The organism is Ciceribacter azotifigens (assembly GCF_048159625.1).
GTDB lineage: Bacteria > Pseudomonadota > Alphaproteobacteria > Rhizobiales > Rhizobiaceae > Allorhizobium > Allorhizobium azotifigens.
In genome coordinates, this window is sequence record NZ_JBLQTA010000019.1 from 1 (window position 1) to 85,940 (window position 85,940).

At 62.7% G+C, this 85,940-nt stretch carries 74 protein-coding genes, 4 tRNA genes and 1 pseudogene; 47 read left to right on the forward strand and 32 right to left on the reverse strand.

Annotation, left to right across the window (positions count from 1 at the left end; genetic code table 11):
* The 4 genes from ACM6UT_RS20250 to ACM6UT_RS20265 all read right to left on the reverse strand — a co-directional run.
* On the reverse strand, nt 1-1,427 hold a 1,427-nt coding region (locus ACM6UT_RS20250), incomplete at its 3' end, for a glycosyltransferase (RefSeq protein ID WP_416799152.1).
* Nucleotides 1,428-1,456: 29 nt separating this feature from the next.
* A complete protein-coding gene (locus ACM6UT_RS20255) occupies nt 1,457-2,419 on the reverse strand; it encodes a UDP-glucuronic acid decarboxylase family protein (RefSeq protein ID WP_416799153.1) in 963 nt (320 codons plus the stop codon).
* A 643-nt stretch (nt 2,420-3,062) separates the two neighbouring features.
* Nucleotides 3,063-3,554, reverse strand: a complete 492-nt coding sequence (locus ACM6UT_RS20260) for a hypothetical protein (protein WP_416799154.1) — start codon at nt 3,552-3,554, stop codon at nt 3,063-3,065.
* A gap of 397 nt (nt 3,555-3,951) precedes the next feature.
* Nucleotides 3,952-7,767: a vitamin B12-dependent ribonucleotide reductase gene (locus ACM6UT_RS20265; protein ID WP_416799155.1), complete on the reverse strand. Its 3,816-nt coding sequence runs from the start codon at nt 7,765-7,767 to the stop codon at nt 3,952-3,954.
* A 729-nt stretch (nt 7,768-8,496) separates the two neighbouring features.
* Here ACM6UT_RS20265 and ACM6UT_RS20270 point away from each other — a divergent pair.
* From ACM6UT_RS20270 to ACM6UT_RS20280, 3 genes are all read left to right on the forward strand, one after another.
* A complete protein-coding gene (locus tag ACM6UT_RS20270) occupies nt 8,497-8,841 on the forward strand; it encodes a hypothetical protein (RefSeq protein WP_416799156.1) in 345 nt (114 codons plus the stop codon).
* Nucleotides 8,842-8,859: 18 nt separating this feature from the next.
* Complete coding sequence (locus ACM6UT_RS20275; RefSeq protein ID WP_416799157.1) at nt 8,860-9,015, forward strand: hypothetical protein; 156 nt, start codon at nt 8,860-8,862, stop codon at nt 9,013-9,015.
* A gap of 159 nt (nt 9,016-9,174) precedes the next feature.
* Entirely contained in the window at nt 9,175-10,596 is a 1,422-nt protein-coding gene (locus ACM6UT_RS20280) for a M10 family metallopeptidase (protein ID WP_416799158.1), read from the forward strand.
* 83 nt (nt 10,597-10,679) lie between these two features.
* Here the strand turns inward: ACM6UT_RS20280 and gpt are convergent, their stop codons facing one another.
* From gpt to ACM6UT_RS20295, 3 genes are all read right to left on the reverse strand, one after another.
* Nucleotides 10,680-11,177, reverse strand: coding sequence for a xanthine phosphoribosyltransferase (gpt, locus tag ACM6UT_RS20285; protein ID WP_416799159.1), 498 nt, complete (start codon nt 11,175-11,177; stop codon nt 10,680-10,682).
* A gap of 215 nt (nt 11,178-11,392) precedes the next feature.
* Nucleotides 11,393-12,235 (reverse strand): universal stress protein, encoded by an 843-nt coding sequence (locus ACM6UT_RS20290; protein WP_416799160.1) that lies wholly within the window; start codon nt 12,233-12,235, stop codon nt 11,393-11,395.
* 111 nt (nt 12,236-12,346) lie between these two features.
* Nucleotides 12,347-13,132 (reverse strand): competence/damage-inducible protein A, encoded by a 786-nt coding sequence (locus tag ACM6UT_RS20295; RefSeq protein ID WP_416799161.1) that lies wholly within the window; start codon nt 13,130-13,132, stop codon nt 12,347-12,349.
* A gap of 226 nt (nt 13,133-13,358) precedes the next feature.
* Between ACM6UT_RS20295 and wrbA the strand changes: the two genes are divergently transcribed.
* The 3 genes from wrbA to ACM6UT_RS20310 all read left to right on the forward strand — a co-directional run bounded on the left by wrbA (nt 13,359) and on the right by ACM6UT_RS20310 (nt 14,532).
* Nucleotides 13,359-13,955 (forward strand): NAD(P)H:quinone oxidoreductase, encoded by a 597-nt coding sequence (gene wrbA / locus ACM6UT_RS20300; protein ID WP_416799162.1) that lies wholly within the window; start codon nt 13,359-13,361, stop codon nt 13,953-13,955.
* A gap of 147 nt (nt 13,956-14,102) precedes the next feature.
* Nucleotides 14,103-14,348 carry a PilZ domain-containing protein gene (locus tag ACM6UT_RS20305; RefSeq protein WP_416799163.1) on the forward strand — a complete coding sequence of 82 codons (246 nt, stop codon included), beginning with the start codon at nt 14,103-14,105 and terminating at the stop codon, nt 14,346-14,348.
* 99 nt (nt 14,349-14,447) lie between these two features.
* Nucleotides 14,448-14,532 (forward strand) — tRNA-Leu (locus ACM6UT_RS20310).
* Between the two features lie 21 nt (nt 14,533-14,553).
* Here the strand turns inward: ACM6UT_RS20310 and ACM6UT_RS20315 are convergent.
* Both ACM6UT_RS20315 and ACM6UT_RS20320 read right to left on the reverse strand, forming a co-directional pair.
* A complete protein-coding gene (locus ACM6UT_RS20315) occupies nt 14,554-15,159 on the reverse strand; it encodes a hypothetical protein (RefSeq protein WP_416799164.1) in 606 nt (201 codons plus the stop codon).
* Nucleotides 15,160-15,241: 82 nt separating this feature from the next.
* Nucleotides 15,242-16,696 (reverse strand): TrkH family potassium uptake protein, encoded by a 1,455-nt coding sequence (locus ACM6UT_RS20320; protein ID WP_416799165.1) that lies wholly within the window; start codon nt 16,694-16,696, stop codon nt 15,242-15,244.
* 99 nt (nt 16,697-16,795) lie between these two features.
* On the opposite strand from ACM6UT_RS20320, the gene ilvA reads away from it, so the two are divergent.
* Entirely contained in the window at nt 16,796-18,046 is a 1,251-nt protein-coding gene (gene ilvA / locus ACM6UT_RS20325) for a threonine ammonia-lyase (protein ID WP_416799166.1), read from the forward strand.
* Here the strand turns inward: ilvA and ACM6UT_RS20330 are convergent.
* Nucleotides 18,039-19,076, reverse strand: coding sequence for a glycerophosphodiester phosphodiesterase family protein (locus tag ACM6UT_RS20330; RefSeq protein WP_416799167.1), 1,038 nt, complete (start codon nt 19,074-19,076; stop codon nt 18,039-18,041). The genes ilvA and ACM6UT_RS20330 overlap by 8 nt on opposite strands.
* A gap of 102 nt (nt 19,077-19,178) precedes the next feature.
* Between ACM6UT_RS20330 and ACM6UT_RS20335 the strand changes: the two genes are divergently transcribed.
* Complete coding sequence (locus tag ACM6UT_RS20335; RefSeq protein WP_416799168.1) at nt 19,179-19,502, forward strand: HlyU family transcriptional regulator; 324 nt, start codon at nt 19,179-19,181, stop codon at nt 19,500-19,502.
* A 260-nt stretch (nt 19,503-19,762) separates the two neighbouring features.
* Nucleotides 19,763-21,028: pseudogene (locus ACM6UT_RS20340) on the forward strand (GGDEF domain-containing protein).
* Between the two features lie 27 nt (nt 21,029-21,055).
* Here ACM6UT_RS20340 and ACM6UT_RS20345 read toward each other — a convergent pair.
* The 3 genes from ACM6UT_RS20345 to ACM6UT_RS20355 form a co-directional block, all read right to left on the reverse strand.
* Nucleotides 21,056-23,041, reverse strand: coding sequence for a bifunctional 2',3'-cyclic-nucleotide 2'-phosphodiesterase/3'-nucleotidase (locus ACM6UT_RS20345; protein WP_416799169.1), 1,986 nt, complete (start codon nt 23,039-23,041; stop codon nt 21,056-21,058).
* Nucleotides 23,042-23,272: 231 nt separating this feature from the next.
* The gene (locus tag ACM6UT_RS20350; RefSeq protein ID WP_416799170.1) at nt 23,273-23,611 is read right to left on the reverse strand and encodes a PilZ domain-containing protein; all 339 of its coding nucleotides are present in this window, start codon (nt 23,609-23,611) and stop codon (nt 23,273-23,275) included.
* Between the two features lie 92 nt (nt 23,612-23,703).
* Nucleotides 23,704-24,165 (reverse strand): Lrp/AsnC family transcriptional regulator, encoded by a 462-nt coding sequence (locus ACM6UT_RS20355; protein ID WP_416799171.1) that lies wholly within the window; start codon nt 24,163-24,165, stop codon nt 23,704-23,706.
* A 152-nt stretch (nt 24,166-24,317) separates the two neighbouring features.
* On the opposite strand from ACM6UT_RS20355, the gene ald reads away from it, so the two are divergent.
* Nucleotides 24,318-25,436 carry an alanine dehydrogenase gene (gene ald / locus ACM6UT_RS20360; protein WP_416799172.1) on the forward strand — a complete coding sequence of 373 codons (1,119 nt, stop codon included), beginning with the start codon at nt 24,318-24,320 and terminating at the stop codon, nt 25,434-25,436.
* A gap of 106 nt (nt 25,437-25,542) precedes the next feature.
* Here ald and ACM6UT_RS20365 read toward each other — a convergent pair whose 3' ends face one another.
* Nucleotides 25,543-26,013, reverse strand: coding sequence for a DUF1203 domain-containing protein (locus tag ACM6UT_RS20365; RefSeq protein WP_416799173.1), 471 nt, complete (start codon nt 26,011-26,013; stop codon nt 25,543-25,545).
* Nucleotides 26,014-26,179: 166 nt separating this feature from the next.
* Between ACM6UT_RS20365 and ACM6UT_RS20370 the strand changes: the two genes are divergently transcribed.
* Nucleotides 26,180-27,010 carry a DUF4344 domain-containing metallopeptidase gene (locus ACM6UT_RS20370; RefSeq protein ID WP_416799174.1) on the forward strand — a complete coding sequence of 277 codons (831 nt, stop codon included), beginning with the start codon at nt 26,180-26,182 and terminating at the stop codon, nt 27,008-27,010.
* A gap of 16 nt (nt 27,011-27,026) precedes the next feature.
* Here ACM6UT_RS20370 and sseA read toward each other — a convergent pair whose 3' ends face one another.
* The 6 genes from sseA to ACM6UT_RS20400 all read right to left on the reverse strand — a co-directional run bounded on the left by sseA (nt 27,027) and on the right by ACM6UT_RS20400 (nt 32,959).
* Entirely contained in the window at nt 27,027-28,460 is a 1,434-nt protein-coding gene (gene sseA, locus ACM6UT_RS20375) for a 3-mercaptopyruvate sulfurtransferase (protein WP_416799175.1), read from the reverse strand.
* A gap of 18 nt (nt 28,461-28,478) precedes the next feature.
* Nucleotides 28,479-29,216: an alanyl-tRNA editing protein gene (locus ACM6UT_RS20380; protein ID WP_416799176.1), complete on the reverse strand. Its 738-nt coding sequence runs from the start codon at nt 29,214-29,216 to the stop codon at nt 28,479-28,481.
* Nucleotides 29,217-29,225: 9 nt separating this feature from the next.
* Nucleotides 29,226-30,263 (reverse strand): cysteine synthase A, encoded by a 1,038-nt coding sequence (locus ACM6UT_RS20385; RefSeq protein WP_416799177.1) that lies wholly within the window; start codon nt 30,261-30,263, stop codon nt 29,226-29,228.
* Between the two features lie 139 nt (nt 30,264-30,402).
* Nucleotides 30,403-31,851: a cryptochrome/photolyase family protein gene (locus tag ACM6UT_RS20390; protein ID WP_416799178.1), complete on the reverse strand. Its 1,449-nt coding sequence runs from the start codon at nt 31,849-31,851 to the stop codon at nt 30,403-30,405.
* 627 nt (nt 31,852-32,478) lie between these two features.
* A tRNA-Cys gene (locus ACM6UT_RS20395) sits at nt 32,479-32,552 on the reverse strand.
* A gap of 128 nt (nt 32,553-32,680) precedes the next feature.
* Nucleotides 32,681-32,959: a PGPGW domain-containing protein gene (locus tag ACM6UT_RS20400; RefSeq protein ID WP_148154869.1), complete on the reverse strand. Its 279-nt coding sequence runs from the start codon at nt 32,957-32,959 to the stop codon at nt 32,681-32,683.
* Nucleotides 32,960-33,121: 162 nt separating this feature from the next.
* Here ACM6UT_RS20400 and ACM6UT_RS20405 point away from each other — a divergent pair.
* The 6 genes from ACM6UT_RS20405 (at nt 33,122) to ACM6UT_RS20430 (ending at nt 41,167) form a co-directional block, all read left to right on the forward strand.
* Nucleotides 33,122-33,196, forward strand: a tRNA-Asn gene (locus ACM6UT_RS20405).
* 219 nt (nt 33,197-33,415) lie between these two features.
* Entirely contained in the window at nt 33,416-34,087 is a 672-nt protein-coding gene (locus tag ACM6UT_RS20410; protein WP_416799179.1) for a protein-L-isoaspartate O-methyltransferase family protein, read from the forward strand.
* A 305-nt stretch (nt 34,088-34,392) separates the two neighbouring features.
* Nucleotides 34,393-35,721 (forward strand): TolC family outer membrane protein, encoded by a 1,329-nt coding sequence (locus tag ACM6UT_RS20415; RefSeq protein ID WP_416799217.1) that lies wholly within the window; start codon nt 34,393-34,395, stop codon nt 35,719-35,721.
* Between the two features lie 148 nt (nt 35,722-35,869).
* Nucleotides 35,870-36,622 (forward strand): PopZ family protein, encoded by a 753-nt coding sequence (locus ACM6UT_RS20420; RefSeq protein ID WP_416799180.1) that lies wholly within the window; start codon nt 35,870-35,872, stop codon nt 36,620-36,622.
* 143 nt (nt 36,623-36,765) lie between these two features.
* Nucleotides 36,766-39,609, forward strand: a complete 2,844-nt coding sequence (locus ACM6UT_RS20425) for a valine--tRNA ligase (protein WP_416799181.1) — start codon at nt 36,766-36,768, stop codon at nt 39,607-39,609.
* Between the two features lie 400 nt (nt 39,610-40,009).
* The gene (locus ACM6UT_RS20430; protein ID WP_416799182.1) at nt 40,010-41,167 is read left to right on the forward strand and encodes an OmpP1/FadL family transporter; all 1,158 of its coding nucleotides are present in this window, start codon (nt 40,010-40,012) and stop codon (nt 41,165-41,167) included.
* Here ACM6UT_RS20430 and ACM6UT_RS20435 read toward each other — a convergent pair.
* Nucleotides 41,157-41,636, reverse strand: coding sequence for a hypothetical protein (locus tag ACM6UT_RS20435; protein WP_416799183.1), 480 nt, complete (start codon nt 41,634-41,636; stop codon nt 41,157-41,159). The genes ACM6UT_RS20430 and ACM6UT_RS20435 overlap by 11 nt on opposite strands.
* A gap of 69 nt (nt 41,637-41,705) precedes the next feature.
* On the opposite strand from ACM6UT_RS20435, the gene exoR reads away from it, so the two are divergent.
* Complete coding sequence (exoR, locus tag ACM6UT_RS20440) at nt 41,706-42,503, forward strand: exopolysaccharide production regulator ExoR (RefSeq protein ID WP_416799184.1); 798 nt, start codon at nt 41,706-41,708, stop codon at nt 42,501-42,503.
* A 9-nt stretch (nt 42,504-42,512) separates the two neighbouring features.
* Here exoR and xth read toward each other — a convergent pair whose 3' ends face one another.
* Nucleotides 42,513-43,307: an exodeoxyribonuclease III gene (xth, locus tag ACM6UT_RS20445; RefSeq protein ID WP_416799185.1), complete on the reverse strand. Its 795-nt coding sequence runs from the start codon at nt 43,305-43,307 to the stop codon at nt 42,513-42,515.
* 214 nt (nt 43,308-43,521) lie between these two features.
* Here xth and ACM6UT_RS20450 point away from each other — a divergent pair, with 214 nt between their 5' ends.
* On the forward strand, nt 43,522-45,024 hold the full coding sequence (locus tag ACM6UT_RS20450; RefSeq protein ID WP_416799186.1) for a nucleobase:cation symporter-2 family protein: 1,503 nt from the start codon (nt 43,522-43,524) through the stop codon (nt 45,022-45,024).
* A gap of 57 nt (nt 45,025-45,081) precedes the next feature.
* Here ACM6UT_RS20450 and erpA read toward each other — a convergent pair whose 3' ends face one another.
* A complete protein-coding gene (gene erpA, locus ACM6UT_RS20455; RefSeq protein WP_416799187.1) occupies nt 45,082-45,414 on the reverse strand; it encodes an iron-sulfur cluster insertion protein ErpA in 333 nt (110 codons plus the stop codon).
* Nucleotides 45,415-45,603: 189 nt separating this feature from the next.
* Between erpA and ACM6UT_RS20460 the strand changes: the two genes are divergently transcribed.
* The 14 genes from ACM6UT_RS20460 to ACM6UT_RS20525 all read left to right on the forward strand — a co-directional run bounded on the left by ACM6UT_RS20460 (nt 45,604) and on the right by ACM6UT_RS20525 (nt 61,637).
* Nucleotides 45,604-46,821: a deoxyguanosinetriphosphate triphosphohydrolase gene (locus tag ACM6UT_RS20460; protein WP_416799188.1), complete on the forward strand. Its 1,218-nt coding sequence runs from the start codon at nt 45,604-45,606 to the stop codon at nt 46,819-46,821.
* Between the two features lie 64 nt (nt 46,822-46,885).
* Entirely contained in the window at nt 46,886-48,646 is a 1,761-nt protein-coding gene (argS, locus tag ACM6UT_RS20465) for an arginine--tRNA ligase (protein WP_416799189.1), read from the forward strand.
* Nucleotides 48,647-48,713: 67 nt separating this feature from the next.
* Nucleotides 48,714-51,485 (forward strand): SPOR domain-containing protein, encoded by a 2,772-nt coding sequence (locus ACM6UT_RS20470; protein ID WP_416799190.1) that lies wholly within the window; start codon nt 48,714-48,716, stop codon nt 51,483-51,485.
* Nucleotides 51,486-51,603: 118 nt separating this feature from the next.
* Nucleotides 51,604-52,620, forward strand: coding sequence for a beta-N-acetylhexosaminidase (nagZ, locus tag ACM6UT_RS20475; protein WP_416799191.1), 1,017 nt, complete (start codon nt 51,604-51,606; stop codon nt 52,618-52,620).
* A gap of 65 nt (nt 52,621-52,685) precedes the next feature.
* Nucleotides 52,686-53,489: a segregation and condensation protein A gene (locus tag ACM6UT_RS20480; RefSeq protein ID WP_416799218.1), complete on the forward strand. Its 804-nt coding sequence runs from the start codon at nt 52,686-52,688 to the stop codon at nt 53,487-53,489.
* 5 nt (nt 53,490-53,494) lie between these two features.
* Nucleotides 53,495-54,217 carry an SMC-Scp complex subunit ScpB gene (scpB, locus tag ACM6UT_RS20485; protein WP_416799192.1) on the forward strand — a complete coding sequence of 241 codons (723 nt, stop codon included), beginning with the start codon at nt 53,495-53,497 and terminating at the stop codon, nt 54,215-54,217.
* Nucleotides 54,218-54,311: 94 nt separating this feature from the next.
* Nucleotides 54,312-55,415 carry an ABC transporter ATP-binding protein gene (locus tag ACM6UT_RS20490; RefSeq protein WP_416799193.1) on the forward strand — a complete coding sequence of 368 codons (1,104 nt, stop codon included), beginning with the start codon at nt 54,312-54,314 and terminating at the stop codon, nt 55,413-55,415.
* 41 nt (nt 55,416-55,456) lie between these two features.
* The gene (locus tag ACM6UT_RS20495) at nt 55,457-55,651 is read left to right on the forward strand and encodes a twin-arginine translocase TatA/TatE family subunit (protein WP_129331076.1); all 195 of its coding nucleotides are present in this window, start codon (nt 55,457-55,459) and stop codon (nt 55,649-55,651) included.
* A 64-nt stretch (nt 55,652-55,715) separates the two neighbouring features.
* Nucleotides 55,716-56,336 carry a Sec-independent protein translocase protein TatB gene (gene tatB / locus ACM6UT_RS20500; protein WP_416799194.1) on the forward strand — a complete coding sequence of 207 codons (621 nt, stop codon included), beginning with the start codon at nt 55,716-55,718 and terminating at the stop codon, nt 56,334-56,336.
* The gene (tatC, locus tag ACM6UT_RS20505; RefSeq protein ID WP_416799195.1) at nt 56,333-57,151 is read left to right on the forward strand and encodes a twin-arginine translocase subunit TatC; all 819 of its coding nucleotides are present in this window, start codon (nt 56,333-56,335) and stop codon (nt 57,149-57,151) included. Before tatB ends, tatC begins: the two co-directional genes overlap by 4 nt.
* 111 nt (nt 57,152-57,262) lie before the next feature.
* Nucleotides 57,263-58,546, forward strand: coding sequence for a serine--tRNA ligase (gene serS / locus ACM6UT_RS20510; protein WP_416799196.1), 1,284 nt, complete (start codon nt 57,263-57,265; stop codon nt 58,544-58,546).
* A 15-nt stretch (nt 58,547-58,561) separates the two neighbouring features.
* Nucleotides 58,562-59,338: a 5'/3'-nucleotidase SurE gene (gene surE, locus ACM6UT_RS20515; protein ID WP_416799197.1), complete on the forward strand. Its 777-nt coding sequence runs from the start codon at nt 58,562-58,564 to the stop codon at nt 59,336-59,338.
* Between the two features lie 8 nt (nt 59,339-59,346).
* Entirely contained in the window at nt 59,347-59,988 is a 642-nt protein-coding gene (locus ACM6UT_RS20520) for a protein-L-isoaspartate(D-aspartate) O-methyltransferase (RefSeq protein ID WP_416799198.1), read from the forward strand.
* A 128-nt stretch (nt 59,989-60,116) separates the two neighbouring features.
* Nucleotides 60,117-61,637: a peptidoglycan DD-metalloendopeptidase family protein gene (locus ACM6UT_RS20525; protein WP_416799199.1), complete on the forward strand. Its 1,521-nt coding sequence runs from the start codon at nt 60,117-60,119 to the stop codon at nt 61,635-61,637.
* Between the two features lie 58 nt (nt 61,638-61,695).
* On the opposite strand, the gene ACM6UT_RS20530 is transcribed toward ACM6UT_RS20525, so the two are convergent.
* Entirely contained in the window at nt 61,696-62,568 is an 873-nt protein-coding gene (locus tag ACM6UT_RS20530; protein ID WP_416799200.1) for an ATP-binding protein, read from the reverse strand.
* A gap of 215 nt (nt 62,569-62,783) precedes the next feature.
* Between ACM6UT_RS20530 and yajC the strand changes: the two genes are divergently transcribed.
* The 5 genes from yajC (at nt 62,784) to ACM6UT_RS20555 (ending at nt 67,610) form a co-directional block, all read left to right on the forward strand.
* On the forward strand, nt 62,784-63,134 hold the full coding sequence (gene yajC / locus ACM6UT_RS20535) for a preprotein translocase subunit YajC (RefSeq protein ID WP_129331068.1): 351 nt from the start codon (nt 62,784-62,786) through the stop codon (nt 63,132-63,134).
* A gap of 62 nt (nt 63,135-63,196) precedes the next feature.
* Nucleotides 63,197-65,758 carry a protein translocase subunit SecDF gene (gene secDF, locus ACM6UT_RS20540; RefSeq protein WP_416799201.1) on the forward strand — a complete coding sequence of 854 codons (2,562 nt, stop codon included), beginning with the start codon at nt 63,197-63,199 and terminating at the stop codon, nt 65,756-65,758.
* A gap of 38 nt (nt 65,759-65,796) precedes the next feature.
* Entirely contained in the window at nt 65,797-66,165 is a 369-nt protein-coding gene (locus tag ACM6UT_RS20545) for an Mth938-like domain-containing protein (RefSeq protein ID WP_416799202.1), read from the forward strand.
* A gap of 24 nt (nt 66,166-66,189) precedes the next feature.
* Entirely contained in the window at nt 66,190-67,032 is an 843-nt protein-coding gene (locus ACM6UT_RS20550) for a phytoene/squalene synthase family protein (protein WP_416799203.1), read from the forward strand.
* Nucleotides 67,033-67,217: 185 nt separating this feature from the next.
* Nucleotides 67,218-67,610, forward strand: a complete 393-nt coding sequence (locus tag ACM6UT_RS20555; protein WP_416799219.1) for a hypothetical protein — start codon at nt 67,218-67,220, stop codon at nt 67,608-67,610.
* Between the two features lie 13 nt (nt 67,611-67,623).
* Here ACM6UT_RS20555 and trmFO read toward each other — a convergent pair whose 3' ends face one another.
* The 3 genes from trmFO to ACM6UT_RS20570 all read right to left on the reverse strand — a co-directional run bounded on the left by trmFO (nt 67,624) and on the right by ACM6UT_RS20570 (nt 69,726).
* Complete coding sequence (gene trmFO / locus ACM6UT_RS20560) at nt 67,624-69,036, reverse strand: methylenetetrahydrofolate--tRNA-(uracil(54)-C(5))-methyltransferase (FADH(2)-oxidizing) TrmFO (protein WP_416799204.1); 1,413 nt, start codon at nt 69,034-69,036, stop codon at nt 67,624-67,626.
* Between the two features lie 128 nt (nt 69,037-69,164).
* Nucleotides 69,165-69,308: a DUF1127 domain-containing protein gene (locus ACM6UT_RS20565; protein WP_112688511.1), complete on the reverse strand. Its 144-nt coding sequence runs from the start codon at nt 69,306-69,308 to the stop codon at nt 69,165-69,167.
* Between the two features lie 271 nt (nt 69,309-69,579).
* Nucleotides 69,580-69,726, reverse strand: coding sequence for a DUF1127 domain-containing protein (locus ACM6UT_RS20570; RefSeq protein WP_112688403.1), 147 nt, complete (start codon nt 69,724-69,726; stop codon nt 69,580-69,582).
* A 594-nt stretch (nt 69,727-70,320) separates the two neighbouring features.
* Between ACM6UT_RS20570 and ACM6UT_RS20575 the strand changes: the two genes are divergently transcribed.
* From ACM6UT_RS20575 to tig, 4 genes are all read left to right on the forward strand, one after another.
* A complete protein-coding gene (locus ACM6UT_RS20575; protein ID WP_416799205.1) occupies nt 70,321-71,424 on the forward strand; it encodes a DUF2157 domain-containing protein in 1,104 nt (367 codons plus the stop codon).
* Complete coding sequence (locus ACM6UT_RS20580) at nt 71,421-72,014, forward strand: GDYXXLXY domain-containing protein (protein ID WP_416799206.1); 594 nt, start codon at nt 71,421-71,423, stop codon at nt 72,012-72,014. The genes ACM6UT_RS20575 and ACM6UT_RS20580 overlap by 4 nt, the downstream gene beginning before the upstream one ends.
* Before the next feature lie 111 nt (nt 72,015-72,125).
* Nucleotides 72,126-72,210 (forward strand) — tRNA-Leu (locus tag ACM6UT_RS20585).
* Nucleotides 72,211-72,395: 185 nt separating this feature from the next.
* A complete protein-coding gene (tig, locus tag ACM6UT_RS20590; RefSeq protein ID WP_416799207.1) occupies nt 72,396-73,877 on the forward strand; it encodes a trigger factor in 1,482 nt (493 codons plus the stop codon).
* 78 nt (nt 73,878-73,955) lie between these two features.
* Here the strand turns inward: tig and ampC are convergent, their stop codons facing one another.
* Nucleotides 73,956-75,134 (reverse strand): class C beta-lactamase, encoded by a 1,179-nt coding sequence (gene ampC / locus ACM6UT_RS20595; RefSeq protein WP_416799208.1) that lies wholly within the window; start codon nt 75,132-75,134, stop codon nt 73,956-73,958.
* A gap of 225 nt (nt 75,135-75,359) precedes the next feature.
* Between ampC and ACM6UT_RS20600 the strand changes: the two genes are divergently transcribed.
* The gene (locus tag ACM6UT_RS20600) at nt 75,360-76,274 is read left to right on the forward strand and encodes a LysR family transcriptional regulator (protein WP_416799209.1); all 915 of its coding nucleotides are present in this window, start codon (nt 75,360-75,362) and stop codon (nt 76,272-76,274) included.
* On the opposite strand, the gene radC is transcribed toward ACM6UT_RS20600, so the two are convergent.
* Genes radC through ACM6UT_RS20620 form a run of 4 tightly spaced genes read right to left on the reverse strand, consistent with a single transcriptional unit; the run spans nt 76,225 to nt 80,520 of the window.
* Nucleotides 76,225-77,061 carry a RadC family protein gene (gene radC / locus ACM6UT_RS20605; protein ID WP_416799210.1) on the reverse strand — a complete coding sequence of 279 codons (837 nt, stop codon included), beginning with the start codon at nt 77,059-77,061 and terminating at the stop codon, nt 76,225-76,227. The genes ACM6UT_RS20600 and radC overlap by 50 nt on opposite strands.
* Nucleotides 77,062-77,063: 2 nt before the next feature.
* Complete coding sequence (map, locus tag ACM6UT_RS20610) at nt 77,064-77,900, reverse strand: type I methionyl aminopeptidase (protein WP_416799211.1); 837 nt, start codon at nt 77,898-77,900, stop codon at nt 77,064-77,066.
* 33 nt (nt 77,901-77,933) lie between these two features.
* The gene (gene sfsA / locus ACM6UT_RS20615) at nt 77,934-78,662 is read right to left on the reverse strand and encodes a DNA/RNA nuclease SfsA (protein ID WP_416799212.1); all 729 of its coding nucleotides are present in this window, start codon (nt 78,660-78,662) and stop codon (nt 77,934-77,936) included.
* Between the two features lie 10 nt (nt 78,663-78,672).
* Nucleotides 78,673-80,520, reverse strand: coding sequence for a PHA/PHB synthase family protein (locus tag ACM6UT_RS20620; RefSeq protein WP_416799213.1), 1,848 nt, complete (start codon nt 80,518-80,520; stop codon nt 78,673-78,675).
* A gap of 182 nt (nt 80,521-80,702) precedes the next feature.
* Between ACM6UT_RS20620 and ACM6UT_RS20625 the strand changes: the two genes are divergently transcribed.
* The 4 genes from ACM6UT_RS20625 (at nt 80,703) to recJ (ending at nt 85,866) form a co-directional block, all read left to right on the forward strand.
* A complete protein-coding gene (locus ACM6UT_RS20625) occupies nt 80,703-81,092 on the forward strand; it encodes a gas vesicle protein GvpG (RefSeq protein WP_416799214.1) in 390 nt (129 codons plus the stop codon).
* Between the two features lie 217 nt (nt 81,093-81,309).
* Nucleotides 81,310-82,533 (forward strand): LL-diaminopimelate aminotransferase, encoded by a 1,224-nt coding sequence (locus tag ACM6UT_RS20630; RefSeq protein ID WP_416799215.1) that lies wholly within the window; start codon nt 81,310-81,312, stop codon nt 82,531-82,533.
* Between the two features lie 98 nt (nt 82,534-82,631).
* Entirely contained in the window at nt 82,632-83,954 is a 1,323-nt protein-coding gene (locus ACM6UT_RS20635; protein WP_416799216.1) for a homoserine dehydrogenase, read from the forward strand.
* 109 nt (nt 83,955-84,063) lie between these two features.
* Nucleotides 84,064-85,866, forward strand: coding sequence for a single-stranded-DNA-specific exonuclease RecJ (gene recJ / locus ACM6UT_RS20640; protein WP_416799220.1), 1,803 nt, complete (start codon nt 84,064-84,066; stop codon nt 85,864-85,866).
* The last annotated feature ends 74 nt before the right edge of the window (nt 85,867-85,940 follow it).

The following is an 85,940-nucleotide window of genomic DNA, read 5'->3' on the forward strand; positions in this document are numbered from 1 at the left end:
CATCCTAATTGACGCTGCGTCTCACCTTGTTTGCCGCGCTGCACGCGCAGATAGTCGAAGACCGCCAACACCGTGCCGAAGAGGGACCACGGCCAGCGCAAGAAGAGGAAGGCCATGCCTTCCCAGGAAAGGATCTTTGCGTCCGCGGGGCGAAACAACCCTGTCCAGCGCCACCAGTAGGCCAGGATAAGAACCACCGTCGAGACCGGAAGCATATGCGCCATGAAATCCACATAGGTCACGTTTGCCATCGGCGCACCGCTGACCAGCGCATAGATCGGCATCAGGTACATAATCGGCATTATGAGGGAAAATCGCGGGTACCAGAGCTGCGAGAACAGGAACTCGAACAGGATGCGCCCACGAAGCTTCGGCACGTAGGCCGGCGAGTATTTCAGGAGGATCGTCATCAGGCTGCGCGACCACTGGAATTCCTGTACGACAAGGTCGCTGAAGATGTCCGGTCCCGCGCCGTGCGCGATCGCGTTGATGGCATGAACCCCGCGCCAACCGCCCGCATTGAACATCAGCGTGGTGGAGTGGTCCTCGGCCAGTTCCGGACCCAGCCCGCCGATCTGTTTTAGCGCTGCCGTGCGCACGGTATAGTGCGAGCCGATGCAGATCGGGGCCCAGCCCGCATTATAGCCGGCCTGCAACGCCCCATGCAGGCTCGCCTCGGCATAGAGCCGTGCTCGCGCTGACCAGCTCTCCGAAGCATTGGTGTCGCAGATGCTGGGCGCCGACACGTAGCCGACCTTCGGGTCGAGGAACGGGGTTACTGCGTGCTTCAAGTAGCCGGGAGACGGTATGTGGTCCACGTCGAACTGGGACACGATATCATAGCGGCTGTAGCCGTAGTGATCGTAGAAATAGGCGAGATTGCCCTCCTTGCAGCGGGCCCGTCTGGGCCAGTCGGGCCGCTGGTATTCCTCGACCCCGTGCCTGGTCGAGACCTGAATGCCATGTTTGCGACACCAGGCGAGCGTTTCCGCGTCGGGCTTCTCGTCGGCGAGCCACACGTCGTGCCGCACGCCCTCCTGGTTCAGCGCTCCGAGCAAGGTCTTCTGCGCGACGCTCAGCGGCTCTGATGGAGCCTTGGCGACGACGGCAGCGATCCGCCAGTCCGCTGGCACTTCCAGGTTTTCCGAAGGTATCTTTGCGAAGGCGAAGATGAAGATGAAATAGGAGGGGATCAATGTGACCCATGACAGCGCAATGGTGACTGCGATGAAGCGCGGGTAGCTCTCGATGTGAGCGGGGTCGAACCACCATTCGGCGAGATGGACGACGCAGGCTAACCATACGAGTATGCCGGTCCAGTTGACGGCCTTTTTCCATCCGGAAAACACGGGCTGCAAGAGCTGTCGCTCCACTATCGGGCCCTTTAATTGGTTGGCATCGTCACTGACACGCGGTATCGCGCTCATTGCGTCCGTCCTTCACCGAGCTGAGAGAACTACGCCACGGTATCGACCGTGCCCGTCAGCACGCGGAAATAGTCGATGGTAGGGCGAAGCCCGTCCCCGATATCGACTTTCGGCCGCCAGCCGAGCAGTGCCGTCGCCCGCGTGATGTCTGGGCAGCGGACCTTTGGGTCGTCGACAGCATTCGCCAGATGCACGATGCGTGACTGGGACCCTGTTGCAGCGAGCACGAGTTCGGCCAATTCCTTGATCGCGATCTCGTGGGGGTTGCCGAGGTTGACCGGCTGCGAATGATCGCCATCGAGTTCCATCAGCCGCAAGATCCCGTCGATCAGATCGTCGACGTAGCAGAAGGACCGGGTATAGCTGCCGTCCCCGTAAACCGTCAGGTCCTCGCCTGCCAGCGCCTGGACGATGAAATTGGATACCGCCCGGCCATCATCGGTGCGCATGCCAGGCCCATAGGTGTTGAAGATGCGCGCAACCCGCACGTCGGCACCGCGGACCCGGTGATAGTCGTGGAGCAGCGTCTCTGCACAGCGCTTTCCTTCATCGTAGCAGGCACGGGGTCCCATTGTCTTCACGTTGCCGTTGTAGCTCTCCCGCTGAGGGTGCTCCAGCGGGTCGCCATAGACCTCAGAGGTTGAGGCGTGCAGCAATCTGGCATCGTTTGCCAGAGCCAACTCAAGCATGTTGCGTACCCCGAGAACACTGGTGAGTACCGTTTTAATGGGATCCGCCTGATAAGCGGGCGGCGAGGCCGGACACGCGAGATTGAAGATGCGATCGACTTTCAGTGTCACCGGTTCACATACGTCGTGGCGCAGGAAATGGAAGCGCTCATGCCGCTGGAGTTCATCGACGTGCTGCGGCATGCCCGACGTCATGTCATCAAGGCAAATAACCTCATCGCCCTGCGATAACAGCCGATGACACAAATTGTACCCCACGAAGCCGGCGCCGCCGGTGACTAGCGAGACTCTGCGAGCAGCCATACTCAACTCTCCTTAGTCGAGAGGGGACCCCGGGCTTGAAACGGTGTCTGTTCGATTAGACTATGGTCTTATGCTAAATTAGCAATACCTTTCATTCTTTGACATCGGTCAAGTTGTCTGGATTGTGACAACGTATGGCAGGAACGGAGTGCGTTCGCCAAGTTTTCCGGGCATTGAACCGCAGTTCAACTTTTCCCATCCGCAGTCAATTTTGTCCCTAGAGAGCGGGCCACGCGGTTGCAGTTCAGCACGGGCTTTTCCAAATCCCGATTCGAATATCCTGGCAGAGTTGCAACTTGAACGGTGTCGAATGCCGTCGATATGGACCTCGGGACTTCATGAGCCTTCTCCGATTGAGACCCGCAGGGCGTCTCAAGTTTTCTGTGTCCCCTGGTCCAGCATGATGGGTTCACTCCAGTCACCCTGCCAGAGGGGGGCAATGTTCCACGCCGAAACACACACTCGTCGTCACTCTCAGCTACTGATCCTATTTAGTGCAGGCGGGCTGGGGACCGTAACCATCGGAATGTCGCTTCGGCTGGCTGGCCCGCAGGCCGCAACGGCTTCAGGTCTTTGCTGGTATTTCCAGATGCCGAGCTACGTGGTCTGCAGCTTTGTTGCGGGTATGCTCGTGGACCATCGGCTAGGGTGTCAGTTCGTGCTCCTCGGCGAGCTTGGCGGCATAGTTGACCGGCGCTCCCAGGAACAGAGGCTCGCGCTCATCCTTCGTCCCACTGTTTACGACCACGGCGGGCCCGCTATCCACACCGACACGGACGCAGGTGGAGTAACGGCCGTTTTCGGTGGTCCGACCAACTTCCTCGATCGCCCGCTTCACGGCATCCGCGAACGTCAACGCCCGTTCGGCACGTTCATTCTCGTTTCCCGGCGCCGGAGGTGAGACAATGAACGCGTGCATACGGGCACCATGAAAGTCCACCCGTTGAGCTTCGAATTCCTCGGCGACCTGATCGCACGCTGCATAATTGAGGTGGAGCATCGATAGAACTCTACGATGGCTCGCCTCTGTCTCACGCTCGCGCTCGATCATCGCGGCCGCAAAGTCCAGCATCTGAATGTAGACGTGAACACCGTCTACGAGGATCGCGGCATCCGGCGGAACGTCGAAGATCAAGGGCTCCGCCCGTCCACCGCGGTTCATCCCCGCCTGGATCGAAGACTTTCGCGCACTCATGTAACCTTGGTCAAAGTTCCTGAGGTTGATCGCGGTGGCTGGCGCACTGGCACGGAACGATCGAATTCGCTGAAGACTCGTGTGTCGGGACCAACTCATTACAACTTCCTTCTCGTTCGCCGTGTGGCCGTTCTGAGTGCTGCATGTTGCCTGGTAGCGTAAAGGTGGCTGAGCCTACTTCTACGATTGGTTCACTATTTGTTCCTTGAGGCATTTTCCGGGCACCTTTCGGTGCCCGGAAAGATCACGTCTGCGACAGAAGCTGCTCTTTGTGACAAAGTTTACGTCAAAATGGCAAAGTTCATGTCATCCCACATCGTCGGCGAGTGGTTCATCCTCAGCTGCAGCCGCTCGTGGCACCACACGTGTCGCACTTCTCGCAGGTGCCGTTGCGCACCATGGTGAAGTTCTGGCACTCCGAGCACATGTTGCCGGTGTAGCCTTGAGCGATCGAGCGCATGCGGCGCTCGGCCTCGACCTTCTTCGCCTCCGCCTTGGCCGATGCCGCGTCGGCGGCGGCCTTGTCGGAGAAGAGGGCGGTCTTTTCCTGGCCGGCCTCGTCGGTCACCGTCTCGGCCTCGATCTCCTCGGCGAGTTCGGCGGCGCGCTCCTCGTAGTCCCGCTTGAAGGAGACGATCTCGGAGGTGGAGATCGCCACCGTCGTGTCGAGCTTGCGGGCGGCGGAGCCGGCGAATGCCGTCACGTTGCCGCCGGCGGATGCCTTGGCGGGAGCGGCCGTCGAGGCACCCTTCGGCTCGGAAAGCGACCGGTCGACGCCCGTGCCGCCGACCAGCGTCGGCTTGTAGCCGCGGGTCCAGCCGGTGGAGACGAGGTTGGTCTTGCCTTCCTTGATACCCTTGCCGAGCGCGGTGTTGGAGAAGTCCGACGTATCGACATGGGCGAGATCGTGGCGGCCGAGATAGGAGACGGCGAGTTCGCGGAACACGTAGTCGAGGATCGAGGTCGCGTTCTTGATCGCGTCGTTGCCGATGACCATGCCGGCCGGCTCGAACTTGGTAAAGGTGAAGGCCTCCACATATTCTTCCAGCGGCACGCCGTACTGCAGGCCGAGCGAGATGGCGATGGCGAAGTTGTTCATCATCGCACGGAAGGCGGCGCCTTCCTTGTGCATGTCGATGAAGATCTCGCCGAGGCGTCCGTCACCGAATTCGCCGGTGCGCAGATAGACCTTGTGGCCGCCGACGGTTGCCTTCTGGGTATAGCCCTGGCGGCGGTTCGGCAGTTTCTCGCGTTCGCGGGTGACCCGCTCGATGACCCGCTCGATGATCTTTTCCGTGACCGTCACCGCCTGGGCGGCGGCCGGCTGCTGGATCAGATCCTCGATGGCGTCCTCGTCTTCCTCGTCCTCGACCAGCGCGGAATTGAGCGGCTGCGAGAGCTTGGAGCCGTCGCGATAGAGCGCGTTCGCCTTCAGCGCGAGCTTCCAGGAGAGCATGTAGGCGCTGCCGCAATCCTCGACGGTCGCCTCGTTCGGCATGTTGATCGTCTTGGAGATCGCCCCCGAGATGAACGGCTGGGCGGCCGCCATCATGCGGATATGGCTTTCGACCGAGAGGTAGCGCTTGCCGATCTTGCCGCACGGATTGGCGCAGTCGAAGACCGGCAGATGTTCGGCCTTGAGGAAGGGGGCGCCTTCCAGCGTCATCGCGCCGCAGATGTGGATGTTGGCGGCCTCGATCTCTTTCTTCGAGAAGCCGACATGCTCCAGAAGGTTGAAGCTCATGTCGGAAAGCTGCTCGTCGGTGACCTTCAGCGTCTCCTTCAGGAAGTCGGCGCCGAGCGTCCACTGGTTGAAGGCGAACTTGATGTCGAAGGCGCTCTTCAGCGCGGCGTTGACGGCGGCGATCTTGTCGTCGGAGAAGCCCTTGGCTTTCAGCGTGCCGGGGTTGACGCCCGGAGCCTGGTTGAAGTTGCCGTGGCCGACCGCATAGGCCTCGATCTCGGCGATCTGGCTTTCGGAATAACCGAGGGTGCGCAGCGCTTCCGGAACGGCGCGGTTGATGATCTTGAAGTAACCGCCGCCGGCGAGCTTCTTGAACTTCACCAGCGCGAAGTCGGGCTCGATGCCGGTGGTGTCGCAATCCATGACGAGGCCGATCGTGCCGGTCGGCGCGATGACCGAGACCTGGGCATTGCGGTAGCCGTGCCTTTCGCCGAGTTCCAGTGCCTTGTCCCAGGCGGCGGTCGCATGGGCGATGAGCGCCGGGTCGGTGCATTCCGCATGAACGAGCGGAACCGGGTTGACCGACAGGCCCTCATAACCTTCGGACAGGCCATGGGCGGCGCGGCGATGGTTGCGGATGACGCGCAGCATGTCGTCGCGGTTCGGCTGGTAGCCCGGGAAGGGGCCGAGTTCCGAGGCGATTTCGGCAGACGTCGCATAGGAAACGCCGGTCATGATCGCGGTCAGCGCACCGCAGATGGCGCGGCCTTCGGCGGAGTCGTAAGGGATGCCCGAGGACATCAGCAGGCCGCCGATATTGGCGTAGCCGAGGCCGAGCGTGCGGTATTCGTAGGAGAGTTCGGCGATCTGGCGCGACGGGAACTGTGCCATCATCACCGAGATTTCGAGGACGACGGTCCACAGCCGTACGGCGTGTTCATAATCGCCGATCGCAATCTTGCCGGTCTTCGCGTCCTTGAACTGCAAAAGGTTGAGCGAGGCGAGGTTGCAGGCCGTGTCGTCGAGGAACATGTATTCCGAGCACGGGTTCGATGCGCGGATCGGACCGGCGGCCGGGCAGGTGTGCCAGTCGTTCATCGTCGTGTTGAAGTGCAGTCCGGGATCCGCCGACGCCCAGGCGGCATAGGAAATCTTTTCCCACAGGTCGCGCGCCTTCAGCGTCTTCATGACGCGGCCGTCCTTGCGGGCGGTCAGGTTCCATTCGCCGTCATTCTCCACGGCACGCAGGAAGTCGTCCTTCAAGGAGACGGAGTTGTTGGAGTTCTGGCCGGAGACGGTGAGATAGGCCTCCGAATCCCAGTCCGTGTCGTAGGTCTTGAACTCCATGTCCTTGTAGCCCTGCTGGGCGAACTGGATGACCCGCTTGATATAGCTTTCGGGAACCTGGTCCTTCTTGGCGGCGCGGACTTCGCGCTTCAGTGCCGGGTTCTTGTTGGGATCGAAGCAATCTCCATTGTCGGCCTCGCAATTGACGCAGGCCTTCATGATCGCCTTCAGGTGCCGGGCGACCATCTTCGAGCCGGTGACGAGGGCGGCGACCTTCTGCTCTTCCTTGACCTTCCAGTCGATGTATTCCTCGATATCCGGATGGTCGATGTCGACGACGACCATCTTGGCGGCGCGCCGCGTGGTGCCGCCCGACTTGATGGCGCCCGCAGCACGGTCGCCGATCTTGAGGAAGCTCATGAGGCCGGAGGACTTGCCGCCGCCCGAAAGCTTCTCGCCTTCGCCGCGCAGGTAGGAGAAGTTGGAGCCGGTGCCGGAGCCGTACTTGAAGAGGCGCGCTTCACGCACCCAGAGATCCATGATGCCGCCCTCGTTGACGAGATCGTCACCGACCGACTGGATGAAGCAGGCATGCGGCTGCGGATGCTCATAGGCCGACTTCGACTTGACGAGCTTGCCGGTGAAGGGATCGACGTAGAAATGGCCCTGGCCGGGGCCGTCGATGCCGTAGGCCCAATGCAGGCCGGTGTTGAACCACTGCGGCGAATTCGGCGCGACGCGCTGGGTGGCGAGCATGTAGGCGAGTTCGTCGCGGAAGGCGAGGGCGTCTTCTTCCGACGAAAAATACTTGCCCTTCCAGCCCCAGTAGGTCCAGGTGCCGGCGAGACGGTCAAAGACCTGGCGGGCATCGGACTCGGCGCCGTAACGCTCCTTCTCCGGCAGCGCCTTCAGCGCTTCGGTATCCGGTACGGACCGCCACAGGAAGGAAGGAACGTCATTCTCCTCGACCTTCTTGACGATCTTCGGCACGCCGGCCTTGCGGAAATACTTCTGCGCCAGAACGTCGGTCGCCACCTGGCTGAACTGCGTAGGCACGTCGATGTCCGCAGCCCGGAAGACCGTCGAGCCGTCGGGATTCTTGATTTCGCTCACCGCCTTGCGGAATTCGATCTCCGCATAGGGCGACTGACCCGGCTTGGTAAATCGGCGTTCGATGCGCATCTGCCTTCGTCCCTCGTTGTTCGGCGCCAGACGGCGCGACAAATCCCGTCCGGCCACTCGGTTCGACGCGTGCAGCCGGTCTCACTTCATATTGTTCAGGTGAATCATTCCTGTGATGATCGACCTGTATCTTGTGGTGAATGTGGCTGCAAACACTAAATATAGTATTAACAGTTTATTTCCGCCAGTCCCTGCATCGCGCTTTGGCAAAAAAAACGCGCACGAATACCTGCAGGTTGCGCCCACGTCATGTGAACTGCCCCCTCGCTTCGCATCGCGATTTTCTGGAACGAACCGGTCTCGTTAATCCCGGTCCAGCCGCCGCCGCAACATAAGAATGCATTAACTTTGAAACGGGCGATTCCGTCAAGGGCTGGTTTGCCCTGAAATGGTTAACACCACATCTTGTGTGTTCATCTGTGGAAAACGGGGAAAGCGGCGATCTTGATGGAATCATTTGTGTTTTCCTTTGGGTCCCGCCTGGACGGGGCGCGTGGGGCGGCCCGCCGTCACGTTCTCGCCGCACGATATCCACGATTGCGTCCATATCGTGCGTTAGCCTGGTCGCGTTGTTGCACGATGGGGCGCGACTGCGCTAACGCACAACGAATGCGCGATCATTTGCGTTTACGGTCCGCTAAAGGCTGCCTCGTAGCTTAGCGTCGTAAGCAATTGGGCCGGATTATGAAGAAGATAGGGAAGCTATTGCCCCTTGTGGTGGTGACGTCGATGGCCGGCAGTGCGGATGCCGAATCACTCGTCTTCGAATGTCAGGCAGGGACAGGCGTTGTAGCGGCGGAAAATTTCCGGCTGGCCTGTTCCTCTGTCGAGGGCGAGGTACGCAAGCGCCTGGCCGCTCCGCCCGCCGGGTCTGCCGTGCGGCTCGAAATCATTGCGCTCGACGAGCGGCGGATTTCCGGCAGGCTTTCCTGGGCGGGGCACTCCGGCGGGAGCTTGACACACGGTCCGATCATTAGCACCAGCATTTCGGACGCTGCGCTGAACGCGCGCACGATCGCGAAGTTTGCCCGCGACCTGGTGCAGGTTTCGGATATTGATTTCAACCGGCTTTGACGATTGGGGGTAGAGAAGATGTCGAGAAGCCTGAATAGCGTTGATGCTTTCGAGATGCATGAGCGCAGCTACGACTTGCAGGTCGCAGATGATGCGTTCCATTCGGAACACCACGCAAGCTCCGCGGATGACGACGGAACCGACCGGCTGAACGACGCGTTTGCCGCCTTCTAGACATCGTTTGCGGGAACGGTCACGAAGGCCGCGCTGCCGGTCTACACCAACGACCAGATTGCCGCCTATCTGACGGACGGCTACTGGAATTCGGAAGGTGCGAGCTGGCGCAAGTTTGATGTCTCCGCCGGCGGCACCATCACCGTCAACATCGCGGCATTGACCGCGGCCGGCCAGCAGTTCGCCAAGTGGGCGCTAGCGGCGTGGACCGCGGCATCGGGGCTGAAGTTCTCCTACACGACCGGCTCGGCACAGATCACCTTCGACGATGCCGGCAGCAACGAAGCCTGGTCCAGTTCGACGACCAGCGGCAACACGATCGTCTCCTCCGAAGTCAACATCTCGACAGACTGGATAGACTGGTATGGTCTGACAAAAGACACCTATTCGATGCAGACCTATATTCACGAGATCGGGCACGCACTCGGTCTCGGACATGCCGGACCGTACAACGGCAACGCCACCTACGGCACCGACAATATCTATCTGAACGATTCCTGGCAGGCGACGATCATGTCGTACTTCTCACAGGACGATAACACCTATGTCGACGCGGATTTCGCCTGGATCGTCACCCCGATGATCGCCGATGTGCTGGCGATCCGCGACCTCTACGGCACGACCGCGATCAATTCCGGAAACACGACGTACAACTACAGCTCGTTCGCAAACGGTGACCCCATTGCGGCGACGATCGTCGATACCGGCGGCGTGGACACCATCGATTTCGGTTGGGTGAAGGTCGCGCAGCGGATCGATCTCAATCCGGAGACGTATTCCGATGCCGCCGGCCTCGTCGGTAATCTCGGCATCGCCCGCGGGACGATTATCGAAAACGTGATCGGTGGCTCAGGCAATGACAGGATCTACGGCAATAGCGCCGCCAATGTTCTGACCGGCGGAGCAGGGAACGATGTCCTTGACGGTCGCGGTGGGACGGACACCCTGAATGGTGGCGCCGGCAACGACACCTACATTATGAGTGCAACAGGGGACAAGATTGTCGACGCGAGCGGCGTCGACAAGATCTATGCCTCCGTTACCATGTCGCTCGTCTCCTACACTGCAGTCGAACACCTCGTCTTGACGGGATCAGGCAATATCAGCGGCACCGGAAACGGGCTGGCGAATATTCTGAACGGCAACGGCGGCAACAACGTGCTGAATGGCGCCGGCGGAAACGACACCATCAATGGCGGCGTCGGTACAGACCGGCTCTACGGCGGCCTCGGCAATGACAAATTGACGGGCGGCGTGGGAGCTGACGCCTTTGTCTTCAATACGACGCTGAATTCCTCGAGCAATGTCGATACGATCAGCGACTTCTCCGTTGCCGATGACACAATCTGGCTGGAAAATGCCGTGTTCAAGTCGTTGACGAAGACCGGAGCGCTCGCCTCTTCGGCATTCTTTGCCAGTGCCGCGGGCCTCGCCCACGACTCCAATGACCGGATCATCTACGAGACCGATACCGGCAATCTCTACTATGACTCGAACGGCAGCGCCGCAGGCGGCAGGATCATGTTCGCACACCTGAAGGCAGGTCTTGCATTGACCTATCAGGATTTCCTGGTGGTCTAACGGTTCGCCAGTCTTCAGCCAACCAAAGACAAAAAGCGCCGGCGGGTTTCGCCGGCGCTTTTTGCTTTCAAACGTCGGGAAAATCAGCCCTTGTGGCCCTTGGCGATTGGCTCCTGATAGGTGAAGCCCATATCCCAGGGGAAGTATATCCAGGTGTCCTGGCTGACCTCGGTCACGAACGTGTCGACGGTCGGCACGCCCTTGGGTTTCGCGTAGACGCAGGCGAAGTGCGCCTTCGGCAGCATCGCCCGCACCTCTGAAGCGGTCTTTCCGGTGTCTGTCAGGTCGTCCACGACCAGGACGCCTTCTCCGCCGTTCTCCATCAGGTCGGCGGTGATCCCCTTTAGAACGTTCATCTCGCCCTGGTTCACGTAGTCGTGGTAGGACGCGATGCAGACCGTCTCGATAAGGCGGATGTTGAGCTCGCGCGAGATGATTGCGGCCGGAACGAGCCCTCCGCGCGTGATGCAGACGATTGCGCGGAATTCCTGGCTGAGGCCGGCGAGACGCCAGGCAAGCGCCCGCGCATCGCGGTGGAACTGGTCCCAGGAAACGGGAAAGGCTTTGTCGGGGAGAGACATCTTCGGGCTCCGCAAGAATATTCGTGGCAGCTAGGCGCCGGAGACCGGCGGGTTTTCGGATGGACTGCCCCGAAGCGACCGTCGTGTTCAGCGCGAGGCCAAAAACACGATTCGCGCGGATGGCACCGCGCGAATGTCGCCCTGGGGGCTTCCGTCTTTGACCGCTGCTATTAGCGGGTTTTACCGGCGCATGGCAAGGGCGCAGCGCCGCCCGCTCAGCGGGAGAGGAGCGTGAGTGCCGTCATCGAATCGAGCACGGTTCGGGTCACGCCGCCGAAGAGTGCTTCCCACCACCGCTTGTGGGTGTAGGCTCCCATGACGAGAAGGTCGATACTGCTGTCCGACAGCCGGTTCTCGATGGCTGCGGGAGCAGGCATCTCGTCCGATGCCGCCTGTGAAACCGTGACCTTGATGCCGTGGCGCGCAAGCGTGGCGGCGATCTCCGCGCCGGCGACGGTGGTGGAGCGGCCTCCTTGTTCAGGCCGCTCGACGGAAAAGACCTCGACCGAGTCGGCTCCCTTCAGGAACGGAAGGGCGTCGAAGGTCGCCCGCGCCGCTTCGCGCGAACCGTTCCAGGCGATGAGCACGCGCTTGATCGGCTTCGGCTCCTTGAAGATATAAGGAACGAGGAGGACGGGGCGGCCGCTCTCGAACAGGAAATGCTCCATCTCGGCACGGCTTTCCGAGAGGAGGCTTTCGTCGCTCTGTGCAGCGATCACGAGATCGCAATTGCGGGCGCTATCGACCAGCGAGGCGGCACCGAGGCCCGCGGACGACAGAAAACTGCGCCACTCGTAGGAAACGCCTTCCCGCGCGCACCGGTCGCGGAAGAACTGCTCGATCGTCACCGTCTCGTCATGCGCCATGTCCTGCAGCGCCTGTACGGTTGCCGGATCCGGGATTTCCATCGGCGCCACCAGCGGTACGGAGGCGATGGCTTCCGCGTGGAGGCCGACGAGGTGAGCGCCGAACCGGTCGGCTATGGAGAGGGAGAACTCGGTAATCTGCCGCGCGTCCTTGGGAGTGTCCAGGACTGCGAGAATGGTCTTGTACGCCATGATTGCCTCCTCAGCGGTGACGCGGGAGAGCCCCGCGTCAGAATTCTATGCAGGCGATTGTGGCGCGCTTCCTTGACTTCGGTCAATCCGCGTCACGAAGAAAAGATCGAGTCAGACCGGCTCTGCGGGATGTCCTCGTTCGGCCTGAACAGCCTGTTTTTGTTCGGCGATTTTCTCGATCATCGCCGAGATCGCCGCAGCCGCCGCTTCGAGCGCGCCCTTGTCGCGCGAGCGCACGACGAGTTCGGTCGAGAAGCGCGCGCCGTCGAACTTCGGATAGGAGCCAATGCTCGTCGAACGGTGAGCGTCCTGCACCGCGGCGAGAGCGGTCCCGATATCTCCCTCGCCGTAGGGGCAGCGAATAACCTGCGAGAGGACACGGGCACCGGCCGGCAGGGTGGCGATCACGTTGTCCACCATGGCCTGGAAGACTTGCGGTACGCCGGCCATTACGTAGACGTTGCCGATGATGAAGCCGGGGGCGGTGGATACGGGGTTGGGGATGTGACGGCTTCCCTCCGGCATGCGTGCCATGCGCTGGCGGGCCTCGCTGAATTCCATGTTCCGGCGCGCATACATCTCGCCGAGCAGGCGCATGGCTTGCGCGTCGTGGGAGCAGGGAACCCCGAAGGCGCGGGCGACCGCATCGGCGGTGATGTCGTCGTGAGTCGGCCCGATTCCGCCCGAGGTGAAGACATAGTCGTAACGGGCGCGAAGCGCATCGAGCGCCTCGACGATCGCGTCTTCCTCGTCGCCGACGATGCGGACCTCCTTCAGGTCGATGCCGGCGAGCGTCAGAACATCGGCGAGGTGGCCGATGTTCTTGTCCTTCGTCCTGCCGGAGAGGAGTTCGTCGCCGATCGCGAGCATGGCGGCCGTCTTGATGTCATCGGTCATGGAGGTCGTCCGGTAAGGGGTGATCGCTTCCTATCTAGCCGGCCGCGCCCGCTTTGAGAAGCTCAGCCGGGCCGAACCGTTCACGAAAACACCGAAGGCGGCCACGGGTGCAACCGCGATGGATGGTGAACACTGCGTCTCGCAGGCGCGATCTTTTCGTGGTGAGGCAGAGTGCTACATGAGCATCAGAAAAACGGGCGATCGCCCATAACGAAGGAGACATTCCGTGGCTAAGGTCCTGGTTCTTTACTATTCGTCTTACGGCCATATCGAAACGATGGCATACGCCGTTGCCGAAGGCGCGAAGTCGGCCGGTGCGGAGGTGACCGTCAAGCGGGTGCCGGAGCTCGTTCCGGAGGACGTTGCCAGAAACTCCCATTTCAAGCTGGATCAGAAGGCCGAGATTGCGAAGGTCGACGAACTTGCCGACTACGACGCGATCATCATCGGCGCCGGCACGCGGTTCGGCACCGTGGCCTCGCAGATGCGCAATTTCTGGGATCAGACCGGCGGCCTCTGGTTCAACGGCAAGCTGGTAGGCAAGGTCGGCTCCGTCTTCACCTCCTCCGCCACCCAGCACGGCGGCCAGGAATCGACTATCCTCGGCTTCATCCCGACGCTCCTGCACCATGGCATGGTGGTCGCCGGGCTGCCCTATGCCTTCCAGGGACAGTCGGGTGTCGAGGCGGTCAAGGGCGGCTCGCCCTACGGTGCCTCCACCATCACCGACGCTGACGGCTCGCGCCAGCCTTCCGAAGTCGAGCTCGAGGGCGCTCGCTACCAGGGTGCGCACGTGGCGCGGATCGCGACCAAGCTCGCCTGATTCTTTCAGTCGTTCGACACTCAAGGCGCGGGAGATGTTCCTGCGCCTTTTTTGTTTGCCGGGACAACGATTTGCGCTGGAGCAATCCTCCTCGCCCTGTATGTGTTATGCGTGACATTGCATGTTCTCGGCAGGGGGTAGAACGCGATGGACGAAAAGAGGGCAGAACCACGCCTGCGCTCGCTCAAGGGAGCGCGGATCGTCTTCAACAACGGCTTCTCGACGATGGACTGCATGGCGCGAAATCTCTCGCCGGGCGGCGCGAAGCTCGTGTTACCTTCGACGGCGGGTATTCCCGATTCCTTCGGATTGAACTTCGAGGACGGCAAGCGTCACAACTGCGCCGTACGCTGGCGCACCACCACCGAACTCGGCGTCTCTTTCGAGGATTGAAGAGAGCGGGGGCGCGTACCGGCGCGCACTTGCGCAGAAAATCTCAATCGTCGCGGGCACCCTTGACGATTGCGAGCAACTCGTTGAAACAGAAGCCGCGCGGACGTGGCGAAACTGGTAGACGCAAGGGACTTAAAATCCCTCGGAGCGATCCGTACGGGTTCGACCCCCGTCGTCCGCACCAATAGAGCAAGCAGTCAGTCTTCTATTGCGCAGCGAGCGTGAATGGCTGCTCCACCGTCGCGGTGTTGCTGCCGACCGTATCCTTGATCGTGTAGCGCAATACATAGTCCCCTGGGTCGGCGCCCGTCACGTCCAGCGTCAGGTGTGTGAATATCTCCTGGTTGCGCACGAAGCCGGTGAAGGTGAAGTTTCCGAAATTTTCCTGAGAGGCGAGCGTCTGACCGGATGTGTCGGTGATCGCGAGGTCGACGGTGAAGTTCGACTGGCGCTTGCCGCCTTCGACGGGCTTCCAGTCGAGGCCGAGGAGTTCGACATAGGTGACCAGTGGTTCACCGGCCTTGAAGACCGAATTGGACCTTTCGTCGTAGGCGCCGTAGGCCGTCGGTTTTCCCGCGACGAACACTGCCTTCTTGACCGTCAAGGGAAGCGCCATGGAGAAGTCGGCAGTTGCTTCCGCGATCGTCTCGTAAGCGCTGATGACGTCTCCGGCTGCGGCCTTCTCCTCCGCCACCTTGGCGGCGTCGGCCAGCGGACCGGCTGCCGCCGGGAAACCAGCAAGCAGCGATGCGCAAAGAACGCCGCAGGTATGGAGGAACCGACGGCGGCTCCCGCTGCGAAAAAATGACATTTGAAAAACCCTCCCGTCCCCGATGATGAACCCCGATGATGTCGAGAGTTCTTCCAAAAGAGCCGGCCGTCAAGAGGCCGCTTCAGGTGCGCCAGAACATCGGCATCAGCAGCACGAGGACGGTCAGCACCTCGAGACGACCGAGCAGCATCATCAGCGAGAGGAGGTAGAGCGCCGGTTCGTTCATCGTCGAGAAATTGCCGGCCGGACCGATAATCTCGCCGACACCCGGGCCGACGTTCGATAGAGCGGTGATGACGGAGGAGGTGGCCGTCAGCAGGTCATAGCCGAAAAGGCTCATCGCCATCGATCCCACCACCCAGAGAAAGAGATAGGCGCTGAAGAAGAGGAAGACCGTGCGCTGCGTTTCCGGGTCCACCGTCTGCCGGCCGTAACGGACCGAATAGACGGCGTTCGGATAGATGAGCTTCTTGAGGCCGATGACCACGATATTGGCGAGAATGACGAAGCGATAGGACTTGATGCCACCCGCGGTCGAGCCGGAACAGCCGCCCATGAAGGTGGCGAAGAAGGCGGCCATCACGACGAAAGGTCCCCAGAGTGTGTAGTCTTGGCTGGCGAAGCCGCTGGTGGAGAGAATCGAGGAGAAATTGAAGAAAGCGTGGGTGAGCGCGTCGTTCAACTCGACGTGATTGACAAGGTGATGAAAGACCGCCGTCGCCAAGGAGAAAGCCCCCAAATAGGCGAGAAAGACTACGATCTGTGGATCGCGCAGCGAATCGAGACGACCCCGAACGATGAAGACGATCAGGATCGAAAACGGCAGGCTGCAGAGCGTCATAAAGAAGGTCGACACCCATAAGAGAAGATCGCTGCGGAAATAGCCGAAGGATGCGTCATGGGTGGAGAAACCTGCCGTCGCAACGGTGGCGAAGGCGTGATTGATCGCGTCGAAATGGCTCATCCCCGCGAAATCATACGCAATGATGCATGCGACCGTGATGCCGACATAGATCCCGAAGAAGGCCCGGGTGAACGTGGCAAGCCGGGCAAACGGCTTGTCGGCGATGTCGGAGGACTCCATCTTGAAGAAGGACATGCCGCCGACCCGCAGGAACGGCAGCACGAAGAGACCGAGTGCAACAATGCCGATCCCGCCGAGCCAGGCGAGCAGCGAGCGCCACATCAGAAGTCCGGGCGGCATGTGGTCGAGACCGACGATGACCGTCGATCCTGTCGTCGTGATGCCGGAAATGGCCTCGAACAGCGCCTGCGGGAAAGTCAGTCCCGGGCCTGCGAACATCAGAGGAACCGCGCCCACCAGCGAAAAGACAGCCCAGAGCAGGTTGACGAGCAAGAAACCCAGTCGCTTTGTGAAGACGGGCGGCGGACAGCGGGTCGCCATCGCCGTCATCAGCGAGAGACCGCCCACCATGAAGGAGCAGAGCGCAAAAACCTGCCAGTCCGCATGACCGTAATAGAGGTCCACCATCGCGGGGATGAGCATCGCCGTTGCGAGATAGAGACCGCAGATCGCGGCGATGTATATCGAGAAGCGGAAAAGGCTGACGTTCAATGAGGCGTTCCCGTTCGCGGTGCCGCGGAAAGAACCTTTGTCTCCGCACTGGCCATATGCCATAGCGGGAGAAGTGTAATTTTTCAATGGATGGATGACGTGACGCGCAATGACGTGCGGGCGGCCGCAGAAGCCATGCGGGAGATATTCCCGGCAACTCCCCTGCAGTTCAACGAGCACCTGAGCGCGAGGCTCGGGGCGAAGGTCTACCTGAAGCGGGAAGACCTGACGCCGGTCCGCTCCTACAAGATTCGCGGCGCCTTCAATTTCTTCCGGAAGGTGATCGCCGCAGGCGGCGGCAAGACTACCTTCGTCTGTGCGTCCGCCGGCAATCACGCCCAGGGGTTTGCATTCGTCTGCCGTCATTTCGGCGTGCCGGGTGTGGTCTTCATGCCGGTGACGACGCCGCAGCAGAAGATCGACAAGACCCGCATCTTCGGCGGCGAATTCATCACCATCCGCCTCTTCGGCGATATCTTCGACCAGTGCTATGCGGCTGCTCGCGAACACGTGGAGACGATCGGCGGCCAAATGGTGCCGCCATTCGACGACGCCGACATCATCGAGGGACAGGCAACGGTCGCTGCCGAGATCGAGGAGCAACTGCCGGAAGGCGAGAGGCTAGATCTTGTCGCCATTCCCGTCGGCGGTGGTGGTTTGTCTTCCGGAGTTATCGGCTATCTTTCCGACACCCTGTCGCCGGAGGCCTTTCTGCTTGCCGAGCCGGCCGGAGCACCGAGCCTCAGAAGGAGCCTCGAAGCGGGCGAGGTGGTGACGCTCGCCAAGGTCGACAATTTCGTCGACGGCGCGGCGGTCGCCCGGATCGGCGATCTCAATTTCGCGGCCTTGAAGCACTTTGCTCCCGAGCAGGTGCAGGTGGTGCCGGAAAATGCCATCTGCGTCACGATCACCGACATGCTGAACATCGAAGGCGTGGTGCTGGAGCCGGCAGGTGCGCTGTCGATCGCCGCCCTGGAACTGCTCCCGCGCGAGGCGATCGAGGGCAAGACCGTGGTGGCGATCGTCACCGGCGGCAATTTCGACTTCGAACGTCTGCCGGACGTCAAGGAACGGGCGATGCGCTATGCGGGATTGAAGAAGTACTTCATCCTGCGGCTGCCGCAGCGCCCCGGCGCACTGCGCGATTTCCTGAACCTGCTCGGCCCCGACGACGACATCGCCCGCTTCGAATACCTGAAGAAGTCGGCGCGCAACTTCGGCTCCATCCTGATCGGCATCGAGACGAAGGACCGGCGGAATTTCCACGAGCTTGTCGGCCGCTTCGAAGGGGCGGGGCTCGGTTTCGAGGACATCACCGAGAACGAGATTCTCGCCAATCTCATCATTTGACCGCAAAAGAGGGCAGGGTGCCGAATCGGCATTCGCCGCGGCTGGCAGCACAGAAGCCGCTCTCCTCGGCATAGGTGCGGGCCTTCTCGATCCGGTTGGTCCAGATGAAACCCGGAAAGCCGGCGGGCACCATGCCCCAGGTCGCGACGTCGTCGATACCGGCGCTGCCGGTGTCGCCTTTCTCGTAGGCTCCAAGCAGGATGACGTCGGAGCCGGCCGCGCGGACGCGGTTGTAGAACTTTTCCGGCCAGCCCCACAGCAGGAAAGCGTAATTGACCGGCACGGGCACGAGCGTGTCACGGCAGGCTTCCGGCATGTAACCGCTCCAGCCGAGTGCCAGATAGCCGAGCAGGCATTCCTTCGCACTCCGCGCGCTGTAGCCCTTGAGATCCGGCACCGCCGCAATGGCGGCCTCGGTCGGCTCGCCACCGCCGTAGACGGCAAACACCGCCATGCGATAGGCGGCATTTGAATTCAGCAGCCTTGCCAGTGTCTCGCCCTCCTCGGTGCGGCGGCTCTTGAAATTGACGAGAAAGCGCCCCTCCGGCAGCGCGTCGAGAACCTCGGTCAGCGTCGGCATCATGCCGATCCCACGGCCACGGAAGGGGAAGGTCTTGCCGCCATCCGCGGTATAGCCGTAGCCGATGTCCAGTTGCTTCAGTCGCGCCATAGGCGTTTCCTCGGTAATGCCGCTCGCCTCTGTCCGGCAGTCGAGCGTCCAGTCGTGGAAGACGGCGAAGGCGCCGTCGGGCGTCAGGTGCACGTCGAGCTCGACCACGGCCGCGCCGGCATCGAAGGCGGCACGCATCGACGGTATCGTGTTTTCGAGGAATGCATGTTCGGGCGGACGGATGCGACTTGCCGTGCAGGTTTCGGCGGTCAGCCCTTCACGGTTGAAAAGCTGGTGTTGTCCGCGATGAGCGAGCAGGCGCGGCGCTTCTCCTTCTGGAAAGCGCGAAAACAGGCTGGTGTTCACAGCCCAGAGGAGGGCGATCAGCAAAGTCGAGGCGATCAAGGCGCGGCGAATCATGGCGTCTCCGGGAGCGGTTTGGTGACGAGCCTCGCTCCAATTCCGGCATTTCGGTGGTCAGGGGGCCTTCTTCGTGCCGCGCGGATATGCTAACCAGACTGCATGGCATCATTCTTCTCGAACATCTTTTCGGCCTTCTCCGGCGCATCCAAGGACAAGGCTGCCCCGACGGTCGGCTCCGAACCTCAGGCCCATGACGGCTGCACGATCCATGCCGCTCCGATCCGTGAAGGAAGCCAGTATCGTCTGGCCGGACGCATCGAAAAGGTGGTCGACGGGGAAACGCTGGAGCGCACCTTCATCCGGGCGGACGTCTTCACCTCCGTCGACGATGCTCTCGAATGCACCTTCCGCAAGGCGCGCCAGATCATCGATCAGAACGGAACCGCTCTCTTCGCAGATGGCGTCAAGTCGCGTCCGGTCTGACGTCGGCACTCGATCGCCCGGCCTGTTCCTGCCCGGCCTGTTCCTGCCCGGCCTGTTCCGGCATTGATTGCGGCGAACGCTTTGGCGCAAAACAGCTGAGGGATTCGGACGGTTTTCGCATTCCGCGGCTTGCACCGGGACGATCTTCAAATTCAGAACTACGCTAGGGTATAGCGACTCGCGGCGCATTCGCCGGAGCGCTGCTGCATGGCAACCGCGCGGCTCGGCTGAAGGCGTAGGGGCAAGGGGGCAAAACGGGGATGAACCAGAGCACGAATCTTGCGCTCTTCGTGGTCGAGGCGGTGTTGTACTTCACCCTTCTGACCACTCTCCTTCACTTTCGCCACCGCATCGGACTCGGCGTCTTCCTGACCGCGCTCGGCGTCATGCATTTTGTCGAGACCTATCTGGCCGCCGTCTTCTACGTCGATCTGCCGATCGGTATCGTCTCGCCGGGCTCGTCGATCTTTTTCGCAGGCAAGCTGGTGATGATCCTGATGCTCTACATCAAGGAGGACGCCGCAACCGTTCGCCAGCCGATCTACGGCCTGTTCATAGGTAATGCCGTAACGCTGGTCATCGCCCAGTTCCTGCTGCTCCACCATACGGTTTCGCTGACGCCCGGACAGACGGCGGACGTGGAATTCCTGCGCGAGATGGGGCTGCTGATGCTCTGGGGGACCGCTCTTCTCTACATCGACTCGCTTGCGATCATCCTGCTCTACGAGCGGATCGGTCGCCTGTTCCCCGGTCCGGCGCTCACGCGCATCGCGGCCAGCAGCGTGCTGGTGCTCACCTTCGACCAGCTCGGTTTCTATGGTCTGCTCGCCTACCTCTATGACGCGCCGGCGGCCGTGTTCTGAGGCGGCTGGAAAGCCAAGATGGCGGCGGCACTTCTCTATTCGGCGATGTTCGCGCTTTATCAAATGTTCTTCCGTGATCCGGGAATGGTGCTGGCGCGCCGCCCGATCCGGGACGTCTTCACCGATCTGACCTTTCGCGAACGCTACGAGGACCTGCTGGCGCGGACAGGACGCGACGTGCTCACCGGGGCCTTCGATCGCGGGCGCATGGAGATCGAGGCGCCACGCCTGACGCGGGAATCTCTCGAGCGCCGCAAGGCGCTGAGCGTCGCGATCGTCGACGTCGATCACTTCAAGGCGGTGAACGACCGTTTCGGCCATCTCTACGGAGACAGCGTGCTCCGCGCGGTGGCCGACGAACTGCATCGCGGCACCCGCACCGGCGACCTGCTGTTCCGCTACGGGGGCGAGGAATTCGTCGTCGTCTTGCCGGAGGCCAATCATGCCGACGCGATGCTGATCTCGGAGCGGATGCGGCAGGAGATCGTCGCGGGTGTCCGTGACCATGGCGGCGAGCCCGTCACCGTCAGCATCGGTGTTGCGACGGCACCGGAAGACGGTGCGAATTTCACAAGCCTCCTCGCGGCGGCCGACCATCGCCTCTATCGGGCGAAAAATGCCGGCCGCAACCGCACGGAGGGACGGCCGGACAGATTGATCTGAGGCCGCCTCCGACTTCGTGCCCGGGCTTCAGAGGATGAGGCGGAACTTGGCAAAGCCCTCCGCTCCGTCGCCAGCCTCCTCGATCTTCGCGCCCTTGATGTCCTTCGCATATTGCCGGCCCTTCGGCCCCGTCTCGAAGATCGCTGTCGCTCCCCGGTTCGGGGCGAAGGACCAGTTGCCGTCAGCGGACGGATTGATCTGGCCTTGGTCGACGATGTAGCGGACGATGACGTCGCGGTTTGTGTCCGGAGCGACGAAGATCACCTTGTCGGCTGCGATTTCCGGGAACTTGCCACCGCCGCCGGCACGATAGTTGTTGGTCGCCACCACGAACTTGCGGCCGGGATCGATCGGTTGTCCGCCGAAGTGCAGGTTGACGATGCGGTTGGCCTCCGGATTGATGACCTTGCCGTCACCGTCGTATTTCGGCGGCTGGGCGAGGTCGATCTGGTAGGTGACGCCGTCGATCACGTCGAAATTGTAGGACGGGAAGTGCGGGTTCAGGAGCGGCGCGTCCTTTGCGTCGGGCGCCACCTGATTGAACATGCCGGCCGACATTTCGAGCCAGTTCTTGACCTGCTCGCCTGTCACCAGCACCGCTTGTACAGTGTTCGGATAGAGATAGAGGTCGGCAACGTTCTTGATCGCGATGTCGCCGGCGGCGACATCGGTATAATAGTCGGGACCGCCGCGTCCGCCAGCCTTGAAGGGCGCCGCTGCCGAAAGGATCGGATAGTCCTTGTATTCGGAGTCCTTCAGCATTTCGCGGATGTACCAGGTCTGCGCATTCGAGACGATCTGCACCGACGGGTCGTCGGCGACGAGCGCGAAATAGGAATAGAGCGGCGCCGAGGTCTTGCCGACCGGTGTGCGGACGTACTGCAGCGTGGCGTCGTGTTCGGAACTGACGGAGGCGACGACCTCTGGTTTGTCGGACACGTCCGCGACGATCTTCCGGTTGTCGTCGCGATGATAGATCGGCCGCGCCTCGCAGGTGAAGTCGACGATCTTCCAGCTCGCACCGTCTTTCTCCAGGAGGAGGTCGATGAGCCCCAGGTGCGAGCCCCAGAAGCCTCCCATCACCGCCGGCTTGCCGAGCAGCGTACCCTTCACCGGGTCGGCGCCGGGCACGTCGTCCCAGGTCTTCGGACCGGGGAAGACCAGATGCTGGTGGCCGGTGAAGACCGCGTCGATACCGGCGACGCCGGCGAGGTAGAGCGAGGCGTTCTCCATGCGCTCGCTCTGGCCGTGCCCGTCGATACCGGAGTGGGACAGCGCGACGATCAGGTCGGCGCCGTCCTCCTTCATCACCGGCACCCAGGCCCGCGCCGTCTCGACGATGTCGCGCGTCTGTGCCCGGCCTTCGAGGTTCTTGGCGTCCCACACCATGATCTGCGGCGGCACAAAGCCGATGAAGCCGATACGGATCGGATTCTCGTTGCCGGCGCCGTCACGAATCTTGCGCTCGAGAATGGTGTAGGGCTTGAAATAGAGCTCGTCCTTCTTGGGATCATCCGCAAGCATGCCCTTCGTAAGATTCGCGCAGACGATCGGGAAGTTTGCCCCCCCGAGGGTGTTGAACATGAAGTCGAGGCCGTAGTTGAATTCGTGGTTGCCGAGCGTGCCGCAATCGTAGCCGAGGACGTTCATCGCCTTGATGATCGGATGCAGGTCGCCGGCTTTCATGCCTTTCTCATAGGCCATGTAGTCGCCCATAGGGTTGCCCTGCAGCAGGTCTCCGTTGTCGATCAGCATCGAGTTCCCGGCTTCGGCACGGATCTGATCTATGATCGCGGCAGTACGGGCGAGTCCCATCGTGTCGTTCGGCTTGTCGGCATAGTAGTCGTAGGGGAGCACGTTGACGTGGATGTCGGTGGTCTCCATGAGCCGCAAATGCGCCTGGTTGCCGTTCGCCCTGGCTGCGAAGGGGTGGAGCGCGATGAGGGCGGTGGTCGCTGCGAAGCCTCCGAGGAGACTGCGGCGCGAAATGGGATGCAGATCAGACAGGGACATGTAGGCTGTTCCTCCGGTGGCTGTCTTCGCGACGGGCAAGACTAGAGCCGTTTGGGCACAAGTGCATCCGGAAAATGACAGGCATGTGTCGGTTGTATCCCGGGCTTGTGGGCTGCAGCCGGCATTGCTCTTCGCAGGCGCGCAAACGGCGCAGCATACGGGCGCCGTCGCGCCGAAGCCGGCGGACATATTCCTTCGCCGGCGCGATGCGCAACGTCATGGACCCGCAATTCAGCGGGTGACGACGGGCCGGATTTCCTTGTGGAAGTGCCGGAAATAAGCGGACATCTGTGCGAGCGTATTGCTCGTGTTGAGGACTTCAACGCCGAGACGGCTCGCCTTGCGCCAGCGCACCGTGGCTTCTATCAGCCCCAGGTGATCGTTGTGGATCTGTACGGTACTGCCGGTGGCGGCGTGAAGCGGTGTGGCGAGTTCGAGCGCGAGCCCCGTGCGGGAGACGTCGACCATCCGCGCCGCAGCTTCCTGCTGCAGATACTTGACCTTGCTGTCGAGCCGGCAGCGTTGCCGCGGCGTGCGGCGCGTCTCCAGGTTCAGATTGGATTTCGTCATGTTTCCCCCGAAAAGGCTGCCTAAAAGCGCAACCATAAGGGGATTTTTTTGCCGGTAATTGAATCCGGTCACTAAAATTGTCGCCAAGTGCCTCAAAGGCCGACATTCGGCCTGTCGATGATCTCGCGGAGCGCAAAGCTGGAGTTGATCTTGACCACATGCGGCAGGGCGGACAGCCAGTCGCGATGGATACGCTCGTAATCCTCGAGGTCTTTGGCCGCGACGCGGAGAATATAGTCATATTCTCCCGACATCAGATAACAGACGAGCACGTTCGGGCAACGCTTGACCGCGGCCTCGAAATCCGAAAGCGTCTTTGTGAACTGGCCCGAAAGCGAGATGTGCACGATTGCGATCATCTTATATTCGAGTACTTTGTTCGAAAGCCGCGCGTGATAGCCACTGATCACACCCGATCGCTCGAGGATGTCGTGGCGCCGCGAACAGGCCGAAGCGCTGAGGCCGACCTTCTCGGCGAGCTCGGCGTTTGTCATGCGACCGTTCTGCTGAAGCGCTTTCAAAATCGCAAGATCAATCGCATCCAGTTCCTGCATTCGAATATCCTTCGATGAATTCGTCATTGGGCGCAATAATAGGCCAATTAATGATGCTCAAAAACGAAATTTGCAAGGACATTTGGTGCCTTCGGTGCTTCAAATTTGGGGTCAAGACACCCGAGGCGAAAACGCCCAAGAGAGGAACAAAAATGCTGGTAGGCTGCCCCAAGGAAATCAAGAATCACGAGTACCGCGTCGGGCTGACCCCCGGCGCCGTGCGCGAATACGTGGCGCACGGTCACAAGGTGATGGTCGAGACCGGCGCCGGCGGCGGCATCGGCGCCGATGACAATGCCTATATTGCGGCCGGCGCCGAGATCGTCGGTTCGGCCAAGGACATCTTCGCTCGTGCCGACATGGTCGTGAAGGTCAAGGAACCGCAGCCGTCGGAATGGGCGCAGCTGCGTGAAGGCCAGATCCTCTACACCTACCTCCACCTCGCTCCCGATCCGGAGCAGACGAAGGGTCTGCTCGAATCAGGCGTTACCGCCGTCGCCTACGAAACGGTGACCGACGACCGCGGCGGCCTGCCGCTGCTCGCTCCGATGTCGGAAGTCGCCGGTCGCCTGGCGATCCAGGCCGGTGCGACGGCGCTGCAGAAGGCCCATGGCGGCCGCGGCGTATTGCTCGGAGGCGTTCCCGGCGTGCTTTCGGGCAAGGTCACCATCATCGGTGGTGGCGTCGTCGGTCTGCATTCTGCGCGGATGGCGGCCGGCCTCGGTGCCGAAGTTACCATCATCGATCGTTCCCTGCCGCGCCTGCGCCAGCTCGACGACATCTTCACCGGTCGCGTGCGCACGCTCTATTCGACGATCGACAGCCTCGAACAGGCCGTCTTCGCCGCCGACCTGGTGATCGGCGCCGTGCTGATCCCGGGTGCTGCCGCGCCGAAGCTCGTCACCCGTGAAATGCTTTCGGGCATGAAGAAGGGGGCGGTCATCGTCGACGTTGCGATTGACCAAGGCGGCTGCTTTGAGACCTCGCATGCGACGACTCATTCGCATCCAACCTACGAAGTCGACGGCGTCGTCCATTACTGCGTTGCCAACATGCCCGGCGCGGTACCGGTCACCTCGACCGAGGCGCTGAACAACGCCACCCTCATGCACGGCTTGGCGCTCGCCGACCGCGGCCTGCGGGCTCTCGCCGAAGACCGGCACTTGCGCAATGGCCTCAACGTGCACCGCGGGCGCATCACCAACCGCCCGGTCGCCGAAGCGCTCGGCTACGAGATGCATGCGCCGGAGATGGTCCTTAACGTTGCGTAACGTAAAGCTGCGCCTCCGCGACAGGCATTCCGTTACGTAAGGACGGCAGTATATTCTTGCAGGCTTCGCGACCGGCCAGTTTCTGGCCGGTCGTTCGCATTTCCACTCATGCTCGATCGATACGGCATTGATAGCAGTTGTTGGTGGCCGAACGCACATGCACGTAGGCGATGTCGTTTCGTTCGAGAAGCTCAGTGGCATACTGCCTGATCTCTTCGCGCGGAACGACGGCGCCGGAACCGTAGACGATCCGGTCCTCCTTGCCGTAGCCGCGCAGGATATAGCTCGGATGGCGGAGGATCGGCGGCAGCGCATCTTCGCCTTCATAACGTTCGCAGGCCTCCGCATGCAGGAAGATCGGGCCGGTCTCCGCATAGGGCTGGAGTTCGGGGAAGGGGCGGTGCGCGAGAATGAGGTAAGGCTCGCCGGCGCCGACCAGACGCAGACAGTGACGGCAGGGAACGCCGTCGCCGTCGGAGATACGTCGTTCCGGGGCAAGGCCATAGGCGTCGGGCTCTCCCTCGCGATAGCCGGCTGCGGTGTCAGACGATAAGGCGGAAAATCGGATCATGGACATGGTGTCTCCTTTCGATGGCACCATTTTCCGACCCGGTCGTTCGCAGGCCACCCGTTTCCTGCCGGGTTGCGAAAAGTTCGGCCCAAATTTGGTTGTTTGCGCAGATTGTCGCCGCGTGCCCGGATGCACTATGCAATGTGATCGGGCTGTAGAATTCGGGGGGATTATGCTCAGGAAACTAATGCATGCGGCGCTTGCCTGCGTCGCGTTCGCCATGCCTCATGCCGCACGGTCGGAAGAGGTGCTCGATCTCGGCAAGCTCAACGACGAACAGATGACTGAAGCCGTCAATTTCGTCACCGGCAATGCAATCTTCGTTCTTTTCCACGAGGCAGGCCACATGCTGGTTTCCGAGCTCGGCCTGCCGGTGCTCGGCCGCGAGGAAGATGCGGTGGACGCGCTGTCGTCCATCCTGCTTCTCGAGGCCCATGACGAGACGCTCGACCAGGCGATCACGGACTCGGCCGACGGCTGGTTCCTTGCGAGCGACAAGAGTGCCGAAAACGGTGACGAGTTCGCCTTCTGGGACAGTCACGGGCTCGACGAACAGCGTGCCTACCAGATGGTCTGCATGATGGTGGGCAACGACGCCGAAGGCTTCAAGCAGTTTGCGGACTCGATCGATTATCCGCAGGAGCGGCGTGAGGAATGCGCCGTCGAATACGCGCAGACGGCACAGAGCTGGATGAGCCTGCTTGCACCGCACAATCGGACCGACGGAAAGAAGGCCGACATGAAGGTGACCTACGAAAAGGCCGCCGACGAGGAGCTCGCTGCTTACGCCTCGATGATCCAGTCGGCGGGACTGCTGGAGGTCGTGCGGGACGTGTTCGCCGAGAGTTATAACCTGAAGGACGGAATCCGCGTCACGGCCAAGGCCTGCGGCCAGCCGAACGCCGTCTGGCATCCGGGTGAACGCGAGCTCACCTACTGCTACGAACTCGCGCAGATGCACATGACGCTGATTGCCGACTACCTGCTGAACAAGGCGAAATGACGGACGCCGCGCGGCCTCACGGGGAGGCCGCATCCCGGCGGATCATCTGAAGCAGTTCCTCCTCGGTGAGCGGCTCGACGAGCGCGTCGAAGGTCTCTACCGGCGAGAAGCCGAAGCGTTGATAGAGCTGCAGGGCGCGCGGATGATCGAGCGTGTTGGTCGTGACCGTCACCTTTTTCGGATTGCTCTGCCAGGCGAGATAGAGTGCCTGCAGCAGGAACCATTTGCCGAGGCCCATGCCGAGCACGTGCTCCATCAGTCCGAAATAGGAAAGCTCAACGACGTCCTCGTTCTTCTGTGCCAGTTCGAAGAAGCCGGCAGGCGCACCGTTGACGTAGAGAACGTTGATGCTGACCTTCGGGTCGTGGACGATCGCACGCAGTTCGGTGTCGTTCATGCGCAGCCGGGCATGCCAATGCCAGCGTCCGCCGACCTGGCGCTGCAGGAAGCGGTAGAAGGGCAGCGGAATTTCGACCGCCCGCATGATCGCCGTCTGGATATTGACCGGCACGGGTAGGCTTGCCTTCGGCGGCGTCGTCATCTCAAGCCGTGTGACGTGCGCGCGAAGCGGGCCGTGTGCCCTCGGTGCGACAGGTCCGGCGGGTCCGGTGGTGACCGGGGTTTCGGCTCGGCCGCCCCATTCCGACCAGGAGCCGTCATAGAGCGTGTTGTCGCGATGGCCGAGCGATTCGAGCGCGAGCGTGATCACCGCTGCCGTCACGCCGGAGCCGCAGCTTGTCACCACGGGTTTCATGAGGTCGATCCCTGCATCGGTGAAGATCGAGCGCAGCTTGGCGAGGTCCTTGAGGTGTCCACCCTCGGAGAGCGAAAGGGCCGGCACACTGCGGGCACCGGGCATGTGCCCCGAACGGATGCCCTCGCGCGGCTCCGGTTCGTCGCCGGTGAAGCGGCCGGCCGGCCTTGCATCCGCGATCTGACGCGAGCCACTGCCGGCGATCTCCTGCATCTCGTCGAAAGAGGTCAGCCGTTCACGCTGGAAATTGGTGATGAAGTTGGCCGGTGCCGGTTCGGGCAGGTCCGTTTCGAGCGGTCGGCCTTCCGCCCTCCAGCCATCGAGGCCGCCGTCGAGCACGTAGACGTTGCGGGCACCCATGACGCGGAACATCCACCAGACGCGCGGCGCGGAGAAAATGCCGGGGCCGTCATAGACGACGATGGTGTCTGTCGCCGAAATGCCGAGCTTTCCGACCTCCTCGGCAAAGAGTTCCGGCGAGGGAAGCGAATGCGGCAGCCCGGTCGTTTGATCGGCGATCACGTCCTGGTCGAAGAAGACCGCACCGGGGATGTGCCCGGCGGCGTATTCGGCGGCACCGTTACGGCCGTGCGCGGGCAGGTACCAGGACGCATCGACGATCTTGAATTCGGGGGCGCCGAGCTGTTTTTCCACCCAATCGGCGGACACGACGAAACGGCTTTTCTCCGCAGGCATGGTTTTCTCCCGTTGCCGTCAGGCAAGGGCATCCGGCGTTCCGAAACGAATGCGGAACCGGCGGTTCTCCTTGCCCTTCTTTTCAATCTTGGCGATGTGAATCGCCCCGACCTCCTGGGTCTCGGAAACATGTGTGCCGCCGCAGGGCTGGCTGTCAACGGCGGAGTCTTCGCCGATGCAGACGAGGCTCACCCGGCCCATTCCGACCGGCGGGCGCACGTTCTTCGACTTGACGATGCCGGGATTGGCGGCAAGCTCCTCGTCGGTGATCCACTGCACATAGACCGGATGGTTCCCGGAGACGAGCCGCATCAATTCGCTCGTGACCGTGTCGCGGTCGATCGTCTCCGTCATGTCGAAGTCGACGCGCGACTCGTCCTCGCCGACGGCGGCGCCCGTAATCGGGAAAGGGCAGACGACCGAGAGCAGGTGGCAGGCGGTGTGCATGCGCATCAGCTTGTACCGGCGCGGCCAGTCGACATGCATGACGAGCGTTTCTCCGACCGCCGGAAGATCCTGCCCCTCCGCCGGCATGTGAAGGATGATGTCCTTCGTCGCGCCGTGCCGGGTCACGTCGAGCGTGATCCTCGAACCGTCGGTACGCTCCAGGAAACCCGTGTCCCCCGGCTGGCCGCCCGAGGTCGCGTAAAAGCAGGTCCGGTCGGTTTCGATGCTGCCGTCCTCGTTGACCGCCGTCACCACCGCTTCGCAGGTGGAGAGATAGAAATCGTCGCGGTAGAGGGCGGTCGTTGGCATGGTGTCTCCCTATGCGGCCTCGAAAGGCAGATCGAATTCGGTTGTCGTCTCGAGCCAGCCGGGGACCGGCAGGGCCTTCGACGCAAGGAAGGCGGGGTTGAAGAGCTTGGACTGGTAGCGGTTGCCGTAGTCGCAGAGCATGGTCACGATGGTATGACCCGGACCGAGCTCGCGGGCAAGGCGAATCGCGCCGGCGATGTTGATGCCGGACGAGCCGCCGAGGCAGAGCCCTTCCTGCTCGACAAGGTTGAAGATGATCGGCAGTGCTTCCGAATCGGGGATCTGATAGGCGAAATCGGGCGTAAAGCCTTCGAGGTTGGCGGTGATACGACCCTGGCCGATGCCCTCGGTGATCGAGGAGCCGGAGGACTTCAGTTCGCCATTCCGATAAAATTCGTAGAGAGCGGCGCCCTCGGGATCGGCGATGCCGATCTTGACGTCGTGCTTCAATTCCCGCAGCCCGGCCGCCGTGCCGGCCAGCGTGCCGCCCGAGCCGACGGCGCAGATGAAGCCGTCCACCTTGCCTTCGGTTTGCGCGAAGATTTCGCGCGCGGTGGTCGCGATATGGGCATCGCGATTGACCGTGTTGTCGAACTGGTTTGCCCAGATCGCGCCGTTCGGTTCCGTTCTCGCCAGCTGTTCGGCGAGTCGGCCGGAGAGCCGCACATAATTGTTCGGGTTCTTGTAGGGAACGGCCGGAACCTCGACGAGCTCGGCACCGAGAAGACGCAGCGCATCCTTCTTTTCCTGGCTCTGGGTTTCGGGGATGACGATCACCGTCCGGTAACCGAGCGCCTTGGCGACCAGCGTGAGCCCGATGCCGGTATTGCCGGCGGTACCTTCGACGATGACGCCGCCGGGCGCCAGCAGGCCCTTCTTCTCGGCATCGCGGATGATGTAGAGCGCGGCGCGATCCTTGACAGACTGGCCGGGGTTCAGGAACTCCGCCTTGCCGAGAATGGTGCAGCCGGTCGCCTCCGAGGCGTTCGTCAGCCGAATGAGCGGCGTATTGCCGATCGCCTCGAGGACGGAGGGATGAAATGCCATGGGATGAGCCTTCTCTCTGTCGGAAGATTAAGGAGCGACTTTTCAAATCTCAAGACCAAGAAGACAAGGAATTCGGTTCTCCTGCGGCGCGCGGGCATAGAAAAACCGTGCTTTGCCGACCGCGGACGGCAAGAACTGCCTATCCGGCGCCCGAGCCACCGAGCCCGCGAAACGCCGCGAGCGCCCGTTCGCGCGCCATCTTGTGGTCGATGATCGGTCGCGGATAGGTGTTGCCGAGGACGATGCCGGCCTCGGAAAGGATTGCGGCGGGCGCTTCGAACGGGCGATGGATATAGCGGGCACCGAGGCGCGCGAGCTCGGGCACGAAGCGGCGGACATAGACGCCCTCGGGATCGAATTTCTCGCCCTGGCCGACCGGGTTGAAGATACGAAAGAAGGGAGCGGCATCCGCGCCGGAACCGGCGACCCATTGCCAGCTCGCGGCATTCGACGCCGGATCGGCGTCCACGAGGGTGTCGCGGAACCAGCGCTCGCCCTCGCGCCAGTCGACCAGCAGGTCCTTGATCAGAAACGAGGCCACGATCATGCGCACGCGATTGTGCATCCAGCCGGTCTGCCAGAGTTGCCGCATGCCGGCATCGACGATCGGGTAGCCGGTCTCGCCGCGCTGCCACCGTCGCAACCCTTCCGGATCGCTGCGCCACGGAAAGCCGCTGAACTTTCCCGAAAAGTTGCGCCGTGCGAGCTCGGGGAAGTGAAAGAGCAGGTGATAGCTGAACTCCCGCCAGACGAGCTCCTTGCGGAAGGTCGTAAGGTCCTGTGCCGGCACACGGTCGGCAAGTCCGCGGGTCGCGTGCCATATCTGCGCCGGGGAGATTTCACCGAGAGCGAGGTGTGGCGAGAGCATGGAGACATGCGGTTCGGCGGGAAAGTCGCGACCGACGGCATAGCCTTGAAGTCCGGCCTTGATGAAATCCTGGAGCCGCCTTTGGGCGCCGGCTTCTCCCGGCGTCCAGACCTTGCGGAACTCCGCGGCCCAATCCGGCTTCGTCGGCAGGAGGCGCCAGTCGTCGAGCGTTTCGGTATTCGGCCACACGTCCGGTGCGGGCAGGGCGGTCGGCGCGCCGAGAGGTTCCTCGGGCTCCCCGGAACTTTCGAAGGCGCGCCAGAAGGGCGTATAGACACGGTAGAAGCCGCCAGTGCCCGTCTTCATCCGCGCCGGCTCGTGCAGCAGCTGTCCCGGGAAGCTGTGGGCGGTGACCCCGTCGGCACGAAGCGCCGCCTTGAGGGCCGAATCGGATTCGATTCCACCGGGATCGTAACGCCGGTTCCAGAGCACCTCGGTCGCGCCGGTTTCAGCGATCAGCGTCGAGAGAACGGCACGGGGAGGGCCGCTGCGGAGCAGAAGCCTGCTTCCCAGTCTCTCCAGCGAGCGAGTGAGGGCGGCAAGTGAATGGTGCAGCCACCAGGATTGCGCGCGGCCGAGCGGCCCATTGTCCGGCTCGCGGATATAGAGGGGAAGCACCGGCCGTCCGGTCGCCACAGCATGAGCCAGTGCACGGTTGTCGCCGAGCCTGAGGTCCTTGCGGAACCAGAGAATGACCGGGGTGCCGCCTGCATCGTGCATCTGCCGTTTCGCCCTTCGTTGCCTTAGGAATCTTATACGGGAGGCAAGGCGAACGGGCTACGGCATGATGTATCTGCTCAGGCAAAGCCGAAGAAGGACAGGATTGCGATCACCACGACGACGAGGCCGACAAGATAGATGAGCTGGTTCATCGTTTTCTCCTTCGCAGGTTCCGGAGAAGAATGGTCGCGGACAGGGATTGTTCCGAAGCGCCTCCTTCGCGGGCCGGCGAGAAACGAAAAATGCGGCGGGTTCGTACCCGCCGCAAGTTATTCCGTCTCCGAGTAGAGACCGGGCTGGGAGCAACCTCGCAGGACTGCACAAGATGGATGGCGCGGCCCGGCGATCGCGACAAACGCGTCTCCGGCTTCTTTGTTCCATCTAGACGGAAGTTTTTTTCAGGAACGAGACCAGAAACGGCAAACCCCGCTTCCCGGGGGAGGAAGCGGGGAACGATGCCGTTTTTTGCCGCCGCGCCTCAGGGGGGTGCGCACGCCGGCACCGCCAAACGCATTGGCCACGGGAATGTTCCGCAAGAGAAGCAGATCGGGCACGAACGACATGCAAGAGAGGAGGGACCGAATTAGTCCGTACGAGCCCGGGCGAAATAGCGATATCGGAGAGCGGTGGAGGCCTCGCCCGGAATCGAACCGGGGTGCAAGGATTTGCAGTCCTCTGCGTAACCACTCCGCCACGAGGCCGTCCGATGCTTTAAAAGCGAGTGGTGACGGGCGTTTAGAACGGATCAAAGACGAGCGCAAGGGGGAACCACTGCGCGGGCATGTTTTTTTGTCGGGTATCTCGTTGCGCGGGAGAAAGCGGGTCGAGCTCAACGCCCGGCGCGGTTGACCTGCGGATAGCGCTTGCGCCACCAGATCGCGGCCTTGCGCCTGCGCCGGCGAACGGCGGGCAGTTCCTGGGAGAGGATCAGCAGGCCCAGCGGAATCATCCAGAAGCCGAGGACCGGGAGGAAGCCGAGGATGCCGCCGGCGACGAGGCCGGAACCCACGGCGACGCGCCCGTTGCGCGAGCGGGGAAAGGGCAGCTCCCAACGCCCGAGGATCAGGCGTCCTTTCTCCCTGTCGATGCGATATTTCTTCTCGGCCATTTGCTACCTATATCATCGAAAGGCGCCAAAACCTTGTCCTGCCTGGGGGAAAAGATGGGGACTGAGGAGATTTGAACAAGGGGACGGCATTTTTTTGAAAAAACCGCTTGGCAAATCGAGCAAGCGTTTGTATTAGCCCCCTCACGCCGCGGCGAGCGGTGATCCCTGGTAGCTCAGCGGTAGAGCATTCGACTGTTAATCGACAGGTCGCCGGTTCGAATCCGGCCCGGGGAGCCAGATTTCTCAGCAGAAATGCTGAATGCAAGGCCGGTTCGGTTTCCGAACCGGCCTTTGTTTTTGTCCCGCATGTCGGCTCTCCCCTCCGTTTTGTCTGTGCTTTCGAGATCAGTTCGTCGCGATTTCCCCTGATCCCGAAGGGGAAGCCTTGAAAGCGAGCCTTCCTGCAATTATGACACGCCCAGAGACAGACACCCGGCCGCAAGTGGGACGACAATCATGATGGACTTCGAAGCTGCACGCACCAAGATGGTGGACAACCAGATACGCACGACCGATGTGACGTCGCATTCCGTGCTTTCGGCGTTCCTGACGGTACCGCGCGAGGCATTCGTACCGGCTGACCTGAAGCCGCTCGCCTATATCGACGAGGACCTGCAGATTGCGCCCGCCAAGGACGGCAACCCGCCCCGCTACATCATGGAGCCTTCGCCGCTCGCCAAGCTCGTCCAGCTCGCCGCGATCACCAAGGATGATGTTGTCCTTGAGATCGGTTGTGGCGCAGGCTACGCAGCGGCGATTCTCTCGCAGATTGCCGGCTCCGTGGTCGCCGTCGAGTGCGACGGGACGCTCGCGACGAACGCGACGGCAACGCTTTCCGAACTCGGCTATGACAACGTGGCGGTGGTGACCGGCGAACTTGAAAAAGGCTATGCCGGCGAGGGCCCTTATGACGTCATCTTCATCAACGGCGCCGTCGAGGAGGTGTCCGAGGCGCTGTTGTCCCAGCTCCACGAAGGGGGACGACTGGTCGCCGTCGTCGGCTACGGCAACGCCGCCCGCGCACGGCTCTACGTCCGCGCGCACGGCGTGTCCTCCTTCGGCGAGCATTTCAACACGTCGGTGAAGCCGCTGCCGGGCTTCCGCAAGGCCGCAGAATTCGTCTTCTGAACCGTACCTGCGACATATTGGCCGGGGACGGCGGAGCCGTCCCGAATTGCCTTTGATCGAACCGATGCGGCATGTTGTTTTTTGGCAACGTCGAATCGGTTTTCTTTTTGCGGCCGGCCAGCCCGGGTTGCGGCTTTGCGAACGCCGGGTCATCTAGGTGAGGGGAGCGGCCGCGCCGGCCCGGAACTGAGTCCATGGTTTTGGTTCACGACGGGATGGATCGGCGGAAAAATTGGAGTTGATGTCCCGTGTCGTTCATTCGAAAGACCGTATGTGCCGTCAGCTTGGCGTCCGTCTTGGCGCTGATGCCGGGAATGGCGGCCGCCGAAACAATCTTCGGCGCCATGGCAAAGGCCTATGAGAACAACCCCGATCTCAACGCCGTGCGGGCACGCCTGAGGGCGACCGACGAAAACGTCACCATCGCCAAGGCGGGCATGAGGCCCCAGGTCGCGGCAACCGCCTCGGCGACGCAATTGTCGGTCAGTCATATGAGCGGCATGCCCTCGGGCTACACCAATGACTACAATCAGACGGACGTCGGCCTCTCGATCACGCAGATGATCTTCGATGGATTTCAGACGCTGAACAATGTTCGAGCAGCGGAAGCGGGCGTCTTCGCCAGCCGTGAAAACCTGAAGGCCAATGAGATTTCCATACTGCTCGCAGCCGCACAGGCCTATGCGGACGTGGCGCGCGACCAGCAGATCGTGGTCATCCGCAAGCAGAACCTCGCCTTCCTGCAGGAGCAGCTGAACGCGGCGAACGCCCGTCTCGAAGTGGGTGAGGGTACTCGCACCGACGTAAGCCAGGCAGAGGCGCAGCTTGCCGGTGCGCAGGCGCTTCTCGCCGCCGCGATCGCCCAGTTGAAGCAGAGCGAGGCGACCTATGTGCAGGTCGTCGGCGAGATGCCCTCCGGGATCAAGCAGCCCAATCCGGCGAGCAAGGCGCTGCCGTCGAGCCTTGACAACGCGGTCGCCTCGGCAATCCGCGAGCATCCGTCGGTACTTGCCGCCCTGCATGCGGTGGATGCTGCCGGCTATCAGGTGAAGTCTGCCGAAGGCATGCTGCTTCCCGGTGTGGTCATCCAGGGCAATGTCGGCCGCCATACGACATCGAATACCAATACGAGCGATACGGATTATTCGAGCGCCTCGATCACCGCCCAGCTGAAGGTACCGCTCTACCAGGGCGGTGCGGAATTCGGCCGCATCCGTCAGGCGAAGGAGACGCTGGGCGAACAACGCATCATGGTCGACTCGGCTCGCGCGGCAGTTCTCCAGCAGGTGACTTCGGCCTATGCGCAAATGCAGGCCGCGACCGCGGCGATTTCGGCTGCACGCAAGCAGTTGAGCGCCGCCAATCTCGCTCTCCAGGGCGTCATCGAGGAGCGCAATGTCGGGCAGAAGACGACGCTCGACGTCCTGAATGCCCAGGATACCGTGCTTCAGGCCAAGGAGAGCCTCGTCAGCTACCAGCGGAACGCTGTCGTCGCGAGCTATTCGGTCCTTGCTGCATCCGGCAAGCTGACGGTCCAGAGTCAGGGGCTGGAGGTTGCCGAATACCGCTCCGAGGTGCACTACGAGGCGGTCAAGGACAAGTGGATCGGCCTGCGCACCGTCGACGGCCGCTGAGGTCTTTCCTCCCGAATAAACCTGTGCATCACGCCGAAGCGAGCCTGCGGCGTGATTTTTTTCCCCTTAGGAGTATCCTAAGCTGAGAACGAATCAATAATCGGTCGCCGCGCCGACAGTTGAATCTTCAGGGAAAACGGGGAAGAATATGGCTCAGCCAAGCGTAGCGCGTGAACCGTCGATGGAAGAGATCCTGGCATCGATCCGCCGGATCATCGAGAGCAACGATCCGGAGAGCGCCAAGCTGGATTCCGCCTCCCTGCCGCCGGTCTACGAAGACGAGGACGGTGACGACGATCTTGCGCTGGCGATCGGCGAAGCTGCACCCGCCATGTATCCCGCAAACGACCGAGGAGCCGCATCCCTCCAGGTTGTCGAGCCGGTCGAAAAGCCGGCCCCGAAGAACATTTCCCTTGCCGATCTCGCCGCCCGCGTCCGCTCGTCCAACGAGCACGTCGAGCAGCGTATCCCTGAACCTGTGGTCGGCCGCCCCGTCGAGGCTTCGCCCTCCGTCAGCCCGGTGATGACGAGCCGGATGGCCGAGCTTCGTTCGTCGGTCCCGCAGGTCGAGCCCGAGCGGGAAGCGGTGCGGGATTCCGCCGTTCCGGCAGGGACGTTCGTTGCGGCAGATGTGGGTGCAGAGGCGGTTATCGAAACACTGCAGTCGGCCGAGAGCGAGAGCAAGGCGCTCGTCTCGGCGGAGACGCACGAGCAGGTCGCCCGTTCCTTCGGCGAACTCGCCGAGGCGATCGACGGCAGCCAGCGTCGCTCGCTCGACGAGATGGCGGAGGAGATGCTTCGCCCGATGCTGCAGGAATGGCTCGACGACAATCTGCCGACGCTCGTCGAACGGCTGGTGCGCGAGGAGATCGAACGGGTCGCGCGCGGCCCGCGCCGCTGACGTTTCCCTCAACGAAGACAGGAACAGGCCGCTCCGGTGTCCGGGGCGGCTTTCTTGTTGACACTGGCGGCCCCGTCCGGTTTACCGCTTAAATGACATCAATCGTGTTGATCCCTTCAACGCTTTCTGGGTTTGGTCAGGAAATGCTCGAAAAAACCTACGACGCCACGTCAGTCGAACCGAAAATCGCCAAGGCCTGGGAGGATGCGGACGCATTCCGCGCCGGCGCCAATGCCCAGGCCGGCGAGGACAGCTTCACAATCGTCATACCGCCGCCGAACGTGACCGGTTCGCTGCATATGGGTCACGCGCTCAACAATACGCTCCAGGACATCATGATCCGCTTCGAGCGCATGCGCGGCAAGGACGTGCTGTGGCAGCCGGGCATGGACCATGCCGGCATCGCGACGCAGATGGTCGTAGAGCGGCAGTTGATGGAGCGCCAGCTTCCCGGACGGCGCGAAATGGGTCGCGACGCCTTCGTCGAGAAGGTCTGGGAGTGGAAGAACGAATCCGGTGGCCTGATCTTCAACCAGTTGCGCCGTCTCGGGGCCTCCTGTGACTGGTCGCGCGAACGCTTCACCATGGATGAGGGCCTTTCCGAGGCGGTCGTCGAGGTCTTCGTCAGCCTCTACAAGGAGGGGCTGATCTACAAGGACAAGCGGCTCGTCAACTGGGACCCGAAGCTGCTGACGGCGATCTCCGACCTCGAGGTCGAGCAGATCGAGGTGAACGGCAATCTCTGGCACCTGCGCTATCCGCTGGAAGACGGCGTCACCTACCAGCATCCGGTCGCCTTCGATGAAGATGGCAATCCGACCGAATGGGAGACGCGCGACTATCTGGTCGTCGCCACGACCCGTCCTGAAACCATGCTCGGCGATACCGGCGTCGCCGTCCATCCGGACGATGCGCGCTACAAGGAGATCGTCGGAAAGCACGTGATCCTGCCGATCGTCGGGCGCCGCATTCCGATCGTCGCGGACGAGTATCCGGACCCGACCGCCGGCACCGGTGCCGTCAAGATGACGCCGGCCCACGACTTCAACGACTTCGAGGTCGGGAAGCGTGCCGGCCTCGGCATGGTCAACATCCTGAATGTCGATGCGACGGTGGGCATCGTCGGCAATGACGATTTCCTCGAAGGACTGACGCCGACCCGCGAGCAGGAGATGGTCTGGTCCGAACTGGAAGGGCTCGACCGTTTCGCCGCCCGCAAGAAGATTGTCGAGATCCTCGAGGCTGAAGGGCTGGTCGACAGGATCGAGCCGCACAAGCACATGGTGCCGCACGGCGACCGCGGTGGGGTGCCGATCGAGCCGCGGCTGACCGAACAATGGTATGTCGACGCCAAGACGCTCGCCAAGCCGGCAATTGCTTCGGTTCGTGAAGGCCGCACGAAATTCGTGCCGAAGAACTGGGAAAAGACCTATTTCGAGTGGATGGAGAACATCCAGCCCTGGTGCGTCTCGCGCCAGCTGTGGTGGGGACACCAGATTCCCGCCTGGTATGGCCCGGATGGCCAGGTCTTCGTCGAGAAGACCGAGGAAGAGGCCCTGCACGCCGCCATTCAGCATTACATCTCGCATGAAGGTCCTTGGAAGGCCTGGGTCGAGGAGAAGCTTGAGAACTTCGCGCCGGGCGAGATTCTGACGCGTGACGAGGACGTCCTCGACACATGGTTCTCCTCCGCGCTCTGGCCGTTCTCGACGCTCGGCTGGCCACAGAAGACCGAGGCGCTCGCCAAGTACTATCCGACCGACGTGCTGGTCACCGGTTTTGACATCATCTTCTTCTGGGTCGCCCGGATGATGATGATGGGGATGCACTTCATGAAGGACGAGAACGGCACGCCGGTCGAGCCTTTCCATACGGTCTATGTGCATGCGTTGGTCCGCGACAAGAACGGCCAGAAGATGTCGAAGTCGAAGGGCAACGTCATCGATCCGCTGCAACTGATCGATGAATACGGCGCCGACGCGCTGCGCTTCACGCTGGCCATCATGGCGGCGCAGGGGCGTGACGTGAAACTCGACCCCGCCCGTATAGCCGGCTACCGCAACTTCGGCACCAAGCTCTGGAACGCGACCCGTTTCGCCGAGATGAACGGTGCCGCGACCGATCCGCACTTCCTTCCGGAGACGACGACACTCGAAATCAACCGCTGGATCCTGACGGAACTCGCGCGGACCGAGCGCGACGTGACGGAGGGAATTGCCAACTATCGCTTCAACGATGCGGCGGGTGCCCTTTACCGCTTCGTCTGGAACCAGTTCTGTGACTGGTACCTTGAACTGCTGAAGCCGGTCTTTGCGGGCGAGGACGAGATTGCCAAGAAGGAGGCGCAGGCCTGCGCAGCCTACGTGCTCGAAGAGACCTACAAGCTCCTGCATCCCTTCATGCCCTTCATCACGGAGGAACTCTGGGCCCATACGGCGGGCGAGGGCAGCGAGCGGGAAACCCTGCTCTGCCACGCGGCATGGCCGGCGCCCGACTTTGCCGACGAGGGCGCTGCGAGCGACATCAACTGGCTGATCGATCTCGTGTCGGGTATCCGCTCGGCGCGTGCCGAGATGAACGTGCCGCCCGGAGCCGTTGCGCCACTCGTCGTCGTCGCTGCGAATGGCGTGACGCAGGAACGTCTGCGGCGCCATGAAGCGTCGATCAAGCGGCTGGCGCGCGTAGAGAGCATTTCGCTTGCCGCCGAGGCGCCGAAGGGCGCCGCCCAGATCGTCATCGGCGAGGCGACTGCCTGCCTGCCGCTCGGAAGCCTGATCGATATCGGCGCGGAAAGGGTCAGGCTGGAGAAAGCGATCGCCAAGGTTGACCAGGAAATGAACAGGATCGCTTCCAAGCTGGCCAACGAAAAGTTCGTCGCCAATGCCAATCCGGACGTCGTCGCCGCCGAACGCGAGCGCTACGGCGAACTGGAGATCCAGCGCGCGAGCCTTGAGACGGCAGTGAGGCGATTGGCGGAGGCCGGCTGAGTCGCCGCCGCCCAACGCCCCTCTCCGGACTTTCGTCGGGTTTTGGTGGAGCCGCATGCCGAAATGGCATGCGGCTTTCTCATTATCGATTTGATTCGGCAAAAAAAATTGCGTCGACCGTTTCGGTGGAAACCCGCACGGATACGGACATCACAAATCTGTGAGTGTGTTCAAACGGCAACAGATTGCGCGTGTGTTGGAAAAATGTTCCAAGATGAGTCAGGCGAGTTGAAGCTTTCGGAAATATTTTCTTCAGTTTTTGATATCTTACGTCCACGTCAGTATTTTTACGTAAATTTGGCAGTTTCCGGCGGCTGCGATCTCTCGCGTGGTAACGTTGTGATATCGAAGCTCGTGATTACAATGCTCGCAGTCGCAATGCCTTGGAGTGGGGAGAGATATGGCAAAGCAATTTTTTAGGTCCGGTGTCGTATTCGCAGTCGGTTTCGGCGCCTTGGCGTCGGTGGCGAATGCCGGTGGCTTCAGCCGTGGTGAAGCCGATACCGACATCCTGTTCGAGGACGGTACGTATGTGGCGCGGGGCGGCGTCATTTATGTTTCTCCGCATCGCAAATTTGACACCATCGCAGGCGCTGCGGCCACCGACGACGAATATAGCAACGACTTCTGGATTCCGAGCTTCGCCGCGAAGTTTCAGGTATCGGAGAACTTGGGCTGCGCATTCACGTATACACAGCCCTTCGGTGCCGACGCGGATTATGGTCCGCAGGCTCAGATGGCAAGCCTCGCCAGCGGCGGCGCGGGAGCGAGCCACAAGGATTTCACCACCAACGAATATGGTGCGACCTGCGACGTGAGTGCGCAGGCTGGCAAGGGGCGCGTCCATTTTCTCGGTGGCGTTTTCCTGCAGGACTTTAAGTACACCGCGAACGCGTATCGCGGCGATTTGAAGCTGGAGGATGACGCAGCCTTCGGATATCGCCTGGGTGTCGCCTACGACATCCCGGAATATGCGATGCGCGCGCAGTTGATGTATCGCTCCAAGGTCAAGCACGATGCCGATGAGGGCTCGTTCGATTGGGATCCGGCGATCGCGCCTTTCGGACTGCAGGACGCCTTCGGTAGTGGCACGCTGCCGCAGTCGCTGAAGCTCAGCCTGCAGACGGGTGTAGCGCCCGGCTGGCTGGTTTACGGCTCGGTCAAGTGGACAGACTGGAGTGTTCTGCAGACCCTCGACTACAGCGTCGGAAATCCGATGGCGCCGGGTGGCTACACGCCCCAGCAGGACGTTTACAACTGGAAGGACGGCTGGACGCTTCAGGCCGGCGTAGCCCACCAGTTTAACGAACAGTTCGCTGGCACGGTGAACGTCACCTGGGACAGCGGCGTCGGCACCGGTGCAGACATCTACTCCGACACTTGGTCGGTCGCGGCCGGCGTTTCCGTCAAAGCGGGTCCCGGCGAGCTTCGTTTCGGTGGCGCGGTCAGCTACCTGACCGAAGGCAGCCAGTCCTTGGCGGACGGTGCGAGCTATGACGCTACGGCAGACGGAGACTGGGCATACGCGGTCTCGGGTTCCTACCGGATCACCTTCTGAAGACACTTTGCTTGATACTGAAAAGCCCGGTTCGTCCGGGCTTTTCGCTGTATATGGTTGTGGCAGTCTCCAGGATGTGATGAATCTGCAACATTTTCCCTATCGTTGCAGGGGTGCCGGAGATCCGGGGATTTTGTCCATTTCCCGCCACAAACTGAGCGCAGCGATGCCGTGACGAATGCTTGAGTTGGGTGTTGCGTAGTTCGTCGGTTGAGTAAGACATGAGCCTTGTAGCCGCAGAAAACCTTCTGAATCCCGCAGATGCGCCGAGAAGATCGGTATCCAGGGATTGCGCCTTGTTTTTTTTGGCGCTCGCGACCTCCACAGCCGCAGTCTTGCCCGAAATACAAACTACCTTGATGAAGGTCGCCGATGACCTCTCGATGCCTGGCAAAGCAAAGCATGCCGGAGGAGGCGTGACGGTGAACGGTATGTTCACCAGTGTCGCGGACAATAGTTTCACGGACATGGTAAGTCGAGCCGGACGAGGCCTCGAAGGCTACCGTCGTCTGTGGTGATGTGGAAGAAATACGCAATCATGCAAACGCCAGACTGGAAATATCCGGGTAAGCTGCTGTTCTCCTCGCTGCTTTTCGTCCTGGCCGGGACGGCGGCGGGCCACGCCTTCGACATCAACGCCGGCGTGAGCAAGGAGTCAGGACCCTTCGACCTCTTCAAGTTCGGCTTCAAGGCCTACAAGAACGGTCAGAAGCAGGAGGCTGTCGAAGCCTATCGCTATGCCGCGGAGAAGGGGCATACCGGCTCGCGCTGGGCGCTGGCGAACATGTATGCGGACGGCGACGGCGTCGTCGAGGACGATTTCGAGGCATTCAAGATCTATACTGAGATCGCAAGCCAGGGCGTCGAGCCCGGTTCGGAGGATACCGGCTTCTTCGTCAACGCGCTGCTCGCGCTTGCCGGTTATTATCGCAAGGGCATTCCGGGCAGCCCGGTCAAGATCGATCTGACGCAGGCGCGTCAACTCTATTTCCAGGTCGCCTCGACCTTCGGCGTGCCGGAGGCGCAGTTCCAGCTTGCCAGAATGATGTTGTCGGGTGAGGGCGGCAAGGCCAGTATCCAGCAAGCCAAGAAGTGGCTCAATCTGGCGCGCAAGAGCGGGCATCCCGGCGCCATGGCGGTGTTCGGAAACCTGATTTTCCAGGAAGGCCAGAGTGTCCGCGGTCTCGCCTTCATGACCGCTGCACTGGACAAGTGCAAACCGTCGGACTGTCTGTGGATGCAGGACCTGCAGGAGCAGGCCTTCTCTCTTTCCAGCGAAGACGACCGCCGTGTTGCGATCGCGCTCGCTCCGGAGATCTACCACCAGCCGGAATGACGGCTGCCCTCAGGCCGCCTCGAAATCAAACCAGCCCGACACCGGCACGTGGTCGGAGGGCTTTTCCCACGTCCGCACGTGCTTTTCGATCTGCGCGGCCCGGAAGCGGTCGGTCGCCTCCGGCGAGAGCAGAAGATGGTCGATGCGGATACCGTTGTTCTTCTGCCACGCACCGGCCTGATAATCCCAGAAGGAATAGAGTTTGGTTTCGTCGGTCGTCGCGCGCACTGCGTCGACGAGGCCGAGATGTTCGAGCCGGCGGAACGCCTCGCGCGTCTGCGGCAGGAAAAGTGCGTCGCCGGCCCAGACCAACGGGTCATGGCAGTCGTAAGGCTCGGGGATGACGTTGTAGTCTCCGGCGAGGATCAGCGGTTCCTCGAGCGCGAGACGGTCTTCGGCGAACGTCTTCAGCCGCTCCATCCAGGCGAGCTTGTAGGGATACTTTACCGGATCGTCAGGGGGATTGCCGTTCGGCAGGTAGAGCGAGCAGACGCGCAGCGCCCCGCCCTTGACCGAGAACACGCCTTCGATGAAGCGCGCCTGTTCGTCCCCGTCATCGCCGGGCAGGCCGCGATTGACCTCGTCAGGCTTGATTTTCGAAAGCAGGGCTACCCCGTTGAAGCCCTTTTGGCCGTGCGTCTCGACATGGTAGCCGAGCGCCTCGATCTCCAGTCTCGGAAAGCCGGCGTCTTCCGACTTGATCTCCTGGAGGCAGACGATGTCGGGCGCGGAACTCTTCAGCCACTCGCAGAGATTTGCGATGCGCGCCTTCACTCCGTTGATGTTCCAAGTGGCGATCTTCATGGACTGCTTCCCTTCGTCTTCCCTTCTTCATAGACGACAGGGCGGAATTTGCCACCGGCTTTTGTGCATTGCCGGCCGCGGCCCCTTTGACATTCCATGACAACACTCCATTCTTCCCTGGCCGGCTCATGGGGGCGGACGAGCCGGTGGACGCTCCATTCGGGGCAAGTAGCGCCGGGCGACAAACGTTCGCAAAAAAGAGGGGACACTACTCATGCCAAATGTCAGTACGAAGACGCATCCTGTCGACGAAGTGCTGCCGATGTCGCGGCTCGCGACACTCGGTCTGCAGCACGTTCTTGTCATGTATGCCGGTGCCATCGCCGTACCGCTGATCATCGGCCGCGCGTTGAAGCTGCCGCCGGAAGACGTCGCCTTTCTGATCTCCGCAGACCTCTTCGCCTGCGGCATCGTTACATTGATTCAGTCGCTCGGCGTCACCCAGTGGTTCGGCATCCGCCTGCCGGTGATGATGGGCGTTACGTTCGCGTCGGTCGGTCCGATGGTCTCGATCGCCGATCTCTCGGGCGGTGCCGATGGCGCACGCCTCATATTCGGGTCAATCATCGGTGCCGGCATAGTCGCCATGCTGATCGCACCGCTGGTCAGCCGCCTGCTGCGCTTTTTCCCGCCGGTCGTAACCGGCACGATCATCCTTATCATCGGCGTTTCGCTGATGAAGATCGGCATCAACTGGATCTTCGGAAATCCGTTCGGGCCGACGGCGCCAAGCCTTGTCGATCCAGCGCACGCCAAATGGCTCGAGGACATCAAGACCCTGGCGGCGGCCAGTGCCGGCGCGATCCCCGAAATCCCGCCGAAGCTCGGCCTTGCGGCGAGTGTACCCAATGCGGCTTATGCTCCCCTGTCGGGGATCTCTGTCTCGGCCGTCGTATTGGCATCGATCCTGCTGATCGCACGTTTCGCCAAGGGTTTCGTCGCCAATATTTCCGTGCTCCTCGGCATCGTTATCGGCGGTATCCTTACCGCAGCCACGGGCATGATGACTTTCGACAAGGTGGCGAGTGCCGCCTGGTTTGCACCGGTCCTTCCCTTTCATTTCGGTATGCCGATCTTCGACCCGGTCCTGATCGTCACCATGACCATCGTCATGCTTGTCGTCATGATCGAGTCGACCGGAATGTTTCTGGCCCTCGGTGAGATGACCGGCAAGCCGGTCACTCAACCGATGCTGGCGGCGGGCCTTCGCTCCGACGGCCTCGGCACCCTGATCGGCGGCATCTTCAACACTTTCCCGTATACGAGCTTCTCGCAGAATGTCGGCCTCGTTGGCGTCACCGGCGTCAAATCGCGTTTCGTCTGCGTCGCGGGCGGGGTGATTCTGATCGTCCTCGGTCTGCTTCCGAAAATGGCGGCGCTGGTGGAATCGTTGCCAACCGTCGTCCTCGGCGGCGCCGGTTTGGTCATGTTCGGCATGGTCGCCGCGACCGGGATCCGGATCCTTTCGGGCGTGGACTTTAAGACCAGCCGCAACAATCTATTCGTCGTCGCGATATCCATCGGGTTCGGCATGATCCCGCTGGTCGCGCCGAACTTCAAGCAGTGGATGCCGCATAGCATTCATCCGCTGATCGATTCCGGCATCCTTTTGGCCTCGATCTCGGCCGTGGTACTGAATGTCTTCTTCAACGGGACCTCTTCCGCCAGCGAAGCGGAAGTGCGCAAGGCTGCCATGGCCGGCGATGGAGGTCACTGACAACGACAAGCCGGCCGGGGTAGAGCCCGGCCGGTCTTCACAGCGGTATTCGCGAAACTAGATCGAAAAACTGGTCCCGCAGCCGCAACTGGCCACCGCGTTCGGATTCTTGATCTGGAAGGACTGGCCGAGCAGGTTGTCGACGAAGTCGATCTCCGAACCGGTCATGTAGACGAGCGAGATCGGATCGATGACGACTGTCGCACCGTCCTTGGTGATGACGAGATCGTCGGATTCCGGCGCGCCTTCGAGGTCGAACTTGTAGGAAAAGCCGGAGCAGCCTCCTCCTTCGACGGAGACGCGCAGGGCGCGCTTGTCCTGTTCGGCGGCAACCACGGCCGCGATCCTCTTCGCTGCGGCGTCGGAGAGGGTGATGGTCGATTCGCTCATTTGTCCTCCTGACGGGTTCAAGGCCCGTGGAAAATCGATGGTTGATCCCGGCCGCCGGCGGGAAGCGGGGTCCGTCCGCCTCATTTTGCCGGCAAATCGGCTCCCGGCACGCTCTCATGCTTGCGGGATCATCTGCTATAGGTATGAAGGCGGGCAACGGGCGTCAATGGGGATGAGACGGAACGGACGATGACGATCGACAGGACTGCGTTGGGTTTCGGCACCGGTGAGCGGGCGGTCTATGCGGCCGACCCTTGGTCGTCCCGCGGGCGGCTGTTTGCCGAATTGAGCAGTCCGACGCGCTCCGACTTCCAGCGCGACCGCGACCGCATCGTCCACACGACGGCCTTTCGGCGGCTGAAGCACAAGACGCAGGTCTTCATCGGAACGGACAGCGATCACTACAGGACGCGGCTCACTCATACGATCGAGGTCGCCCAGATCGCCCGCGCGCTCGCCAGAGCCCTCAGGCTGGACGAGGACCTCGCCGAGGGCGTGGCGCTGGTGCACGACTTCGGCCATACGCCTTTCGGACACACGGGCGAGGATGCGCTTCACGACGTGCTGAAGCCGTACGGCGGTTTCGACCACAATGCGCAGTCGCTGAGGATCGTGACGAAACTCGAGCGCCGCTATGCCGAATTCGACGGGCTGAACCTGACCTGGGAGACGCTTGAGGGACTGGTCAAACACAACGGGCCGCTCCTGACGTCGCAGGGCGAGGGGACGCGCGGACCCGTCCCGAAGCCGATCCGTGACTATTGCGAGCTTCACGATCTCGAAATCGACACTTTCGCCAGCCTTGAGGCGCAGGTGGCGGCGATTGCCGACGATATCGCCTATAACACGCACGACATCGACGACGGATTGCGCTCCGGCTACCTGACCTTCGAAATGCTGGAGGACGTGCCTTTCCTCGCAGGATTGATGGCGGAAGTGCATGGTCTCTACCCGCGGCTGGAGTCGAGCCGCTTCACCCACGAGATCACACGCCGACAGATCACCCGGATGGTGGAGGACGTGATCTCTGTCGCACAAGAACGTCTGCGGGAGATCAAGCCCGGCTGTGCGGCGGATGTTCGCCACGCCGACCGCGTGATCGCGACCTTCTCCGCGGAAATGGCCGAGACCGACCGGCAGATCAAGCGCCTTCTGTTCAGCCGCATCTACCGTCATCCCGACATCATGCGCATCCGCGCCGGCGCGGCCCAGATCGTCACCGATCTCTTTCATGCTTACATGCGAGATTCGTCGCTGATGAGCAGCCACTACTGGGTCGACCACATCGCCGGACTCGACCAGCCGGCCAAGGCCCGTCACGTGGGCGACTATCTGGCGGGTATGACCGACACCTATGCGGTCAACGCCCACCGCCGTCTGTTTGACCGGACTCCCGATTTGCGCTAGGCAGCGGCCAGCAAATTCCCCCGTACATAACCGGAGCTCGTGGCTTCCGGCGTGGAAAACGACGATGAATCTTTTCGCAGACTTCGAAACAAGAATTAAGAACGCACTAGAAACATTAGAAATCGTGAAGGAAAAGCGTTCCTCGCTTGACTTCGGACGAATTGTCGTCGAGCCGCCGCGCGATGCGAGCCACGGTGATGCTGCGACGAATGCGGCGATGGTGTTGTCGAAGCCGCTGGCGACGAATCCTCGTGCTCTTGCCGAGATTATCTGCGAGAAGCTGAAGGAAGACGAGGACATTTCCGAAGTCTCCGTCGCGGGGCCCGGCTTCATCAATATCCGCCTGTCGACGGCGTACTGGCAGCGGTTGCTCTCCGCTATGATCGCTGAAGGAATCGACTTCGGACGCTCTTCGGTCGGCGCGGGCCGCAAGGTGAATGTCGAATACGTCTCGGCGAACCCGACCGGTCCGATGCATGTCGGCCATTGCCGCGGCGCGGTGGTCGGCGACGCGCTCGCCAATCTCCTGCAGTTCGCGGGCTACGAAGTCGCCAAGGAGTACTACATCAACGACGCCGGCGCGCAGATCGAGGTGCTGGCTCGCTCCGTGTTCCTGCGCTATCGCGAAGCCGTGGGCGAGGACATCGGCGAGATCCCGGCCGGCCTCTATCCGGGGGACTACCTGGTTCCGGTCGGCAAGGCGTTGGCGGAGGAATACGGAGTCAAGCTCCACAACATGCCGGAAGAGCAGTGGCTGCAGATCGTCAAGGACAAGGCGATCGACGCCATGATGGCGATGATCCGGGAGGATCTCGCCGAACTCAACGTCCACCATGACATCTTCTTCTCGGAGCGCACGCTGCACGCCAATGGCGCGGCGGCGATCCGCACGGCGATCAACGATCTGACCTTCAAGGGCCACGTCTACCGCGGAACCCTGCCGCCGCCGAAGGGGCAACTCCCGGAGGACTGGGAGGATCGCGAGCAGACGCTCTTTCGCTCCACCGAAGTCGGTGACGACATCGACCGGCCGCTGATGAAGTCCGACGGCAGCTATACTTACTTCGCCGCCGACGTCGCCTACTTCAAGGACAAGTTCGATCGCGGTTACGACGAGATGATCTATGTGCTCGGCGCTGACCACGGCGGGTACGTCAAGCGCCTGGAAGCGGTCGCGCGCGCAGTCTCGGGTGGCAAGACGAAACTGACCGTTCTTCTCTGCCAGCTCGTGAAGCTCTACCGCGACGGCGAGCCGGTGAAGATGTCCAAGCGGTCGGGAGACTTCGTGACGCTGCGCGACGTCGTCGAGGAAGTCGGCCGGGATTCCGTCCGCTTCATGATGCTTTACCGCAAGAACAGCGAGCCGCTGGACTTCGACTTTGCCAAGGTGACGGAACAGTCGAAGGACAATCCGGTCTTCTACGTGCAGTATGCGCACGCCCGCTGCATGTCGGTGTTCCGCCAGGCAAAGGAAGCATTCCCCGATATCGACTTCGACGGGCTCGATCTGTCGTCCGCAGTGAAGGGGATGATCGAGGATCCGGCCGAGCTGCAGTTGGTTGCGAAGCTTGCCGAATATCCGCGCGTGATCGAAGGTGCGGCACTGTCGCAGGAGCCTCATCGCGTCGCGTTTTACCTCTATGATCTCGCCAGTTCTTTCCACGCGCACTGGAATAAAGGCAAGGATCAGCCGGAATTACGATTTGTTAACGATAAGAACCGAGAATTGAGCATCGCCAGGCTTGGGCTGGTGCGTGCTGTCGCCTCTGTTCTGAAGTCCGGACTGACCATTACGGGCACTGATGCTCCGGTTGAAATGCGATAGTATTGTCACCATTTCCCCACAAAGCACTGGCATGGCGTGTAGTCGCGTTAGTGAGTGGAACTAGGTAATGGTACAGAAACAAGCCGCATTCAACAGTCGACTGGGCGGTGAAGACTTCGCTGACGACGATCCGTTGGCGGAGCTGGCCCGGATTGTCGGCTTCGAGCCGCCCGCCGCTCGCGACGTGCCGCGCGAACCGCAGATCGTCGAGAGCCGCGCCATCCCGGTTCCATCGGTCGACCGTCCGTTCAGTCTGGAAGACGAGCTGCTGCGGGAGTTCGAAAACTACGAACGTGGTCAGCCTGTCGTTCCGCAGGTCGACACGCCGATGGCGCCGGTCGACGTCATTCCGGTTGTCGAAGAGGCTGTGCCGGTTCTCGATGCGATCGAGGAAGGCGAGGAACTCGAGCTGCACACGGCCGGAGCAAACGAGGCCGTGCTGGCGGAGGCCGAAGATGCCCTCCGCAATGCTGAGCAGGCCTTTGTCCCCGAAGCCGCCGAGACGATTTCCGCCGACCTCGCCGACGAACTCGAGATGGCGGTATCCGCCGCTCCCGTCGAACCGGTCTGGCCCAGAAGCGAAGCGGAACCTCGCCTGAGGTTGCCACTTGCGAACTTCCACGTCCCTCAACCTTCTGCCCCCCGAGTGGAGCCCTCATTCGCGATCGAGCGCGAAGAACCTGTGGCCGCCGCAGTGGACGAGGCGCCGCGCTTGAGTCCGGTCGAGACATCGAACTGGATGTCCGGCACCGGGCTGCAGACGATCGAACGTGCTGAATCCGACGGTCACGCGACCGAGCAGCCGTCGCCTGTTTCTGACTTTGACGTGTTTTCCGCCGGTACACCGGGCTACGACGCACCGGCCGTTGCAGTGCCTGAGCGCCCGCCGGTTTCCACGACACCTGCTGCGCGGGCGGAACCCGATTTCTCTTTCTCCTTTGCAGACGAGCTTGCCGCCGACGAGGACCAGTCCCGGCCCGTTCCGCAGGCCGCTGCCGAACCGGCGGCGACGGCTGCCGCGCCCTCGGCGGCCATCGACGAGGATGTGTTCGATCCCTTCGCTGATGGCGCGTTCGAACTCGATCTCGACGACATCGAACTCGATTTCTCGGACCTCGAGGTAGAGCCGGAAGCAGAGAAGCCTGTCGACGCCGAGAGCCTTCGTGGCGAGCCCGCGGCCGCTGTGGCGCCGCCTGCACCGGCTGAAACCGCAAGACCTGCGGTCGCTCCGGCTGCTGCCGCCGCTCCGGTCCCGGCTTTCGTCACTGCACCTGCCAGCGTCATGCCGGCGATGCCGGAGGACGAGGAATTGCCCTTCGACCTTTCGGAAATCGCCGAACAGGATGAAAATCCCGAAACAATCGCGGTCCTCGACGTGCCGGAGATTCCGGTTCACGAACACAAGGAACCTGTCGCTCCGCGCCACGACTACGAACTCGACATCGATACCGAGCTGGCGTCGCTTCTGAGCGAGGCGGTCGTTCCCGCCGCCGCAGCGGCACCTGCTGCCGCACAGCCGGCTGCGGCCCCGGCGGCTGCTGCCGCGCCGGCGATCGCCGACGATTTCGAGGCGTTCGAAAAGGCACTCGAACAGGACCTCAAACGCTCCTACGAGGGCGAGAAGGGTTTTGCCGGCGCCGTCAACCGCATTCCGCTCCAATCGGCCGCTGAAGAGTTTGATTACGATGAACCGCGGCCTTCCCGCGCCCGGCTCCTGGCTGCCTCCGCCGCCGGCGTGCTGGTGCTCTTGGCCGGCGGTGGTCTCTATGCCTGGATGACGGGGTCGGAATCGTCCGTTCTCGGCTCGGGCGAGCCGGTCGTCATCGCCGCCGACAAGGAGCCGGTCAAGGTGGTTCCGGAGGACAAGGGCGGCAAGACGGTGCCGAACCAGGACAAGGCTGTCTACGACAGGGTCGCCGGCGCCGCCGTCGACGATCCCAAGCAGCCGAGCCTGATCTCCTCGAGCGAGGAGCCGGTCGATGTCGTCCAGAAGACGCTGATTCCGGAGACCTTGCCGCTCGAGGGTGAAAACGAGCCCGATGCCATGCCGACGCCGGTCGGCGAAACGGAAGACCCGCGACTGTTGCCGAGCGATCAGTCTGCGGACCAGCAGGCCGCAGGCAGCACCAGCGACCCCGTGACGATCGCGCCGCGCAAGGTGCGGACGATGATTGTCCGTCCGGATGGAACGCTGGTGGCGCAGGAAGTCGAACAGCCTGCGACCGAAGCAACAACGGCTGAGGCTCCGGCGGCGCCGGCGCTTGCTCCGCCGACGACGGAACCCGTCGGGCAAGTCCCGGTTGCGGCCGCCGCGCCCTCGGATGCGGCGAACCAGCAGCAGACTGTTGCCGAACTTGCAGCACCGGTCACTCCGCAACCTGCCGCCGGCGCCACGACGCCTGCGGCCGAAACGCCCGCGGAACCTGTACCCGCGGAGACGACCGCCGCTCCGGCAGTCTCCGCTCCGGTTCCGACGGCACGCCCGGCAGAACAACCGGTCAACGTGGTAAGCACGGTGACCGAACGCGGCAACGTGAAGCCGGTCGAAACCGCGGCGGCTTCACCCGACGCTGCGGCCGCCCCGGCAGTGCCTGCCGGCGGTTACGTGATCCAGATCGCCTCGCTGCCTTCGGAAGCGGATGCGCAGAGATCCTACAAGAATCTCTCGGCGAAGTTCGGAAACGTGATCGGCGGTCGTGCCTACGAGATCAAGAAGGCGGAGATTGCCGGCAAGGGGACCTATTATCGGGTCCGTATTGCAGGCGGGAGCAAGGACGAAGCCGTCGCCCTTTGCGAGCGTTACAGGGCGGCCGGCGGCACCTGCCTGGTGGCGAAGTAGGGCCCGAACCCGAAAATTCCATGATGAGATGGCGGAAACCCCGTGTTTCCGCCATTTTTCTTGTGCATGACCTTGCGCGGCGCTTCGGCTTTTCACCCGCGCCTCTTATGATTCGGGCATGAGCACCAACAAAGCGATGATCCTGGGCTGCAGCGGCCTGAAGCTGACCGCCGACGAAAAGGCCTTCTACCGGGACGAGCAGCCCTGGGGCTTCATCGTCTTCGCCCGCAATCTGTCCGAGCCTTCGCAGATCGGGGATCTGGTCGCGGAAATGCGCGAAACGGTCGGCGGACGCAACGCGCCGGTGCTGATCGACCAGGAAGGCGGCCGCGTCCAGCGTATCCGCGAGCCGATCGCCCCGCGTTATCCTTCCGCCGCCGTGCTGGGGGATATCTACCGCCGCGACCGCGGCCAGGGACTGCGCGCCGCCTGGCTGATGTCGCGGCTTCACGCCTTCGATCTTCTTAGACTCGGCATCAACGTCGACTGCCTGCCGGTGCTCGACGTGCCGGTGGAGGGGGCAAGCAGCGTTATCGGCGATCGTGCCTACGGAACCGATCCGGTGACGGTCGGTGAAATGGGCGAGGCGGCGGCGGCGGGGCTCAGGTCCGGCGGCGTGCTGCCGGTCATGAAGCATATCCCCGGCCACGGCCGCGGCATGGCGGACTCCCACCACGAACTGCCGGTGGTGACGACCAGCCTTTCGGAACTGGAAGCCCATGACTTTGCGCCGTTCAGGCGGCTCAGGAACGAGCTCATGGCGATGAGCGCCCATGTGGTCTACACGGCGGTCGATCCAGATCACCCGGCCTCGACCTCCCGTAAAGTGATCGAAGACGTCATCCGTGGCCGCATTGGCTTCGACGGTCTGCTGATCTCGGACGATTCCTCGATGAACGCGCTCAAAGGCACGCTCGGCGAACGCGCGGCGGCGATCGTCGCCGGTGGTGGCGACATCGTCCTTCACTGCAATGGCGTGATGGAGGAAATGCGGGCGGTCGCCGCGCAGGTTCCGCCGCTTGCCGGCAGGTCTCGTGAACGGGCCGCCGCTGTCGAAGCGGCTTTGGCGTCAGTGGGAGAGGCGGACGAGGTCGCATTGCGTGAGGAGTTCGAGAGCCTGAGGGCGTCGGCATGAACGGCCGCCCCGGACAGGTTCCGGTCGACCGTCAGCGAGCCGGAGCGCAGGGCGCGTCCGCCGCCATGCCGATGGACAAGCTGTGGCAGGAAGCCGATTCCGAACGCCTGTCCGGCGAACCGGCGCTCGTCATAGACGTGCAGGGCTTCGAAGGCCCGCTCGACCTGCTGCTCTATCTCGCCCGCAACCAAAAGGTCGACCTCTCGCGGATTTCCGTTCTGGCACTCGCCGAACAGTATCTCGAATTCATCGAGACCGCCCGCCGCATCCGCATCGAGCTGGCCGCCGACTATCTGGTGATGGCGGCTTGGCTCGCCTACCTGAAATCGCGCCTCCTGATCCCACAGCAGGCGAAGGACGACGGTCCTTCTGGCGAGGAAATGGCCGCAACGCTTGCCTTTCGGCTCAAGCGGCTGGAGGCGATGCGCGAAGCGGCGACGCGCCTCATTAACCGCAACCGCCTCGGTCGTGATGTCTATGCGCGCGGTGCGCCCGAACATGTGCCGACGCGGGTCGAATCCGCCTACGAGGCGACGCTCTACGACTTGTTGACGGCCTATGCAGCGTTGCGCCAGCGCCAGTCGATCACCCAGGTGACGATCGAACGGCGCCGCGTCTGGTCGCTGGCCGATGCCCGCGCCATATTGACGCGAATGATCGGCGAGATCGGCGACTGGACGACGCTCGACCAGTATCTTCTGCGCTATGCGACGACGCCCGAGGAACGGGTGACGGCGATTGCGAGTGCCTTTGCGGCCTCGCTGGAGCTTGTCCGCGAGGGCCGGCTCGAAATCCGCCAGGAGGGGGCCTTCGCGCCGATCTACATGCGCGGTGGCCCGCGGGCCGCCGAACTCGCATCGTCGGAGTAAGCGCGATGGTGGAGGCCTTGCAGGAGGAGCGGTTGGATCTCGGCGACGACGAGGAATTCACGCCCGAACGCGACCGTGCCGAACGCGAAGCCCTGAGGATCGCCGAAGCACTGGTGTTCGCATCCGCCGAGCCCGTCTCGGAGAAGTTTCTGGCGGATCGACTGCCGCGTGGCACGAATGTGACGGCGCTGATGCAGACTCTGAAGGTCGAATATGCCGTTCGCGGTGTGAACCTCGTGCAGATCGGCGACCATTGGGCCTTCCGCACCGCCGCGGACATCTCCTTCGTCATCCGCAAGGAGGAAAGCGAGGCGAAGAAGCTCTCCCGCGCCGCGCTCGAAGTCCTGGCGATCATCGCGTACCACCAGCCGGTGACGCGCGCTGAGATCGAGGATATCCGGGGCGTCCAGACGTCGAAGGGAACCCTCGACGTGCTGATGGAGGCGGGCTGGGTTCGTTTCCGCGGACGGCGGCGCTCGCCGGGGCGGCCGGTAACGCTCGGCACCACGCGTGATTTTCTCGATCATTTCGGGCTCGAGGAGCTTCGCGATCTGCCCGGCCTCGAGGAACTGAAGGGAGCGGGCCTACTTTCCGGCCGCATACCCGCCAACTTCAACATCGCCATTCCTGCGGTCGGCGACGACCTGACCGAGGACGAGGATCCGATCACGCAGCTTGATCTGGAGGAACTCGGCCTCTTGACACCGGGTGGTGAACCGGACGAATAGGTTCATGTTTTGAACTGCAACGGGTTGCGCCCGGATTTGCGGGCAGCCGTAAGGCCGCCGTAACGGCAAAGAGCGCAACCGCTCGGACGGTGGAATGAATTCGAACACGGCAATCGCACCCCGAGGCAGCGCCAGACGCACGGCCGGTGTGACCTTTGCGGCCCGCCTGAGCTTCGAGGACATCCGTCACAGCTATCACGGCAAGGAAACCATTCGCGGCGTGACACTCGCCGCCGAAGCGGGAGAGGTGCTCTGCCTGCTCGGTCCTTCCGGATCGGGCAAGACGACCCTGCTGCGCATTGCCGCAGGCATCGAGGTCCAGACCGCCGGCCGGCTGCTCCTCAACGAGCGCGAGGTGGCGGGGCCATCGGGTTTCGTGCCGCCCGAACAGCGCGGCATCGGCTTGATGTTTCAGGACTTCGCGCTGTTTCCCCATATGAGCGTGATCGACAACGTCCGTTTCGGCCTCACCGCGCTTCCGGCCGGCGAGGCGAGGGCCGAGGCGATGCTGGCGCTCGAGCGCGTCGGTCTCGCCCACTATGCGGACAAGTATCCACACGTCCTCTCCGGCGGCGAGCAGCAGCGTGTGGCGCTCGCACGGGCGCTGGCACCCCGGCCGGGTGTGCTCTTGATGGACGAGCCGTTTTCGGGGCTCGATTCCCGCCTGAAGGACACGATCCGCGCCGACACGCTGGCGATCCTGCGGGAGACGCGGGCGACCGCCGTTGTCGTCACCCACGATGCCGAGGAAGCCATGCGCATGGCCGACCGGATTGCCCTTCTGCGCGACGGAAAGCTGGTTCAGGTCGGGACCTCGGATGATCTTTACCGGCGGCCGAAGGACCTCTTCGCGGCGGCCTTCTTTTCGGAGATCAACGAATTCTCCGGTGTCGTGAGGAACGGGGTGGTGGACACACCGCTCGGTGTCGCTTCTGCGGGCACGATTCCGGAGGGGCGTGATGTTTCCGTCGCGGTGCGTCTGTCGGGCGTGCATGTGCTGCCCGAAGGCGGTCCGATCCCGGCCCGCATCATGTCGCGGCGATTTCTCGGCGTGGTCGAGATGCTGACGCTTGCAGTTCCCGGACGGGAGCAGCCGGTTCGCGCGCGAATCCGCGCCGATCTCTTGCCGCCGGGCCTCAAGGACGTGACCGTGAGGGTCGATCCGCGAGACATTTTGGCATTTGAAAAAGATGCGTAAACATCTTACATCGATGGAACGCAAAACCGAGGGAGTTTGTAATGGGTTCTTTTAGCATGTGGCACTGGCTGATCGTTCTGGCGATCGTGCTGCTCTTGTTTGGCCGCGGCAAGATTCCGGAACTGATGGGCGATGTCGCCAAGGGCATAAAGAGCTTCAAGAAGGGCATGTCCGACGACGATACCCCGGAAACGCCGAGCAAGACCGTAGAGCACAAGGCCGACGAAACGAAATAAGGCCGGTTCCCGGCCTGGGTGCATGCGGTCCCTCCAAGGGTCGGTGGCTTCAGGAGCCTGATTTATGCTGGATATTGGCTGGACCGAACTGCTGGTCATCGCCGTGATCCTGATCGTCGTGGTGGGGCCGAAGGACTTGCCGCCGATGATCAGGGCGTTCGGAAAGATGACCGCGCGGTTGCGCAAGACTGCGGGTGAATTTCGCGCGCAGTTCGATGAGGCTTTGCGTGAGGCGGAGCTCGACGAGTTGCGCCAGACGGTCAACGATGTTCGAAGCCTCAATCCTGCGAATGCGCTCCGCGATGCCGTCAACCCGCTGCGGCAGGCCGGCAACGAGATAAAGAGCGAATTGCAGAAGGCGACCACGCCGGACGTGAAGCCGGCGGAGGCGTCGCCGGAGACTGTCGCAAGCGAAAGCACCGTCACACCCGTAGCTCCGCCAATGGCCGCGCCGGTGACGGGCGTCCCCCCGGAGCTTTCCGCGCCGACTGCGGTCTCCGCTGGACAGGAGAAGGCAAAGCCGGCCGCGAAGAGGGCAACCAAGCCCAAGGGCGAGAAAGCCGCTGCCGCACCGGTCGCAAAGACGGCGCCCAAGCGTACCGCCTCCGCTTCGAAGAAAGCAGAAACGGCGGCGAAACCGGCCGCTCGCAAGCCGCGTACCGCCAAGAAAGAGGATAGCCAATGAGCGGCGATCTCGAAGACAAGCCGCAGCCGCTCGTCGAACACCTTATTGAACTGCGCACGCGGCTGATCTGGTCGCTCGTTGCCTTCTTCGTCGCCTTTATCGGCTGCTTTGCTTTCGCGAAGGACCTCTTCAATCTTCTGGTCATTCCCTACAAATGGGCGGTGATCTGGGCCGGCCTCGACGTCTCCAAGGCGGAGCTCATCTATACGGCACCTCAGGAGTTCTTCTTCACCCAGGTGAAGGTCTCCATGTTCGGGGCGCTGGTCATTGCCTTTCCGGTGATCGCCGCGCAGATCTACAAGTTCGTCGCTCCCGGCCTATACAAGAACGAGCGTCAGGCCTTCCTACCGTTTCTGATCGCCTCGCCGATCCTGTTCCTGATCGGTGCCGCGCTCGTCTATTTCTTCTTCACGCCGATGGTGATGTGGTTCTTCCTGGCCATGCAGCAGGCACCGGAGCAGAACGGCATCGCAATCTCGCTGATGCCGAAGGTGTCGGAGTATCTGAGCCTCATCATGACGCTCGTCTTCTCCTTCGGGCTCGTCTTCCAATTGCCGGTGGTGACGACCTTGCTTGCTCGCGTCGGCCTGCTTGAGAGCTCCTGGCTGGCGGCGAAGCGCAAGTATTTCGTCGTCGTCGCCTTCATCATCGCCGCCGTGCTCACGCCGCCCGATCCGCTTTCCCAGATCGGCCTTGCGCTGCCCACGATCCTTCTCTACGAGGTAGCGATCTATGCTGCGCGACTCGTGGAGCGCAAGCGCGACGCCGCGGCCCTGGTCGAGGCGGGCGAGTCCGCGGACGCCGGCAAGGTTTGAGCTGCGCCGGCAGCGGTCCTTCCGTCGCCGGCTTCGGAGATGCGGCGGCTGGTGTGCCGCCGCTAAGACCGTTCTCGCCCGACGACCAAGACAACACGATCTGGAACGACAATGCTTGATATCAAATGGATCCGTGAAAACGCCGAGGCTCTTGACGCGGCGCTGGCAACGCGCAGTGCGGAACCGCAGGCGGCACATCTGATTGCGCTCGACGAGAAACGCCGCTCCGTCGTCCAGAGCCTGCAGGACATGCAGTCGCGCCGCAATGCCGCCTCCAAGGAGATCGGCGCCGCGATGGCGCAGAAGAACATGGAACTTGCCGAGAAGCTGAAGGCGGAAGTGGCGAATCTGAAGGATGCGATGCCGGCTGCCGAGGATGCGGAGCGGCAGGTCTCGGCGGAACTCGCCGACGCGCTGTCGCGTATCCCGAATATTCCGCTCGACGACGTCCCGGTCGGCAAGGACGAGCACGACAACGTGGTGAAGCGCGTCGTCGGCGAAAAGCCCGGCTGGAACCATGCCGCAAAAGAGCACTACGAGATTGGCGAAGCGTTAGGCTACATGGATTTCGAGCGGGCCGCCAAGCTTTCTGGCGCGCGCTTCACGGTTCTGACCAGTCAGCTTGCGAAACTCGAACGCGCGCTCGGTCAGTTCATGCTCGATCTCCACACCACCGAGCACGGCTACACCGAAGTCTCCTCGCCACTGATGGTGCGCGATGAGGCCATGTACGGCACCGGTCAGCTGCCGAAGTTCGCCGAGGACCTGTTCAAGACCACGGACGGGCGCTGGCTGATTCCGACCGCCGAGGTCACGCTCACCAATCTGGTCTCGGGCGAGATCCTCGAGCAGGAGAAGCTGCCGCTGCGCTTCACTGCACTCACCCCGTCCTTCCGTTCGGAAGCGGGCTCCGCCGGACGTGACACCCGAGGGATGCTGCGGCAGCACCAGTTCTGGAAGTGCGAGCTCGTCTCGATCACCGATGCGGAGAGCTCGATTGCCGAGCACGAGCGCATGACGGCCTGTGCCGAAGAGGTGTTGAAGCGGCTCGGCCTGCATTTCCGCACCATGACGCTCTGCACTGGCGACATGGGCTTCGGCGCGCGCAAGACCTACGACATAGAGGTCTGGCTGCCGGGCCAGAACACCTACCGCGAAATCTCCTCCTGCTCGGTCTGTGGCGACTTCCAGGCGCGCCGGATGAACGCCCGCTATCGCGGCAAGGACGACAAGGGAACGACCTTCGTCCACACGCTGAACGGTTCCGGCGTCGCCGTCGGACGCTGCCTGATCGCGGTCATGGAAAACTACCTGAACGAAGACGGTTCGATCACGATCCCCGATGCATTGCTGCCGTACATGGGCGGTCTGAAGCGGATCGAGAAGGCCGCGTGACGGAACGAGGTTCGGATGCGCATTCTGCTCACCAATGACGACGGCATCCACGCCGAAGGACTTGCGGTTCTGGAGCGTATCGCCCGTGCGCTGTCTGATGATGTATGGATCGTTGCGCCGGAGACCGACCAGAGCGGCCTTGCCCATTCGCTGACTCTTTCCGAACCGCTACGTCTGCGGAAGGTCTCGGAGAGGCGGTATGCGCTGCGCGGCACGCCGACCGACTGTGTGATCATGGGCATCCGCAAGGTGATGGACGCCAAGCCGGATCTCGTGCTCTCGGGCGTCAATGCAGGCTCGAACCTTGCCGACGACGTAACCTATTCCGGCACCGTTGCCGGTGCCATCGAGGGGTCGCTCCAGGGCGTTCGCTCGATTGCGCTCAGCCAGAGCTACACCTATACGCCGGAGGAGCCGCGCTACATTCCGTGGGAAACCGCAGAAACGCTGGCGCCTGATCTCATCCGGAGGCTGATGACGGTCGAGATGACGCCGGATACATTGCTCAACGTCAACTTCCCGAATTGTGCGCCGAAGGATGTACAGGGGATCGCCGTCACGTCGCAGGGCAAGCTCGACTTCGGGCTGACGGTCGAGCAGCGCTCGGACGGCCGCGGTTTTCCTTATTACTGGTTGCGCTTCGGCGAGCGCCAGGGGCATTTCCGTGACGGCACGGATATCCACGCGGTCAAGAACCACAAGATTTCGGTCACGCCGCTCAAGCTCGACCTGACCGATTACGGCGCCCAGGATCGGATCGCGCAGGCGCTTGGCTACGGGGTGCGCGATTGAAGTCGGCAATGGTCGAAAAGGAAGGCTTTGCCGCGCTGGTTCTGCGCCTGCGTGCCGAAGGAATCTCCGACCTCGACCTCTTGACGGCCGTCGAACAGACCCCGCGCTCGGCATTCGTGCCGCCGCAGTTCGCCGATCAGGCCTATTCCAGCCGCACCATCCCGATCGAGTGCGGCGCGTTCATGGAGGGTGCCGATCTCGCCCTGCGTCTCCTCGACCGGCTGAACGTCAAGCCGGGACAGCGGGTGCTGGACATCGGCACCGGCAGTGGCTTCATGGCGGCCGTGCTCGGCAGGCTCACCGAGCGTGTCGTCTCGATCGACCGTTACAAGACTTTGATCGGCAGCGCGCAACGCCGGCTCGAAAAGCTCGGCATTCGCAATGTTGTCCTGCGCCAGTCCGATGGCAGCAATGGCTTGCCCGGTGAAGGGACGTTCGACCGCATCCTTTCGACTGCGGCGTTTCCGGCGATGCCGCGCTTCTATGCCGAGCAACTGGTTTCGGGCGGGGTCTTTCTGGCGCCGTTGATGGTGGCGGAGGAGACCTGCGTGATGGTGCGGCTGACCAAGACCGGCAGCCGTTTCGAGCGCGAGGACCTCTTCGAAGTGCCGTACCTGCCGCTCGTACCCAAGGTCGCCTCCCACCTGTGAGCTGCGGGACGCGCTGAAAGAGGCGCCGCTTCCAAATAGTTCATTGCGATTCCCGCAAGTTAACCGGGCGGTAACACTAACGCGCTTTAATCATCCCACATCCAGTTGAGTATTTTGTGGGTCGAGTTATGCGTGAGAATTCGTCGCTGAAAACCGAACTGCCTATCGTCCGGATCGCAGGTGCGATGCTGTTGGCGAGTGTCGTTGCCGGATGCAGTTCCGACGCGACCCGCTTCAGTTCCATCTTTTCCCAGGACACGATGACGACTGCCTCGATTCCCCAGAGGGGTGATGGCGGCGTTGGGATAGCCGGACATCCGACGCCGACCATGGAAGTTGCGAGCGCTCAGCCGTCTTACCAGCAGGACTACGGTACCCGTCAGCAGGCGCTGAGCCAGCCCTATCCGGCGCAGCCAGCAGCCTCGGGCTCCGTTGCTCGCATGGCAAGCTCGCCGGCCGCCGTGCAGCGTTCGGAACTCGCCGCCCCGACGGCTGACGCCGGGCGGCAGCAGGCGATGGCGCAGCCTTTCCCCGCCGCACAGAAGACGGTGACTGACGATCTCGCCACCGGCAGCAATCCGCCGGCCGGCAACTGGGCGACCGCAAACGAATCCCGCGTCACGCTCCGGCCCGGTGAGACGGTCGCTACGCTCTCCAAGCGTTTCGGTGTGCCGGAAGCTGCGATCCTGAAGGCGAATGGCCTCAGCCTGGCATCCGACGCCGCTCCCGGCCAGTTGATGATTATCCCGCGCCTCGGTGGAAATGCGGCTCGCGCCTCCGCTGATGTCGCCTCTCTACCGGCGAAGGGCAATGCGCCCGCGCAACTGCCTCAGCAGGAGCAGAAGGTCGCCGTTCTGCCGAATGCGCCCGGCAGTCGCGAGAAGTCTCAGGTCCAGCAGGCAGGCGCCACCGGCAAGAACGTTGCGGGAACCGGGCAGGGCGGCAGCTACGTCGTCAAGCCGGGCGATACGCTTACCAGGATCGCCAAGGCAACCGGTACGCCGATCGATGCCCTGAAGGCTGCGAACGGCCTCTCCTCGACCAATATCCGTGTCGGCCAGGCGCTGACGATCCCGGCCGCAGGAGCCGCACCGGTCGCCGCAACGAAGGTCGCCTCCGCCAAACCGTCCGACGCGACGCTGACGACGGCTTCCGTCCCGGCCGCCAGTGAGAAGAAGGCGACGCCGGCTGCCTATCAGCCGCCCGCTGCCACCCAGACCGTCGGTGACGTTGCCTCGGCAACGACCAAGGACGAAGCGCCGGAGACCACCGGAATCGGCAAATATCGCTGGCCCGTCACGGGGGCGGTCGTCGCCGGCTACGGCGCGAACGTCGACGGCAAGCGCAATGACGGTATCGATATCTCTGTTCCGGCCGGCACGCCGGTCAAGGCCGCGGAAAACGGCGTCGTCATCTATGCCGGCAACGGTCTCAAGGAGCTCGGCAACACGGTTCTCGTCCGCCATGACGACGGCACGGTAACGGTCTACGGCCACGCCGACGCGCTCAAGGTCCAGCGCGGGCAGAAGGTGCAGCGCGGCCAGCAGCTCGCCACGTCCGGCATGAGCGGCAGCGCCAAGCGCCCGTCACTGCACTTCGAGGTCCGCAAGGACGCGACGCCGGTCAACCCGATGACTTTCCTGGAATAGGTATTGCGCACCAGGAGAGCGTAGAAAAGGTCCGGTCGTCCGGACCTTTTTTCGTTTGTCAGCCGCGATCCATGGTGATGCGCAGGCGCCCGGCGAGGTCCTGGATGTACTGCCAGGCCACTCGGCCGGAGCGGCCGCCGCGGGTGGTCGCCCATTCGAGCGCCTCGGCATGCAGCGTCTCGCGGTCGAGCGGCAGGCGGAAATGCTCGGCATAGCCGTCGATCATCGTCAGATAGTCATCCTGGCTGCACTTGTGGAAGCCAAGCCAGAGGCCGAACCGGTCGGAAAGCGAGACCTTTTCCTCGACCGCTTCGGACGGGTTTATGGCGGTCGACTGCTCGTTTTCCATCATGTGGCGCGGCAGCAGGTGGCGACGGTTGGACGTCGCGTAGAAGAGCACGTTGTCGGGCCGGCCCTCTACACCGCCGTCGAGTGCGGCCTTCAGCGACTTGTAGGCGGTGTCGTCGTGATCGAAGGAGAGGTCGTCACAAAAGACGATCACCCGGTGGGGTGCCGCCTTGAGGATGTCGAGGAGGACGGGCAGCGAGGAAATGTCCTCGCGATGCACCTCGACGAGCTTCAGCGAAATGCCGGTCGCGGCCTTCACGTCGGCGTGGACGGCCTTGACCAGCGAGGATTTGCCCATGCCGCGGGCACCCCAGAGCAGAACGTTGTTGGCGGGGAAGCCTTCGGCGAAGCGCAGCGTGTTTTCGTGCAGGATGTCGCGGACGTGATCGACGCCGCGGATGAGCGACAGCGCCACGCGATTGGGGCGCGGGACCGGTTGCAGATGGCTGCGTGGCGGTACCCAGACGAAACAGTCGGCGGCATCCCAGTCGTTTTCGGCGGGGGCGGGACCTGCCAACCGCTCCACGGCGACCGTCAGTCGGCGCAGTTCGTTCAGGATCAGGAGGTTGAGTTCCTCGGCCATGACTGTTTCCTCGCGAAGGTGAAGACGCCTGCGGCTATGTCCGCTTTTTCCGGGCGGTAGCATGGCCTTTTGCAGCACGAAAGGGTAAGACGCCTTGAATCGGTACGCACGGCCGCCGTTTCTGTTGCAATCGCTTGGCTCGCCACTATATTCCGGCGACCTGAAGCGGCAGCAGCGGCTGCCGGCAGGCCTTGTTGTCTAGGGAGTTCTTTTCCATGTTCATTACGCAGGCATTCGCGCAGGACGCAGCAGCCCAGGGTGCAACCGGCTTCGGCTCCGGTCTCGAAATGCTTTTCCTTTTCGCGCCGCTGATGGTCGTCTGGTACTTCTTTCTGATCCGGCCGCAGCGCCAGCAGATGAAGAAGCGCGAGGAAACGCTTTCCTCGATCCGTCGCGGTGACCAGGTCGTGCTCGGCGGCGGCATCGTCGGCAAGGTTGCGAAGGTCATCGATGACAAGGAACTCGACGTGGAGATCGGCGACGGTGTAAAGGTGCGCGTGTTGCGCGCCTATGTCGCGGAAGTCCGTGTGAAGGGCGAGCCCGTCAAGGCCGACGCCGCCTCCTGATCGTTTGCGGACGATGCCTCGCGCCGAACCGTCGGTTGTCATAACCTGATTTCGAGAGTTTCATGCTGTATATCCCCCGCTGGAAGACGATCCTGATCTGGCTCACCGTCGCGGTGAGCGTGGTGATCGCCATGCCCAATTTCTTCAGCAACGAGCAGCTCGCGTCGTTTCCGTCGTGGGTCCCCTCGAAGAAGGTTACGCTCGGTCTCGACCTTCAGGGTGGCTCCCACATCATGCTGAAGATCGAGAAGGCCGACATCATCAAGGAACGGCTCGAGACGACCGTCGGCGACATCCGCAATAGCCTGCGTGAGGCGGGCATCCGCTACACCGGGCTTTCCGGGGTCGGACAGCAGATCCAGGTCCGCATTACGGATGCGGACAAGATCGAGGCGGCGAAGGAGGCTCTCACACCACTGACCCAGGCGGTCAGCGTCGGCGGCCTGACCGGTGGCTCCGTGCAGGAGGTGACGATGACGGAAGGCGAGGGTGGCCTTTTGCGCTTCAACCTCACCGACGCCGGCATTACCTATCGCGCTTCTTCAGCGCTGACCCAGTCGATCGAGGTAGTTCGCCGCCGCGTCGACGAACTCGGCACCACCGAGCCGCTGATCCAGCGCCAGGGCGACGATCGCATCATCGTCCAGGTTCCGGGCCTCACCGACCCGCAGCGCCTGAAGTCGCTGCTCAACCAGACCGCCAAGCTCACCTTCCACATGGTCGATACGAGCATGCCGGTCGAAGAGGCGATCAACGGCCGTCCGCCGGCTTCTTCCGAGGTCCTCTATTCCATGGATGATCCGGCCGTGCCCTATCTCGTCGAGAAGCGGGCACTGGTCTCCGGCGAAAACCTCGTCGATGCGCAGGCCACCTTCAACCAGCAGACCAACGAGCCGGTCGTTTCCTTCCGCTTCGACAGCAAGGGTGCGCAGCGCTTTGCGCAGGCGACGCAACAGAATGTCGGCCGGCCCTTCGCGATCGTCCTCGACGATCAGGTGATTTCCGCTCCCGTCATCCGCGAACCGATCGTCGGCGGCTCCGGCCAGATCTCCGGCGGCTTCTCGGTCGAAGGGGCAAACGACCTTGCCGTGCTGCTGCGCGCCGGCGCGCTGCCTGCGACCCTGACGGTCGTCGAGGAGCGCACTGTCGGTCCCGGCCTCGGTGCGGACTCGATCAGCGCCGGCCTCGTCGCCTCGGTGATCGGTGCGATTGCGGTCGTTCTCTTCATGCTCGCCTTCTACGGCGTCTTCGGCGTGATGGCGAACATCGCCCTTGCCGCCAATATCGTGATGATCTTCGCCGCCCTGACGACGCTCGGCTCGACGCTGACGTTGCCGGGTATCGCCGGTATCGTTCTGACGATGGGGATGGCGGTCGACTCGAACGTGCTCGTCTACGAACGCATCCGCGAGGAGGTGAAGAGCGGCCGGTCGCTGGTCCAGTCGATCGACGTGGGCTTCAACAAGGCCTTCGCGACGATCGTCGATGCCAACCTGACGACGCTCATCGCCGCCGTCGTGCTGTTCTTCCTCGGCTCCGGCCCGGTCCGCGGCTTCGCGGTCACGCTTGCCGTCGGTATCGTCACCACCGTCTTCACCGCCTTTACGATGACCCAGTGGCTGATGGCCGTGTGGCTCCGCTGGCGTCGGCCGAAGCATCTGCCGAAGGGCGTACGCACCGGCATGTTCGATACCCAGAACATCCGCTTCATGGCGGTCCGGAAGTTCACCTTCATCGGCGCCGGCGCGTTGATCGCGATCTCTCTCGCCGGTTTCATCTTGATCGGCCTCAACCTTGGCATCGACTTCAAGGGCGGTTCGGTGATCGAGCTCAAGGCGCGGCAGGGGACGGCGGACATCGCCGACATCCGCGAACGGTTGAGCGAACTGAACCTCGGCGAAATCCAGGCGCAGGGATTCGGGGACCCGTCGAGCGTGCTCGTTCGCCTGCAGTCGCAGGAAGGCGGCGAAAACGCCGAACAGTCGGCGATCTCGCTCGTGCGTCAGGAGTTGCAGGACCAGTACGAGTTCCGCCGCGTGGAAGTGGTCGGGCCGGCCGTTTCGAGCGACCTGACGGCGAACGCCACGATCGGCGTCGGCGTGTCACTCCTGCTCATCCTGATCTACATCTGGTTCCGTTTCGAGTGGCAGTTCGCGGCAGGTGCGATCATCGCGACCCTGCACGACGTGATCCTGACCCTCGGGCTCTTCGTCTTCACCGGCATCGAGTTCAACCTCACCAGTATCGCGGCGATCCTGACGATTATCGGCTATTCGCTGAACGATACGGTGGTGGTGTACGACCGCATGCGTGAGAACCTGAGGCGTTACAAGAAGATGCCGCTGGACGTCCTGATCGACGCCTCGGTCAACCAGACACTGTCGCGCACGGTGCTGACCGGTTCGACGACGTTGATTGCGCTTCTCGCCCTCTACCTCTTCGGCGGGGAAGTCATCTCCTCCTTCACGCTGGCCATGCTGTTCGGCGTCCTGATCGGCACTTTCTCGTCGGTCTATATGGCGGCACCTGTCCTCATCGCCTTCAGGCTGCGCCCTGAGAGCTTCCAGCAGGACGAAAAGGCCGCCGAAGGCGAGGCCCTGCCGGCCGGCAAGGCGGGGGCCTGATCGCGGTGGCGGAGGCGCCGGGAAACCGGGGTATCGTGATGCGCGAGGCCCATTTCCCGGGCCGCGCGCCGATCGACGCCTACGGCAAGGGCGGCTTCCGCTTCGCCGACATGTCGCATCGCGGCTCCTTGCTTCTGTTGCCCTCGGGCATATATGGCTGGGAGTTGACGCAGGGTGATCCGCTTTCCGTCGACGCTTTCCAGCGCGTGCTGGATGAGGCGGGCGACATCGAGGTGCTGCTGGTCGGAACCGGGAAAGACCTGCGTCCGATCCCTGCCGACCTCAAGGCAGCGCTCCGGGAGCGCGGCATCGCAAGCGACCCCATGGGCACGGGCGCTGCGGTTCGCACCTACAATATCATGCTTGCCGAACAACGTGCCGTGGCAGCTGCGCTGATTGCGGTCTGAGACGAGTTCTTGCTGGAAAAGGCGATGCCGGATAACGAAGCCATCTGCCTTGCCGGGCTGCGCGACACGGATCGGGACCGCTATCTCGCGGCTTTGCTCTCTCCGGCCGACAAGCGCGCCGGGCTGGTCGCCCTCTACGGCTTCAACGCCGAGATTGCGCGTATCCGCGATGCGGTGCGCGAGCAGCTTCCGGGCGAGGTTCGGCTGCAATACTGGCGTGATCTCGTTTCAGGGGTCGAACATGGCGAGACGGCGGCCAATCCGCTCGGAGCCCTTCTCCTCGAGACCATCCGGCGCCATGACCTGCCGGTCGAAGCCCTCCTGCGGATGCTCGACGCCCGCATATTCGACCTCTACGACGACCCGATCGAGAGCCGCGGCATGTTCGAGGGATATGCGGGCGACACGGCCTCCGCCCTCATACAGCTCGCAAGCCTGATACTCGCGCCCGACGAAGCGGCGAATTGCGCCGAACGCGCCGGTCACGCCGGTGTCGCGCAGGCGGTCGCAGGGTCGATCCTGCTCCTGCCGCGGACGAACGCGCGAGGCCAGCTCTACATTCCCCTGGAGATATTGAAGGCTGTTGGTCTCGATCGCGAGGGCTTCCTTGCGGGCGAGGATCGTGCGCGGATATCCGCCGCCGTCGAAGCCTTTGCAGGGTTGGGGCGGGAGCATCTCGCGAAAGTGCGTCGCGCTGGCGCTTTGCCCGCCGCAGTCATGCCGGCCTATCTGCCGGTCGCACTCGTGGGCAGCGTCCTCGATCGGGCCGTAGCAAAGCCCGCGCGCGTCCTTGCGGAAGAGATCAGAGCGCCGCAATGGCGACGGCAATTGCTTCTTATGTGGGCCATGTTCCGGCGGCAGGTCTGAGGCGGGCCAAATTCGCGCAAGCCTCGGCTGCTACGACGCTCCCGGCCGTGACGTCACGGAGGTGCCTGCACCGTTCGCGTCATCGGTGACGCAAACGGGAGGAGAAGAGGGAGGCTGATGTGACGCTTGTCACGTGGGTGGTGATCTTTGGACTAGCGGCCCTGTTCGCCATCGGTGCGACACGCATGGCGCGGCAGGCGACGAGCGATGAGTCCCATGATACCGGCCTGGCGATCCTGCAGTTCGGTCGCGCCTTTCCCAACGAAGCGATCCGTAATCTGCGTGCAACGGCAGACGGTAAGGCGGTTTTCGTTCGCCTGCACGACAACAAGACCGGCTTCATGCGCAACATGCGCAGCCATTTTGCCTGTCATCTGATCGAGCCGGGCACCGTCAGGGTGCGAGACCTGCCGAACGGCCGGGGACTCTCAATCGAGTTTCTGGATGCACCGTTCCACAACGGCGACTTCGTTTTCACCTCGGCTGCCGAGGCGGCCGAGGTATCGCTCTGGCTACTCGGCAACTATATCAGCGTAGGCGACCGGCAAGACGCAGACGAGCCGGTCGCCAGGGGCTGACGAAGAGCCGTTCTCACGCGCCTTCGAGCCACCGCCGGCAATCGGCCAGTGCCCGGGCCGCGATCAGCTGACGTTTCATGATCGTCTTGTCCTTGCCGCGGAAGCGCTTGACGCCTTCGGGCTTGGTGATGGAACCGGGCTCCAGCTCCGGGAACAATCCGAAATTGATGTTCATGGGCTGAAAGGATCGCTTGCCGGGTTCCTCGTCGGTGACGATGTGACCCCCGGTGATGTGATTGAGGAGCGACCCCATGGCCGTGGTGACGGGCGGCAGGCGGACCGGCTCGCCCTTTCGCTCCGCAGCAGCGAAGCGGCCGGCAAGCAGGCCGATGGAGGCGCTCTCGACATAGCCCTCACAGCCGGTGATCTGTCCGGCGAAGCGCAGGCCGCGGCGGCTCTTCAGCTGCAGTGTTTCGTCGAGCAGGACCGGCGAGTTGATGTAGGTGTTGCGGTGCAGGCCGCCGAGGCGGGCGAATTCCGCGTTCTCGAGGCCCGGAATCATCCGGAAGATCTCTGCCTGGGCGCCGTAACGCAGCTTCGTCTGGAAGCCGACCATGTTGTAGAGCGTGCCGAGCGCATTGTCCTGGCGCAGCTGGACGACCGCGTAGGGCTTGACGGTCGGGTTGTGGGCGTTGGTCAGGCCCATCGGCTTCATCGGCCCGTGCCGCAGCGTCTCGCGGCCGCGTTCCGCCATGACCTCGATCGGCAGGCAGCCGTCGAAATAGGGCGTGCCCTCCCATTCCTTGAAGCCGACGGTGTCGCCGGCGATCAGAGCATCGATGAAGGCGTTGTACTGCGCCTCGTCGAGCGGGCAGTTGATGTAGTCCTTGCCGGTTCCGCCGGGTCCGACCTTGTCGTAACGCGACTGGTACCAGCAGACGTTCATGTCGATCGAGTCGCGATGGACGATCGGTGCGATGGCATCGAAGAAGGCGAGTGCGTCCGCGCCGGTCTCGAGGCGGATCGCTTCGGCGAGTGCCGGCGAGGTGAGCGGGCCGGTCGCGACGACCGTCGAGCCCCATTCCTCGGGCGGGAGGCCGGTGACTTCCTCACGGACGATCGTGATGAACGGATGGCTTTCGAGCGCGGCGCTGACGGCGGCGGAAAAGCCGTCGCGGTCGACAGCGAGCGCTCCGCCGGCCGGCACCTGGTTCCGGTCGGCCGCGGCCATGATGAGCGATCCGGCAAGGCGCATCTCGGCATGGATCACGCCGACCGCATTGGAGGTGGCATCGTCCGACCGGAAGGAATTCGAGCAGACGAGTTCGGCAAGTCCGTCGGTCTTGTGGGCATCGGTGCCGCGCACGCCGCGCATCTCGTGCAGGATCACCGGCACGCCGGCCTGGGCCGCCTGCCATGCCGCTTCCGAACCGGCGAGGCCGCCGCCGACGATGTGGATGGGGGAGAGGGTCTCTGTCTTCGTCATGCGGGCTGCTTATCACGCGGCGTCGACGGTTCCAATCGCCACGAATCAAAAACGGCACCACGCGGTGCCGTTCGGCGTCTTCTTTGTTTCGTGGCGTCCCGCGGCTGCGGAGCGGCCGGCATCAGTGCTTAACGAAACGAGCGTGCCGCGATGTTCCGGATATCGTAGCGTGTAATGCCGATGTCGGACAGCGCCTGGTTGGACAGGTTGCCGAGCTCCGAGATCGTGCGGCGGTAGCTCATCCAGTTCTTGGCATAGCGGATCGGGTTCATGGTCTTTTCCTCGAAAGATATTGTTTCCGCTGGTCGTGCGGGCCTCCGCATCAGCGATTGAGCCTTTTATACGCTCGTAAAACAATATTGTGCAGTGCAAATAACGAGCGACTGCTATGCAAATGTGCAAGTCGTGGCGAGAAATTGGGCAGGACTCAGAAAGCCAGCGCCAAGCCTGGGCGGAGACGGTCGCTCCGCCGTCCGATGAACACAAAAAAGGCCTCCCGCGAGGGAGGCCGTTCAGGTCTTCCAGATTGGAAGCGGCTGTAGATCAGCCGGCGATGGCGTCGCGGGCAACGCGACGGATGTCTTCGCGGCCAATGCCGAGGTCGCGCAGTTCGCGGTCCGACATGCGGCCGAGTTCGTTGATGGTCTGACGGTACTTGCGCCAGTTGCTGAGCGAGCGAGCGAAGTTCATGATGGTCTCCTTGGACTTGCGGCGGCGGCCGTCCTCGGCGCCGTCCTGATTTCATGAACTCAATATATGTTGCGCTGCAAAATCGTGTAGAGCCAAGTTTGTATGCCACCTATGCATCAAATGCATGATGCGACCGCTTGCCGATCGTTCGCTGTTCATTTTTGCATCACCCGCAGGGCGCTTGCGGAGAGCAGATCGGTCAGGGGATGGCAAAAACAAATAACGCTCACCGGGGGAGGAGGTCCGGTGAGCGTCATTTTGGGTGACTGGCAACTGGGAGGAGGAGTGCTGCCAGTCTTATCGGTGCGACACTGGGAGGAGGAGGGTGTGGCACCGAATTTCGTCGAGATCCCTTGGTCGCCGCCGGCGCCTCAAGTCGATCTCTATGATCTGAATATAGTACGCTGACTTCGCTTTGTGCAGTGCAATAGTTTCATGGAAGACATGCAGTTTATGCATGGCCGAGGAGCGTGTCGCAGAATGCCCTCGAAAGGGCATTGTCATTTCCACTCTCGCAAATCAGAGTGCCACAGAGTGCGATGCGGCGACATGCGGCAAGGCACCGCAGGTTGCGAGGGATCTCAGGGGGGGACTATGTATCGCGGAAGGCTGAAACGCGACTTCGATCTGTGGGTCGAAAAAGGGCTGGTGGCTCGTCCCGCCGCCGATGCGATGCTCGCCGACTATGACCAGCGCCGATCGGCCTTCAGCGTCGGCGGCGTGCTGACCATGCTTGCGGCGCTACTGATCTCCGCCTCCATCCTGCTGCTGATCGCGGCGAACTGGGAGGAAATCCCTCGCGGCGTCAAGGTGATTTCCGACGTCGTCCTCGTCTGGGTCTTCCATCTCTCCGCAGGCCTAGCCTTCGGCCGCGGTGCGGATCGTCTTGGCGGCGCAGCCCTGGTGCTCGGCACGATGAGCTTCGGTGGCGCCATAGCGCTGATCGGGCAGCTCTACCATCTGTCTGGCGACACCGCGGATGCTATGCTGCTCTGGTTTTCGGGCGCCGTGGTCTCGGCTTTCCTCTTCCGCTCCGCAGCGGTGACGGTCGCCGCCGGTTTTCTCGCCTTCGCCGTTTCCTCTGCTGTGGTCGAACAGTTCGACTGGGAGTGGGACTGGCTTTACGGCTGGTCGCCGATCGCCTGCGCCGTCATCGTGCTGGCGCTCGTCTACCGGACCGGCGCGGATCGCGCCCGCCATCTTGCCTACCTCGTCGGTCTTTCATGGCTTGGCTGGCTCTATGGCCTCAGCGAGGAGGTCTGGCCGGCCGTGGCGTATGCACTGCTGGGCACGCTGGCTTTCGTGGCGTTGACGGTGAAGGGCTCTCCTCTGGAGGCGATAGCCCGCCGGGCGGGAGCGGCCCCGGCCTTCTATGCCTGCGCCCTGGCAGTGCTCGGCCTTCTTGCGCTTCATTTCGAATATGATGCCGGGGGCCGGCTTGCCGTGCTCGCCGCGGCGACCATCGCCTTCGTGCTGCTCACTCTCGCGCTCGCCGGGCGTGATAACGGCGCGGTGCGCTATCTCGCCTATACGGTCTTCGCCGGCGAGGTGCTTTATCTCTCGTTCGTGACGATCGATTCCATGCTCGGCACATCCGGCTTCTTCCTGCTTTCCGGCCTCGTGGTCGCAGCGCTCGCCTTCGTCGTCGTCCGCATGGAAAAACTCTTTGCCCGCAGAGCCGAGGAGGCCGGCCGATGAACACTGCAACCGGAGCCGCAGGCGGACGCTACTATCTTCTCGTTGCGGCAGGCGTGTCGGCCCTTTTTACCGCCGTCCTGCTCTACATGATCGAGCATCGGGCGGCGATCCTGCGCTCCGGCGCCGAGGTGGTCCTGAAGACGGTGCCGATCGATCCGCGTGATCTTCTGCGCGGAGACTATGTCATCCTTTCCTATGAGGTTTCGCGGATTCCCGCTTCCCTCGTCACCGGCGACTGGCCGGTCCCCGGAAGCTGGACGCGGATGAACGTGCGGCTGAAGCCGGGAACAGACGGTTACTGGACGGTTGCCGAGGCCGCCTTCGGCGATCTGCCGTCGGCGGAAGGGTCGGTGGTGCTGCGCACGCAGCGCTTCCGTCTCTATACGCCTCCGGACGACAAGGAGGGCGAAATCAGCGTCGACTACGGCATCGAGCGCTACTACGTGCCGGAGGGCGAGGGCAGGCCGATCGAGGATGCGCGTAACGACGACGAGGTGTCGGTGGCGGCCCGCGTCGGCGCCGGCGGGCAGGCGCAGATCCGGGAACTCAGGGTGCGCGGCGTCCCCGCCTACGAGGAGCCGCTCTACTGAGCCGAGACCGCTTCTGACTGTCATTTTTCCTTTGCGCGGACGGAAACGGGTGATATAGAGACGCGCGCTCCGGAGGGGCCATGCGCGAAGGCAGCATGCGGTTCTTTGGACGCGGGTATGGTGGAATTGGTAGACACGCCAGATTTAGGTTCTGGTGCCGCAAGGCGTGGGAGTTCAAGTCTCTCTACCCGCACCAGGATTACCGCGCGGGTTGCCGGGAGGGGCGAAACAGCCGTTCCTGTCACCCTTTGCGCCATTTTGCCTGGCAAAATGCTTGAAGATTGCGTACCAGCCACGCCCGGGAAAGAAGAATTCCGGCGTCGTGCTCAATGAAAACCACCGGCTGTCCGAGCACGGCCGCCACGACATGAAGGTAAGAACATGCAGGTTATCGAAACGCTCGCTGAAGGGCTGAAGCGCGAAATCAAGGTCGTCGTTCCGGCCAAGGACATGGAACAGCGGATGAACGAGCGCCTCGCCGAGGCCAAGGACAAGGTCCGCATCAACGGTTTCCGCCCGGGCAAGGTGCCGATGTCGCACCTGAAGAAGGTCTACGGCAAGTCGGTCATGGCCGAGCTCGTCAACGAGATCATCCGCGAAAAGCCGAGCGCGATCCTTTCCGAGCGCGGCGAGAAGTCTGCGACCCAGCCCGAAGTCACGATGACCGAGGACGAGGCCGAAGCCGACAAGATCCTGAACGCGGAAGCTGATTTCGAATTCACGCTCTCCTACGAAGTCATTCCGCCGATCGAACTGAAGCCGGTTTCCGGCATCAAGGTCGTGCGTGAAGTCGTCGACATCGAAGAAGGCGAAGTCGAGGACCAGATCCGCAAGATCGGCGAAAGTGCCCGCAGCTACGAAACCAAGAAGGGCAAGGCCGCCGACGGCGACCGCGTCACCATGGATTACGTCGGCAAGGTCGATGGCGTCGCCTTCGACGGCGGCACCGACGCCGATGCCGAACTCGTTCTCGGTTCGAACCGCTTCATCCCGGGCTTCGAAGACCAGCTCGTCGGCGTCAAGGCCGGCGATGAGAAGGTCATCACCGTCACTTTCCCGGAAGACTATCCGGCCAAGAACCTCGCCGGCAAGGAAGCCACCTTCGACATCACCGTCAAGGAAGTCGCCGCTCCGGGTGAGATCACCCTCGACGACGAGCTCGCCAAGAAGCTCGGCATCGAATCGCTCGATCGCCTGAAGGAAATCGTCCGCGGCCAGATCGAAAGCCAGTTCGGCTCGGTCACCCGCCAGAAGGTCAAGCGTCAGATCCTCGACCAGCTCGATGAGATGTACAAGTTCGAAACCCCGGCGCGCCTCGTCGAAGCCGAATTCGAAAACATCTGGCGCCAGATCAACACCGATCTCGCCCAGTCCGGCAAGACCTTCGAGGATGAAGACACCACCGAAGAGAAGGCCCGCGACGAATATCGCACGCTCGCCGAGCGCCGCGTCCGCCTCGGCCTCGTCCTCTCCGAAATCGGCGAAAAGGCCGGCGTCGAAGTAACCGAGGAAGAAATGCAGCGCGCCCTCTATGCACAGCTGCAGCAGTTCCCGGGTCAGGAAAAGCAGATCCTCGACTTCTTCCGCAAGACGCCGGGCGCTTCCGCCTCGCTGCGCGCACCGATCTTCGAAGAGAAGGTGGTTGACCACCTGCTCGGTGAAATCGACGTCACCGACAAGAAGGTAAGCAAGGAAGAGCTGCTCGCCGACGACGAAGCCGAAGGCGCTGAAAAGCCGGCGAAGAAGGCAGCACCGAAGAAGAAGGCTGCTGCCAAGGCCGACGATGCCGCCGAAGGCGAGGAAGCTGCTCCGAAGAAGAAGACAGCACCGAAGAAGAAGGCTGCCGAAGGCGACGCCGAATAATCGGTTCCTGTATCAGGACTAGGAAGGGGCTGCCCGTCGGGCGGCCCCTTTTTGCATGGGCAGGTACTGCCCCTGTCGTCAGTCGCCCAGTCCGCCGTCGAGCGCAGTCACAATGCGATAGGCGGCGCGCAGGCGATCCGGTATCGGATAGTTCCTGTTTGCGAGGATCACGACGCCGATCTGCCTTTCCGGGACGAAGGCCGCGTAGGCTCCGAAGCCGGCGGTCGAGCCGGTCTTGTTGATCCAGACGTTCTTGCGCGGTTCGGCCGGAGGGTCCAACGCTTCGACCGCATTGCTCTTGTTGGATATCTCCGGAGAGTTTCCTGCAAGCAGCATGTCGAGTTTCACAGGATAGTCATACATCTCCCATCCGAGGCCTTGCGTCATGCCTGCGACCCGGTAGTAGCCGGTATGGGTGGCGGTAATGGCGCGCTGCAGGGGCGCGTCGAGGCCCTGGCCGTTCATGTTCGCCTCGACGAAGCGGATCAGGTCGGAGGCGGATGTCTTCACGCCGTAGGCTTCGGAATCCATCGCGCCCGGCGAGGCATGGATCGGCTTACCGGTCTTCGAATAGCCATAGGCATAATCGGACGTCCGCTTCTTCGGCACATGGATATACGTGTTCGAAAGCCCGAGCATTGGAAAGAGCGTGCCTTGCATGACATCGTCGAAGGATACGCCCATGCTCGCCGCAGCCGCGTAGCCGAACAGGCCGATGCTTGGATTGGAGTAGCGCCGGTGGGTTCCCGGCGAGTGATCCGGATGCCAGTCACGGTAGTAAGCAATCACGTTCTTCTGCGTGACGTCATTGGGAAACTGCAAGGGTAGTCCGCCCGCCGTGTAGGTGGCGAGGTGGAGAAGGCTCACCTTGTCGAAGGTGCTGCCGACAAGATCCGGCACATATTTGCCGGGGCTGTCGGAAAAGGAGAGCGCTCCTGTTTCGTGCGCATAGGACGCCAGTGTCGCGGTGAAGGTCTTGCTGATCGACCCGATCTCGAAGAGCGTGGCGTCATCGACCTTTTTCCCGCTCTCGACGGACGCAACGCCGTAATTGAAGACGTACCGACGGCCCTGGACGGTCACCGCCACGGCCGTTCCCGGCACCTTGTACGTCTTCATGATCGGCTGGATCGCCTCGTCAGCCGCGCGCTGGAGCCGGCTCTCGATGTCATCCGCCGTGGCGACGGTGCACGTGCCGAGGATCGATATCGCAACCGTGGCGGAAGCGATCGATCTGGCGACAAGAGAATTCCTCATGGCAACTTATCTCCTTGTATCTTGTCCGTGGCCGCGCAGCGTGTTGCAACGGCCGGTCTGTCATGGGGATTTGCGTCAAGGGCTGTGTTCGACCTCCCGTCAAGGATGCGCCTTGGCGATCATCGACGACGGGCGGTGAAGAAGCCTCTCAGGTATAGGCGGATTGCACTCCGCGCCCAAACGACGTTAACTTGCGGGAGCCATTAGAAAAAATAGGGTCACCCGATGGTTCGTCCGCATCTTCCGCTGAACGCGCTGCGTGCCTTCGAGGCTTCTGCGCGTCACCTGAGCTTCACCCGGGCGGCAATCGAGCTCTGCGTGACCCAGGCGGCGGTCAGCCATCAGGTCAAGAGCCTCGAAACACAGCTGAAGGTCGCGCTTTTCAAGCGGCTTCCCCGTGGTCTGATGCTGACACAGGAGGGCGAGACGTTGCTGCCGTCGTTGCGTGACGCCTTCGACCGGATCGCCGGAACACTTGAGGGGCTCGAGGGTGGCCACCGTCGCGAGGTGCTCACCGTCGGGACGGTCGGGACCTTTGCCGTGGGATGGCTGTTGCCACGGCTAGCCGGCTTCCGTGCCGAAAACCCGTTCATCGACCTGCGGCTTTCGACCAACAACAATCGCGTGGACGTCGCGGCGGAGGGCCTGGACTACGCGATCCGCTTCGGGGCAGGGGCCTGGCACGGAGTTGAAGCGATACCCCTGCTGGAGGCACCGCTTTCGCCGCTCTGCATCCCGGATATTGCAAAGCAGCTGGAGACACCCGCCGATCTTTTCAAGTATACGCTGCTTCGCTCCTACCGGTCGGACGAATGGCCCCGCTGGTTTGAGGCGGCCGGATTGCGCCAGACCATGCCGGTTTCCGCGAGCATCGTCTTCGATTCCTCCCTGGCGATGATGGAGGCGGCGTTACAGGGTGCCGGGATTGCGCTCGCCCCGCCGGCGATGTTTTCCCGCCTGCTGCAATCGGAAACGGTCCGGCAGCCTTTCGATACCGCCGTGACGATCGGTGGCTACTGGCTGACGCGGCTGCAGTCGCGAACGGAGACGCCCGGAATGGTACGCTTCTGCGACTGGCTGCTGCGGACGCTCAGATCAGCCGAAGCCCCCGGAAGCTCGCATGCCCCTGCCGGCCGATGATGATGTGGTCGTGCACGGTGATGCCGAGTGGCTTTGCGGTATCGATGATGGTCTTCGTCATGTCGATGTCGGCGCGTGATGGCGTCGGGTCTCCGGACGGGTGATTGTGTACGAGAATGATTGCCGTCGCGGAGAGTTCGAGCGCGCGCTTCACCACCTCACGCGGATAGACGGGCGTATGGTCGATCGTGCCGCGCCCCTGTACCTCGTCGGCGATCAGCGCGTTGCGCTTGTCGAGGAAAAGGATGCGGAACTGCTCCGTGGTCTCGTAGGCCATCGCCGCGTGGCAGTAGTCGATGACCGATGACCACGAGGAGAGCACGTGCCGCTCCTTGAGCTCGCTCCTCAGCATCCGCTGGGCCGTGGTCGCGATGAGCTTGAGGTCGAGCGCCACCGTCTCGCCGATTCCCTTCACCTCCTGCAACAGGGCAGGCGGTGCGCCCAGCACGCCGGCGAGCGTGCCGAAGCGGCCGATCAGCGCCTTGGCGATCGGTTTTGTATCGCGGCGCGGAATGAGCCGGAAAAGCAGAAGTTCGAGGAGTTCGTAGTCCGCGAGCGCCGCTTCGCCGCTTTCGCGGAAGCGCGTCCTCAGCCGGTCTCGATGACCGATGTAGTGCGCCTCTTCCTGCGCGTGCGCTCCGGAGATCGGCCGCGGCTTGCCCGGTTGTTCGGCGAAGAAGCTTCGTTCGTCGACGGCGGCAATATCCTCCTCCGCCTCTTCCCGGTCCGGAGCGACGGTTTCGTCGTCTTCATCGTCTGCCGGGGAAAGGGAAGGAGGTTTGCCCATCGTCAGCCTCGCAGCGGCGGCAATCCCGGCCGGTCGATGCCACCCGGTGACAGCGTGAAGATTTCGCAGCCCGTCGCCGTCACACCGACAGCATGCTCGTACTGCGCGGTCAGCGAGCGGTCGCGCGTGACCGCCGTCCAGCCGTCCGAGAGCACCTTCACGTGCGGGCGTCCGAGATTGATCATCGGCTCGATGGTGAAGATCATTCCCTCGCGCAGTTCCGGGCCTTCGTCGGCGCGGCCGTAATGCAGGATGTTCGGGGAATCGTGGAACAGCTTGCCGATGCCGTGGCCGCAGAAGTCGCGCACGACGGAGCAGCGCTCGGCCTCCGCATAGGTCTGGATCGCTTCGCCGATCGCACCGGTGCGGGCGCCCGGGCGCACCGCGGCGATCCCGCGCATCAGGCACTCGTAAGTGACTTCGAGTAGCCGCTCGGCGGCGCGCTTGATCTCTCCAACCGGGTACATGCGGCTCGAATCACCGTGCCATCCGTCGAGGACATAGGTAACGTCGATGTTGACGATATCCCCCTCGCGCAGCGGCTTGTCGTTCGGAATGCCGTGGCAGACCACGTGGTTGATCGAGGTGCAGCAGGATTTCGTGTAGCCGCGATAGTTGAGGGTCGCCGGGAGCGCCCCGTTGTCCATGCCGAACTCGAAGACGAAGCGATCGATCGCGTCCGTCGTGACGCCAGGCTTCACGATAGAGGCGAGTTCGTCCAGGCAACGCGCCGTCAGTTGCGACGCCTTGCGCATGCCTTCAAAGGCTTCGGGGCCGTAGAGCCGGATCGCTCCCGTATTCTTGAGCGGCGCCGTTGCCGCGTCGATGTAATTTACCATTCATCCGCTTTCAGGTTGGATGCATTCCGATTGTCACACCGTACATAATGCAGCAGGGGCGGCTTCGTCCATTGCAATGCGCTGAAATGGCGCGATTTCCGCAGCACTCACCCGGCATTTGACGGCATAGGCCTCGACTCCGCGCCGTCTGGCCGCGGTAAAGCCGCGGGCGTAAGCAGGGTCGAGATCGCCCGAAAGGCGGAAGCGGTCGCAATCCTCGCGCTGGATGAGATAGAGCATGACGGCACGATGACCGGCATCCATCATCGCCGCGAGCTCTTCGAGATGCCTGGCGCCGCGCGCCGTGACGGTGTCGGGAAATTCGGCAAGCCGGCTCTCGCGGATGAAATGCACGTTCTTCACCTCGACATAGGCGTCCGGTCGCCCGGGTGAGGAAAGGAGGAAGTCGATGCGCGAGTTTCGGCCATAGCGCTGTTCGCGCCGCAACGTCTCGTAACCCGCAAGATCATCGACAAGACCCATCCGGATCGCCTCTTCGCCGAGCCGGTTGGCAAGCGCGGCGTGGACACCGACGACAGTATCGTCCGCTTCGATCAGTTCGAAGGCATAGCGGTGCTTGCGCGCCGAGCCGGCATGATCGGAAAGCCAGATACGTGAACCGGCATCGGTCAGCCCCAGCATCGAACCGGTGTTCGGACAGAATCCGGTGATCTCGGACCCGTCGTCGAGCACCGCGTCGAACAGGAAGCGCTTGTAGCGCCGGATGAGCGTGGCGGGGACGAGAGGTGGATCGAACTTCATCGCGCAGGTGTCACGCCCGTTCGAGCACGTAAGTGCCGGGCGCGTCGGCGATCGCGTTCAGCGCACCACCGCCGACCTTGCGGGCAGGGACCCGCTTGCCATCGAGCGACTCGACCCAGGTTTGCCAGTGGGGCCACCAGGAACCCGGCGTCTCTTTGGCCTTCTCCAGCCAGTCCTCGAAGGCGCCGGTGGGCGCGCCGCCGGTCCAGTACTGGTACTTCTGCTTGCCGGGCGGGTTGACCACGCCGGCGATATGGCCGGCGCCGCTGAGCACGAAGGTGACCGGGCCGCCGAACAGGCTGCTTCCGACGAAGACCGATTTGGCCGGCGCGATGTGGTCCTCGCGGGTCGCGAGATTGTAGATCGGGATCTTCACGTCCTTCAGCGACAGCGTCTTGCCGGCGATTTTCATTCGTCCCTTGCTCAGCGCATTGTCGAGATAGCAGTTGCGCAGATAGAAGGAGTGGTTGGCGGCCGCCATCCGGGTGGAATCCGAATTCCAGAACAGCAGGTCGAAGGGCATCGGTTCTTCGCCCTTCAGGTAGTTGTTGACGAAGTAGGGCCAGATGAGCTCGGAGGCTCTCAGCATGTTGAAGGCGGATGCCATCTTCGAGCCTTCGAGATAGCCGCTCGCCCGCATGCGTTCTTCCATCGCGTCGAGCTGTTCCTCGTCGACGAACACCTTGAGGTCGCCGGCATGGGTGAAATCGACCTGCGTGGTGAAGAGCGTCGCACTTGCGATGCGTTTGTTGCGCTCCTTGGCGTGCAGGGCAAGTGCGGTGGAAAGCAGCGTACCGCCGACGCAATAGCCGATGGCGTTGACCTTGGTCTCGCCGGTCGCCTTCTCGACGGTCTCGAGGGCAAAATCGACGCCCTCGCGGATATAGGCTTCCCAGTCCTTCGTGGAATGTCGCTCGTCGGGATTGACCCAGGAGATCGCGAAGACGGTATGCCCCTGATCCACGCACCACTTGATGAAGGATTTTTGCGGGTTGAGGTCGAGGATATAGAACTTGTTGATCCACGGCGGCACGATCAGGAGCGGCCGCTTGAGGACCGTGCCAGTCGCCGCTTCGTATTGCAGGATTTCGCAGATATCGCTCTGGGCGATCACCTTGCCCGGTGTGACCGCCATGTTCTCGCCGACGGCAAACTTGCTGTAGTCGGTGTGGCGCAGGCGAAGGTCGCCCCCGCCGGCGGCGATGTCCTCGGCGAGCATCCTCATGCCGCGCACCAGATTTTCGCCGTGGCTGGCGACCGTTTCGCGGTAGACCTGCGGATTGGTGACGACGAAGTTGGCGGGCGAAAGCGCGGCCGTGATCTGCCGGACGTAGAAGGCCGCCTTGTGCCGGGTGTGTTCGTCGAGCCCTTCGGCGTCGCGCACCATTCGCTCTGCCCATTCGCTGCCGATGAAATAGACCTGACGCAGGAAGTCGAAGAACGGATTGCGCTGCCAGTCCTCGTCGGAGAACCGCTTGTCATTCGGGAGCGGTGGCGAAGGCTCGGTGCTTTCGCCACCGGCCAGCCTCTGCGCCGTCCGTGTCCAGGCGCCGAACATGCCGGCCAGCAGATAGCCCTGCGCTTCGAGCGTCCGCTTCGGGTCCGACATCCAGTATTCGGCGACCTTCGACATCGTCTTGACGAGTTCCGTCAGCGGCTGCGACACCGGGTCGACGATCTCGCCGCGCTCGCGCGGCGCAAGCCACGTCGAAGCGGCCTTGCCGAGATTTTCGAGCGCGCGGGCGACATTGAGTGCCAGCGCTTCGGGATCCTTGACGATGTAGGGTTCAATCAGCTTCGGATCGAAGCCTTGGGCCGTGGCACCGGATGTAGCACCGTCTTCGGTGTCTCTGCTCAAGCTGTTCCTCCCGAGAGTGCTCGTGAGAGTCCTCTTTTATGTTTGCTTATCCTGCCTGAAAACGACTACAAGTTCCAGCGATACGAAGGCCACCCCTGACGTATTCGGAAGCAGGGATCAACCGCTGGATGCGGTGCGGCGCCGGTTTGGGACATATGGGTATGATTGCAGCGATGTGGGCAATGAAAACGTGGCGTCTTGCTTCCGGTCCGGCACTGGCCTGTGCCCTCGGGCTCGCCACGGGATGCTCGTCGACGGGCGGGCAAACGACGGCGACCGAGCCGCGGTCCTCCGTGCTCGACGTCACCGTCAGCGATGAGGCCCGCAGCCCCCGGACGCCGGCGCTCGGCACGTCTCCGGACGGCTACCCGGATTTCTCGCAGCCGCTGACCGCTGCCAGCGTTCAGATGAGCGACGAGGAGGCGGTAGCGCTGCAGGCGAAGCTGTCGGCACTCGCCTCCGCCCGCAAGGCCGGCACGATTTCCGAGGCCGAGTACCAGCGGCGGGTGGAAGAACTGCGCAAGCTTGCCGCAGAGCACGGCGTCGACGTACAGGCTGCGCTGGCCAAATAGCGCTTGCCTTTGCTGCAATTTGGAAGCAAAGCAATCGAGGTGCGACCGCTCGCTTCGGCCGGTCCGTCCTTGGCCGGCGGACACAGATTTGCCGCAGCGCTTTGCCATTGCATCGCAAAAGGTCTGTTCCGGTTTCGGGTTCGTTACGGAACATGTCAGGAGCAACAAACGAACCCGCTTGGCGCGGATGCTGCCGCGCGATCCCACGGGGTTTGAGATGGAAGAGTTTCATAAAGTTCGGCGCCTGCCGCCCTATGTTTTCGAACAGGTCAACCGTTTGAAAGCTAGCGCGCGAGCCGGTGGCGCCGACATCATCGACCTCGGCATGGGCAACCCCGACCTGCCGACCCCGAAGGCGATCGTCGACAAGCTCTGCGAAGTGGTCCAGGACCCGCGTACGCATCGCTATTCGTCCTCCAAGGGCATTCCGGGCCTCCGTCGCGCCCAGGCTGCCTACTACGCGCGCCGCTTCGGCGTGAAGCTCAACCCGGAAACCCAGGTCGTCGCGACGCTCGGCTCCAAGGAAGGCTTCGCCAACATGGCCCAGGCGATCACCGCGCCGGGCGACGTCATCCTCTGCCCGAACCCGACCTATCCGATCCACGCCTTCGGCTTCCTTATGGCCGGCGGCGTCATCCGGTCGATGTCGGTCGAGCCGGACGAGACCTTCTTTCCGCCGCTCGAACGCGCCGTCCGCCATTCGATCCCGAAGCCGCTGGCGCTGATCATCAACTATCCGTCGAACCCGACGGCGCACGTTGCCTCGCTTGACTTCTACAAGGACGTGATCGCATTCGCGAAGAAGCATGACCTGATCGTGCTCTCCGACCTTGCCTATTCGGAGATCTATTTCGACGACACACCACCGCCGTCGGTTCTCGAGGTCCCGGGTGCCATGGACATCACGGTCGAATTCACCTCGATGTCGAAGACCTTCTCGATGCCCGGCTGGCGCATGGGTTTTGCCGTCGGCAACGAGCGGCTGATCGCGGCGCTGACCCGCGTGAAGTCCTATCTCGACTACGGTGCGTTCACGCCGATCCAGGTCGCGGCGACCCACGCTCTCAACGGAGACGGTTCCGATATCGCCGAGGTCCGGTCCGTTTACAAGCGCCGCCGCGACGTGCTGGTCGAGACTTTCGGTAAGGCCGGCTTCGAAGTGCCGCCGCCGGCGGCGACCATGTTCGCCTGGGCGAAGATTCCGGAGAAGTTCCGTCCGCTCGGCTCGCTCGAGTTTTCCAAGCTTCTCGTCGAGAAGGCCGACATTGCCGTCGCCCCCGGCATCGGCTTCGGCGAGATGGGCGATGATTACGTCCGCATCGCGCTGGTCGAGAACGAGCACCGCATCCGCCAGGCGGCGCGCAACCTCAAGCGCTTCCTGTCGACGGCCGACGAGACGATGCACAACGTCATTTCGCTGAACGCCCACCGCCAAGGTTGAGCTTTCCCGCCGACGACGATAACGTCACTGGTTATCAGGTCCAGGCGGCCCGTTCGCGGCCGCCTTCATGCAATTCGTAAGTTTCGGGAAATTGATCTATGGCGGATGCCCTCAGGATTGGCATTGCGGGTCTGGGCACCGTCGGTGCCGCGCTGGTTCGCATTCTTCAGCAGCGCAGCAATGAGCTTGCCATCTCCTGCGGTCGGAAGATCGAGATTACGGCAGTGTCCGCACGTAACCGAGACAAGGATCGCGGCATCGATCTTTCCGAAATAGCTTGGTACGACGATCCCCTCGACCTCGCCGCCAATGCCGATATCGACGTCTATGTCGAACTCGTCGGCGGTGCCAACGGCGCGGCGGAGGTGTCCGTCAGGGCAGCACTGGCGCGGGGCCTGCATGTCGTGACCGCCAACAAGGCGCTGCTGGCGCGTTACGGCGTCGAACTGGCGCGCATCGCGGAGAAGAACGGCGCTCTCCTCAATTACGAGGCGGCGGTCGCCGGCGGCATTCCGGTCATCAAGGCTCTGCGCGAATCGCTGACCGGCAATCATTTCTCCCGCGTCTACGGGATCATGAACGGTACCTGTAATTACATCCTCAGCCGTATGGAGAGGGAGGGCCTTTCCTTCGACGAGTGCCTGAAGGACGCCCAGCGGCTCGGCTATGCCGAGGCCGATCCGAGCTTCGACATCGAGGGCAACGACACCGCCCACAAGCTCGCGATCATGACGACGCTCGCCTTCGGCAGCGAGATCGCCGCCGATGATATCTACCTCGAAGGCATCACCAATATCTCGATCGAGGACATCCGCGCGGCCAACGAACTCGGCTACCGCATCAAGCTTCTCGGCGTTGCGCAGAAGACCGACACGGGCATCGAGCAGCGCGTGCACCCGACCATGGTGCCGCTCGATTCGGTGATCGCGCAGGTCGACGGCGTCACCAATGCCGTCGCCCTCGAATCCGATATTCTCGGCGAACTTTTGATGGTCGGCCCCGGCGCCGGCGGCAGCGCGACGGCCTCGGCGGTGCTCGGCGACATCACCGACATCGCCAAGAGCCGCCCAGGTGCCCAGCAGGTGCCGGTGCTCGGCCGGCCGGCCCATCTGCTCGAGCCCTATCGTCGCGCGCAGATGCGCAGCCACGAAGGAGGCTATTTCATCCGGCTGACCGTTGCCGACAAGATCGGCGTGTTCGCCAATATCGCGACCCGCATGGCCGACAACGGTATTTCGCTGGAATCAATCGTGCAGCGCTCGCAGCCCGACGGAGAGATTGGCGCGCCGGTGACGATCATTCTCGTGACCCATGCGACGATGGAGGAGTCGGTCCGCAAGGCGGTGTCGGCCATCCGTGCGGAGGGATACCTTGTCGGCGAGCCGCAGACGATCCGCATTGAGCGGCCGAAGACTGTGTGACGACCGCCGCTGCCTTTCCGGGCGGGGCGGCGAGGCTGCTGGCGGCTGCCGCATGCGATCTCGCATGGGCGCGAACCTGGAATGACGACGGGCGGGAATACAGATGGGCATGATTGAACCGGTCGATCCGGTGCCGCGCGCGTTTCTCGGCGTGGAAAGCTCGGTGAGCGGCCAGCGATGGGTCTCGCGTCTCGACCAGGCCGGACAGAACCGCGCACTCGCCATCGCTCAGCTTCATGGCATGCCGGAGATTCTGGCGCGCGTGCTGGCGGGCCGCGGCGTCGGTGTCGATGAAGCACCGGCCTTTCTCGATCCGACCATCCGTTCCCTGATGCCGGACCCGGCCACGCTCACCGATTGTGATGCCGCGGCGGAGCGGATCGTGCGGGCGATCGCCGCCGGCGAACGCATCGCGATTTTCGGCGATTATGATGTCGACGGTGCAGCCTCTTCGGCGCTCCTCTACCGGTTTCTTCAGCATTTCGGCGCCGAGGCAGAGATCTACATTCCTGACCGGATTTTCGAGGGCTACGGCCCGAACCCGGCTGCGATCGGTCAGTTGATCGAACGCGGCGCTCGGCTGGTGGTCACCGTCGACTGCGGCTCGACGAGTTTCGAGGCCCTGGAGGAAGCGCGCCGGCGTGGCATCGACGTCGTCGTCATCGACCACCACCAGATGGCGCACGCCATGCCCACCTGCCATGCGCTGGTCAATCCCAATCGCGAGGACGATCTGTCGGGGCAGGGGCATCTCTGTGCCGCGGGCGTCGTCTTCCTCGTGCTGGTGGCCACCCTGCGGCTGCTCAGGCAGCAGGGCGACCGTCGCGCCGGATCGCTCGATCTGCTCGCCTGGCTCGATCTCGTGGCACTCGCGACGGTCTGCGACGTCGTTCCGCTCAAGGGACTGAACCGCGCCTATGTGGTGAAGGGGCTGATCGCCGCCCGCCATCAGCAGAATGCCGGCCTCGCCGCCCTGTTGCGCGTGGCCGGCATCGGCGGACCGGTGACGCCCTATCATTTCGGTTTCCTCGTCGGCCCCAGAATCAACGCTGGAGGTCGCATAGGCGACGCCGCGCTCGGAAGCCGGTTGCTGACGCTCGATGATGCCACCGCCGCCGGTGAGATCGCCGCCCGGCTCGACGAACTCAACCGCGAGCGTCAGGCGATGGAAACCGCGATGCTGGCGGAGGCGGAGGCGGAGGCGCTTGCCGAATACGGCACCGGCGAAACGGCATCCGTCATCGTCACGGCCCACGACAATTGGCACCCCGGTATCGTCGGGCTGCTTGCTGCTCGCCTGAAGGAGAAGTTCAAGCGGCCCGCCTTCGCGATCGCTTTCGATCCATCGGGGAAGGGGACCGGCTCAGGGCGCTCGATCAACGGCTTCGACCTCGGACGGATGGTACGGGCAGCGGTCGACGCCGGCCTGCTCGTGAAGGGCGGCGGCCATGCCATGGCGGCCGGCCTGACCGTCGAGCGCGCCAATCTCGGGCGGCTGCGCGCCTTCTTCGACGAGGCTGCAGGCAGTCAGGTATCGACGCTTGCCGCCAATCGCAGTCTGAAGATCGACGGAGCGCTCGGCGCATCCGGCGCCACCATTGCGCTGATCGACCAGCTGGAGACGGCCGGCCCTTATGGCGCAGGCCACCCGCAACCCTGTTTCGCGATTCCTGCGCATCGCGTGCGGGATTCGCGCCTCGTCGGCGTCAACCATGTGAAGGTGACTGTCGAAGCGCAGGACGGGTCGCGACTCGACGGGATCGCCTTCCGTGCGGCCGAAACGCCGCTCGGCGATTTCCTGCTGTCCTCGCGGGGCAGTCAGGTCCATCTCGCGGGGTCGCTGAGCGCCGAGCACTGGCAGGGAACGCGGCGCGTGCAGATACGCGTGACCGACGCCGCGAAGGCGTTCTGAGCGATATCCGGTGATGTTCGGAAGAGTGGAAGTGGCACGCCCTAGGGGAGTCGAACCCCTCTTCCCAGAATGAA

Coding starts and splice junctions, on each gene's coding strand:
- ACM6UT_RS20255 (WP_416799153.1), bottom strand. CDS start 2,419: ATGGCTGCTCGCAGAGTCTCGCTAGTCACCGGCGGCGCCGGCTTCGTG.
- ACM6UT_RS20265 (WP_416799155.1), bottom strand. CDS start 7,767: ATGCGCATCGAACGCCGATTTACCAAGCCGGGTCAGTCGCCCTATGCG.
- ACM6UT_RS20270 (WP_416799156.1), top strand. CDS start 8,497: ATGGCCGGCAGTGCGGATGCCGAATCACTCGTCTTCGAATGTCAGGCA.
- ACM6UT_RS20275 (WP_416799157.1), top strand. CDS start 8,860: ATGTCGAGAAGCCTGAATAGCGTTGATGCTTTCGAGATGCATGAGCGC.
- gpt (WP_416799159.1), bottom strand. CDS start 11,177: ATGTCTCTCCCCGACAAAGCCTTTCCCGTTTCCTGGGACCAGTTCCAC.
- ACM6UT_RS20290 (WP_416799160.1), bottom strand. CDS start 12,235: ATGGCGTACAAGACCATTCTCGCAGTCCTGGACACTCCCAAGGACGCG.
- ACM6UT_RS20295 (WP_416799161.1), bottom strand. CDS start 13,132: ATGACCGATGACATCAAGACGGCCGCCATGCTCGCGATCGGCGACGAA.
- ACM6UT_RS20305 (WP_416799163.1), top strand. CDS start 14,103: ATGGACGAAAAGAGGGCAGAACCACGCCTGCGCTCGCTCAAGGGAGCG.
- ACM6UT_RS20315 (WP_416799164.1), bottom strand. CDS start 15,159: ATGTCATTTTTTCGCAGCGGGAGCCGCCGTCGGTTCCTCCATACCTGC.
- ACM6UT_RS20330 (WP_416799167.1), bottom strand. CDS start 19,076: ATGATTCGCCGCGCCTTGATCGCCTCGACTTTGCTGATCGCCCTCCTC.
- ACM6UT_RS20335 (WP_416799168.1), top strand. CDS start 19,179: ATGGCATCATTCTTCTCGAACATCTTTTCGGCCTTCTCCGGCGCATCC.
- ACM6UT_RS20345 (WP_416799169.1), bottom strand. CDS start 23,041: ATGTCCCTGTCTGATCTGCATCCCATTTCGCGCCGCAGTCTCCTCGGA.
- ACM6UT_RS20350 (WP_416799170.1), bottom strand. CDS start 23,611: ATGACGAAATCCAATCTGAACCTGGAGACGCGCCGCACGCCGCGGCAA.
- ACM6UT_RS20355 (WP_416799171.1), bottom strand. CDS start 24,165: ATGCAGGAACTGGATGCGATTGATCTTGCGATTTTGAAAGCGCTTCAG.
- ald (WP_416799172.1), top strand. CDS start 24,318: ATGCTGGTAGGCTGCCCCAAGGAAATCAAGAATCACGAGTACCGCGTC.
- ACM6UT_RS20365 (WP_416799173.1), bottom strand. CDS start 26,013: ATGTCCATGATCCGATTTTCCGCCTTATCGTCTGACACCGCAGCCGGC.
- ACM6UT_RS20370 (WP_416799174.1), top strand. CDS start 26,180: ATGCTCAGGAAACTAATGCATGCGGCGCTTGCCTGCGTCGCGTTCGCC.
- sseA (WP_416799175.1), bottom strand. CDS start 28,460: ATGCCTGCGGAGAAAAGCCGTTTCGTCGTGTCCGCCGATTGGGTGGAA.
- ACM6UT_RS20380 (WP_416799176.1), bottom strand. CDS start 29,216: ATGCCAACGACCGCCCTCTACCGCGACGATTTCTATCTCTCCACCTGC.
- ACM6UT_RS20385 (WP_416799177.1), bottom strand. CDS start 30,263: ATGGCATTTCATCCCTCCGTCCTCGAGGCGATCGGCAATACGCCGCTC.
- ACM6UT_RS20390 (WP_416799178.1), bottom strand. CDS start 31,851: ATGCACGATGCAGGCGGCACCCCGGTCATTCTCTGGTTCCGCAAGGAC.
- ACM6UT_RS20400 (WP_148154869.1), bottom strand. CDS start 32,959: ATGGCCGAGAAGAAATATCGCATCGACAGGGAGAAAGGACGCCTGATC.
- ACM6UT_RS20410 (WP_416799179.1), top strand. CDS start 33,416: ATGATGGACTTCGAAGCTGCACGCACCAAGATGGTGGACAACCAGATA.
- ACM6UT_RS20415 (WP_416799217.1), top strand. CDS start 34,393: ATGCCGGGAATGGCGGCCGCCGAAACAATCTTCGGCGCCATGGCAAAG.
- ACM6UT_RS20420 (WP_416799180.1), top strand. CDS start 35,870: ATGGCTCAGCCAAGCGTAGCGCGTGAACCGTCGATGGAAGAGATCCTG.
- ACM6UT_RS20425 (WP_416799181.1), top strand. CDS start 36,766: ATGCTCGAAAAAACCTACGACGCCACGTCAGTCGAACCGAAAATCGCC.
- ACM6UT_RS20430 (WP_416799182.1), top strand. CDS start 40,010: ATGGCAAAGCAATTTTTTAGGTCCGGTGTCGTATTCGCAGTCGGTTTC.
- ACM6UT_RS20435 (WP_416799183.1), bottom strand. CDS start 41,636: ATGTCCGTGAAACTATTGTCCGCGACACTGGTGAACATACCGTTCACC.
- exoR (WP_416799184.1), top strand. CDS start 41,706: ATGCAAACGCCAGACTGGAAATATCCGGGTAAGCTGCTGTTCTCCTCG.
- xth (WP_416799185.1), bottom strand. CDS start 43,307: ATGAAGATCGCCACTTGGAACATCAACGGAGTGAAGGCGCGCATCGCA.
- ACM6UT_RS20450 (WP_416799186.1), top strand. CDS start 43,522: ATGCCAAATGTCAGTACGAAGACGCATCCTGTCGACGAAGTGCTGCCG.
- erpA (WP_416799187.1), bottom strand. CDS start 45,414: ATGAGCGAATCGACCATCACCCTCTCCGACGCCGCAGCGAAGAGGATC.
- ACM6UT_RS20460 (WP_416799188.1), top strand. CDS start 45,604: ATGACGATCGACAGGACTGCGTTGGGTTTCGGCACCGGTGAGCGGGCG.
- argS (WP_416799189.1), top strand. CDS start 46,886: ATGAATCTTTTCGCAGACTTCGAAACAAGAATTAAGAACGCACTAGAA.
- ACM6UT_RS20470 (WP_416799190.1), top strand. CDS start 48,714: ATGGTACAGAAACAAGCCGCATTCAACAGTCGACTGGGCGGTGAAGAC.
- nagZ (WP_416799191.1), top strand. CDS start 51,604: ATGAGCACCAACAAAGCGATGATCCTGGGCTGCAGCGGCCTGAAGCTG.
- ACM6UT_RS20480 (WP_416799218.1), top strand. CDS start 52,686: ATGCCGATGGACAAGCTGTGGCAGGAAGCCGATTCCGAACGCCTGTCC.
- scpB (WP_416799192.1), top strand. CDS start 53,495: ATGGTGGAGGCCTTGCAGGAGGAGCGGTTGGATCTCGGCGACGACGAG.
- ACM6UT_RS20490 (WP_416799193.1), top strand. CDS start 54,312: ATGAATTCGAACACGGCAATCGCACCCCGAGGCAGCGCCAGACGCACG.
- ACM6UT_RS20495 (WP_129331076.1), top strand. CDS start 55,457: ATGGGTTCTTTTAGCATGTGGCACTGGCTGATCGTTCTGGCGATCGTG.
- tatB (WP_416799194.1), top strand. CDS start 55,716: ATGCTGGATATTGGCTGGACCGAACTGCTGGTCATCGCCGTGATCCTG.
- tatC (WP_416799195.1), top strand. CDS start 56,333: ATGAGCGGCGATCTCGAAGACAAGCCGCAGCCGCTCGTCGAACACCTT.
- serS (WP_416799196.1), top strand. CDS start 57,263: ATGCTTGATATCAAATGGATCCGTGAAAACGCCGAGGCTCTTGACGCG.
- surE (WP_416799197.1), top strand. CDS start 58,562: ATGCGCATTCTGCTCACCAATGACGACGGCATCCACGCCGAAGGACTT.
- ACM6UT_RS20520 (WP_416799198.1), top strand. CDS start 59,347: ATGGTCGAAAAGGAAGGCTTTGCCGCGCTGGTTCTGCGCCTGCGTGCC.
- ACM6UT_RS20525 (WP_416799199.1), top strand. CDS start 60,117: ATGCGTGAGAATTCGTCGCTGAAAACCGAACTGCCTATCGTCCGGATC.
- ACM6UT_RS20530 (WP_416799200.1), bottom strand. CDS start 62,568: ATGGCCGAGGAACTCAACCTCCTGATCCTGAACGAACTGCGCCGACTG.
- yajC (WP_129331068.1), top strand. CDS start 62,784: ATGTTCATTACGCAGGCATTCGCGCAGGACGCAGCAGCCCAGGGTGCA.
- secDF (WP_416799201.1), top strand. CDS start 63,197: ATGCTGTATATCCCCCGCTGGAAGACGATCCTGATCTGGCTCACCGTC.
- ACM6UT_RS20545 (WP_416799202.1), top strand. CDS start 65,797: ATGCGCGAGGCCCATTTCCCGGGCCGCGCGCCGATCGACGCCTACGGC.
- ACM6UT_RS20550 (WP_416799203.1), top strand. CDS start 66,190: ATGCCGGATAACGAAGCCATCTGCCTTGCCGGGCTGCGCGACACGGAT.
- ACM6UT_RS20555 (WP_416799219.1), top strand. CDS start 67,218: ATGGCGCGGCAGGCGACGAGCGATGAGTCCCATGATACCGGCCTGGCG.
- trmFO (WP_416799204.1), bottom strand. CDS start 69,036: ATGACGAAGACAGAGACCCTCTCCCCCATCCACATCGTCGGCGGCGGC.
- ACM6UT_RS20565 (WP_112688511.1), bottom strand. CDS start 69,308: ATGAACCCGATCCGCTATGCCAAGAACTGGATGAGCTACCGCCGCACG.
- ACM6UT_RS20570 (WP_112688403.1), bottom strand. CDS start 69,726: ATGAACTTCGCTCGCTCGCTCAGCAACTGGCGCAAGTACCGTCAGACC.
- ACM6UT_RS20575 (WP_416799205.1), top strand. CDS start 70,321: ATGTATCGCGGAAGGCTGAAACGCGACTTCGATCTGTGGGTCGAAAAA.
- ACM6UT_RS20580 (WP_416799206.1), top strand. CDS start 71,421: ATGAACACTGCAACCGGAGCCGCAGGCGGACGCTACTATCTTCTCGTT.
- tig (WP_416799207.1), top strand. CDS start 72,396: ATGCAGGTTATCGAAACGCTCGCTGAAGGGCTGAAGCGCGAAATCAAG.
- ampC (WP_416799208.1), bottom strand. CDS start 75,134: ATGAGGAATTCTCTTGTCGCCAGATCGATCGCTTCCGCCACGGTTGCG.
- ACM6UT_RS20600 (WP_416799209.1), top strand. CDS start 75,360: ATGGTTCGTCCGCATCTTCCGCTGAACGCGCTGCGTGCCTTCGAGGCT.
- radC (WP_416799210.1), bottom strand. CDS start 77,061: ATGGGCAAACCTCCTTCCCTTTCCCCGGCAGACGATGAAGACGACGAA.
- map (WP_416799211.1), bottom strand. CDS start 77,900: ATGGTAAATTACATCGACGCGGCAACGGCGCCGCTCAAGAATACGGGA.
- sfsA (WP_416799212.1), bottom strand. CDS start 78,662: ATGAAGTTCGATCCACCTCTCGTCCCCGCCACGCTCATCCGGCGCTAC.
- ACM6UT_RS20625 (WP_416799214.1), top strand. CDS start 80,703: ATGAAAACGTGGCGTCTTGCTTCCGGTCCGGCACTGGCCTGTGCCCTC.
- ACM6UT_RS20630 (WP_416799215.1), top strand. CDS start 81,310: ATGGAAGAGTTTCATAAAGTTCGGCGCCTGCCGCCCTATGTTTTCGAA.
- ACM6UT_RS20635 (WP_416799216.1), top strand. CDS start 82,632: ATGGCGGATGCCCTCAGGATTGGCATTGCGGGTCTGGGCACCGTCGGT.
- recJ (WP_416799220.1), top strand. CDS start 84,064: ATGATTGAACCGGTCGATCCGGTGCCGCGCGCGTTTCTCGGCGTGGAA.